This window comes from Formosa sp. Hel1_33_131 (assembly GCF_001735745.1).
Lineage (GTDB): Bacteria > Bacteroidota > Bacteroidia > Flavobacteriales > Flavobacteriaceae > Hel1-33-131.
This window is the reverse complement of record NZ_CP017260.1, coordinates 957239-1072581: the sequence shown is the minus strand read 5'-3', so window position 1 is coordinate 1072581 and position 115343 is coordinate 957239. Positions and strand designations below refer to the sequence as shown.

Genomic DNA, 115343 nt, shown 5'->3' with positions numbered 1-115343 from the left:
TCGTCCATTGGATATCAATACTATTTTGGAATCTGTTAAAAAAACAAACCGCTTGGTAATTCTTGAAGAAGCATGGCCTTTTGGGAATGTATCGACAGAGATCACTTATCAAGTTCAGGAAAAAGCATTTGATTTCTTAGATGCTCCAATTATAAAAATCAACACAGCCGATACACCGGCTCCTTACTCACCTAATTTATTAAAAGAATGGTTGCCTAATAGCGATGATGTTGTAAAGGCGGTAAAGAAAGTATTATATAAATAAATTGCTGATCACTCTTTCTTGGTTTGATTGTTGATGAAGTACAAAATATGAGATACTACCTACTATGTATAGTGTTGATGCTATCAATACATATTTCTGCACAAACGAAAGTTAGTGGTACGGTTTACGACCAAGACAAGCAGCCCGTTGCATTTGCAAATGTCCTTTTCAAGAATTCTACGGAAGGGGTGATCTCCGATTTTGATGGTAATTTTTTATTGCAATCTGAAAATGACCATTCCGCAATTGTGGTGTCTTTTGTCGGATTTGAAACGACGGAATTAAACCTTAAAAGCAAGATAAGTACAGGACTAGAGATTGTTCTACAAACGGGCTTTGCGTTGGATGAGATTTTAATTGTTAACAAGCCAAAAAAACGTTTAAAAAAGAAAGAAAATCCTGCTTATAAGATAATGAGAGGTATTTGGGCTCATAAAAAAAAGAATGGACTCAGCCTTATTGAGCAGTACGAATACAAAAAATACGCTTCTACAGAAATTGGACTCAATAATATTGATCAGAAATTTTTAAAAACACTTTTAAGAGATGATTATGACTCCGTAGTTTCGATCATAAAACAGGACAAGCGAAATAAAAAATTCTTTGTTCCCATCTACTTAAATGAAAAGATACAGAATGTTTATGGCGATAACACCCTAAATAAAACACTAGAACTTATACAGGCAGAAAAACAGATTGGAATCCAACAAGATGGATTTGTGTTTGATCGCATTAGTAATATTTTCAAAGAGATTAATGTTTATGATAATAATATAGAACTCTTAAACAGGTCGTTTGTGAGCCCGCTGTCAACCGAAGGTTTTGGCTCTTATGATTATGTGTTGCAGGACAGTATTGTGTCTAATGAAAGAACTAAATATCGAATTTATTTTTTCCCACGTAAAGAAGGAGATTTAGTATTTGAAGGAAATTTTGTAGTGACTGATAGCATCTTTGCTGTGAACGCCATCAGTATGAAGGTCAATTCTAAAATCAATTTGAACCTCATTCGGAATCTCTATTTTGAAAAAACATTTTCGATTGAAAATGACAGTGTGTTTTTGCCTCAAAACAATGTATATGAAGCGGATATTACTTTGTTGACCAAAAACGATAAAGAAAAAGGGTTGTATGTAAAGCGTACTGAAACCTTCGAAAATTACGATTTCACAAATAAAAAAACAGCTGAATTTTACGATGGAAAAGTTGTACAATACAGACAAGATCAGTTTGAAAAAAGCGATGCCTATTGGGAGGAGAATTTACCAGAGAATATAAATAACAGTGATTCAGAGTCTGTACTTTCAAACCTAAATGACAATAAAAAAATTAAAAACATAACAGGTTTGATAAGAACCCTGTCAAGTGGCTATTTTAAAGTTTCTAATTTCATTGAATTTGGATCTATTTGGAATACAATCGCGGTGAACGATGTTGAAGGATTGAAGCTATCCGTAGGATTTAGATCGTTCAAATCCTTAGACGATCGATTTAGAGTGAAAGGAAAAGTAGCTTATGGAACCAAGGATGAGCAGTTCAAGTATTTTTTAGACACAAAGTACTTGCTCAGTTATAAGCCAAGAATTTCGGTAGGGCTTAGTTATTTGAATGACACAGAACAATTGGGGGCTAAGATTATAGATAGCAATGGCAGTACATCAAGTAGGTTTGGGAGTTCCTCCCTTTTTAGCAGAGGAGAAAATTATTTTTTGTCACGTATCAAAAAAGTGTCTGCTAATATAAATATTGAGGTTTATAAAAACGTTCTGGTTGGAGCCAACTACTCAAACAATCACATCGAATCCGCAGCACCGGACGAATTTTCAATTGATTACTTTGATGACGCACAACAAAAGGTTAAATCGAGTTTAGTGGATAACAGTGCAGAACTTTATCTAGTATACACTCCAACACGAAACGCATTTGGATATGGAGTTGAAAGAAAATTCGAGGTCAATCTACACCCCACTTTTTTATTAAGCTTTCAAAAAGGATTGAAAGTTGGTGCAGGACAGACCGAGTATTCAAAACTTTTATTTTCCTATAATCAACCCTTAAAACTTGGAAAGTTTGGCCTCTTAAGAAATACCATTTCAGCAGGTAAAATCTTTGGAGATGCACAATTATCAGTGTTGAGTCCCGTGCCAGCCAATCAGACTTACTCGCTAGTGCCTAAAACATTTTCGCTCTTAAATTATTACGATTTTGTGGTCGATCAATTTCTGGTTGGACATTTCGAACATCATTTTAATGGCATTATTTTAAATAGAATACCTCTCATTAAAAAACTTAAACTAAGAAGTGTCATCACCTTTAGAGGTATTATTGGAAATGTATCCGACAGAAATAGAAGCATCAATCGATCGTCTATTATTTACAACACTCCTACAGATTTATACTATGAATATGGTTTTGGAATTGAAAATATTGGCTTTGGAAACTTGAGAATATTTCGGATTGACTGTATATGGCGTTCGGAATTTGTCAACCTAAATAGTTCGACCCCCAATTTTGGAGTTCGACTAAAAATATCTCCTGATTTTTAAGAAGTAAAACGGCTTCAATTCGCCATCTTGTTTTGATATAGAGTATCGGTTAAAAAACACCTGTTACAATTATGTTAAATTAGGTTTTTTAGTTCCTTAGCATTTTACTACATTTACGCCCGTAAAAATAAACAAAATTACACTATGGAATCAATGATGATTTATATGCCAATAGGCATGGCAATTTTAGGTCTTATCTACATGCTAATTAAAAAAAGCTGGGTAATGAAACAAGATGCTGGAGATGGGAAAATGAAAGAAATTTCAGAGCATATTTACGAAGGCGCTTTAGCGTTCCTAAAAGCAGAATACAGATTATTAACGTTCTTTGTTATTGGAGCAAGTATTGTTTTAGCCGGCGTTGCTTTCTATATGAACAGTACATATCTAATTGTAGTCGCCTTTGTGATAGGGGCTATATTTTCTGCATTTGCAGGAAACATGGGAATGAAAATTGCAACCAAAACAAATGTTAGAACCACACAAGCTGCAAAAACAAGTTTACCAAATGCATTAAAAGTTTCTTTTGGTGGTGGTACGGTGATGGGACTTGGTGTTGCTGGTTTAGCGGTTTTAGGTTTAACAATGTTCTTTATTATATTCTTTCAGTTGTTTATGGGAGGTGAATGGACGAACACGAGTGATATGACAATTGTTTTAGAAGCATTAGCAGGGTTCTCTTTAGGAGCGGAGTCTATTGCATTATTTGCAAGAGTTGGTGGAGGTATTTATACCAAAGCGGCTGATGTAGGCGCTGATTTAGCAGGAAAAGTTCAAGCGGATATCCCTGAGGATGACCCAAGAAACCCAGCAACAATTGCTGATAATGTTGGTGACAACGTTGGAGATGTTGCAGGAATGGGAGCCGATTTATTTGGATCTTACGTAGCAACTGTTTTAGCAGCCATGGTTTTAGGAAACTATGTCATTAAAGATATGGGAGGAAGCATTACAGATGCTTTTGGCGGAATAGGACCAATTTTATTACCAATGTCAATTGCAGGTGTTGGAATTATCATTTCTCTTATCGGAACCTTATTAGTTAAAATTTCATCGAACGATGCAAAAGAAGCAGACGTACAAAAAGCATTAAACATAGGAAACTGGGCATCTATTGCAATGGTTGCTGCAGCATGTTTTGGATTGGTCACTTGGATGTTACCAGCAACAATGCAAATGGAATTCTTTGGTGAAGGTCTTCAAGAGATATCTTCAATACGCGTATTTTATGCCTGTTTAGTAGGACTTGTAGTAGGCGCTGGAATCTCAGCATTTACTGAATATTATACAGGATTAGGTTCGAAGCCAATCTTGAAAATTGTACAACAATCAAGTACAGGTGCAGGAACCAACATTATTGCTGGTTTAGCAACAGGGATGATTTCTACATTCTCTTCTGTATTATTATTTGCAGCTGCGATATGGGCGTCTTATGCCTTAGCTGGATTTTACGGAGTTGCATTAGCCGCTTCTGCAATGATGGCAACCACGGCGATGCAATTAGCCATCGACGCTTTTGGACCTATTGCTGATAACGCAGGTGGTATTGCAGAAATGAGTGAACAAGATCCGATTGTAAGAGAACGTACCGATATTTTAGATGCTGTTGGTAACACAACTGCTGCAACTGGTAAAGGGTTTGCAATTGCTTCAGCAGCCTTAACCTCTTTAGCTTTATTTGCTGCCTATGTAACTTTTACAGGGATTGATGGAATTAACATCTTTAAAGCTCCGGTATTAGCCATGTTATTTGTAGGTGGAATGGTACCTGTAGTATTCTCTGCATTGGCAATGAATGCAGTTGGGAAGGCAGCTATGGAAATGGTAAACGAAGTGGTAAGACAGTTTAAAGAAATTCCAGGAATTATGGAAGGCACTGGAAAACCAGAATATGATAAATGTGTAGATATTTCAACGAAGGCATCATTAAAAGAAATGATGTTACCAGGAATCTTAACAATTGGGTTCCCAATAGTAGTTGTATTGGTAGGGAAGTTAGTATATCAAGACAACAATATGTTGGTTGCTGAAATGCTTGGAGGGTATATGGCAGGAGTTACTGTAAGTGGTGTACTTTGGGCTATTTTCCAAAACAATGCTGGAGGTGCTTGGGACAACGCTAAAAAATCTTTTGAAGCAGGTGTTGAGATCAACGGTGTCATGACTTACAAAGGATCGGAAGCTCACAAGGCAGCCGTCACTGGAGATACTGTTGGAGATCCATTTAAAGATACATCAGGACCTTCAATGAACATCCTTATTAAATTGACATGTCTTATTGGATTGGTGATTGCACCTATCTTAGGAGGACACTCTTTAGAAGCAGAACATCCTCAAGATGTGAATTTAGAAGTTATATACAATTCAGAAGATTCTGTAAACTCAGCGAAAGCCAACATCACTTATAGTAAAATGGTGAACGGTTCTGTTGTAGAGGTTGAGAAAACCTTTAAAGGAACAGAACAAGAAGTTGAAGCTGCAGTCGATGCGTTTTTAAATGAGAATAGTATAAAATAGTATTACAAAATACGTCATAAAAAAATCCCGCATCTGCGGGATTTTTTTGGTTTATAAAGTAAGGCTGTTATTAAAACAAACCGTTTATTTCAGCATCAATTTTGTTAATGATAAAACCAAGGTCTTCTTCATTTTCAACAAAATCTAAATTATCCACATCAATGATCAGTAACTTCCCTTTAGCGTAGCCATGGATCCAAGCTTCGTAGCGCTCATTTAAACGGCTCAGGTAATCAATACTTATAGAATTCTCATAATCACGTCCACGCTTGTGAATTTGAGACACAAGGTTCGGAATAGAGCTTCTCAAATAAATGATCAAATCTGGACTTTGTACCAAAGATTCCATAAGTCCAAAAAGAGAGGAGTAATTTTCAAAATCGCGATTGGTCATCAAGCCCATCGCATGTAAGTTCGGAGCAAAGATATTGGCGTCTTCATAAATCGTACGGTCCTGAATAATGTCTTTTCCGCTTTCGCGAATTTGCAACACCTGACGGAATCTACTGTTTAAAAAATACACTTGGAGGTTAAAACTCCAACGTTCCATTTGGTTATAGAAATCATCTAAATAGGGGTTGTCCACCACATCTTCTAGTTGGGCTTCCCATTTGTAATGTTTCGCGAGTAATTGGGTTAAGGTTGTCTTTCCTGCCCCGATGTTTCCGGCAATTGCAACATGCATAATATCAATTGTTTAATAGTTGGTAGTGATGAAGAAATTCTTCGTCATAAATATACAAGGTTTGGTTGGTTACAAAAAACTGTTTTACTAAAATTTTAGGGAAGTTTAAAATCAAAAACGTATCGCTGTTTTTTTGTTTATAGTAAATCATGTTTTCTTTCAATAAAAATAGAATGCCATTCCAGAGTTTTAAATCTGTAAATCCCGTATGTGATAGCTTCGAAATCAAGCTCCCCATATAATTATAGCAATGCAATTCAGTTTCTAAAAGTACCCAACAATAATTGTAGTCACTGTCCAATGCGAGAATCTCATTTTGAAACGGACCTGTTTTAACCCGTGTTTTAGAAGTGTTGTAATCGAACAACTCTAATTGAAGGGTGTTCGAATCAAACAACCAAAAAGTGGTGTCATTTCCATTTGAAATGTGCGAAAGCGTTCGCAAAGGACTTAAGGTATTAAAGTCAATAGTAATCAGTTCTGCTAATCGGTTATCTAAAAGAGTGACACTATTAAAATCTTTATAAAACAGAGCGAGTTTGAGCGCATTAAATACAGAAACTTCCTCAATAGCCCCTTTGTCTAAATTGCTATAATTTTGAAGTCCTTGACTGTTTTTTTTAAAAAGAGTATTTGATTTCAGAAAATAAATAGACTCAAAGGAATCGACTCCAACAAAGGTGTCCCATTCAAAAGGTGTGGACGTTGTCAGGTCGGCACTTAAGGAAGTTTGACTGAACCCCAAACAGTTAAAAAACAGTATTAAATATAAAGTATGTTTCATTCTGACTCGAAAAGTACAAATTTTTTTGTTACGAATTTGAAACATTTTAGGACTTAGTTCGTCTTATAGATGTATCAAATCAAAAAGCTATGAACACAAACATCAAAATTGCATTTTTACTTTTCTTTACGACGGCTTCACTAATAGCCCAAGATTTTCAAGGGGTTGCTACCTACAAAACCCAGCGTAAATTAGACATCAAACTCGACAGTACACAGACAGAAGGGATGCAAGATCAGATTATGGCAATGCTCAAAAAGCAATTTGAAAAAACATATATTTTAACGTTCAATAAAGAGGAATCTCTTTACAAAGAAGATGAATCTCTAGCACCACCATCTACAGGAGGAGCGATGGTATTTGTTTCGGTTATGGGTGGTTCTGGGGAATTGTATAAAAACATGAAGGAGCAGCGTTATGTCAAACAAAGCGACTTGCTTGGAAAGGTGTTTTTGGTTCAGGATTCTTTAAAAACAAACGCATGGAAACTGCAAGGCGAGACCAAAAACATTGGCACCTATACCTGCTTTAAAGCAACACTCGAGCGCGAAGTAGATTCAGACATGGACGACGGTTCTAAAAAAATGCAAACAGTCACGGCATGGTACACACCACAAATCCCTGTGAGTAATGGCCCCGAAGAATTTCAAGGATTGCCAGGGCTTATTTTAGAAATAAGCTACGATTCACAAATCATTTTATGCAGTAAGATTTCTTTAAACCCCACAAAACAAATTAAGATTAAACAACCGACGAGCGGAACGGCTGTAAATCAGTCGGAATTTGATGCCATTATGATCAAAAAGATGAAAGAAATGGAATCTCAAAACCATCGTGGTGGTGACGGTGATCACGTGATTGAACTTAAAATAGGAGGTTAGATTTATGAGTAATTTAACGGTATATGATTAAACAATATGTAATTTCGTTAAACAAATTAGATATTAAATTAACATTCCTAATTATGATTTTTAGAACTAAAACCCCTTTTATTGGGCTTATACTGTTGCTATTCTCAACCCTTAGCTTCTCACAAAATTTTCAAGGTAAAGCCTATTATTTTTCCAAAACATCCGCTGATATGGATGGCTGGGGCGGTCGAAAAATGAGTGAAGATCAAAAAAAACAAATTGCAGACCGCATGCGCAACATGTTAGAGAAAACCTATATTTTGACCTTTGACAGAGAAGCCTCTACTTATAAAGAAGAAGAGCTGCTAGAAGCCCCCGGCGGAGGGCGTGGGTTTGGTATGTGGGGCAGTAGTTTTACTGCGGGAATGCAATATAAAAACATTAAATCTCAACAATTTTTGCAAGACCAAGAATTTTTTGGAAAGCAATTTCTAATCACAGATTCTTTAGCGAAGCTCGATTGGAAATTAGGAACCGAAACAAAACAAATTGGTCAATATCTTTGTATGAAAGCCACCGCCATTAAAACTGTGGACGAATTCGATTGGCGTAGTATGCGAAGGAAACCGAAATCCAAAGAAGTTAAAGAGGGCGAAGTCAAAAAAGATTCTACCGTAACTGCTGTTTCTGAGGACCTAGAAATTCCAAAACAAATTGAAGTCACAGCATGGTACACGCCACAAATTCCTGTGAGTCAAGGCCCAGGAGATTTTTGGGGACTTCCGGGGTTAATCCTTGAAGTGAATACAGATAAGACCACTATTTTATGCTCAAAAATCATACTCAACCCACAAGAAAAAGTTGAGATCAAAGCTCCAGAAAAGGGCGATGTGGTTTCACGAAAAGAGTACAATGAGACGGTCAAGAACAAGATGGAAGAAATGCGCTCCATGTATGGAGGTCGTAGAAACAACCGTCGAAATTAAGTACATCCAAATTAACTAAATTTTTATGAAGAATTTTATTACAACCATATTCCTGTCAATCAGTATTGCCGGGTTTTCTCAGGTAAAACTAGAAGGTGTTATTAAAGACAGCCTAGGAAGTCCCTTAGAATTAGCAAATGTCATCGCCATTAATAAAGCGACTAAATCCTTAGATTCCTATGGCATCACCAATGACAAAGGGAGGTTCCGTTTGGATTTAAAAAAGAATACCATCTATACCATTCAAGCCAGTTATATTGGAATGAAATCTTTAGACGAAGTCTTAGAAACGAAAGAAGAAAACATTGATAAAGACTTCACGCTTTTTGAGGACAATTCCTTGGATGAAGTGGAGTTGGTGTATGAAATGCCGGTTACCATCAGTGGAGATACCTTGGTGTACAATGCAGATTCTTTTAATACGGGTACCGAACGAAAACTAGAAGATGTATTGAAAAACCTACCCGGAGTCGAAATCAATGACGATGGTCAAGTAGAGGTCGAAGGGAAGGTTGTAAATAAATTAATGGTCGAAGGAAAAGATTTCTTTGATGGCGATACCAAATTAGCCACTAAAAACATACCATCCAGTGCGGTGGATAAAGTACAAGTATTGAAAAACTATGCTGAGGTGGGGCAATTGGGAGGCGTTACTAATAACCAAGACAACATCGCCATAAACATCAAATTAAAAGATGGGAAGAAAAACTTCTGGTTTGGAAATATCACCGCTGGTGCAGGAGATTCAGAAGCGAATTCACTGTATTTAGTCCAACCAAAATTGTTTTATTACAGTCCCGAATACAGTGTCAATTTTATAGGAGACATCAATAATATCGGAGAGGTTGCCTTTTCTCGTCGAGACTATTTCAACTTTTCGGGTGGTTTTCGATCGCCAAGTCAAAGCAGTGGAACCAGTTTGAGTTTAGGGAATAATGACATTGGATTTTTATTGCTTCAAAATAACCGCGCCAAAGATATCAAGACAAAGTTTGGAGCAGCCAATTTTAGTTGGTCTCCAAAAAAGACTTTGGACATTGGAGGATTTGCTATTTTTTCGAACAGTAAAAACGAACTGCAAGAAAATAGAAGCGTTCAATATACAGACGCACCTGAGGGATTCTCTGATGAGGATACCCAAAGTAATACCACACAGAACAACGATTTAGGCATGCTGAAGCTAACCACAAAGTACCAACCAAACGCGAGTAATCAACTCGAATATGAAGCCCTTGGAAACTTGTCTAAAAGCACCCAAGACCAACGCTTCAATTCTTCTTTAAATGGAAATATCGATCAGTTGGAAAACACCAATCCGTTTAGTTTTAATCAGAGTTTAAATTATTATTATACCCTCAATGAAACCAATATTTTTGCTTTTGAAGCCCAGCATCTGATAAAAGATGAAGACCCTTTTTACAATGCGATTCTTGAAGATAAATTGAATTATGAAGGCACCGCAAACAGTTTGGGTTTAGACGGCGCTCAACTGGATTATAACTTTGGTCAAGAAAAACGGGTACAGTCCAATCAAGTGGATGCCAAACTGGATTATTGGAACATCGTAAACAAAAAAAGCAACATCAACCTGACCCTTGGAACCATTTTGAGTCACCAACAATTTGACTCTCACATTTTTCAATATTTAGACGACCAAACTGAAATTAACCCGACTCCTGGAGTCGCAGGTGTGGCAGCAACCAACGATATAGCTTATAACTTCTCGGATGTGTATTTAGGATTTCATTACCGTTTAAAGTCAGGTAAATTCACCTTTACGCCAGGCGTAGCAGCGCATGCTTATGCGATTTCAAACACCCAGACCGGGACGAAGACCACGGATAATTTTTTCAGATTTTTACCCGACATGAATGTAATTTTTCAAATCAAAAAGAGTGAAACCTTGAATTTAAGTTACCGCATGCAGACACAGTTTACGGACGTATCACAGTTTGCGAGTGGCTTGGTGCTGAACAACTACAACTCCTTATTTTCGGGGTCTCCAGACTTGCAAAGTGCGCTTACGCACAATGTGAATTTGTCTTATTATAGTTTCAATATGTTTAACTACACCAACGTATTTGCGAATATCAATTATAACAAAAGTATCGACAATGTCCGAACAGTGTCTGAGTTTGTACCAGGAAGTGTGATTCGTGTATCGACACCTTTTAACTCTAATTTTGCAGATGAAAGTTTATCTGCCAATGGACGTTTCCAGCGGACTTTTGGAAAGTTGAGAGCCTCTGTTAGAGCGAATTTGAATTACTCTAAATTCAATCAGGTTGTACAAGGCCGACCTTCTGTGAACGAAAGCTTCTCACAAACCTACAGAGCACAATTGCGTACCAATTTTAGAACGGCTCCGAATGTCGATCTAAGCTACCGTTACTCTATTCAGGATAATAATTTGGGACCTAACACTACCAAGTTTTTCACAAAAAGTCCTTCTATCGAAATTGATGCACTGATTTTAAAAGCGTTTACGTTTAAAACGGATTTTTCATACAACGACTTTAGCGATGAAGACCGCACGATTAATACCTACGAATTTTGGAATGCATCCTTGTCGTACAGAAAAGATGAAGATGCCAAATTTGAATACGAGATCAAAGCAACGAACTTGTTAGACACCCGCTCTCAAAATCAGAGCAGCGCCTCCAACATCTCGGTAAGTGCGACGGAATATTTCATACAACCCCGTTATGTGACCTTTCGAGTGCGTTATGAATTGTAACCGACGCTCAACGATTTAAACCAAAAAAACCCGACTGTGGGTCGGATTTTTTTGACTAACTAACTTAAAATAAATCCTGTTTAAGGATCGTAGGGTAATAAAGCTCTGTAATTGATTCATAATGGGTTCATAACATCAAAAATAACTCTACTCGTTTTTCTCCATTTATGTTAAAAGCAACTCTAGGTGAGTACCTTCCGTTTTGACATCGACTCCTAGCAGTCTCGCATGTGAAATAAAATTTGATAAATTCTCTTGCTCCCACTGATTACAAACAACAATTTTAGTACCATCACCCAATGTAATTGGGGTATTTATATGGTAGTTTGATTCGTTTTTCTTATCAATATCAGTCAATTTTCTAATAACCCCTTTGCCGCCTTGCAAGTCATCAAACCAAACTTTTTGCAACACGCTAAAACTCATTTTAGTTTTATAACTATAATTTTCTACTATTTTCTGAACCAATCTGGATTTACTTAGGGTTTTTACGATGCCTTTAACGGCGTATGTTGTGTTGCCTCTTACCATTATATTTAGTTTGATTGTTGTCCAAAACTCAAATATATTCAATATAAATGTTATATTTGGTTCATAATTGATTCATAATACCAAAAATCAGCTATGATTGATGTTCTAAAAAAAAGAATTGAAGAAAAAATTGGAAGATCCGTAGCAACTCGGGGCGATTGTGAATTGGTTTCGAATGCGATTACTGAAACGCTAGATATTGACATAAGTTACAGTACCATTAGACGCTTGTATGGTTTGGCTCCTTACACCAAGCCAAACATTAAAACGACAAACACCTTAGCTCAATTTATTGGATATAAAAACTACATTCATTTTACGCAAACGCATCTGTATAAAGAGAAAATTGATTTGTCTCAGATCACCTACAAAGCGGTTTACGATGGGGATGAAGCCGCAATTATTGCCTTAGTGAAATCCACCAAAAAAAGTCTTGAAGATTTCACGGGTTTTATCGTCTTATTAATTAGAGAATTGCTTCATGTTAGAAGCTACCGTTTAATAGATGAGTTGTTCAAATTGAAAGAGCTCGCTTTTGAGAATTTTTCCTATTCAGAAGTATTGTATTTAGGAAATTCATTAGGATTGTTAGTACGAAAGCAACCTGAACTTGACACGGTATTGCTTAAAAATACCAATTTTTTACAATGTGTCTATTTAACCTTTGTAGATTATTCTAATTTGAATGGCTATTATGGGAGTTGGACAGAAACCATTGACCGCAATCCCCCCACAAAAGAAATAACGGTATTCACCTCTGCAATTTTAGAGTTTAAAAATTTTCTAAATCATAAAAAGGTGGTGGATCGTCACAAAGATTTAATTTTCTCAACGGATTTAAATCCTATTCTGTGCAGTCGTTTGTTAGCCTTAAAACTACTGGTAAATGAACCCAAAAACACATCGGAAATTTTAAACACCTATCATAAAGTTCACTTAAAAAAATCTAATAAACTAGACTATTATTACGAGTTGCACACCACGGCGATACTCACTAAGAACCAACAGCTGATGGTGTTTCTAATTGATAAAATGGCCATAGATCAGAAGCCTGATTTTTATTATCAAAAAAACCACTTGAATTTCTGCTATTTGATGTGTGCATTTTATTACAAAATACAGGAAGATACGTTGAACGAGAAAAAATACATCCGTCTTTTTAGTCTAGACGATTGTCACTATAGCTATCAAGAATTTATCACGATTATACATCAAATTTATGTATTTGGAACTACGAAAACGACCTCCAAAAAGAAACTCATAAAGAAGAACTATACCGACCTAAGTACGCAATTAAACTACCCCTATTTTTCGGAAGATTTTTTAATGAATTATTTTAACTAAAAACAGTTAAATTCCAAAAGCCTCTTTAATCACATCGACATAATCTAGTTTTTCCCACGTAAACAATTCAACCTCCAAAGTCAAACTTTCGCCATTCGGTTGATGAAAGGTTTTAGTCACTGTCTTGTGTTCACGACCCATGTGACCATAAGCCGCTGTTTCGCTATAAATGGGCCTGCGGAGTTTTAAACGTTTTTCGATCGCTGCCGGACGTAAATCAAATAGTTTTGAGATGTGATCTGCAATTTCACCATCCGTTAAATTAAAAGGGCTGGTGCCATAAGTATCCACAAAAACACCCATAGGTTCTGCAACGCCAATGGCATAACTCACTTGCACCAAGACTTCCGAACAAAGTCCTGCTGCTACCATATTTTTAGCAATGTGACGCGTGGCATAAGCCGCACTACGGTCCACCTTACTTGGGTCTTTTCCAGAGAATGCACCGCCACCATGCGCGCCTTTACCGCCATAAGTATCAACGATAATTTTTCGACCCGTAAGACCTGTATCGCCATGAGGCCCTCCAATCACAAACTTACCTGTTGGGTTGATGTGATACGTAATCTGGTCATTAAATAAATCTTGAATATGCGAAGGCAGTTTTGCAACCACTCTAGGGATTAATTTTGTTTTTAAATCCTCTCGAATTTTTGCCAACATAGCCGTCTCTTCGTCAAAATCATCGTGTTGGGTAGAAATCACAATCGCATCAATTCTATTTGGTGTATTATCATCATCATATTCAATGGTCACCTGACTTTTAGAATCGGGTCTTATATAAGTGATATCGGTGCCTTCGCGGCGCATGGCTGCGAGTTCAATTAAGATACGGTGCGATAAATCCAATGCCAACGGCATATAGTTTTCGGTTTCATTTGTGGCATATCCAAACATCATTCCTTGATCGCCAGCACCCTGTTCTTCAGCGCCTCTGTCCACCCCTCTGTTGATGTCTTCGGATTGCTCATGAATTGCTGAAAGCACTCCACAAGAGTTGCCATCAAACATATATTCTCCTTTGGTATAACCAATTTTGTTGATGGTATCGCGTGCAATTTTTTGCACATCCAGATAGGTGTTAGATTTAACTTCTCCAGCTAAAAATACTTGACCAGTGGTCACCAAAGTTTCACAAGCTACTTTTGAGTCTGGGTCAAACGCTAAAAAATGATCGATTAAAGCATCACTAATTTGGTCGGCAACCTTGTCTGGGTGGCCTTCTGAAACGCTTTCGGATGTAAATAAATAACTCATAAACAGTGTTTTATGAGAACAAAAAATAGGATTGCGGGCTAATGGAGTAGTACGTACTGCTTTAGCTTTTTTTAATGAGGTTGCAATCAGATCAAATTTGTCCTCGGTATTAAGCCACAAACTTACTAAATATTGGATGAATAAAAAAGTTATATTCCACATCTCTACAATAGGTATTTAAATATTTACTTTACTTTTACGGTCTTATTATTTTGAAATGAATCGGTTTCTAGGTTGTTTTTTTGGATGTATGGTCTTCTTTGGTTTTTCGCAGGAAAATCAAAGCAGCAGCTTTGTAGATGTTAATTATTTCAAAGGAAACATTCCGGTTCATAATACCAATATATTACATCTTATTAAAGGCCATCCAGAAGGAATTATACTGGGATGGAACCACCGAACAGATGGAAAAAAGGAGTGGCAGCAACGCTATAATTACCCAGATTATGGAGCCTCTTTTATGTATCAAGATCTAAAAAATGAGGTACTCGGAAATACATTTGGGTTTTACGGTCATTTTAATTTTTACTTCTTCAAACGCCGATTGATGCTGCGCGTTGGGCAAGGGATTGTAGTTGCGTCAAACCCGTATGATAAAAATTCAAACCCAAAAAACGTTGCATTTGGATCCAAATTATTAGGCAGTCCCTATCTGATGTTAAACTATAAAAAACCAAACCTATTAGGTCCTATCGGACTTCAAACAGGATTGGTGTTCTTTCACGCCTCCAATGGAAGTTTTAAATCTCCCAACACAAGTGTAAATACCATCTCATTAAATATTGGCTTGAATTATGATTTAGATACAAAGGAAATCGTCTACGAAGAGTCCGTAGAACACCCAGCGGTCTCCACAGCGTTCAAATACAATTTTGTCCTGCGCTCTGGTCTCAGTCAAACAGATGTGGTAGGAAGTGAACAATTTCCATTTTATACACTTTCAGCCTATGTGGACAAGCGTATTAATTTTTTCAGTGCATTTCAAGTGGGGGTAGAAGCGTTCTTTTCAAAGGCTTTACAAGAAGAAATCCACTACCGAAGTGTTGCATTTCCTGAACAACCATCAGACCCGGATGCCGACTATAAACGCATTGGTGGATTTTTGGGTTATGAATTATTTATAAATAACTGGTCGCTTGTCACTCAGGCGGGATATTACCTGTATTACCCCTATGAATTTGAAGGACGTATCTATAATAGAATCGGTTTAAAATATTATTTTAATGAAAAATGGTTTGGGGCTTTTTCTGTCAAATCCCATTTAGCGAAAGCAGAAACCCTTGAATTTGGAATAGGAATACGATTGTAATATGAACAGATTATTTTATACACTAGTGTTATTGGTCTTTTTTTCTTGCGATAAAGAAGATGCTTGGGGGTGCATTCAAACTTCAGGAGCGCCAGTAACTCAAGAACTGATTGTTGATCCTTTTGAAAAAATACTTGTCAATAGAGATATTGAATTGGTGATTAAACAAGGAGCAGATTATAAAGTTGAAATTCAAACAGGGGAAAATCTGCTTGGTACGATGGAAGTCATCGTTGTAGATAATGAACTACAATTAACAGATCCTAACAGTTGTAACTACGTCAGAGACTATGGAATTACCAAAATGATCGTAACCACCCCTGTTCTGAAAGCAATAAGGAGTAACACTCAGTATTTGACATCCTCAGATGGAGTCTTAAGCTTTGAAAGTCTATCTCTTGTTTCTGAGGATTATAATTCGAGTTATCTAAGTATTGGGGATTTTAATATGACTGTAGATACACAAAGCATCAGAGTCGTTGCTAATAATTTATCAACATTCACAATTTCAGGAGATACAGAAACGCTGTCTGTATTTTTTGCGGCTGGACTCTGTGAGTTTAAGGGCGCGGACCTCATTGCACAAGACGTCACTATATTCCAAAGAAGTAGCCACGATATCATTGTAAATCCTCAACAATCTTTAAACGTCGATATCAGAAGTACAGGGGATGTCATTAGTATTCATACCCCGCCCGTGGTTGAAGTTCAGGAGTATTACACCGGTCGCTTGCTGTTTTTGGATTGATTAGATTCACTAAATAGCACATTTTGAAGTTGTTCTAAGCGGAGTCGTCCAAAAACACCTAAAATCAATTCTCCAAAAAAAGGTCTTAAAAATATATTTTATCGATTTCAGGCCTATTTTCATTGAATTATCAATAAATTTTCTAAACAAGTCACAAAAAAAAGAAATTAAGTTTTTTTATGTAGAAAATATATATACTTTAGCTTCCAATTACAAAATGATGACAACAGTAAATTACATTTTTTATAGCTTTTATTATTTCTTTTTCAGAAAAGAAATCGAAGCACTGTGTATGTAATTTATCAATATAAATTTTAAATATAAGTCTCGATGTAAACATCGGGATTTTTTTTTATGACAAAAAAAGTAGCCATACAAGGAGTTGAAGGGTCGTTCCATCACATTGTTTCTCAAACATATTTTGAGGAATCCGTTGAGGTACAACCCTATCTTTCATTTAGTGAAGTTGTGGAGAGTTTAATTTCCAAAACCTCGGACGTGGCTATCATGGCGTTAGAGAATTCCATTGCGGGCTCCATCATTCCGAATTATGCATACATCAACGATCAGGATTTACACATTACAGGAGAGTGTTTTTTAGAAATACAACACAATCTAATGGCACTCAAAGGACAATCGATTCAAGACATCAAAGAAGTTTTTTCGCATCCCATGGCGTTGTTACAATGTAAAGAATTTTTCAAACAATACCCCCATATAAAATTAATTGAAGACACCGATACTGCCGAGGTTGCCAAACGAATTTCAGAGGGTCAACTTCAAGGCGTTGCCGCCATTGCGAGTGTACAAGCCGCTCAACTATTTGGGTTGGAGATTCTCGCAAAAAGCATTCAAACGATAAAGCACAACGAAACTCGATTTGTCATTGTAGAAAGAAACCAAATTGAACAAAATACAGCAACAACAAATAAAGCCTCTGTCAAATTCCTATTGGATCACAAACGTGGAAGCTTGGCAGCAATGCTGAATGTGATGAGTGATTGTAATTTGAATTTAACAAAAATACAATCCTTACCAAAAATTGATACCCCTTGGAAATATGCCTTTTTTGTGGACATCACTTTTGAGAAGTTCTCCGATTATGAAAAGGGCAAAGCCATTATGAAACTCATGGCGGAAGAATTTAAAATTTTAGGGGAATATAAAAACGCAAAAAAATAATGGTTACTGCCAATCGATTACATACCGTTGAAGAATACTACTTTTCTAAAAAATTAAGAGAGGTCAATGCCATGAAGGCTGCCGGTGCTCCCATCATCAATTTAGGCATCGGAAGTCCTGATTTGGCGCCACCAAAAGCCGTCATTTCTGCCATTACAGACAGTCTGACGGACGCCTCAGCTCATAAATATCAAAGTTATCAAGGACTTCCAGAACTTCGATCGGCCATGGCAGATTTTTATCAAACCCATTACAACGTAAGTCTAAATTCTGAAAATGAAATTTTACCTCTCATAGGGAGTAAAGAAGGAATTATGCATATTTCAATGGCGTACCTCAATGAAGGCGATGCCGTTTTAATTCCAAATCCAGGCTATCCAACCTACACTTCGGTCACGAAATTAGTAGGTGCGGACCCTGTTTTTTATGATTTAAAAGCAAGCTCCAATTGGCAACCAGATTTAGCAGCTTTAGAAGCGATGGATTTGTCCAAGGTAAAAATCATGTGGGTCAATTATCCACACATGCCGACAGGGACTTTAGGCGATCAAACCGTATTAAAAGCATTGGTTGATTTCGCTCAAAAACATTCTATTTTACTCATCAATGACAACCCTTATAGTTTTATTTTAAATGAACATCCTTCTAGTATTTTCAATATTGAAGGTGCAAAAGACGTCTGTTTAGAACTAAATTCTTTAAGTAAAACGTTCAATATGGCCGGCTGGCGTGTGGGAATGTTAACAGGTTCAGCAGCACATTTACAGAATGTCATTAAAGTTAAAAGTAATATGGATTCGGGAATGTTTTACGGGATTCAAAAAGGCGCGATTGAAGCCCTCAACAGTTCAAAAAATTGGTTTACGGATTTAAATAAAATCTATGCGGAACGTCGTCAGCTTGTGTGGGAATTAGCCACCGCTCTCAACTGTACGTTTGAAACTTCAACTTCAGGAATGTTTGTATGGGCCAAATTACCATCGGGTTTGAAATCAGAAACATTTATCGACACTCTATTACAAGAGCATCATGTATTTATTGCGCCAGGGACCATTTTTGGCAGCAATGGCGAAGGCTACGTTCGGTTCTCATTGTGTGCGCCAAAAGAGAGTATTCAATCTGCCATAAAACGCGTCTTATGAAACAGGTAAGCATCATAGGGATTGGATTGATTGGTGGCAGTTTTGCGTTGGATTTAAAACACTATATTTCAGGAGTTCGCATCACAGGAATTGATCAAAATGAAACGCATTTATCAGAAGCTTTAGAACTTGAGATCATTGACCAAATAGGGGATTTAAACAGCCTTGTGGACGCAGATCTCGTGGTGTTGGCAATTCCCGTAAATGCAGCACTAGAAGTATTGCCTGAGGTTTTAAATTTAATCTCAGACCAAGCAGTCGTGATTGATATGGGTTCTACCAAAGAAGCGATTTGCAAGGCGGTGTCCACACATCCAAAACGGACTCAATTTTTAGCAACACACCCCATTGCGGGAACTGAATTCTCAGGGCCTTCCGCAGCGATCAAAGGCTTGTTTGAGAATAAGACCAACATCATTTGTGAGGTCGAAAAAACCTTGCCAGCTTTAGGAGAAGTGGTTTTAACACTGTTTAAAAATATGGGAATGCATCTGCGTTTTATGCCGGCGAAAGACCATGATAAACACATTGCGTATGTGTCGCATTTGTCACACATCAGTTCATTTATGCTGGGGAAAACGGTGATTGATAAAGAAAAAAACGAACGCGATATTTTTGATATGGCAGGCAGTGGATTTGAATCTACCGTGCGATTGGCTAAAAGTTCACCCGATATGTGGACGCCTATTTTTGAACAAAATAAAGCCAATGTTATAGAGACGCTTACAGAGTACATTCAGAATTTAAATCAATTTAAAGCTTATATGGAGCAAGACAATTTTGAAGCTGTACACAACGAAATGAAAAACACAAATCATATAAAACAAATATTAAAAGGAATTGCTTAATAATAACAAAAAATGGAAAACAAAAAAGAACTAGGAAATTGGTTAAATGAGTTAAATCTCGACCACCCTTTAGTAATCGCTGGCCCTTGTAGTGCCGAGACAGAAGAACAAGTATTGCGAATTGCGCATGAGCTTAAAGATACCGATGTAAGCTATTACCGTGCAGGAATTTGGAAACCGAGAACCCGTCCAGGAAATTTTGAAGGTGTGGGCGCATTGGGTCTCAAATGGCTTCAAAAAGTAAAGGCGGAAACGGGTTTAAAAACAGCAACGGAAGTTGCCAACAGAGCCCATGTAGAATTGGCTTTGGAACACGACATCGATTTGCTATGGATTGGCGCTCGCTCTACAGTGAGCCCATTTATTGTACAAGAAATTGCGGATGCCTTACAGGGTACGGACAAAATTGTACTGGTTAAAAATCCAGTGAATCCAGATTTAGCTTTGTGGTTAGGTGCCGTGGAGCGTTTGGCAACAGCGGATATTAAAAATTTAGGAGTGATTCATAGAGGATTTTCATCGTATGAAAAAACAAAATACAGAAACACGCCAGAATGGCAAATGGCGATTGAACTGCAAACAAAGTTTCCAGACCTTCCATTGATCAACGATCCTTCTCATATTACAGGAAATCGCGATATGATTTTTGATGTATCTCAAACGGCATTGGACTTGAATTTTGATGGTCTGATGATCGAAACCCATTTTGATCCTGACAACGCCTGGAGTGATGCGGCACAACAAGTAACGCCAGCATCATTGGTTCAAATTATGAAAGATTTAAAAATCAGAAAAGAATCGACCCCAGAAGTGGCTTACAACGATCAGCTTAAAAATTTACGGGCTCAAATAGATGTGATGGACAACCAATTGCTTGAAACCTTAGGAAAGCGAATGAAAGTTTCTGAAAGTATTGGCGCTCTTAAAAAACAAGAAAACGTGGCGGTGTTACAAAGCAAACGTTGGAATGAGATTTTAGGGAAGATGGTTCTTGAAGGAGAACAACACAATTTGAGTGAAGAGTTTATTCTCAAACTGTTTAAAGCAGTACACCAAGAATCGATCAACCATCAAGAATTGATCTTGAATAAATAAAACAAAAAAGGCTCGCGATGCGGGCCTTTTTTTATGTTCTGCTAAGTCAGGACTTTGCAGCTGGTAATAATGTTGCCACCACGCTATAGCGTGGTTGGGATGTGTTAGCACACGAATGGATTCGTGCGGTAGCCTTTAGATTAGCAAAACAGAAATAACCTTAAATTAAAATCGTGGTAATGATGATGAAATTGTTTTAATTCTGTCGTTTAATTCAGCTATGCGTTCCATTAATTTGCCGAAAGATAAAGTAGTCCCATAAAACATACTTTCTTGCATGGTTCTATAGTCTTTTTCCCAATCTTTAACTGTTTTTTCTGGTGGTAGAATGTTAATTAATTGAGGGCTGTGGTTTGCGTACTCAATTCCTCTTATTGCATTGAAATTCTTTCTGTGTTCTATAATTGTATCGTATAATTCAATAGCTTTCAAAGCATCTGTACCGTGAATTGTATCCATTAGTTTTTCTAAATCATACAAATGACGACTCATTCTTTCTACTCTTATAAACTTAGTGTCCTTTTGGAATTCCTCATGCAATAGGAATATTTTCTCCAAAAAGGTTCGCTTAGGAGAAACAACAGGTATTGTTATTTCTGTTTCAGCAAATGGGAGTTCTCTAAATCCTTCAGATACCATAGAAATAATGGCTTTATTTTCTACAGGTTCCATTAAGGAACGTGCGCCAACTTCTATCAACACTCTAGGTCTTAAATAGTCAGATGTTTCTGTTAAAGATTTATATCGTAATTCAATAACTAAGGGATCGGTGTCTGTATCTTTTGTTTCTTGAATAACTAATTCATAATCTGTAACACCTAGTTTAATTAAAGCATGATTAATGTCATTATAGAATTCATTCCCAATAAAGGAACAGGATACTTTGCGTAATTTTTTAACTTGAGTTTTACTCAATTGGCCTTCAAAACCTAAATGTTTTCTGTCAATTACCAAGTCAATATCTTCTGAAAAACGTTCAATTAAATTCCATGCTTTACTTAAAGATGTACCACCTTTAAAAACAATGTGTTTTGAATAAGACAATGAAAATATAATATTCAATGATAAAGTTACCCACCAATCCTTTTCAACTGCAGAGGATGGAAGTCCAGTTTTTTCACTGACTTGATTGAATATGTTTAGTTTATCTTTATTATTAAGTTGTATAAACGCTTTCATATTTAATTCTTCATGATTTTTGATATCCAAACAGGAGCTAGTTTAGCATCATGTTTTATAATTTCTTGTTTTTCTTTTTCAAGATGTATTTTAATTTTTTCTAATTGGGCTGCTGTTACATTGTCTTTTCCAATTTCCTTAAGAGCTTGAATAATTAAACTTGTAATTTCTCCTTTTACAGCTAAGTTTTTTGGAGATGTTCGCTTGAGCTTTATTGTTCTTTTACCAACCAATATACTTCTTGGAGCTCCGTCAGTTAAGAAAACAATATTCATTGGAATTTGAGTTGATAATCCTAATTTATTAAGAGCTGTTGTTCCTGTTGGGATAATTCGTGCTTTATCTCGTTCTGCAATTGCAACTGCAATTTCTTCTATTGTAGGACATAAAACTCCTAAAAGTTTGTCTTGTTTTGGATATAAATATATTCCATGAGCTAGTCTTACTAAGAATTTTTTGTTTTCAAGTCTTAATAATGATTTTTTCACAACTTCAACATTTCCTATATCATCAAAGTTAGATGGGAATAGAATACGCCCTTTTTTCATTGATTTTATTTCGTTTTCAATTCTAGTTTGAACTGATTTAGTCATTGTTCGCTTATTTATGTCCCAAATTTAGTAATTATTTGGGACAACTACCTAATTTATGTAGAATATTATTATTGGAGTGGGTAGGAAAGTGAAAGCTCTTTTGATTTTGTGAGGTAGGAGCAAAATAAAATGTACTTGAATGTGCGGTTGGCTTTTTTCTCAGCTTGTGCCTAACGTGTTTGTGTATGATTTCGTTGTGTGTTTCAGCAACTAATTTAGCAAATACAAACCGAATAGAAAATCTGCTAGGATTTCGTAAGTATGATAAAACTAGTCATTAATGATACACGGAGTTGGCATTAGTAATTTTCAGCGGAAAACTCTTTCAAAGTCTTCAAATTTTCATCTGATTTAAATTTCCAGCTTAATAAACCAGAATAATTTTCTCCAAAGTCTGTTTCAGTTTCTAAATTGAATAAATCTGTTTCAAATTCTTTATAAATGTTATCATATATTTTTTTAGCAAATTTCAGCCATTTGTCTTCTGAATTAATATCTGCTTTTTGAAATTCACTTCTCATTTTTCTAGAATAAAACTCTAATAAATCAAACTTCACTTGATTATATTCAAGAAGATATTTATTCTTTTTTAAAGGCTGAATATATGAGCAATCAAATAAAAAAACAGGAGTAATATCGACTTTACCTTTACCTTTAGGGAAATTCATTTCATTAAAATCGACATCTATGTAACCGCAAAAGAAAGAAGATTTGTCAATTTTCGGTGTGCCTCTAAACAATTCCCATTCTAGTTTGTTTTTTTTACTCCATACAAATTCTGTCTGATAATTTTCTATATTTTTTAATTTATAAACTATAAATTTTATACGATGACAAGTTGACCAAGTGTTAGGTAATTTATGTTCAATAATTTTAACAGAATTTCCACCAAATATTCTCGCTTTTTGCTTTGCTAAATTTTTTACTTTATCATAACTACAATCAAAAGTTAGTCCACCATCATTTATCTCAAACAACCCTATTTTAACATCATCATTGCCTATAACTATATTTTCATTTTCTTCAATGATTACTATACTTTCTGTTAGTGGAAGTGCTTGTAGTTTTCGTTCAACATTCTCTTTTATTTTCATGGAACTACATCCAAAAAAAAGAAATAGTAATATTATTTTTGGTATTGTTAATTTTTTTATCATTCGCTTTTTTATTAATGCATAACTACTGTATATAAACCACTAGTGGTGCTTATCATTATATCTTGTTTGGAGTGGTTCAATGCATCCCAAATCGGCGTGTATTGTACCACTCTAGTTCCCAAGTGTATTTTGTAATTCAAATAAAACAATATCTAAAACTTCGGTCAAATTACTTTTGAAGATTTAGATTTGGGGTCTTCATCACTCAAACTTATAACATATATTTAAATCTCCCAAAAAAACAGCTGACAAATCTTAATTTAAATAGCTGACAGATAATTACTTGCATTTTAAAACAAATAAATTATAGAGGTAGAAAACCTTCAAAATTTCGCACAAAAAAACCCCGCGAAGCGCACTCCACGGGGGTTTGATTTATTTTATAATAATACGTATAACCTACATTCTAGGCTCTGAATTGTTATTTAATAGAGAAATCAAATACAGACTGATTTTCACGTCCGTTAGGTACATTTCCTTGGTAAATAAAGCAATACTCTCCTGGCTCTAAACCTTCAGGAACCACTGTAAATTTATTGTTTCCAATCGTTTCAATCTTAAAAGCAATGGATGCTTTTGGATCGATCCCATTACTGCTTGTAAACATATTGGATTTTGAAGTAATTACTTCTCTTAAGTTTTTAGACTTTTTCACTCTCATTTTTACCAGTACAAACTCATTTGGAGAGGTTGCAACTCTAAACCACCAGTTAAACAAACTTTGGCTTTCTCCTTGGAAATTTTGCATATTATCACCGCCTGTTGCGGGGTCAAAGATAAATGTAAACTCTGGAGATCTTGATTTAATCACATTGTTAGATGTTCTTTTTGGTAATTGCGATTTTACTTTCGCGTTGATCAAACCAGAAACTAACTGTTGTGCAACCGCATTTTGATTCGTTCCTGAAAATACAGAAGCTAAAATAGGTTTTAGAGAATCGTCTGCCGCTAAATAATAAATCCCTGTTTTGGATTTTGTGCTAAACTCAGCTTTTTGCATCACTAAGGCGATCACCTCAGAAGATACTCCAGACTCTTTTAGTTTTGACAGTGCCGTAATAGAAGAATCAAAATCAACATCCGAAGAGTTAATTTTGCTTAAAATAATGGTTTCATCAAAACCTAATTCTTTCATTTGAATGATCGAGGCATTGGTGATAACCTCTTGCGCATTAGCGAATTGTAATGCGACTGTAAGTAGCAAAACAAATAGTGTTGTTTTTTTCATATCTAAAGTTAAATTGGATTTCAAAGGTAGAACAAAATATATTAAAAAGAAATGTGTTTCTTTGTTAAGATATTTAAAATCAAGAATGACAGGAATTGTATATAAGTCTACAGGGAGTTGGTACTCTATTAAATCTCTGGAAGGGGATTTCTACGAGTGCCGTATCAAAGGGAAATTCCGAATTCAGGGAATTAAAAGCACCAATCCACTTGCGGTTGGCGATCGTGTGGATTTTGATTTAGAAACAAGTAACAATACCCAAACAGGGGTCATCACAACAATTCATCCGCGCACCAACTACATCGTTCGGAAATCGGTCAACCTTTCTAAGCAAACCCACATCATTGCGAGTAATATTGACCAAGTGTTTTTGTTAATTACCATCGATAGCCCTCCGACGTTCACAAGTTTTATTGATCGTTTTTTAGCGACTACCGAAGCCTATGCCATTAAAGCCGTTTTACTTTTTAATAAAGCAGATGTGAATGACGAAGCCACTCAAAACATTGTACACGAATTATCTGAACTCTACGAGAATATTGGCTATCCATGTTTAAGTATTTCTGCTTTAACAGGCGAGAATATCGAAGCGGTTAAAACCTTGATGACTGGAAAGTCAAGCATGTTTGCGGGACATTCAGGGGTTGGAAAATCGACCTTAGTAAATGCGATTGAGCCCGGTTTAAATATCAAAACCAAAGAAATTTCAGAGCAACACAAGCAAGGACAACACACCACAACCTTTGCTGAAATGTTTGATTTGAGTTTTGACGCTCGAATTATAGACACGCCCGGCATCAAAGGATTTGGCGTCGTGGATATGGAACCTGCTGAAGTGGATCATTATTTTCCTGAGTTATTTGCCTTAAAACAATCTTGTAAATTTCATAACTGTCTGCATTTACACGAACCTCAATGTGCGGTCAAATTAGCACTCGAAAACGGCGAAGTCTCAGCTTCCCGCTATAAAAGTTATACCCAAATTTTGGAAGGCGACGACGAACATTACCGAACGGATAATTACGAGCCAAAATGAGAGCAGTCATTCAAAGAGTGACGGAAGCCAGTGTGACCATTGACGGAACCAAAGTGGCGAATATCGCTTCTGGATTATTAGTGCTTTTAGGAATTATGGATGCCGATACTACAGAAGACATTCAATGGTTGAGCAACAAATTGACAAATCTCCGTATTTTTAATGATGCCGAAGGCGTGATGAATACTTCTCTAAAAGACAGCAACGGATCGGCGATTGTGGTGAGTCAGTTTACACTGTACGCACAAACCAAAAAAGGCAACCGCCCCAGTTATATCAAAGCTGCCAAACCCGAAATTGCAAAACCCCTTTACGAGCAATTTGTTCGTCAATTTGAAACAGATTTAGGACAGACCGTCCAAACAGGCGCGTTTGGTGCAGACATGAAAGTCGCTCTTCTGAATGATGGTCCTGTCACAATTATTATGGATTCAAAAGCGCGGGATCTATAATTTTTTTTTATATTTATTGCAAATAATATTTTTATACCCCAACCTATCAAAATATTTCAGTTGAAATCATACCCTTTTTCACCCGTAAACCTACTTTATTATGTCCTTCAGAAAGCTCATAGGCTTTTGCCTTTTACTTAATGCGTTTTTAGTTTATTCTCAAGACCGTCCAGAATTATCCGTATCTCATATAGATGAAGCGATGATGGATAACGCAAATGCGGTTGTAAGACTCAATGAGGTTATTGTATCGTTGAAATCTTCCAGCCAGATGTCTGTTAAAGAAAAACGAATTATAACCATATTAAATAAAAAAGGAAACGAAAACATAGACGCCTTTGTGTATTATGATAGAAATGTTAAAATTAAAACCCTTCAAGTTTTAGCTTTTGATGCTTTAGGAAATCAAATAAAAAAAATAAAAAAGAATGATTTTAAAGATGTGAGTGCTGTAGATGGAGGCACTCTATATTCTGATTCAAGAGTAAAATATTTAGAATACACTCCAATTGACTATCCTTATACAATACAATTCACCTGCGAAACTACCACAGGCAATACTGCTTTTATTCCTTCATTTGTACCAATTGATGATTACTTTGTAAGTACAGAAGTAAGCACTTATGCGTTAAATTACCCCACAAATATTACCATTAGAAAGAAAGAGAAAAATATTGAAAATAGAGATATTGAAATAGAGGCGGTCGCGGGCAGAATATTTTATAAAACTAAAAACATGAATGCTCTTAAACCAGAAGAGTACAGTCCATCAATGGTAGATTTTGCTCCAAAAATTTTGGTAGCAGCAAATGAATTTACTTATGAGGGGGTTTATGCTGAAGCTGAAAACTGGAATGATTTTGGGAAATGGGTATATTTTGATTTAATAGAAAGTACTATTGATTTACCTGAAAGTACAGCTGTTTATATTCAAGATTTAGTAAAAGATGAGAAAACTGATATAGGTAAGGCGAAAAAAATATATCAATACGTTCAAGATAAGGTTAGGTATATAAGTGTCCAAGTTGGTATTGGTGGCTGGAAACCTTTTAATGCATCAGAAGTAGATCGGTTAGGTTATGGGGATTGTAAAGGATTAACTAATTATACTATGTCACTATTAAAAGCTGTTGGAGTTAATTCAAATTTCACTTTACTTTTTGCAGGGAACTCTCAGAGAGATATTGAAAAAGACTTTACAATAATGCAAGCGAATCATGCAATATTATCAATTCCCCAAAAAAACAAAGAAGATATCTGGTTAGAATGTACCAATCAAAAACTACCATTTGGTTTTATTGGCGACTTTACTGACAATAGAGATGTGTTAGTAATTACTCCACAAGGGGGTCAGATAAAACACACCAAAAAATATACGACAGAGGAAAACACTCAGCTTATAAAAGCGAATTACAAAGTATTTGATGATGGTACTATTGATGTAAATGCAACCCTTAAATCTAAAGGAATTCAGTACGATGATAAATATTGGTTAGAAACTGAAACCGAGAGAGATTTAGATAAGCATTACAAGAATCGCTGGGGGTATATTAATGATATTTCTATCAATGAAATATCTATTGTTAATGACAAAGAGAGTATTGTGTTTAACGAAACGGTAAGATTTAAAGCTATAAACTATTCTAAAATAATTGCGAATAGAATGCTTTTAACAGTTAATGCCTTAAACAGAAACACACATATACCTGACCGCTACAGAAACAGGAAACTGCCGCTAAAAATTAAAAGAGGCTTTAAAGATATTGATGAGGTAGAAATTACATTGCCACAAAACTACAAAGTAGAATCGTTGCCAAATAAAAAAATAATTGAAAACAAATTTGGCAGTTATAAATCAGAAGTAATCGCTAAAGACGAAAATACGTTAATTTATAAAAGAGAATTTGTTGTGAGCGATGGCGAATTCCCTAAAGAAGACTATAGTAGTTTTAGAGATTTTTATAAAGAAGTTTCAAAACAAGATACCTCAAAAATAGCATTAATTAAAAAAGAATAATAAATGAAAACCCCAGCCATCCTATTAGTTGTGTTATTTGTATGTCAAATAACAACTTCACAAAATTATAAATTTGGAAAAATTTCAAAAGAAGAACTCCAAGAAAAATTTAATCCATTAGATTCGTCGGCAAGCGCCACTTATTTATATAAATATCGAAAAACATTTTTCGAGTATAATCAAAGTACCGGTTTTGAGCTAGTAACAGAAGTGCACGAACGTGTCAAAATCTACAACCAAGAAGGATTTAATTATGCTACAAAAGCCATAAGTCTTTACAAAAGCAGTTCAAGTCAAGAGAAAGTAACGGGTTTAAAAGCCTACACCTACAATTTAACTGACGGTAAAATGGAAGGTGTTAAACTCAAAAAAAGCGGTATTTTTAAAACAGAAAAATCAAAATTCCGTAAAGAAACAAAATTCACAATGCCCAATATTAAAGAAGGTTCGATTGTGGAGTATGAATACAAAATACGATCTCCTTTTTATCAAAATATAGATGAATTTCAATTTCAGCACGCCATCCCAATAAAAAAATTAGAAGCTGAGTTTCAAGCTCCAGAGTATTATAATTTTAAAATGAACTTGAAAGGCTTTTTGCCAATCACTCCTAAAACAGAAAAACGAAGTGATAAAATTTCATTTAGAAATAAACACAGATCTGAAGCTAAGGGATCTGTAACTCCACATACATCAACAACTTATAGCTATTCTGATTTAGAGTTTACAAAAACAGTATCCACATATAATCTAGAAAACATTCCTGCTTTAAAAGAAGAGCCTCACGTAAACAATATTGATAATTACAGATCTTCAGTTAAATATGAACTATCCTATGTGAAATTACCCAACTCCCCAATAAAACATTACTCTACAACATGGGAAGATGTGGTTCAAACCATATATAAAAGTTCTAATTTTGGCGCAGAATTAAATAAATCTGGGTATTATAAAAATGATATAGATGCGCTTATAAGCACGGTTTCAGATCCTAGTAAAAAAATAGCATTAATTTTCGATTTTGTCAAATCCAAAGTAAAATGGAATGAATATTATGGTAAATACACCAGCGATGGTGTTAAAAAAGCATACAAAGAACAGGTAGGTAATGTGGCCGAAATTAATTTAATGTTAACCTCAATGCTACGTTATGCAGGATTAGACGCAAACCCCGTTTTGGTAAGCACTAGAGATAATGGAATTCCACTATTTCCAACGAGAGAAGGCTATAATTATGTTATTTCGTGCGTGGAGTTGCCAACGGGTAAGGTTTTATTAGATGCGACTAATAAATATGGTTCTCCAAACATTTTACCTTATACAGCTTTAAATTGGGAAGGAAGAATTATTAAAAAAAATGGAACATCGAGTTTAATTAATTTATATCCTAAAGAAAACTCAAAAAGAACCACTTTAATGCTTGTCAATTTATCTGAAGATGGAAGTATAAAGGGAAGCATCCGAAGCGTGAAAACAAATCACTCAGCCCTATCTTACAGAAACAGATATAATAATACAGATGAAAACGATTTTCTAGAGAAGTTAGAAAACAAGTATGATGGTTTAGAAGGTTCAGATTTTAAAGTAAATAACTTAGTTGATTTGACAAAACCTATTATAGAAATTTATAAATTTGCTATAGATAATCAAGCGGATATTATAGGCGATAAAATATATTTTTCTCCTTTATTCTTTTTAAAATCGAAAGAAAATCCATTTAAATTAGAAAAAAGAGAATTCCCAGTAGATTTCGGGTATCCATCTACTAGCTTATATAGATTGACTATCAGTTTGCCAGAAGGTTATAAAGTAGAGTCATTACCAAAAGCAGAAGCTTTTGCTTTGCCTGAAAACTTTGGGTTATTTAAATATAATTTATCTCACAACGAATCAGCAATACAATTAGTAATAGAGTCTAAAATAAACACCCCAATTATATCTTCTATGCATTATGACACATTAAAAGCGTATTTTAACAAGCTAATAGAAAAAGAAAACGAACAAATAGTTTTAACGAAAAAATAAATGGACCTTCAACACGCACAAAAAACAGTCGATACTTGGATCAAAGCACACGGTGTTCGCTATTTTAACGAACTCACTAATATGGCACAACTCACTGAAGAAGTGGGCGAAGTGGCGCGCATCATCTCAAGACGTTACGGCGAGCAAAGCGAAAAAGAAAGTGATAAAAATAAAGATTTGGGTGAAGAATTAGCAGATGTTTTATTCGTTGTTCTTTGTTTAGCCAATCAAACTGGTGTAAATTTGCAAGAAGCTTTTGATAAAAAGCTAGAGATAAAAACCAAACGGGATCATAACCGTCATCATAGCAACGAAAAACTAAAATAGATTTTGCATCTTTTCCTTCAAAATTCAAGCATCAACCCAAGTACCGATATTACGATTACAGGGTCCAAAAGTGAGTCGAACCGACTGTTATTATTAAAAGCACTTTTTAAAAATTTAGAAATTCAGAATGTCTCCAATTCTGATGACAGTCAGTACATGCTCAAAGCATTGGATTCTGATAATCCCATTGTTGACATTCATCATGCGGGTACAGCCATGCGTTTTTTGACCGCCTATTTTGCGACTTTAGACGGTAAAACGACTTTGCTAACGGGTTCTCAAAGAATGCAAGAACGTCCGATCAAAATTCTAGTCGATACTTTAAGAGCATTGGGTGCAGACATTGAGTATGACAAAGAAGAAGGATTTCCACCCTTGCGAATCACAGGAAAAACCTTGCTCAAGGACGAAGTCCGAATGAAAGCGAATGTCAGCAGTCAGTACATCTCCGCATTATTGCTGATGGCTACCAAGCTTAAAAATGGATTGACATTACACCTTGAGGGGAAAATCACTTCGGTTCCTTACATTAAAATGACCCTTTCATTATTGGATCAACTCGGAGTTGAAACCAGTTTTGAAGGTCAAGTGATCCGAGTAAAACCCTATTTAGACACCGTTTCAAAAACATTTACTGTAGAGTCCGACTGGTCGTCGGCCTCCTATTTTTATAGCATTGTTGCCTTGAGTCCAGTAGGGACTCAAATAAATTTAAGTACTTACAAAAAAGACAGTTTACAAGGCGATGCGGTATTGCAGGAAATTTACACGCATTTGGGCGTTCAAACAACTTTTGAAGGCTCTAAAATCAACTTAAAAAAAATCAACACCAATGTGCCAGACAGCTTGGATTTAGATTTAGCCAATGCGCCTGACATCGCACAAACGATTGTCGTAACATGTTTAGGGCTTCAGGTGAAGTGCAATCTCACAGGCTTGCATACCCTCAAAATTAAAGAAACCGACCGTTTGGAAGCGTTGAAAAATGAGATCTATAAATTCGGAACTTCAATTGATATTACGGATGACAGTTTACATCTTTCGGATTCCAAGCTCTTAACATCGGGGCCCGTTGTAGAAACCTATAACGATCACCGCATGGCAATGGCCTTTGCACCCTTAGCACTTAGAACAGAATTCTCTATAAAAGAAGCAGAAGTGGTTTCAAAATCCTTCCCTGATTTTTGGAACAATTTAGCAGAATTAGGTTTCAATACCTCCGTATCCGAAAAATAAAGGTTCAAATACTTGACAACGCCTATTTTGAGGTTGTATATTCGCAGCTCGACATTAAAAACCAAGCATGAAATTATCGCATTTTAACTTTGAATTACCAGACGAATTATTAGCAGAATATCCTGCCGAAAACAGAGATGAGTCGCGACTCATGGTCTTAAATCGGAAAGAGCAAACCATCGAACATAAAATGTTTAAAGATATTATTGATTATTTCGATGAGGATGATGTTATGATTCTTAATGACACCAAAGTATTCCCAGCACGTTTGTTTGGAAATAAAGAAAAAACAGGGGCTCGAATTGAGGTTTTTCTTCTTAGAGAACTGAATGCAGAACAACGTTTGTGGGATGTATTAGTTGATCCAGCTCGAAAAATCAGAATTGGGAATAAACTCTATTTTGGAGAAGATGAATCCCTAGTTGCTGAGGTCATTGATAACACAACTTCAAGAGGACGTACCCTTCGTTTTTTATATGACGGGTCTTATGAAGAATTCAGAAAAAAATTAACAGAGCTTGGTCAAACACCTTTGCCAAAATACATCAACAGAGAAGTTGAGCCAGAAGACGAAGAGCGTTACCAAACAATTTATGCTAAAAATGAAGGTGCAGTTGCGGCGCCAACCGCAGGACTCCATTTTTCTAAGCATCTATTGAAGCGTTTAGAAATCAAAGGAATTAACTTTGCAGAAGTCACTTTACATGTTGGATTGGGAACTTTTAATTCTGTTGAAGTAGAAGATCTATCCAAGCATAAAATGGACAGTGAAGAAATTATTATACCAGCTTCAACCGCAACGACCATCAATAAAGCATTGGTTGAAAAACGTCGCATTTGCGCTGTTGGAACCACTGCCATGCGTACGATTGAAAGTTCGGTATCTTCTAAAGGCAACTTAAATGAATTTGCAGGATGGACGAATAAATTCATCTTTCCTCCTTTTGAGTTTTCAATTGCGAACTGTATGATCACAAATTTTCATACACCAAAATCAACACTTTTAATGATGACGGCCGCTTTTGGAGGTCATGATTTTATAAAGAGAGCCTACGAAGAAGCAGTGAAAGAAAAATATAAATTCTATAGCTATGGTGATGCCATGCTGATCATTTAATTAAAAATTATGAGGCTGTCTGGAAAGTAAATAAACTTGTCATTCTGAACTTGTTTCAGAATCTCAGAGTATTGGAAATCAATTTTTTTTAGAATCTGAAACAAGTTCAGATTGACAAAACAAAGTCTTTCCAGACAGCCTCTTTTTAGGTATCAATTGTTTTGTCCAATATGAATTCCACCAAAAAAGACATACGCGCATTATCAAAAGAGGAGTTAAGAACCTTTTTTGCTACGCATGGAGATCAAGCTTTTAGAGGTACTCAGGTTTATGAGTGGCTTTGGCAAAAGGGCGCGCATCACTTTGAAGATATGACCAATTTGTCTAAAGCCACCCGTCAGATGTTGGATGAAAATTTCAGCATCAACCATATCGAGGTGGATTCTATGCAGCGAAGCTCAGATGGAACCATCAAAAATGGCATTCGTCTCCACGATGGAATGATTGTAGAATCCGTACTGATTCCAACTGCCAAACGTTCTACCGCTTGTGTATCTTCTCAAGTTGGTTGTAGTCTTGACTGTAAATTTTGCGCAACTTCGCGTCTTAAACGCATGCGAAATCTCAACCCCGATGAGATTTACGACCAAGTGGTAGCCATTGATAAACAAAGTAAATTATACCACAACCGTCCACTTTCTAATATTGTTTTTATGGGGATGGGGGAACCGTTAATGAATTACAATAACGTGCTTAAAGCGATTGATAAAATCACTTCCAAAGAAGGATTGGGCATGTCACCAAAACGTATTGTTGTGTCCACTTCTGGAGTTCCAAAAATGATTAGAAAAATGGCAGACGATCAGGTGAAGTTTAACTTAGCCGTTTCACTCCATTCAGCCATTGACAGCGTTCGTACTTCTATTATGCCATTCAACGAAACCTTTCCTTTGAAAGATTTACGTGAAGCGCTTCAACATTGGTATGCGGCGACCAACCGAATCATCACCTATGAGTATGTAGTTTGGGAAGGGATTAACGATACCAAAACAGATATTGAGGCATTGATAAAGTTTTGTCAATTTGCCCCGAGTAAAGTCAATCTTATTGAATATAACCCCATTGATGATGGCGAATTTCAACAAGCCAACGATACGGCGATCGATTTGTATGTGTCCATGCTAGAAGCCAAAAACATCACCGTGACCGTTAGACGTTCACGCGGAAAAGATATTGACGCTGCCTGCGGACAACTCGCTAATAAGGCTTAAGTTAATTTCTAAAAATTATTATGGTGCTGGATTCGGAATCGTTGCATGAATCGCATCGATACGATCTAAAGTTTCCTGCGACAATTCCGTATCAATACTCGCTATGTTTTCTTTTAGCTGCTCTAAATTTGTAGCCCCAATAATATTACTTGTCACAAAAGGTCTTTGGTTCACAAATGCCAAAGAAAGCGTTGTAAGACTGATGCCCAACTCTTTTGCGAGTTGTAAATACTGTTTGGCTGCTTCGGTGGATTGTTCACTGCTATAACGCGCAAAACGGGGGAACAACTTCAGACGTGCATTGTCTGCAGCAGTGCCCTCAATGTATTTTCCAGAAAGCACTCCAAATGCTAAAGGAGAGTAGGCTAGAAGCCCCATATTTTCTCTTAAAGATACTTCTGCCAAATCCCCTTCAAACACTCTATTCAACATTGAATAGGCATTTTGAGTGGTGCTAATCGAGATTAAATTATCTTTTCGAACTTCTTCTGCACAGCGCATGGCGCCCCAGGCTTTTTCATTCGATAAACCAATTGCTCTAATTTTACCGGCATCCACAAAGGATTTTAAAGCGTGTAGGACTTCATTAAAATTATCAACCCACGGATCGTTTGGACTGGGTTTAAAATCGCGCACGCCAAATGTATTGGTGTGACGTTCTGGCCAGTGGAGTTGATACAAGTCAATATAATCTGTTTGTAAGCGTGCCAGTTCTAATTCCAAAGCTTCCTTAATTGTGTCTGCACTAAATCCTTTGGTTCTGATATGTGCTGTATAATCGCCTGTTCCCGCAATTTTACTGGCTATTATAACCTTATCTCTAGTTTTATTTTTCTTGAGCCAAGTTCCAATATATTCACTGGTTCGTCCTTGAGTTTCAGCGGTAGCAGGCACAGGATATAGCTCTGCAGTGTCAATAAAATTGACCCCGTGATCTAACGCATAATCCATTTGTGCATGGCCTTCAGCTTCTGTATTTTGATTTCCCCAGGTCATAGAACCGAGGCATATTTTACTTACTTTAATATCGGTACTTGGAAGTTTGGTGTAGTTCATTAATCGTTATTTAAAAGCTTTGATATTTCATCTAATTTTGGTGTCAACACTACTTCAATACGTCTGTTTCTGGCTTTACCTTCGTTCGTTTCGTTGGTAGCAATTGGTGCAAATTCACCACGTCCAGCAGCGGTTAAGCTTTCGGGGTTGATCGCCTCATTTTCATTTAAAATTTGAACGATTGCTGTGGCACGTTTCGTTGATAAATCCCAGTTATTAGCAATTTGTCCCCCACTTGAAAAAGGATCATTATCCGTATGTCCTTCAATGAGTACCGCAATATCAGGGTTATCAGCTAAAACAGTTCCGAGCTGTTCAATAGCAGTACGTCCATCAGATCCAATAGCCCAACTCCCCGATTTGAAAAGTAACTTATTTTCCATGGACACATAGACTTTTCCATCGCGTTGCTCAACCGTCAGTCCTTTGCCTTCAAAAGCGGTCAGTGCATTTGAAATCGCATCTTTCAAGTCGCGCATCGCTTGGTCTTTGGAAGCGATGAGCGCTTCTAATTCTGCAATGCGTTGCGAGCGTTCTTGCATGTCGGCTTCTAATTTCAAAAGACGATTATTTTCTGCTGCCAAGGCCGTTTCTTTGGCGTCTAACTGTGCTAAAAGTTCTCTGTTTTTTTGCACATTATCAGCGATGGCTTTGGAACTATTTTGCTCTAGGGCGGTATAAGAATCATTCAGTGCATCGTATTTTTTCTGAAGCGCAGTCACATCTTGTTGCAGTTGATTGCGTTCTAAAACCGTCGCATCATATTCACTTTGCAATTGATCAAATTGATTTTGAAGTGCATTTTTATCACTTAAAACACTTTCGCTATCAGCATTTAAGGTGTCATAATCATTTTTAAGATTCGAGTATTTGCCTTCTAGTTCCTTGTATAGTTTGGAAGATACACAAGAGGTTGAGGTAAAAATAACGAGGGTTAAAATTAAAAGTCTTTTAATCATTGTATGTAATTTATAAAATTATGTTTATTGTAATTCAACTAAAACAGGACAGTGGTCACTGTGCACCGCTTCAGATAAGATAACGGCGCGTTTTAATTTTTCTTGTAATGGTTGCGAAACTAATGTATAATCCAAACGCCAGCCTTTGTTATTGGCACGCGAATTTGCACGGTAGCTCCACCAACTATAATTATCAGGTTCTGTATTAAATTCGCGAAACGCATCTACAAAACCATTGTTTAAAAATTGAGTCATCCAAGCGCGTTCTTCAGGCAGGAACCCAGATACATTTTTATTTCTCACAGGATCATGAATGTCAATGGCCTCATGACAAATATTGTAATCGCCACAAACAACAAGATTAGGAACTTCTTTTTTAAGCGTGTTTATATAACCTTGAAACAAATCCATATACTCGAGTTTGTGCTCTAAACGCGCTAAGTTTGTTCCGGAGGGCAGGTATAAACTCATCACTGAAACGCCATCAAAATCCGCACGAATGTTACGTCCTTCAAAATCCATCGACTCAATGCCTGTTCCAAACACCACATTGGTTGGTTTGGTTTTAGATAAAATAGCCACGCCGCTGTATCCTTTTTTTTGTGCACTGAACCAATAATTGTAAGCATAACCAGCCGCTTCAAAAACACTCAAATCGAGTTGGTCTTCTTGGGCTTTTATTTCCTGTAAACAGATCACGTCTGGATCGGCACTTTTTAGCCAATCTATAAACCCTTTTTTGAGCGCAGCTCGAATCCCGTTAACGTTGTAAGAAATAATTTTCATCTATTCTGATAATAATTTCAGCTAAAATAATTAATAGAGTACTTTTACCCTAAATATTTAGTCTTGTTTTAATGAAAACTATCAACAAAATATTTTAGGTTGTTTTTAGTTTAAGAGTCATGATGAAGTACTGTTTTACAATTTTACTCCTTATATCTTTTACACATTCTTGGTCTCAAGAGGTGTCGTCTCTCTATAGGACAAAAAAACTAGCGGTAAGCGGTATCCTTCAAATTGACAGTGTAAGCATTAATCCTTCTAATTTTTCTGTATCAAATTTAAAAAATGAGACTATTTCACCCTCATTATACACGATAGATTTTGAAAATGCGCTGCTCACCTTTCCTAATACTTTGGAGACAGATTCCATTGTAGTCACTTATTTAAGCTATCCGAGTTTCATCACCAAAACGTATCAAGAATTGGATGAAGGCATTATTGTGAATAGTACTGGAAATCTTCAAAAACTATACCAGTTATCCCAACCCAGCTCAAAACGGGTGGTGCTGCCATTTGATGGTTTGGTGTCTTCTGGAAGTATCTCAAGAGGGGTGACTATTGGAAACAATCAAAATTCGGTATTGAACAGTGAACTTGATTTGCAAATTAGCGGCAAGTTAAATGATAAAGTGACCTTGCGGGCGTCCATTCAAGATTCAAACATTCCCTTACAGGAAAGCGGTTACTCACAACAGTTGGATGAATTTGATCAGGTGTTTATTGAAGTTTTTAGTGAGCGTTGGGGAATCAGAGCGGGGGATATTGATTTAGAAGATACGCAGTCTTATTTCTCAAAATTTTCTAAACGGGTTCAAGGGCTTTCATTGACCACTAATTTTAAAAATGAAGATTCAGAGTTTACCGCTTTTGCCTCAGGAGCTTTGGTGCGTGGTCAATTTTCATCAAGTCAATTTGTAGGGCAAGAAGGAAATCAAGGACCTTATAAGCTTGTTGGGCCAAATAATGAGTTGTATGTTTTAGTGGTTTCTGGAAGCGAAACCGTGTATGTGAATGGAATTCCTTTGCAACGTGGCGCCACAGAGGATTATATTATTGATTATAATGCGGGGGAACTAATTTTTAATGCCACCTATCCCATCAATTCAGAAATGCGAATTACGGTCGATTATCAATACAGTGAGCGGAATTATTCTCGATTTATAGGGTATGCGGGCAGTCGTTATAAAAATAAAAAATGGACGCTGGGCGTTTCTGTTTACAATGAAAATGATCTAAAAAACCAACCGCTTCAGCAATCTCTTAATTCGGAACAAGTAGCGATTTTGTCCAATGCAGGAGATGACCAAACCCTAATGACGGCGCCTTCAGCCACTCCTGAAGCGTATAACGAAAATCGAATTTTATATCAGAAAGTTATTGATAACGGGGTGGAAGTATTTGAGTTTTCAAACAATGCTGAGGATGAATTGTACCTTGTCAATTTCACGGCGGTAGGGTCAATGCAAGGTAATTATAAGATAACAAGCTCTAATGCCATTTCAAATATTTACGAGTATGTCGCACCCATAGCTGGGATCAAACAAGGGGATTTTGAACCGATTGTGCAACTCGTTGCTCCTGTAAAATTACAAGTGGCGGTGGTGAATGGGGCTTTTAAACCCAATGAAAAAACAGCTATTGAGTTTGAATTTGCCGCCAGTAAAAATGACTTAAATTTATACTCATCGCTCGATGATGAGAATGACACAGGGGTGGCGGGTCAACTGTCTATAGACCATCAACTACTTAAAACGGCTGGAGACTGGACGTTAGATGTCACTTCCGACATCGATTATGTACAAAGTGATTTCAGAACAATCCAAAGACTCTACAGACCCGAATTCAATCGGGATTGGAATGTTGAACCCCTAACTGGAAATCAAAGTGTACCTAATCTAGGCGATCAAGTTTTTGCAGTTGCAGGTGCCAAATTTTCACATGCCCAAAAAGGAACGTTCAATTATCAATTTCAACATTTGAACTACAAAGATAATTACGAAGGGAGACGTCATGTGCTCTTTACAAAACTCAACTTGAAACGCTTTCAGTTTTACACGAATTCAAGCATCTTAGAAACGGATGGATTCAACTCGAATTCTATGTTTTATAGGTCTGATAACCGCTTGAAATACAGTTATCAAAAAGGCTGGTCGGGAGTAAAATTTTCTACGGAACACAACGAAAAAAAGGATGTTGTATTAAATCAGTTAGACCCCATCAGTCAGAAATTTCAAGCCTATGAAGTGTTTACGGGTATTGGTGATTCAACAAAGGTGTTTGTGAAACTAGGGTATATTCACAGGGTGAATGACAGTATTCAGAATAACCGCCTTGCCAAAGTGAACGCATCAGACACCTATTATTTGGATTCCAAATGGATTCAAACTCAAAACACGAATTTGAGTTTATATGCAAATTACAGGGTTTTTAAATCTACAAACGCATCCACGGCCACTCAGAAATCAATCAATTCTCGATTGCAATACAGTCAAAAGTTAGTCAATAATTTGATCCATTGGAATACACTGTTTGAAACCAATGCAGGGCGTTTGCCACAACAAGATTTTACGTATGTAGAAGTAGAACCTGGTCAGGGAAGTTTTGTCTGGTTCGATTATAATGAGAACGGTATTCAGGAATTAGAAGAATTTGAAATCGCTCAATTTCAAGATCTAGCGACTTATGTTCGTGTGTTGTTGCCCAACCAAGTTTACATTCCAACGCATCAAAATAAACTGAGTCAATCCCTGACTTTAAACCCAATTCAGTGGGCCAATTCGACCCAAGCCTCCAAACGGTTTTGGTCTCATTTTTATAACCAAACCTCTTTTTTAATCGATCGAAAGGATAAAAATAACAGTGCATCCATCCGTCTAAATCCGTTTCATTCAACGTCGGAAGATCAGTTGGCATTGCAATCGAATTTTAGAAATCAGTTGTTTTACAACAGAGGGAAGCAACATTATACGGTTTCCTACAGTTATTCGGAATCCAACGCTCGGAATGTGTTGTCATTTGGGTATGTGGAACAGGAAACGTTTAGTCATCAGCTTAATTTTTCACATATAATTCAAGAGCAGTGGTTGCTCAATTTACAAACGAACTTAGATAAAAATAAAAGTGCAAGCCAAAACTTTTCATCTAAAAATTATCAACTTAATGAAACGCTTTTGAATCCCAAACTGTCCTATTTACTGGATGATAACAAACGCTTTGATGTGTATTATCAACATCAAAAGAAAGACAATTCTATTGGAGGTTTGGAACAACTCACACAAGAGAAATATGGAGTATCGTTTACGCTAACCCAAAATCAGAAAGCCGCCATTACAGGAGAGTTTAATTATTTTTCAAATGATTTTTCTGGAAATGCCAATACGCCGGTTGCCTACCAAATGATGGAAGGCTTACAGCCTGGCACTAACTTTACGTGGTCTTTAATTGCGCAAAAAAAACTGACGAAGTTCTTAGATCTGAATATCAATTATTTTGGCAGAAAGAGTGAAACCAGTCGCACCATCCATACGGGGACTGTGCAGTTAAAAGCATATTTCTGATTATTTTGGTGTGATTTTTGTCAAAATTGGTGCAATCTAAATTTATACATTAATGAACAAATCCCTATTTCCATCCTATGATCATCACATCCAATCACATTTTCAAATACTGAACTCGTTTGGCAATCTACTCCATCTAATTGATATTCATAAGTACCACATCTACTCGATGCCATTGCTGAAATAGTTTTATTGACATTAATTCTTCCGATAGGTTTGTATCGCTAATTTTGATGGATTGTATTTATAATAATGATTTAGTTATTGTTGTTTTGCCTCTTACAGAATCTTAACATGAACTGCATAAAATAGATCGAAACTAGAACATGTAATTCCTACTGTGACCTATTCTTTTTATTTTGAAATAGTGGTATTGTAAATGTTACAAATACTCCACCCATTCCAGTTGCTAATATATCTCTTTTATCAAAAATGCCTCCTTGATAGTTATCATATACTTCTTTAGCAACGCCAGCTACAAGTGAAGTACATAAACCTGTAATTATAGCTTTAGTTTTATTATGGTACCTATGATATGACCAACTGTAACCTAACACTCCAGCAAAACTCCCAGCTGCAAAATGTAATTGTTTATCGCGTTCTTGTAGAATAAATGTTTGTCCTAACATGGAAATTCCAAACATAAAAATAATAATGTGGATTAGGTTTTTCATAGCTTAGTTTTTTAATTTTTAGTTTAAATTGATTATTTGTAACTCTAGATTTAGCGTATTTTGTTTTCTTACCCTTTACGCATTCTCTCCACTTTTTAAGTGAAATTTCCTCAATGTATTTTCTAAATTATTTAATGAAGGACTACAAACACCAATAATCCCACCATTGGAAATCGTAGGCAAAAAAGGGGTCAACTTGGGTAAATAGTAGGATTGCTTTTGTAAAAACTGTAATGGTCATTTTACCATCATTACAGCAAACACCCGGAATTGGGGTTGGGGGGTAAAGGAGTAATCTGTAGGTACTTTATTATTTGCGGCAGGAGATCAGGTGTCCCTAAAGCCATTATTTGATATGGTTGGTAAATTCAATAAAATAGTTCCTTCACAAATAGGGTTTATTGGTGTAAATGTTGGAGTAATAGTTGGATTGACGGTGATTAAAACACACTCGGTTGTGACGTCTTCACAAATGTCGGTAATGCTAACTGTAAAGGTTGTTGTGATTGTAGGAGAAAATATTGAATTTACAACAGAGAGGTAAACCTGATCAGGAGTGATTTCATAACAATTGCCTCCTAAGTCTGAGGCACTGCCAGCAGTTACGGTATTTAACTGTGCATGGGATAAAGTCTGAAAGCTTATAGCGGCAAAAACAAACAACGCTACAAGTGCTGTGTTATTACGATAAAACATCTATATATTACTTAAAAGTTTGGTTACTGCCTAATTTAGTGAATAAAATTGAATTATTCTCATAAATTTACGATTTATTTAAGAAATATGTAATTAAGTACAAAAAAATATTTTAAAAAGCAATTATTTTAGTTTCACAAAAGAATGTGACTGTCTGTTATTTAGCTTAAAAATTGACGTCTCTTAACGTCTCAAAGAAAAGTGAGATCTGTAAATCGTTTCCACTCCATTACTGTTTATATAGGTTACCACAAACCAATAGTCCGTACTGGGCAACATCTCGCCATTGAATGAGCCATCCCATGAGTCTAGACTTGGTTTAAATTCATACAATAACTTCCCGTAACGATCGGATAAACGCACCATTGCAAAAGGGTCGTCAAGAAAACATTTGATGTTCCAAGTATCGTTATAACCATCACCATTAGGTGTAAAGAATTTAGGGAACTCCATAATCGCAACTGTGGTTTCTGGCTGGATGTTACAGCTATCAACGGCATCTCTTACCGCCACCGTATGCTCATCACATCCAATTACATATTCGAAAATAGAACTGAACTGCCAATCTCCGCCATCTAATTGATACTCATAAGAACCACTTCCGCCTGATGCCGTTACGGAAATAACTTGATTCGCATCAAATTCCTCTGAAAGATTTATAGCACTAATCGTTAAAACATTTACAGGAATGACCACTACCGTCATTGTGGTTGGGTCTGCACATTCGCCTGGATCTGCTGTAAAGGTGTAAGTCGTCGTTGTGGTATTATCAACAGCAGGACTCCAAGTTCCATTAAATCCTTGATTCGATTGTGTTAGTAATGTGATCGTCTCGCCGGCACAAATAGGGTCTATTTGTGTGAACGTAGAAATGCTGTTAGGAATGACTGTAACGGTTAGGTTTGTAGGATTTGCACATTCGCCTGCATTGGGTGTAAATGTATAAATGCCAGTTGCAGTATTGTCCAGTGCAGGACTCCAAGTTCCCGCAATTCCTTGATTGGAATTTGTTGGTAAGGGTGCTAATAAATCGCCTTCACAAATGAGGTTTATAGGGTCAAAAATAGGATCTAATTTTTGGATCACTAAAATGGTCAGCGTTGCTGGGTTTGCACACAAGCCTGCATCAGGTGTAAATGTATATAAGGTAGTTATTGTATTATCAAGTGCTGGACTCCAAGTTCCGGTTACACCATTGTTAGCCGTCGTTGGTAAAGGCGCTAAAACAGTTCCAGTACAGATATCATCCACAGGGGTGAAATCAGGGTTTACTTTTTGATTCACTACAATCGTAAGGGTTGCTGGGTTGGCACATTCGTTTGGATCTGGTGTAAACGTATAGGTGGTTGTCAGCGTATTGTCAACAGCAGGCGTCCAAGTACCAATAATGCCATCGTTAGACGTGGTTGGTAAGGGTGCTAAAACGTCGCCATTACAAATGTCATTCACAGGCGTGAAGTCAGGATCTACTTTCTGATTTACCGTAATGGAGAGTGTTGTTGGGTTTGCACACTCCCACGCATTAGGCGTAAATATGTAAACAGCAGTAGCCGTATTGCTAGGTGCTTGATTCCAAGTTCCGGTAATCCCATTGTTAGATGTTGGAGGCAAGGGTGCTAAAGCTTCTCCGTTACAGATGTCGTTTATAGGCGTAAATAGGGGATCTACTGGTTCACCTACCGTAATAGTAAGCGTTGTTGGGTTTGCACATTCTCCTGGATCAGGCGTAAAGGTATATAAGGTCGTGATTGTATTGTCCAGTGCAGGACTCCAAGTTCCGTTAATACCCTCATTAGAGGTAGTTGGTAAAGGCGCTAAAACTGCACCGTTACAGATACCGCCAACAGCCATAAAGGTCGGGTCAACTCTTTGATTCACTAATATGGTAAGCGTTGCTGGGTTTGCACATTCGCCTGCATCAGGGGTAAACGTATATAAGGTTGTGATTGTATTGTCAAGCGCAGGACTCCAAGTTCCTGTGATCCCATTATTAGAGGTCGTTGGGTGTGGCACTAGAGGACCGCCACTACAGATGTCACCTATGGGGTTAAATATCGAGTCCACTTTTTGAATCACTGTAATCGTGAGCGTTGCTGGGTTTGCACATTCCCCTACATCTGGGGTAAAAGTATAAGTCGTCGTGATTGTATTGTCAAGTGTTGGACTCCAAGTCCCTGTAATACCATCGTTAGACGTGGTTGGTAAAGGCACTAAAACGTCGCCATTACAAATGTCATTAACAGGCGTAAATAGTGGATTCACTTTTTGGTTGACTACAATAGTGAGTGTTGTTGGATTTGCACATTCGGTTGGACTGGGCGTAAACGTATAAGTCGTTGTGAGTGTGTTATCAAGAGCTGGATTCCAACTTCCTGTAATGCCATTGTTAGACGTGGTTGCTAAGGGTGCTATAATGTCGCCATTACAAATATCCGCAACAGCCGTAAATAAGGGATCTACTTGATCGTTTACTGTGATGGTAAGCGTTGTTGGATTTGCACAGAGTCCTGCAGTTGGTGTAAATGTATAAGTCGTCGTTAACGTATTGTCAAGTGCAGGGGTCCAAGTTCCGTTCACTCCATTGTTTGAGATCGTTGGCAAGGGGTCTAAAGCAGCCCCATTACAGATATCGTTGATGGCTGCAAAGGTAGGGTCTGTTTTTTGATTCACTAAAATCACGAGCGTAGCCGTATTTGCACACTCGCCTGCATCAGGCGTAAAAGTATACTGTGTCGTGAGTGTATTGTTCAGTGCTGGTGTCCAAGTTCCATTCACTCCATTGTTAGATGTGGTTGGTAAAGGATTTAAAACATCCCCGTTACAAATGTCATTCACAGCTGTAAATGTAGGGTCTGTTTTTTGGATCACTGTGATGGTGAGCGTTGTTGGATTGGCACAGAGTCCTGCAGTAGGTGTAAATGTATAAAGTGTCGTAATTGTATTGTCAAGCGCTGGTGCCCAAATACCCGTAACCCCATTGTTAGAGACAATTGGCAGTTGTGCTAATGGGTCGCCATCACAAATGTCGGCAACTGCTGTAAATGTAGGGTCTGTTTTTTGGATCACTGTGATGGTGAGGTTCGCTGGGTTTGCACATTGCCCTCCATCAGGTGTAAATGTATACTCTGTCGTGATCGTATTGTCAAGAGCAGGACTCCAAGTTCCCGTAATACCATTGTTAGAAGTGGTTGGCAGTTGTGCTAAAGGGTCGCCATCACAAATGTCGGCAACAGTATTAAAGTTAGAGTCAATAAACGGATTGACTGTGATGGTTTTTGTTGCTGTAGTTGCGCATTGTCCTGCAGTTGGTGTAAATGTATAGGTTCCAGAAGTTGTATTGTCAAAGGCAGGCGACCAGCTGCCTGTAATTCCTTCTAAAGAGGTGTTGTTTAATGGGTTGGCATCTCCTACACAGAAAAGATCAACATCAACTAGAAAACTAGGAACTATATTTGGGTTGACGTTGATTGTAACATCTTCAGTTGTGACGTCCCCACACACATCGCTAATACTAACGGTATAGGTTGTTGTGGTAGTGGGTGTGAATGTTGGATTTGAAATGTTAGGGTTGCTAACGCCCGTTGTTGGACTCCAACTGTAGGAGGTCCCAGAGGGGATTAAAGCGTTTATCCATGTTACTGTTTGTCCCTCGCAAATGGTGGTATCTGGTATATTAAGGCCATCAACAAATGAAATACTGTTAAAGCAAACAAATTGTGCGTTTGTGTTTGCCCCTGTGGAGCCTGTAAAACCAAAATAATAATTGGTATAATCTCCACCCATAACGCCAGTTTGAATATACAACCCATTAATACTTAATTTTAGGTCACAATCTAAATAAAGCCTAAGTCGACTAACAGGCGCTGGTTCCCACGTCACTTTAACTTCATGGAAGGCGTCGTCTTCAATATTTGGAACAGACTGAACACTTGATATTGCAGATGTGTTGTGATTTGGATTTCCCCACCAGTTGAATGCGACGTGATCTTCATTAGGTTCAGGACGAGGATCCCCTTTTCCGCTGTTCCATAGGTGTCAAACTCAAAAATCATTGAAGGACTAATTCCTCCATATCCTATACCTTCACCTGTTGATCCTAACTCATTATTGTTATTACTCTTAAAAACAAGGGCCATACCATCTCCACCACTTTGATTAAGTCCAAAATAAGCTTGATAACTAATCGTGAAAGGATTATTAAAATTGATCGGGTGATTATACCATACTGCTCCACCTTGACCTTGGTCTGAAGTGGTTATTCGATAACAATCGTCGCCCTTACCCAAAACCCATGGGGCTAATCCATTATTTCCCATCCATACTCCTGAGCCTGGTGTACCATTTCGAATTGTATTTAAGGTTTGTGTGTGGGAAGCTGTTTGAAAACAGATAACGGTTAAAATAAACAACGCTATACGGGTCGAGGTACTAGGATTTAATATCAATATGTAAGCTTAAAATTGGTTAATCCCCCAAAGAAATGAAAAATAATCTAATTACTAAGCAATTAGGAGGTTGAATTGCTTTTAAACTGCAATAAATTACATGAAGTTAAGGGGGTTGTTTTTCAATTTATGTGTTGAAAATCGCCCTCTTCTTTTGATGCTATTTTAAAAGTTAATTTCAAGTGTCGTCACGACTTCTAATGACGCAATGAAAAATGGGATCTAAACTGCGTTTGTACGCCATCACTTTTTAAGTAAGTCACCACAAACCAATAATCAGTTCCTGGCAACATCGATCCATTAAAAGTTCCATTCCAAGCACTGCGATTGGGACTAAATTGAAACAACAATTTTCCCAAACGGTCAAAAATAGTGACCGAAGCTGAAGCGTCATCTCTCAAACATTTGATGTTCCAAGTATCGTTATAGCCATCGCCATTTGGTGTAAAAAACTTTGGGAACTCCAAAATAGTGAGGGTTGCTTCCGGTTGTGTATTACAGACATCAATTACATCTCTGACCTTAAATGTATGTTCCTGACAACCAATCACATATTCAAAAACAGAGCTGAGTTGCCAATTTCCACCATCTAGCTGATATTCATAAGAACCACTTCCTCCCGTTACGGAAACTGAAATCATTTGATTCGCATCAAAATCTTCCGACTGATTAATGGCACTGATCGTTAACACATTGATCGGATTCACAACCACCGTCATAGTGGTGGGTTCAGCACATTCACCGGGATCTGCGGTAAACGTATAAGTCGTTGTTGCATTGTTGTTGAAGGCAGGCGTCCAAGATCCTCTAAACCCTTCGTTAGTGACCGTCGGCAACACCACCGTGTCGCCATCGCAAATAGGATCAATCTGAGTAAACGTAGAAATACTGTTTGGAATCACCACAATGGTAAGCGTAGTTGGATTTGCACACTCGCCAATGTCAGGCATAAATGTGTAAAGCGTCGTGGTGGTATTGTCCATCGCTGGACTCCAAACCCCTGAAAAACCATCATTAGAAACCGTTGGTAAAGGCGTTAAAAGATCCCCGTCACAAATGTCATTTACAGGCGTGAAAACAGGATCTGCTTTTTGAGCCACTACAATGGTAAGCGTTGTAGGAATGGCACACTCCCACGGATTGGGCGCAAATCGATACGTCGTTGTCTGTGTATTGTCAAGTATCGGACTCCAACTTCCTGTAATTCCCTCGTTGGATGTGGTCGGTAAGGCGGTTAAAAAATCGCCGTCACAAATAGCATCCACAGGGGTAAAGTCTGGATCCACCTTTTGGTTCACTTCAATAGTGAGTATTTCTGTACGAGCACACTCCCACCAATTCGGAGTAAAGGTATAAGTCGTCGTCAGCCTATTGTTAAGAATAGGACTCCACGTTCCCGTAATCCCATTATTAGAAGTCGTTGGTAAAGTTGTCAAAGCCTCTCCATTACAGATCGCATCAACGGGCGTAAACACTGAATTTAATCTTTGTTCAACAAGAATGGTGAGCGTTGCAGTATTTGCACATTCTCCTACATCTGGCGTAAACGTATATAGCGTTGTTATGGTGTTATCAAGCGCAGGCGTCCAAGTTCCTGTGATCCCGTCGTTAGAAGTCGTCGGCAAAGGAGCTAAAACATCATTTTCACAAATGCCATCCACAGGAGTGAAGATTGGGTCCACTTTTTGAATCACTGCAATGGTAAGCGTTGCTGGATTCGCACAAAGTCCTGCATCCGGAGTAAACGTATAAACAGACGTCGTTGTATTGTCAAGCGCAGGCGTCCAAGTCCCCGTAATCCCATTGTTCGAAGTCGTTGGCAGTGGCGTTAGAACATCTCCGTTACAGATGTCATCCACAGCCGTAAAATCAGGATTTGTTTTCTGTTCCACCGTAATGGTGAGTGTTGCTGGATTTGCACATTCCCATAGCTCGGGTGTAAAGGTATAAGTGGTTGTGAGCGTATTGTCTAGTGCTGGACTCCAGCTTCCTGTAATTCCATCGTTAGAGGTAATTGGTAGCGGCATTATAAGATCCCCATCACAAATGTCGTTCACAGGGGTGAAGTCAGGATCTACTTTTTGGTTCACCACAATCGTGAGCGTTGTTGGGTTTGCACATTCTCCTACATCAGGCGTAAATGTATAAGTGGTTGTCAGCCTATTGTCCATTGCGGCACTCCAAGTACCAACAATCCCATTGTTCGAAGTTGTTGGCAGTGCTGCTAAAACATCGCCATCACAAATGTCATCAACAGCGGTAAAAACAGGATCTACTTTTTGATTTACAGAGATGGTGAGCGTTGCTGGGTTTGCACATTCTCCTGTATCAGGTGTGAATGTATAAACAGTCGTCAGTGTATTGTCAAGTGCAGGCGTCCAAGTTCCGTTGATCCCGTCGTTAGAAGTGGTTGGCAGTGGCACTAAAATATCGCCATCACAAATGTCGTCAACAGGGATAAAAACAGGATCTACTTTTTGTTCCACCACAATCGAGAGCGTTGCTGGGTTTGCACAGAGTCCTGCAGTAGGCGTAAATGTGTAAAAAGTCGTCAGGGTATTGTCAAGCGCAGGACTCCAAGTTCCAGTCACACCATTGTTAGACGTGATTGGCAGTGCTGCTAAAACGTCACCATTACAAATGTCGTCAACAGCTGTAAACACAGGGTCTGTTTTCTGCTCAACCGTAATAGTAAGGGTTATTGGATTTGCACACTCCCAAGTGTTGGGTGTAAATGTATAAGTGGTTGTAATCGTATTATCAATCGTTGGACTCCAACTCCCCGTAATCCCATCGTTAGAGGTGATAGGCAGTGGCAGTAATAAATCGCCGTCACAGATGTCGTTTACAGGGGTAAAATCAGGATTTACCTTCTGGTTCACCACAATAGTGAGGGTAGTTGGAAACGCACATTCTCCCACACCAGGTGTAAATGTATAAGTCGTTGTTGCTGTAGCGTCCAGTGCAGGCGTCCAAGTTCCGATAACCCCATTGTTGGAAGTGGTCGGAAGCGGTGTTAAAACGTCTCCATTACAAATGTCATTAACAGGCGTAAAGAAAGAATTTATTTTTTCAACATAGGTAATGGTGAGCGTTGTTGGGTTGGCACATTCTCCCACATCAGGTGTAAATGTATAAGTCGTTGTTGCTGTAGCGTCAAGCGCAGGACTCCAAGTTCCGTTAACTCCCTCGTTAGAAATGGTCGGTAGGGGAGCTAAAACAGAGCCGTCACAGATGTCATCAACAGGGTCAAAAGTTGGATCAACAATCGGATTGACCGTAATGGTGGAGGTTACTGGATTTGCACAATCGCCTAAGTCAGGAGTAAAGGTATAAGTCGTTGTTGTGGTGGTGTCAAGCGCTGGGCTCCAGGTTCCGTTGAAGCCGTCGTTTGAGAGTGTCGGTAAGGGTGCTAAAATAGCTCCATTACAAACATCATTTACTATATTAAAATCAGGATCTACTTTTTGATTCACATTGATTGTGAGCGTTGTTGGATCTGCACACTCGCCTGCATCCGGAGTAAAGGTATAAACCGTCGTCAGTGTGTTGTCAAGAACCGGTGTCCAAGTTCCCGTAAAACCATCATTAGAAGTGGTTGGTAAAGGATTTAAAACGTCGCCATTACAAATATCAGCAACAGCGGTAAACACAGGCTCTGTTTTTTGATTGACTGTAATCGTTAGGGTAGCTGTATCTGCACATTGTCCTGCATCGGGTGTGAAGGTATAAATAGTTGTGAGCGTATTGTCAAGCGCTGGTGCCCAAATACCCGTAACCCCATTGTTAGAGACAATTGGCAGTTGTGCTAATGGGTCGCCATCACAAATGTCGGCAACTGCTGTAAATGTAGGGTCTGTTTTTTGGATCACTGTGATGGTGAGGTTCGCTGGGTTTGCACATTGCCCTCCATCAGGTGTAAATGTATACTCTGTCGTGATCGTATTGTCAAGAGCAGGACTCCAAGTTCCCGTAATACCATTGTTAGAAGTGGTTGGCAGTTGTGCTAAAGGGTCGCCATCACAAATGTCGGCAACAGTATTAAAGTTAGAGTCAATAAACGGATTGACTGTGATGGTTTTTGTTGCTGTAGTTGCGCATTGTCCTGCAGTTGGTGTAAATGTATAGGTTCCAGAAGTTGTATTGTCAAAGGCAGGCGACCAGCTGCCTGTAATTCCTTCTAAAGAGGTGTTGTTTAATGGGTTGGCATCTCCTACACAGAAAAGATCAACATCAACTAGAAAACTAGGAACTATATTTGGGTTGACGTTGATTGTAACATCTTCAGTTGTGACGTCCCCACACACATCGCTAATACTAACGGTATAGGTTGTTGTGGTAGTGGGTGTGAATGTTGGATTTGAAATGTTAGGGTTGCTAACGCCCGTTGTTGGACTCCAACTGTAGGAGGTCCCAGAGGGGATTAAAGCGTTTATCCATGTTACTGTTTGTCCCTCGCAAATGGTGGTATCTGGTATATTAAGGCCATCAACAAATGAAATACTGTTAAAGCAAACAAATTGTGCGTTTGTGTTTGCCCCTGTGGAGCCTGTAAAACCAAAATAATAATTGGTATAATCTCCACCCATAACGCCAGTTTGAATATACAACCCATTAATACTTAATTTTAGGTCACAATCTAAATAAAGCCTAAGTCGACTAACAGGCGCTGGTTCCCACGTCACTTTAACTTCATGGAAGGCGTCGTCTTCAATATTTGGAACAGACTGAACACTTGATATTGCAGATGTGTTGTGATTTGGATTTCCCCACCAGTTGAATGCGACGTGATCTTCATTAGGTTCAGGACGAGGATCCCCTTTTCCGCTGTTCCAATAGGTGTCAAACTCAAAAATCATTGAAGGACTAATTCCTCCATATCCTATACCTTCACCTGTTGATCCTAACTCATTATTGTTATTACTCTTAAAAACAAGGGCCATACCATCTCCACCACTTTGATTAAGTCCAAAATAAGCTTGATAACTAATCGTGAAAGGATTATTAAAATTGATCGGGTGATTATACCATACTGCTCCACCTTGACCTTGGTCTGAAGTGGTTATTCGATAACAATCGTCGCCCTTACCCAAAACCCATGGGGCTAATCCATTATTTCCCATCCATACTCCTGAGCCTGGTGTACCATTTCGAATTGTATTTAAGGTTTGTGTGTGGGAAGCTGTTTGAAAACAGATAATGGTTAAAATAAACAACGCTATACGGGTCGAAGCACTAGGGTTTAATATCAATATGTAAGCTTAAAATTGGTTAATCCTTCAAAGAAATGAAAAATAATCCAAATACAAAGTATTTAAACCCTCATATTACTTTTAAAAAACAATAAATCAAACAGAATTAAGGAAGATTGGTTTTTAATTTTTGAGTTGAAGAAATACCCCCTATTTTTTAGTCGTTTTCAATGGCGTAATGAAAAATGGGATCTGAACTCCGTTTGTACGTCATTACTTTTCAAGTAATTTACCACAAACCAATAATCAGTCGCTGGTAACATCAATCCATTAAACACACCATTCCATGCATTTTGACTGGGTTTAAATTGAAACAGTAGTTTTCCAAAACGGTCAAAAATAGAGATCAACGCAGTGGGGTCATCTCTCAAACATTTGATGTTCCAAGTGTCGTTATACCCATCGCCATTTGGCGTAAAGAATTTTGGAAATTCCATAATCATTACTGTTGTTTCAGGGATTGTGCTACACCCAAGTGCATCACGTACAGCCACCGTATGTTCTTGACATCCAATTACATATTCAAAGGTTGCATTGCTTTGCCAAACACCGCCATCTAATTGGTATTCATAAGTCCCACTTCCGCCCGTAGCAGACACTGAAATAACTTGATTCGCATCAAAATCTTCCGACAGCTTTGTAGCGTCGATTGTTAAAACACTGATGGGATTCACCACAATGGTCATGGTGGTGACGTCTGCACATTGTCCAGCGTCTGGTGTGAAAGTATAAAGCGTTGTTGCTAAATTATCTAAAGCAGGACTCCAATCGCCTGTAATGCCACCATTGGAAGTGGTGGGCAAAGGTGCCAGCACACTCCCGATACAAATGGGGTCAACTTGCGTAAAAAACGGCGTTGTTTGTGTTAAGACCGTAATGGTCATTTTGGTTTCTGCAAAACAACTTCCTGTAACAGGAGTAGCTGTAAAAGTATATTCCGTTGTGATGGTATTATTTATGGCAGGCGACCAAGTGCCACTAAAGCCATTATTTGAAACCGTTGGTAAAGTCATTAAAACGTCACCAACACAAATGGTGGCTACTTGCGTAAATGTTGGAGTCATAATGGGAATCACAACAATGTTCATTGTAGTTGTACTGGCACATTGCCCAGCATCAGGGGTGAACGTATAAGTGTCTGGAGTTGTGTTGTCAAAAGCAGGCGACCATGTTCCTGTAAAACCTTCAATGGAAGTCGTAGGGAGTGTTAGTGCATCTCCTTCACAAATAGGCGGTATTTGTGTAAAAGTAGAAAGACTGTTTGGCACTACAACAATCGTTAGATTTGAAGGAATTGCACACTGCCCTATATCTGGTGTAAACGCATAAGTCGTTGTTATTGTGTTATCAAGAGCAGGACTCCAGCTGCCAGTAATTCCTTCGTTAGAAGTGGTTGGTAAAGGCGCTAAAGTATCCCCATCACAAATAGAGTTTATTGGATTGAACGAGGGCGTAATGATTGGATTGACCGTGATGGTTGTTGTGATTGTATTTGCGCATTGATTTGCACTCGGCATAAAGGTATAGGTTGTTGTTGTTGTGGAATCAAGAGCTGGACTCCAAATTCCAATAACGCCCTCGTTAGAAGTGGTTGGTAAAGCGGCTAAAGTATCTCCAATACAAATGGAGTTTATAAGATTGAACGTTGGTGCAATGATCGGATTGACTGTGATGGTCATGGTTGCTGTACTGGCACATTGCCCAGCATCTGGGGTGAAGGTATAGGTTGTTGTGGCTGTAGAATTAAAGGCTGGTGACCAAGCACCTGTAATTCCATTGATTGAAGTGCTTGTTAATGGGTTGCCACTTCCTTCGCAAATGGGATCGATTTGAGCAAAATCAGAAGTTCCGCTCGGATTAATAGTGATTAAAACATCTTCAGTAATAGAGTCGCCACAAACATCATTAATTGTAACGGTGTAAGTTGTTGTGCTTGTCGGAGATAAAATTGGGTTTGCAATAGAAGGATTGCTAACACCCGTTGTTGGACTCCAAGAATAGGTAACTCCACTCGGGATTGTAGCATCTAATTGAACTGTTTCACCCGAACAAATGGCCGTATCTACTAAATTAAAATTATCTACAAATGAGATTCTGTTAAAACAAACTTGATGTAAGTTAGAGAATCCTCCAGTGGAACCCACAAAGCCAAAAAACACAGAATCATCTCCATTAAAAATATCCGTTTTCACATCCTTGGTTACAGAAAGTCTTAAAATACAATCAAAAAACACCTCCAAAGTTTTAGAGCTAGCAGTCCAAACGATTTTGATATTATGATCAATGCCGTCTTCTATATTTCCGCTCGTTGAACTCGCCTGAATAGGTCCTGCAAGACTTGAACTTGATGAGTGATTTGGAACGCCGTTAGACATGATTCCGATGTGATCTACAGTCGCATCTCCTAGGTCGCCATTTTTAAAGGTGTCAAACTCTACAATCAGTGAATTTGAAATTCCTGCATAACCAATCCCCCCTCCAGTACCACCGATCACAGCTGTCGCATTCGTTTTAAAAACAAGTGCCATTCCATCTGCACCATTTCCGTCTTTAGTTCCAAAATTATTTTCGTAAAAGATTGTAAAATCATTTGAAAAATTTATGGGGTTGTCATACCAAGCTCCACCAGATAGATCGAATTGATCAGGAGTGATTCGAAAACAATTGCTCCCTAAGTCTGAAGCACTGCCAATAGTAACTGCATTTAACTGTGCATGAGAAGCCGTTTGAAAGCATATCAAGATTAAAATAAATAACGCTATATGCGTTGAGGTCTTACGTAAGAGCATCAATGTTTAGATTCACTAGGTTCAACAATCAAGATAAAGAAAAAAAACGAATATTTTATTACATGGTTATTTTTAATGTTTTTCTGTACTATGTTTTAAAAACTATTTTTTTGGGAAGTACAGTGCTTTCAATACCTCAACGAAAAGTGGGATTTAAATTGCGTTTCCACTCCCTTACTGTTTAGGTAATTCACTCCAAACCAATAATCGGTTCCTGTTAACATGGAGCCATTAAAGGTGCCATTCCATGCACTGCGATTGGGACTAAATTGAAACAGCAGTTTTCCAAAACGGTCAAAAATAGAGATCAACGCAGTGGGGTCATCTCTCAAACATTTGATGTTCCAAGTGTCGTTATACCCATCGCCATTTGGCGTAAAGAATTTTGGAAATTCCATAATCATTACTGTTGTTTCAGGGATTGTGCTACACCCAAGTGCATCACGTACAGCCACCGTATGTTCTTGACATCCAATTACATATTCAAAGGTTGCATTGCTTTGCCAAACACCGCCATTCAATTGGTATTCATAAGTCCCACTTCCGCCCGTAGCAGACACTGAAATAACTTGATTCGCATCAAAATCTTCCGACAGCTTTGTCGCGTCGATTGTTAAAACACTGATGGGATTCACCACAATGGTCATGGTGGTGACGTCTGCACATTGCCCAGGGTCTGGTGTGAAAGTATAAAGCGTTGTTGCTAAATTATCTAAAGCAGGACTCCAATCGCCTGTAATACCCCCATTGGAAGTGGTAGGTAAAGGGGCCAGCACACTGCCGATACAAATGGGGTCAACTTGTGTAAATAAAGGGATTGTTTGCGTCAAGACTGAGATGGTCATTTTGGTTTCTGCAAAACAACTTCCTGTTACAGGCGTAGGTGTAAAAGTGTATTCTGTTGTGATGGTATTATTTATGGCTGGCGACCAAGTGCCACTAATGCCTTCATTTGAAACCGTTGGTAAATCCAGTAAAACATCCCCAACACAAATGGTGGGTACTTGCGTAAAGGTGGGGGTGAAAATAGGGTTCACCATGATGGTCATTGTAGTGCTATTGGCACAGGGATTCGAATCGGGCGCAAAGGTATAAGTATCTGAAACTGTATTGTCAAAAATGGGCGACCATGTTCCTGTAATCCCTTCAATGGATGTTGTAGGGAGTGTTAATGAGCCTCCTTCACAAATAGGTCCTAGTTGTGTAAACGTCGTATTTGAAGTGATATTAATGGTGATGTCAAAAGAATGCTCATTGCTACAGTTAGGGGTGGTTGCGGATTCTGCATACACAAATAAGGTCGTGGAAGCTGAGATCACGTCTCCTGCATTGAGCGTTGTTCCGCCGCCATTGGAAGCTGTAAAATAATTTCCATTGGTCAGTACCGGTAATGTATAGTTATCACAAACAGAAACATCTGCTGGCGTATCTACCACTGGCGTTGTATTGATTGTAATATCAAAAGCGTGTTCACTAGTACAGTTAGGCGTTGTGGCTGTTTCTGCATACACAAATAAGGTGGTAGAAGCAGAGATGACATCGCCTGCATTGACAGGGGTTCCTCCGCCATTGGTTGCTGTGAAATAATCTCCATTGGAGAGTGCTGCCAAGGTATAGCTATCACAAGAAGACACATTTGCTGGGGTGTCCACTGTTGGAGCGGAATTAACCGTGGCAGTCACGGCAGTTCTGGTTCCAGTGGTACAGCCATTATTAGACGCTAAAACCCAAAAGGTGGTGCTTGTGGTTAAAACAGGATTGTAGGTGTCTCCAGTATGTAAAAGGGCACCTCCGTTTTGACTGTCATACCATAAAATATCGTTGGTGTTTGAGGTTGCCGACAGGTTTGCAGGGTCATTCCCACAACTTACAGATGGGCTGGTTGACAATATTTGAGGCGGACTGAAAGTTGTGGACGCAGATATATTTAAGACAGGATCTCCGGGTGTTCCTCCGTATTCAATAACAAAGCCTTTGGCTTGATAATCATAGGGTTGTCCAGTAGTGTTGTTTGGTAAATCGTTCCAAGACCCTGGAATTCCTGTATTATAAGTAATGTGTGCATAATCTTCGCCGCTCCCGTAATCATTAGGTTCACCGGAATTCCAATTGGTATAGGCTAAGTTATCGCCAGCTTCTGGACCTGTCATCCATTTCCAGACGCCTTCACTTGCTACATCTGAGGCGCCAATCCAGCCTGTTCCAGGCGATAACTCCCCAGATATTTGTCCTTCGTCAGGGATGGTTAAGGTGGCTAAATAGCCTTGTAATCCAAAATAATTCATCGTTTCAGCAGTCGCTTTGGCATTGGTCCACGTAATTAAATTGGAAGGCACATAGTCATAGTAATGATCTGTTGAAGCTAAATAATTAGCAGAACCCGCAGTTAATGAAAAGGTTTTGGCTCCCACATTTATAGTGCTACTGTTAAAAACAACATCATAAACCGCTGCAATAATATCGGTGTAACTGGCAGAACCGCCACTAAGCCCCGTCAATGTTAATTTGGCTTGGTTTGCATCCCAATTGGCTGCTATAGTAGGGTGTGATCCCGATAAAAGGAGTTGGTCTTGTCCTAAAACATAGCCTGAAGAAATTTGAATGTAAAAGGCAGGTATGAGCGTATCATCTGGATCGGTGATGTTAAAAGAAGTCACAATCCGCTGTTGACTTTGAGGACAATAGATTTGATCGCCAACAGCGGTCACTGTTGGAGGGTCATTTATTTGACCAAAAAAAGTACTCGTATTTAAAAATACCAGTATATAAAAAAGGTGTCTTATGTTTAATATCAAAATTGGTTAAATTTAATCTCTGGTTAATTTTCTTTAGCCACTATTTCATGGCGACTTCATTTTCAATTATTGTTTTTAAAATTTCTATTTTCACACGTTGTTGCTCCACGGAGTCTCGATGTCTGATGGTGGCGCAATGGTCTTCTAAAGTGTCATGATCTACAGTAATGCAAAACGGTTTCCCTTGCATTCCAATTGGCTGCTATAAGCGTATCATCTGGGTCGGTGACGTTAAAATAAGTCACAATCCGCTGTTGACTTTGAGGACAATAGATTTGATCGCCAACAGCGGTCACTGTTGGAGGGTCATTTATTTGACCAAAAAAAGTACTCGTATTTAAAAATACCAGTATATAAAAAAGGTGTTTTATGTTTAATATCAAAATTGGTTAAATTTAATCTCTAGTTAATTTTCTTTAGCCAGTGTTTCATGGCGACTTCATTTTCAATAATCGTTTTTAAATCTTCTATTTTTACTCGTTGTTGTTGCATTGAATCCCGATGTCTGATGGTGACACAATGATCTTCCAAAGTATCATGATCCACGGTAATACAAAAGGGTGTTCCTAGTGCATCCTGGCGACGGTAACGTCTTCCAACCGCATCTTTTTCATCATATACCACATTGAAATCCCATTTCAAATCACTTAAAATAGTTTTTGCAACTTCAGGCAATCCATCCTTTTTTACCAGGGGTAAAATCGCTGCTTTGATAGGTGCTAAGACTGCGGGCAGTTTCAACACGGTTCGAGTGGTATTATTTTCTAAAGTTTCTTCGGTCAATGCATTTGAAAATACGGCCAAAAACATACGGTCCAATCCGATGGACGTTTCTAGAACGTAAGGTGTGTAATTTTTATTTTCTTCGTGGTCAAAATATTGAAGTTTTTTGCCAGAATGTTTTTCGTGTTGACTTAAATCAAAGTCGGTACGTGAGTGAATGCCTTCTAATTCTTTGAATCCAAAAGGGAATTTAAATTCGATATCGGAAGCAGCATCTGCATAGTGTGCTAATTTTTCATGATCGTGGAATCGGTAATTGTCGGCGCCCATCCCTAATGATAAATGCCATTTCATACGGGCTTCTTTCCAATGCTCGTACCATTGTTTTTGAGTTCCTGGTTTGATGAAATATTGCATTTCCATTTGTTCAAATTCACGCATTCTAAAAATAAACTGACGTGCTACAATTTCATTTCTAAAAGCTTTTCCTGTTTGTGCAATTCCAAAAGGGATTTTCATGCGCCCCGATTTTTGAACGTTTAAAAAATTTACAAAAATACCTTGGGCTGTTTCAGGACGTAAATATAAATCCATCGCACTTTCGGCGGAAGCGCCTAGTTTGGTGCCAAACATCAGGTTGAATTGCTTTACATCGGTCCAGTTTTTACTACCGGTTAAAGGGTCTGCAATTTCAAGTTCTTCAATAAGTGCTTTCACATCGGCTAAATCTTCATTTTCTAAAGATTTGGCCAGTCGCGATAAAATGCTGTTTATTTTGGTTTGATAGCCAACGACTCTTCCGTTTGTTGAGATGAACTCGCTTTTATCAAAACTGTCTCCAAAACGTTTTTCAGCTTTCTTGACTTCTTTCTCAATCTTGCCTTCAATTTTAGCACAATAATCTTCCACAAGAACATCGGCTCTGTAGCGTTTTTTAGAATCTTTATTGTCAATCAAAGGATCGTTAAAAGCATCGACGTGACCAGACGCTTTCCAAGTAGTAGGATGCATGAAAATAGCCGCATCTAAACCTACGATGTTCTCATTCATTTGAACCATGGCTTTCCACCAATACTCACGAATATTTTTCTTTAACTCTACACCATTTTGTGCATAATCGTAAATAGCACTTAGGCCATCGTAAATTTCACTACTCTGAAATACAAATCCGTATTCTTTGGCATGCGAAATAACTTTCTTGAAACTTTCCCCTTGATTTGTCATGTTACAAAAATAGAAAACACTTTTTAAATTAAACTTAAAGTGAGGATGAAATATAAAATATTATTTTAATTTTATTCCCACCTAAATGTACTTTGTATGCTCTCAAGTCTCGTAAACCTATTTTTTCCGAAAACATGCCACGCTTGCGATGCGATTTTAATTGACAACGAACCGGATATTTGTGTGGAGTGTCGGCACGAGTTGCCGTTAACCAATTACCATTTTGAACGTCCTGAAACAGTGAAGAAAATCTTTTATGGTCGGATACACTTAGAAGCGGCAACGGCGCTTTTCTATTTTCATAAAAGCGGAAAGGCACAACAGCTATTGCATCATCTAAAATACAAAGGCAAAGAAGACATTGGGCGTATTTTTGGCAACTGGTTGGGTGCTGAATTACTTGATTCTCCGTATTTTAAATCCATTGATGTTGTAATTCCTGTGCCAATACATTCTAAAAAATTAAAACAAAGAGGGTATAATCAATCGGCTCTTTTTGGACAACAAATCGCCAAAGTGTTGAATGCTTCGTACGTTGATGATGTGCTTCTAAAATCGGTCAACACCAAAACCCAAGTGTTTCAGTCTCGAGAAGCGCGTTTCCAATCCGTGGTTCATAGTTTTTATGCCCGAAATATAAACACGATTGAACATAAACATATACTATTAGTGGATGATATCATCACAACAGGGGCAACGATTGAAGCTTGTGCATTGGTTCTAAATTCAGCAAACAAGAGTCGATTAAGCGTTGCAACCATTGCAATTACACATTCCATTTTTCGTTAGTACTAAAATATGTTGTTACTTTGCGTAAAATGCAGTATTAATGGGTAAGAAGTTAGCGAATTTAGGGTTTTTAGTGGTTGTAAGTTTTATTTTCACTCAGTGTGCCAACAAAGGGACTGCATCTGGTGGGCCAAAAGATGAAGAGCCACCAGTGATTATAAAATCGATTCCAGAGAATTTTTCTCTAAATTTTGACTCAAAAGAAATCATTATTTATTTTGATGAATACATCAAAATGAAAGATTTGCAAAAGCAACTGATCATTTCTCCATTCATGGATCCTGAACCAGAAATTACCCCGGTTGGAAGTGCTAGTAAGTATATTAAGATTAAAATACTGGATACGCTTCAAGCAAATACCACTTATGCGTTTAACTTTGGTGAAAGTATCGCCGATAACAATGAAGGGAATTTATTTCCATATTATAAATACGTGTTTTCTACGGGGAGTTATATTGATTCGCTTTCGGTTTCTGGGATCGTTACAGATGCTTTGAACAAAGAAGTGGACGATCGCATCGCCGTCTTATTATATGAAGTGGACTCCACTTTTACAGATTCTATTGTTTATAAACAGAAACCAAAATACATCACAAATACGGACAGTGTTTCTGGGTTTAGTTTAGAAAACATCAAAGAGGGCACCTATCTTTTAGCAGCACTCAAAGAAGAAAATCCTAATTATACCTACCAACCGAAATCAGATATAATAGGGTATAGAAAACAGTTTATAACGGTGCCGTCAGATACGGCTTATGTGTTAAAAATGTTTAAAGAATCCATCGATTATAAATTTAAAAGAGCCAGACAAGTGTCGTCCACTAAGCTTGCTTTTGGGTATGAAGGCGCTGGCGAAATAATGGACATTAAGTTGCTTTCTGACGTTCCTGAGGGCTATGCTTCAGTCGTCACCAAAGAGGCGGACAAAGACACGCTCAACTATTGGTTCCGTCCAAAATTGGAAGTGGATTCGTTGATTTTTGAAATGACACACAAACAAACTATTGATACAACGGTGGTGAAGATAAAGGATTTTAAATCGGATTCTTTGGTATTTAAGTCCATTAGTTCTTCGCTCAAATTAAAGGAGTCTTATAAGCTAAGTGCAACGATTCCCTTAGATTCTATGGATGCCACCAAAGTGCGTGTTAGGGATAAGGATTCTGTGTTTCAGAACCCCACAATGGCCTTGGACCCCTTTACAAATACGGTTGAATTCAATTTTGATAAAACAGAAGAAAACAGCTATGCGATAGAAATGCTTCCAGGGGCTTTTACCGATTTTTATGGGGCTCAAAATGATACTCTAAATTTTAAAGTGACGACTAAATTACAGTCAACTTATGGCGATGTTCGTATTGAAATTCGTAACGGAGTCTATCCTTTGATTGTACAGCTTACAGATGATAAAGGTGCGGTGGTCGAAACATCTCTATCGGAAGAAGCCTCGCCAGTAGATTTTAATGAGGTGACGCCAGGCATCTATTTTCTAAGAGTGATTTTTGATACCAATAAAAACGGAGTCTATGACTCCGGTGATTATTTAAAGAAAATCCAACCGGAACGTGTGAGCTATGCTCTAGAACCTGTTGAGGTTCGCGCAGGATGGGATACGATTGAAGAATTTATCTTAGAAGATTAAGACTTCAAACTTGCTTTGATCAATTCGCGATTCATACGTGCAATGTTTTCCAACGATATTCCTTTCGGACATTCTACTTCACAAGCCCCCGTATTGGTACAGTTTCCAAACCCTTCTAAATCCATTTGAGCTACCATGTTTTGAACACGGTCTGTGGCTTCAATTTGACCTTGTGGTAGTAATGCGTATTGTGATACTTTAGCCCCCACAAAAAGCATTGCGGATGAGTTTTTACACGTCGCGACACAAGCACCACAGCCTATACAAGTCGCAGCATCCATCGCCTCGTCTGCATCGTGTTTTGAAATTGGAATTGAATTTCCATCTTGTGTATTCCCAGAAGTATTGACTGAAATAAAACCACCAGAATGTTGAATTCTATCAAATGCTGAACGGTCCACAATTAAATCTTTTATGACTGGAAATGCATCTGCTCTAAAGGGCTCAATAAAAATGGTGTCCCCATCTTTAAATTTACGCATGTGCAATTGACAGGTGGTCACAAGTCGATCGGGTCCATGTGCTTCTCCATTAATATATAGGGAACAAGATCCGCAAATGCCTTCTCTACAATCGTGGTCAAATGCTACAGGCGAATCGCCATTGGTGATAAGTTGCATGTTTAAAACATCCAGCATTTCAAGAAATGACATGTCTGGAGAAATATCTTCAATAGGGTATTCTACAATTTTTCCTTCAGTAGTGGCGTTTTTTTGTCGCCATATTTGTAATGTTAAATTCATAGCAGTTCTTATTTGTATGAGCGTTCTTTAACTTCAATATTATCGTAAACTAATGCTTCTTTATGCAATTCTGCATCCTTAGGGGCTCCTTTGTATTCCCATGCAGATACAAACTGAAACTCTTTTTTTCGTTGTGCTTCTCCTTCTGGAGTTTGGTGTTCTTCTCTAAAGTGTCCTCCAGCAGATTCTTCACGTACCAAGGCATCTTTTGCGAACAATTCTCCTAATTCAAGGAAATCTGCCACTCGACCTGCTTTTGCTAATTCTTCATTAAATTCATCAGCAGAACCTGGGACTAGTACATCTTTATAAAACTCCTCACGAAGTGCAGCTATTTCTTCAATCGCTTCTTTTAACTCTTTTTCATTTCGAGCCATTCCACATTTGTTCCACATAATTTTACCAAGACGTTTGTGAAAATAATCCACAGGCTTGGTTCCTTTATTATTGATAAAGTGCTTAATTTCCGAAGTCACCTTAGCTTCTGCTTCTTCAAATTCTACAGTATCTGTTGGAATTGGTCCTGTTCTAATGTCTTTAGACAAATAGTTCCCAATAGTGTATGGCAATACAAAATAGCCATCTGCCAATCCTTGCATCAATGCCGAAGCTCCTAAACGGTTGGCACCATGATCAGAGAAATTAGCTTCTCCAATTGCATAAAGCCCTGGAATGGTTGTTTGTAAATTATAATCAACCCAAACGCCACCCATTGTGTAGTGTACGGCTGGATAAATCATCATCGGTGTTTCGTATGGATTTTCATCCACAATCTTCTCGTACATCTGGAATAAGTTGCCGTATTTACTTTTAACGACTTCTTTTCCTAAGGTTTGGATCAGTGAAGTATCGTCTTCATTCAATCCTTTAACGTGTGCTTTTTCTTTACCGTATCTGATAATGGCGGCAGCAAAGTCTAAAAAGACAGCTTCCCCTGTTTTATTCACGCCAAAACCTTCGTCACAACGTTCTTTAGCAGCTCGAGAAGCTACATCTCTAGGGACTAAGTTTCCGAATGCCGGATAGCGTCGTTCTAAGAAATAATCACGTTGATCTTCAGCAAGGTCTGTAGGTTTTAATTCACGATTTTGAATCGCTTTGGCATCCTCTAATTTTTTTGGTACCCATATACGTCCATCATTCCTTAAGGATTCAGACATCAGGGTTAATTTTGATTGGTGGTCTCCCGAAACCGGAATACAGGTTGGGTGAATTTGTGTGTAGCAAGGGTTTGCAAAATAAGCACCACGTTTGTGGGCTTTCCAAGCAGCGGTTGCATTACTTCCCATCGCATTTGTAGAAAGGTAAAATACGTTTCCGTAACCTCCAGTTCCTATCACGACTGCATGAGCGGAGTGGCGTTCAATTTCGCCAGTCACTAAGTTTCGAGTGATAATCCCACGGGCTTTTCCACCTACGATGACCACGTCTAACATTTCGTGACGGTTGTACATTTTTATTTTTCCACGCCCAATCTGTCGGTTCATTGCAGAGTAGGCTCCTAATAATAGTTGTTGACCTGTTTGCCCTTTGGCATAAAACGTTCTAGAAACTAAAACCCCTCCAAAAGAACGGTTGTCTAAAAGTCCTCCATAATCTCTTGCAAAAGGCACGCCTTGTGCAACACATTGGTCAATGATGTTGGTGGATACTTCTGCTAAACGGTGTACGTTTGCTTCACGTGAGCGGTAATCGCCCCCTTTAACCGTATCGTAAAATAAGCGGTATGTAGAATCGCCATCGCCTTGATAATTCTTAGCGGCGTTGATGCCTCCTTGTGCAGCGATAGAGTGCGCTCGACGTGGAGAATCTTGAAAACAAAACGCTTTCACGTTGTAGCCAAGTTCAGCAAGGGTCGCTGCAGCGGATCCACCAGCAAGTCCAGTTCCAACAATAATAACGTCGATGTGACGCTTGTTGGCAGGATTTACAAGGTCAATGTTATTTTTATGATTGGTCCATTTGTCTGCTAAAGGGCCATCTGGTATTTTTGAATCTAAAGCCATAATCCTATGTTTTAGTGTGTATTATTAAAAAAGTGGAAGAGTGCGATGACAATAAATCCTAGGGGGATCAGTATTGCGTATGCGTTTCCAAAACCTTTTAGTGATTTGGTATATTTATTATTTGCTCCAACCGATTGAAACGCAGAGTTGAATCCGTGTAGTAAATGCAATGCGAGAAAGATAAACCCAACGCAGTAAAGAACGACGCGCCAAAGGGGTACAAATTTATGCTGAAGTTCTTCAAAATAGCGATAGTCTGATCCATCAGCTAAAAGCCCTGAAGAGTCTCCAACAACGTATTTGATGTTTAGTTCTGGAATCCAGAAATCAATAAAATGGATCACAAGAAACACCAAGATAAATCCGCCGCTATAAATCATGTTTCTACTCATCCAAGTAGAATTTGCGTTGCCATTATTTTTGGCATAGCTCACAGATCGCGACATATAATTTTTATATTCTAACACAAAGCCCATTGCAAAATGAAATACAACTCCAAAAATAAGAATCGGCTGCATGACAAATTGAACCAAAGAATTTGTCCCCATAAAATGAGACACCTCATTAAAAGTGTCTGGATTGATGACAGATAGAATATTGATGGCAAAATGTTGTAAAATGAAAAACATGAGGAAAAATGCTGAGAGCGCCATGGCTATCTTTTTTCCGATTGAAGACTTTAAAAATCCACTCATAATTATATGCTATTTTTTAACCTTGCAAAGGTAATCCACGACAACGTTTTAGACAATAACATTCGTGTTAATTTTCTTATTTATAATTATTTTAAATTAACAGATTCCTTCTTAGGTATTTTAACATTTTAAATTTTACCTATTATTATAATTTTTTTTCTAAATTTGGACTAAATACATAAGATTGTGAACCATCCCTATCTAAAACTTGATATTCAGTAAAAATGACATCATAGATGTCGCAGTTGATCATTAAAAATAAACAAATATGAAATACCTACCGATTAGTTCTCAATTATTTACAAAAAATAGATTTAAATTTTTACAGCAGATGCAACCTAAATCGATTGCTGTGTTTAACTCTAATGATGTTTTTTCTACGGGTGCAGACAGCACACTTCCGTTTGAACAACACCGAAATATTTTTTACCTCAGTGGAGTGGATCAAGAAGAGAGTATTTTAGTTTTATTCCCAAGCTCAACTGAAGCCGCACACAGGGAGATTTTATTTTTAAAAGAAACCAATGACCACATTGCGGTGTGGGAAGGTGCCAAACTTAGTAAGTCTCAGGCAACCGCTACATCTGGAGTTCAAACGGTGTATTGGTTAAAAGAATTTGATTCGATTTTTCCAACATTGATGGCAGAAGCCAGCAGTTTTTATTTTAACAATAATAACCATTACCGTCAAGCGGTTGAAATGGAAACTCGAGACGATCGTTTTTTAAAAATGATCAAATCTACCTATCCGAATCACGAGATTGTGCCTAATTTTCCAATCATGGAATTGATTCGAGGCGTGAAAGAACCAGAAGAAATTGCATTGATGCAAACAGCGTGCGACATTACAGAAAAAGGGTTTAGAAGAGCGTTGGGCTTTATAAAGCCTGGTGTTATGGAGTACGAAATTGAGGCAGAATTTATGCATGAGTTTCTTAATAATCGCTCCAAAGGATTTGCTTACACGCCCATCATCGGATCGGGATACAACGCTTGTGTGTTGCATTATATAGAAAATAACCAAGCCTGTAAGGATGGAGATATGTTGCTTATGGACGTAGGCGCAGAATACGCGAACTACGCCAGTGACATGACGCGAACCATCCCAGTGAATGGTCGTTTTACAGCGCGTCAAAAAGCTGTTTATCAAGCGGTTTTAGATGTTAAAAACGAGGCGACTGCACTCCTTGTTCCAGGCACTATTTGGAAAGACTACCATGTGGAAGTTGGAAAAATGATGACCTCTGAGCTTTTGAATTTAGGGTTGATAGACAAAGCAGATGTTCAGAATGAGGATCCAAAATGGCCTGCTTATAAAAAATATTTCATGCATGGAACTTCGCACCACATGGGCTTAGATACCCACGATTTTGGTGCTTTAGAAACACCTATGACGGCAAATATGGTATTTACGGTAGAGCCAGGGATTTATATCCCTAACGAAAAAATGGGCGTCCGACTCGAAGACGATGTTGTCATTCAAGCTGAAGGCCCACCTTTAAATTTAATGCAAGATATTCCTATTGAAGTTGAAGAAATAGAAACCTTGATGCAGTCGCGTTAAGCTTTTTTAGCGCAGCATTCTTTTTTACACTCTTTAGCGCAGGCTTTTTTGTGTGCGTCCATTTTGTCTTTGCAGCACGCTTTTTTGCAGTCTTTCTTACAGGCCATTTTAGAGCCTGAAAATTCAGCTACGGTTTTCATGTTTTCTACTGAATAGGTGTCTGAAACAGAAGTCACTGTTTTAGTGATGCTCATTGGGTTGGCTTTGGCAACGTCGTACTCGACCATCGCCATTTCGTTTTTAAAATCTACGGTTGCAGATTTCACACCTTCCATGCTGGCAAGTTTTTTCTGAATGGTTTTAGCACAACCTATTTCGCAAGTCATTCCTTTAATACTAAATTCTGCTTTAGAATAGGTCGCATTAGGGTCGAGTTTTTTTGTTGATTCCTCACTCATTTCTACCGTTTTGATTTCCGATTTTGGCTCGTTCTTACAAGCTAAAAAGAAAACGAATAGAAATGTTGAGGTTAAGATAATTTTGAAATATTTCATAGTATTTTATTTAGGTGTTTAAACAAATGTAAAAATAATTCAGTGTTATTCTAATTTTATTACTCAATTTTGTAAAAAATTATCCGTCATCAAAATGAATCAAGAACAAAAAAAGTGGACGTATCTGTTTGTATTAGCGATCGTGTGGGGGAGTTCTTTTATTCTTATTAAGAAGGGTTTAGTCGCTCTAACGCCCTTGCAATTGGGGAGTTTACGAACGGTTATTTCGTCTCTTTTTATTTTTATGATTGGATATAAATCCGTCAAAACGATTCTCAACCATCAATGGAAGTGGATTATTCTATCTGGATTTATTGGCACTTTCCTACCGGCCTTTTTATTTGCATTTGCAGAAACGGAAGTGGATAGTGGAATTGTCTCTATTTTAAATGCCTTGGTACCATTGAATGCGACCTTAATAGGTTTGGCTGTTTTTAAGATTGCGTCCACTAAAATTCAAATGCTAGGCGTGATGCTTGGGTTTATTGGGGCCTCAATGCTCATCTTTAACAGCATGGAACTCAATCCCGATCAAAATTATTTGTACGCTGGTTTTGTTGTTTTGGCAACAGTTATGTATGGGTTTAATGTCAATATAATCAAACACTACCTTCAGGATGTGAAACCACTTGCCATAGCTACGGGGAATTTTATAGCGATATTCATTCCTGCTTTTTTGGTCTTAATTTTCTCAGATTTTTTCTCGTCTCAAACCTATGAGCATGAGGCAGTTTTTGTTTCGATAGGGTATGTGGCGATCTTAGCGGTATTTGGAACCGTGATGGCGAAAATTATTTTCAATAATCTCATACAGATTTCAAGTCCTGTGTTTGCATCTTCTGTGACTTATTTAATGCCACTAGTGGCACTCCTTTGGGGATTGGCCGATGGCGAGCTTTTTGGATTGGACCAAGGATTGGCCTCTTTACTTATATTGTGTGGCATCTATTTAGCCAATAAAAAAGCAAAAAAAAACCGAAGCTAATGCCTCGGTTCTTTTAGAATTTGTAAAGTTAGATTATTTAAAATCTTCTGCAGAGACGCCGTCATTAACGACAATCTCGCTTGCAGCCATCCCAATGACTTGAGGGCCTGCAGTTATTTTCTGTACGAATGGAAACAAGACACCATTCACTTCTCTGTAATCAGATAAATCTTGAACAGAGGTTATTGTTTGACCTTGTGCTTCTTGTGATTTTTCAGTTCTCACCAAAAGTCCAGTAGCAGCGTCATAATAACGATAAGCATCTTCTTCAACTTTTAGTTTGTAAACATCAACGCCGTCAATAGCAGATAAGCTAACCAAGGTTAATGTGCTTGCATCTAAATAAGTTTCTGGAAATAAGCCTTTTTCTTTTGCTTTTTCAGCAAGCTCGTCTTCAGACATTGGTTGTTTCATTCCTTGTTGTTCGGCATAGCCTTCAGTACCATCAAACTTTTGCTTCATAACCGTTCCCATTCCCTCAATAGACATTTCCATTGATGACATGTTAGGTGTCATAACTTTCGATACCGCGGTTGGTTTAAAGGGCATTCCTTCAATAGTAACATTAGCTGATGTCATTACAGAGCTTACTGCATTGACAGCTTCAAGACCTCCAATGGCGGTAATGTAAGAGTCAAGCACCGTTGCAGCAGTCACGCCTGCGGGGATTGGCTTTGTAAACTCAGGCTTTTCAACTGGGTTTGCAAAGGTGTCAAAGTAGTTGATTGGAATGCCTGTTTTTTCGAGATTTCCGATCACTTCACTTCCTTTACCAACGACGATGATGCGTGCATTGTCTGCTGTAAAATACAGGTTTGCAACACGGTTTACATCTTCAATAGAGACTGCGTTTATTTTCTCTAAATAAGTCGCATAGAAATCTTCTGGTAATTCATTAATTTTTGTATTGATTGCATATTGAGCAATCGTACTTGGTCTTTCAAGTGCTAATACAAAATCACCTACATACTTTGCTTTGGCATTTGATAAAGCATCCGCTTCTACAGGCTCCGCTTGAAAGCGTTTGATTTCTTTGATGGTTTGAACTACAGCACTGTCAGTCACTGCATTTCTTACGGCAGCTCCAGCTCTGAAACGAGAGATGTATTTGTCTGTTCCAACAGAAGAACGTGCACCATACGTATAGCCATGCTCTTCACGAAGGTTCATGTTTAAGTAACTATTAAACCCACCACCTAGTATTTTATTTGCAATAAGAACTGCATGGTAATCAGGATCACTCATTTTTAGCTTTACAGTGCTTGTCAAAGAAATATTGGACTGCACCGCATTTGGCATGTCAATAAAATTGATTTCTAAAGACTCAGGATTCGCATTTGGTTCTACAACAACCGTTGTTGCAGTCGCTGCTTTTTCCCATTTTTTGAAATACTTTTTTACAAGCTTAACAACGGCTTTTGTGTTGACATCTCCAATAATCACTAAATACGTATTGTTGGGTGTAAAGTATTTTTGATAATAAGCATTCACGTCTTCAAGAGTCACTGCTTCAACCGATTCTTCAGTGACAAACTCACCATAAGGGTGTTGTTTGCCGTAAGCCAATGCACCACCAGCACGTCCTGCAATTGCATCAACACTTTTAGCATCTGACTTGATCCCTTCAATAAGTTTTTCTTTTTCTTTTTGAAATTCTTCTTCAGTAAGTAGAGGATTCATAGCTGCATCTGCTAACAATTCCAACATACGATTGCTGTATTTTGTTAGTGAATTTGCAGAACCTCCGCTAAAACCAAAACTCAATCGCGCACCTAAAAAGTCAATTTCTTCATTAAAATCGTCTTTAGAGATCGTGGTAGTACCGTTTGCTAACATGGCTCCTAAAAGCGATGTAACACCAGCTTTTTCACCTTCTAATACAGGGTCTCTGTCAAAAGCTAAGTTAAAGGACACTCTTGGCAGTTTATGGTTTTCAACAACCAATACTTTGAGGCCGTTTTTTAATTCAAATTCTTGTGGCTTCTCTAGTGAAATTACTGGAGCAGGCCCTGGTTTTGGTTGCTGTGAGCGGTCAATCTGAGCATTCACTCCCAGAGACATGAAAAACACGGCAATTAATATGTATAATTTAGTTTTCATTTTTAGATCTTTTAGTTATTATTCCTTATCGGATTCTGGTAAGTATTCTAATATCAATCGTTGGTCTGCATTCAGATATTTGTTAGCAACCGCTTTGATTTCTTCACGTGTTATAGAACGGTAGATTTCAATTTCATTGTTGATTAAATTAACATCGCCATATAACATATAGTAACGTGCCAATGAATTTGCGATTCCTTCAAAACTTGAGTTTGAACTTACAAAGTTGTTTTCAAATTTATTTTGAATTTTCTGGTAGTCTCTTTCAGAAATAAGTTCGTTTTGTAGTTTTACAATTTCTTCATCCATTTCAGCAACAAGATCGTCCAATGAAACATCTCCTAAAGGCAATGCATATAGTATATAGGTTCCATAGTCTTCTTGACTAAAATCAAGAGCACCAACTTGTAGCGCCATTTTTTTATCATCCACCATCTTTTTATATAGCTTAGAAGTTTTTCCATCACTCAAATAGGTTGAGACCATACTTAACACATAAGCGTCTCTGTCTTTAAATGAAGGCGTTCTGTAGGCGGCCATCACTGCTGGAATTTGAATATTTGAGTCGTAAGCTTTCGCTCGCATAGGCTCAGTAATTGGATCTTCTTTTGGAAAATCTCTAACAATGTCTTCACCTCTTGGAATCGGTCCAAAATAATTTTCTATCATTACTTTAACCGCTGCAACATCAATGTCACCAGCAACTACTAAAACAGCATTGTTAGGCACATAGAATTTTTTATTAAATGCTTGAAACTCTTCTAGAGTTGCAGCATCTAAATGCGCCATTTTTCCAATCGTAGTTCCTTTATAAGGATGCTTTTTAAACATGTTAACTTTGATCATCTCAAGAAATTTTCCATAAGGGCTGTTGTCAACTCTTAATCTTTTTTCCTCTTTTACAACTTCGTTTTGAGTGTCAACACCATCTTGGTTAATAACAGGATGTAATAAACGTTCAGATTCCATCCACAGCCCTAGCTCTACATTGTTTGAAGGAAATACTTCATAGTAGTAAGTTCGGTCATCGGTAGTATTAGCGTTGTTGCTTCCTCCGTTAGAAGATACAATTGTAAACCATTCACCTTTAGGAATATTTTTAGTCCCTTCAAACAACAGGTGTTCAAAAAAGTGTGCAAATCCAGTACGTTCTGGATTTTCATCTTTTGCACCAACATGGTACATAACCGAAGTTGTTACAACAGGCGCTGTGTTGTCTTGATGTAAAATAACGTGCATACCGTTACTTAAATCGTACTCTTCAAATTTAACTTCTTGCGCTGAGATTGTTAAAGTCATCAAAAGCAAAGCAGCTAAAGAACATAAGCATTTTTTCATGATTTAATTTTTAATTTATAATTATTCAATAAGACGCAGGATGTCTTACTAAGTTACATTTTATGACATCAAATGTAACATTTTTTTTTAAAGTCAACCCTCAAACCAAGTAAATAAGAGGATAAGTTGAAAATTATTTGCAGATTAAGATAATAGAATTATATTTGCAGCCGCTATACTTTTTGGTGTAGTGAATTTAATTTAAACTAATTTAATAAAAAACGTTACGCTATGTACGCAATTGTAGAAATAGCAGGGCATCAATTCAAAGTTGAAAAAGACCAAAAAGTCTTTGTTAATCGTTTGCAAACAGAAGAAGGAAAACAAGTCACTTTTGACAATGTACTTCTTTTAGCAGATGGTAGCAAAGTGACTGTTGGCGCCCCAGCTATAGACGGCGCTCAAGTAGGAGCCAAAGTCTTAAAGCACCTTAAAGGTGATAAAGTGATCGTATTCAAAAAGAAACGACGTAAAGGATATAGAGTTAAGAATGGCCACCGCCAAGCTTTGACTGAAATTCAAATCGAAAGCATTGCTGCTTCAGGAGCTAAAAAAGCTGCACCAGCGAAAGCTGCTGCGCCAAAAGCGAAACCAGCGGTAAAGAAAGAAGTTTCTAAGCCAGCTGCAAAAGCTGCTGCTCCAAAAGCAGAAGCTGCTCAAGATTTATCTGCAATGACTGTTGCACAATTAAAAGAATTAGCAAAAGCTAAAGGAATTTCTGGAATTTCAGCAATGAAAAAATCAGATTTAATTTCAGCTTTAAGTTAGAATTTATAACATATTAAAATCGAAATAAAATGGCGCATAAAAAAGGAGTCGGAAGTTCGAAAAACGGTAGAGAATCAGAATCAAAACGTCTAGGCGTAAAGATCTTTGGTGGACAAGCAGCAATTGCTGGTAACATTATCGTAAGACAACGTGGTACTGCACACAATCCTGGTGAGAATGTGTATGCTGGAAAAGATCATACCCTTCATGCTAAAGTGGACGGTCTAGTGAAATTTGCAAAAAAGAGAAACAATAAGTCCTATGTGTCTATTGTTCCTTTTGAGGCATAATTTCAATTAACTTTTATAAAAAAGCTTCGCATTGCGAGGCTTTTTTTTATGTCAAAATTCTAGGAGATTAGTTTTTCATAAGCCAAACGCTTATCGTTGTTCTCTAAGTAAATCACTCCACAAAACACATAGCCTAATCTTTTGAGTAATGCTTGCATTCCAAGGTTGTCTTCGTGAGTATCAATTCGCATCGATTGAATGGAAGTCTGTTTTAAGGTCTGCTCACAGTGGTTAAAAATAAATTTTGCAACGCCAGTGCCTCTAAATTTTTCTCCAACTGCCATGCGGTGAATCACCCCGTATGTAGCATCGGATTCGGTAATCCAATGGCCTTCAATACTTTTGTAAGTTGGTTCGTTTTTGGTGGTAAACATCGCCGTAGCTAGGAGGTTAGAGTCTTCTAGCTTTACAACATAACTTTCGTTATTAAGTATGTCTTTTAAGATTGCTTGCTCGTTGGGATATCCATTTTGCCACTGCTCTATATCTTGCGCAGCCAAATACGCTTGCGCTTCCCCAATGAGTTGCATTATTAGAGAGATATATTCTTTTTTAGAGGGTAGAAATTTCATCATTTTTCTTTAATTATCAGATGAATTTTAATCAAAAAAAAAGCCAAAGCGAATGCTTTGGCTTTTGTATAAGTCTTATTATTAGTAGCGGTAATACTCTGGCTTATAAGGCCCTTGAACTTCTACGCCAATATAACTTGCTTGTTCCTCACGGAGTTCTGTAAGCTCCACACCAATTTTAGCAAGGTGCAGTTTGGCTACTTTTTCATCTAAATGTTTTGGTAACATATAAACTTCGTTTCCGTATGCGTCTCTATTTGTCCAGAGTTCGATTTGAGCTAATACTTGGTTTGTAAATGAGTTACTCATCACAAAACTAGGGTGTCCCGTAGCACATCCTAAATTCACCAAACGCCCTTCTGCCAATACAATAATATCATTGCCATCAATAGTATATTTGTCTACCTGTGCTTTGATTTCAACTTTACTGGCTCCATGTGTATCATTTAGCCAAGTCATGTCAATTTCATTGTCAAAGTGACCAATGTTACAAACAATTGTTTTGTCTTTCATTGCTTCAAAATGAATGCTCTGAACGATGTCTTTATTTCCAGTTGCCGTCACTACAATATCAGCAGTAGGCAATACTGTTTCCAGTTTCTTTACTTCAAACCCGTCCATTGCAGCTTGTAACGCACAAATAGGATCCACTTCTGTTACAGTTACGATACTTCCAGCACCTTGAAAAGAAGCAGCAGTTCCTTTACCTACATCACCATAACCACAAACAACAACTCTTTTTCCAGCAAGCATTAGGTCTGTTGCACGACGTACAGCATCTACTGCACTTTCTTTACAGCCATATTTATTGTCAAATTTACTTTTCGTTACCGAATCATTCACATTGATTGCAGGCATTGATAAAGTTCCGTTTTTCATACGCTCATACAAACGGTGTACGCCCGTAGTTGTTTCTTCACTTAAGCCATTGATGCCTTCCATTAGTTCTGGATAATGATCAAATACTAAGTTGGTTAAATCACCACCATCATCTAAAATCATATTTAAAGGTTGGCGATCTTCTCCGAAAAACAGTGTTTGTTCGATACACCAATCAAATTCTTCTTCACTAAGACCTTTCCATGCATATACAGGAATTCCAGCGGCTGCAATTGCTGCGGCTGCTTGATCTTGTGTTGAAAATATATTACATGAACTCCAAGTCACATCTGCTCCGAGTGCTACAAGCGTCTCAATAAGAACAGCCGTTTGAATGGTCATGTGTAAACACCCAGCGATTCTAGCACCTTTCAGCGGTTGGCTGTCTTTATACTCTTCTCGAAGGCTCATTAAGCCTGGCATTTCAGCTTCAGCGAGTTCAATTTCTTTGCGACCCCAGTCTGCAAGAGACATATCTTTTACTTTGAAAGGTGTGTAGGGAATTGTTTTTACGGTCATAAGGCAGTTTTTTAAATGCACTAGTTTGGTTTTAACCTATAAATTAGTGTATTTTCGTTTTTTAATTATTATACCTTGCAAAGATAACTATTAACTATTTAAAAATTAAATGCCACTTTATAAATCACTTGTTTTAAATTCACAAACTATTGTTAAAATCTGGAAGATCTCTGAATCCAAAGATTTTTTCACTGGGCAACTCGTGTTGAAAGCTGAAAGTTTAGAGCGCGTCAATGGGATGAAAAGTGAATTGCATCAACGTGGATTTTTAAGTGTTCGAATGTTACTTGCTGAATTTGGCTATGTAGATGAAGATTTGGTATATGATGCATTTGGGAAACCTCATTTGAAAGATGGAAAACACATTTCTATTACGCATTCTTATACATTTTCAGCGGTGGTGGTGAGTTCAAGACCAGTAGGGGTTGACATTGAAAAACAACGCGAAAAAATAATTAAAATTGCTTCGAAATTTATTGGCTATGAAGATTCTTACTTAACTGAAAAGGATCCTAAACTGATTCAAAAATTGACTTGGATCTGGTGTATAAAAGAATCGCTTTATAAATTATATGCAATCTCAGGAATGGTGTTTAAAAAACATTTTTTGGTTCTGCCTTTTGGAACAGAGGCTAACAGTACAACAGCTTGGGTTATTGAAGACAATCAGAGGTCTAAGTATAAAGCCATTTTCATGGAATTTGAAGGATTTGGATGTGCCATTGTAGGCCCTAATTTTTAATAGTATTTTTAAATGAACATTTCAGTAGAATTTACACTCATGCCACTACAAACGGATTTTGAGCCTCCAATTATAGACTTCATAAAAGCATTGCGTGACTCTGAGTTTAGAGTCCTCGAAAATCCATTAAGCACACAAATCTATGGAGAGTACGATGCCTTAATGTTATTTTTGACAGCAACGATCAAAACGTCCTTTAACGATATTGAAAACGTCGTTTTGAACATGAAAATTGTAAAAAGCGATCGCAGCGATTATGAGCCACATTTTTAATTTTTTATTTGAACAATACAGCGGCTATGCACTTACGGATATTGTGCTAGAAATAACCGCCGTCATCTTTGGGTTTGCCTCTGTTTGGTACTCCAAACAAAACAATATTCTGGTCTTTCCAACGGGATTGGTAAGCACCTCTATATTTGTGTATTTATTATTTAAATGGCAGCTTATCGGCGATATGATGATTAACGGCTATTATTTTATAATGAGTTTATATGGATGGTATATTTGGACCCGAAAAGTAGATTCCGAACACGTCACTCCAATATCTAGAATGACCAAAAGAGAACAGTTCACAGGGGTAATTATTTTTATATCGACCTTATTATTTGTGTTTGTGGTCTATCAGATTTTTGATATGTGGAAGGGCTGGGTTGCTTATGTAGATACACTCACAACAGCTTTATTTTTTGTAGGGATGTGGTTGATGGCAAAACGGAAAATAGAAAATTGGATTTTTTGGATTGTGGCAGATATAATATCAGTGCCCCTATATTTTTACAAAGGGTTTACATTTTCTAGTTTACAATATTTAGGTTTTACAATTATAGCTATATTTGGATTTTTAGCATGGAAAAAACACTTGAACAACAACATTCAAACTGCATAAAAGTAGTTTTATTTGGTCCAGAATCTACAGGAAAGACAACCTTATCTAAAGCGTTGGCAGAACATTACGGCACACATTGGGTTGCTGAATATGCGCGAGACTATCTTCAAAATAAATGGGACATTGAACAAAAAACCTGTGAGCGGTCTGATTTATTGCCAATTGCGATCGGTCAAATGCAATTAGAAAATGCGGCTGCAGCCAAAACAGACGAACTCTTATTTTGCGATACCAACCTGCTGGAAACAAAAGTATACTCTGAAGTTTACTATGATGGGTACTGTGATCCTGTAATTAAGGACTATGCTAAAAAAAATTGTTATAACTTGTACTTTTTATGTGACATTGATGTTCCTTGGGTGGCAGACGATTTGAGAGACAAGCCCTATGAACGAAAAAAAATGTTTTCAGCATTTGAAGCGGCTTTACAAAAACAGGAGCTCCCTTATGTGATTTTAAGCGGTTCTAAAACGAACCGATTGAAAAATGCGGTCAACCACATAAACCAACTTTTAATACCAACGATTTGAATTATACCCCTTCAGACATAGAGCATTTTGAAAGCTTAGGGCTTAGCTTGACAGATGTTGCCAAGCAATTAGAGCACTATAAGTCACCTCTAGGTTTTGTGAATTTAAAAGCCTCGGCAACTATAGGCAAAGGCATCATAAAACTTTCAGACTTAGAAATTAATGAGTTCATTGAATATTATGAAGAACAGAAAACCTGTCTTGCCGTAGTTAAATTTACACCAGCTTCTGGGGCAGCTTCGCGAATGTTTAAGATGTTGCATGAATTTTTGGCGGATTACGACCCTCAAAAAGAATCGATCAATTCTTATATAAATAAAAATAAAATCACTGAATTGTTTTTGTTTTTTGTAACCATCGAAAAACTTCCATTTCATGATGAAGCAGTTGCTAAAATGCGGGCAATGATCCCGGATTATGACTTGCTCACTTTAGATCAAAGACGCCTCTTGTTTGTGAAGACCATCTTAGAAGAAACGTATTTAAATTATTCAAACATCCCCAAAGGATTATTGCCTTTTCACAAGTACAAAAATCATATTTCAACCGCTTTTGAAGAACATTTATTCGAAGCGGCAAAATATGCTTCTGTAAATGGCAAAGCTGTATTGCATTTTACGATTACTAAAACGCATTTGAAACAATTCCAGACAAAATTAGCATCTATACAAGAACAGGTTGAAACCAAAACCAATACCACATTCAAAATCACGTTCTCAAATCAAGAACCGAATACAGATGTTTTGGCAGTAGATTTAAAAAACACCCCTTTTAGGTTAAAAAACAAACTACTGTTCAGACCGTCGGGACATGGTGCCTTAATAAAAAATTTAAATCAAATTAATGCCGATATTATTTTTATTAAAAATGTAGATAATGTTGTGGTTAACAACTATCTAGATGAAATAGTGCGCTATAAAAAAGCACTTGCGGGCATATTATTGAAGACGCAAAGTCAGGTATTTTCCTATGCAAAAGCCTTGGAGTCTAAAGGCATATCTAAAGTTGATATAGAAGAAATTGCAGGATTTTTAACCCAAAACCTAAATATTGTAATTAGCTCTCAATTCAGCAAATATGCAAATAAGCATAAAATCGAATATTTACAGTCCAAAATTAACCGCCCAATGCGGGTTTGTGGGATGGTAAAAAATGAAAGTGAACCTGGAGGTGGCCCTTTTTGGGTAAGGCATGACAATGGAGAAGTATCGTTGCAAATAGTAGAAGCGAGTCAAGTGGATATAAATCTAAAAAATCAGAAAGCTATTTTGACAAATGCCACGCACTTTAATCCTGTTGATATTATTTGTGGTGTCAAAAATTACAAAGGGGAAGCCTATGATTTAGAGCAATTTATAGATTCTAATACTTACTTTGTGACGACAAAAACAAAATACGGTCAAAAACTCAAAACCTTAGAGAGGCCCGGTTTATGGAATGGCAGCATGGCCGATTGGAATACAATTTTTGTGGAAGTTCCAATTATCACATTCAACCCTGTTAAAACAGTGAATGATCTTTTAAAGTTTACACATCAAGTAAAATAATTTTAAAAATTCTTTTCAATTTCAAAATCTAAACTATATTTGCACCGTTCTCAATAAAGGGGTGCCGATATCGGCTGAGATCATACCCATTGAACCTAGAACAGATAATGCTGTTTAGGGATGTGAGTTTCAATTAACTAATTAGTTTAATTGAAGTTTTGACGAAGCATTTGCTTCAAAAATTTTGTAATTAATTTGTAAAGAATAATGACCTCTTTTTATTCGATATTATTTTTATCGTATGAAAAAATCTGTCCTTTTAGTTGCACTGTCATTGGCAACATCCGTAATGACTGCACAACAAAATCAAGTAAAAAACGATTCCACCAAAACACAAACTTTAGAGGAGGTTTTGGTTCAATCTATTAGAGTAAAACCAAATGCACCAATTACGCATTCCAATGTGACCAAGGCCCAATTAGAGCCTCGAAACCTAGGTCAAGACCTCCCAGTTTTATTAAATTATTTGCCATCAGTCGTCACTACAAGCGATGCTGGCGCGGGTATTGGCTACACGGGAATTAGAGTTCGTGGCGTCAGTCCTTTGTCAACCAACATTACCATCAATGGGATTCCTTATACCGACGCGGAATCACTAGGAACGTTTTGGGTAAATTTACCAGATTTCTCATCCTCCGTAGAAAGCTTACAACTCCAAAGAGGCGTAGGGACATCCACTAATGGATCGGGTGCTTTTGGAGCGAGTATCAATATACTAACAGATGCTGTCTCAGAAAAATCGTCTGCTGAAATTTCAAATACTTTTGGAAGTTATAACACACGAAAGCATACCGTTAAATTCAGTACAGGCAAGATTAATGACGTTTTTGAAGTTGCAGGGCGTTTGTCACAGATTAAATCGGACGGCTATGTTGACAGAGCTTTTTCGGACCTTAAATCCTATTTTTTACAAGGAACCTACAATCAGAATGGGACACTCATTAAGGCCTTGGTTTTTGGAGGGCATGAAAAAACATACCAGTCTTGGTTTGGGTTGACAAAAGAAGAAATAGATCAGAACCGTCGACAAAATCCATATACCTATGACAATGAAATTGACAACTATAAGCAAGACCATTATCAGCTCCATTGGAATCAAAAAATCGATCAAAATTGGTCCACTAACTTAGGGCTGAATTACACATTTGGTCGTGGCTATTTTGAGCAGTTCAGGACGGACGATGAGGTGAGTACCTACGGCGGAATTGTTGAAGCTACGGGAGTTGACTCCTATGGAACGCCAGTCACTGACCTTATTAGAAGACGTTGGTTAGACAACGATTATTATGTGATGAATGCGACCGCAAACTATAGCGATACTAAATTAGACCTTACATTTGGAGGGTCTTATAGCACCTATGATGGCGATCATTTTGGAGAAGTGATTTGGGCAAAACAATTTGCTGAAAACGCTTCGCTTCGAGATCAATATTATTTTGGAAATGGAAAGAAAACAGATTTTAGTGCCTTTGCAAAAGCGACCTATACTTTGAATTCTAAAATAGATGTTTTTGGAGATTTACAATTCAGAAATGTAGGCTATAAGACATCGGGGCTTACTTCTGATTTGGTCAATATGTTGATTGATGAAACCTACCGTTTCTTTAACCCGAAGGTTGGGGTCACTTATCAATTAGCAGCGCACTCTAATGTATATGCATCGTATGCAAGAGCCAACAGAGAGCCAAGTCGAAGTGATTTTGAAAGCAACCCAGACGTCAAATCAGAACAGTTAAATGATTTTGAAATTGGATGGCGTTACAAAAAGGGAGCGCTGCTGTTAAATGTCAACTCCTATTACATGCAATACAACGAACAGCTGATCCTTACAGGCGCATTGGATGATGTGGGCTCGCCTGTCCGAACGAACAGTGGAGATAGCTATAGACTTGGTTTAGAAGTGGAGGCTGTTTATGCGTTTTCTGATAAACTTAGGGTGCAACCAAACATCACGTTGAGCTCTAATAAAAACAAACAAACCTTTTCTCAAGTGGATGGTGCTCTTAAAGACTTTGGAACCACAAACATTTCTTTTTCACCTGAAATTGTAGCCTCAAATATGTTTGTTTACAGTCCTGTGAAAAATCTAAGTTTAAACCTTTTAACCAAATTTGTTGGAGAACAATATATGGGGAATACAGATACTAAAGCTTCAAGACTTGAAAGCTATTTGGTAAATGATTTTAATATTTCTTATCGTTGGAATCCAAAATCAGTATTTAAATCTGTAGTTGTGTCAGCTTTAATAAATAACATTCTTAATGAAGAATATGTGTCCAATGGCTATTATTACACTTACGATGACGACTGGTCAGTTCCTGGTCAAGTAACCACGATTGAAGGAGCGGGCTATTACCCTCAAGCCACACGAAATTTCTTGGTAGGGCTTACTTTGAAGTTTTAAAAAATTAAACTAAAGAAGATAAATAGCGTACTTCGGTGCGCTATTTTTTTAGTTGGAAATATAAAGTGTATTGCCGTTTTTTTCTACAAAATAGGCTTTAAGCACACAACGCAAGGCTGTATTCTCTAAAGATTGCCCTGTAATTAGACTGTATTTATTGGCATCGCTACACCCACAAGTCCCCTTAAGTCCATTGATAGAAAGCACCGAACAATCGCTGAAAATATGGTTGGGGTCTGCGGCATCAAAGGCCACATAGCCCGTGCCTGTATTATTTACAATGATTCCGCCATTTCCTTCGTTAGGAACATACACAGGGTTGTTAGGAAACGTCAGTTGATTGTACTGCGAAAGGCTGAGGTTTAATGAAGCGGATACATTGAAATTGACTAAAAAATTACAATTTGCATCGGTATTATTATCTTTTGAACAGCACATGCAAAGAAAGAGCAACATAGCATACAGTTTCAATGTTTTAAGCTTCATTTTTTTAGATTGATATGACATTTGACGAAGTCTAAGATTCATGTAAATTAAGGGCTCAATTTACGACAAAAACCACAGTAAGATAAATATTTTGTATATTTGTAGTGCAATCTCGTGGAAACGAGATTTTTGCGTTTAGTTCTAAATAAAGATTAGACTATTCAAAAACCTAAATGAACGACTACTTTAAAAATTATCAGTTATGAGCAATGTATCTTACTACACGGCCGAAGGATTAAAAAGATTAAGAGACGAGTTAAAGCAACTCAAAGATGTGGAACGCATCAAAGCCTCAAGAGCGATTGCGGAAGCAAGAGATAAAGGCGATTTGAGTGAAAATGCAGAATACGATGCTGCCAAAGAAGCACAAGGCATGCTAGAAATGCGCATTGCAAAACTTGAAGACACCATGGCTGGCGCCCGTTTGATAGATGAATCTCAACTCGATGCTTCCAAAGCATTGGTGCTGTCTAAAGTGAAAATAAAAAATCAGTCTAACGGAATGGAATTAGACTACCTTCTTGTGGCGGACGGTGAAGCAGATTTGGCTGCAGGAAAAATCTCTGTAAATTCACCAATCGGAAAAGGATTGTTAGGAAAAAGCGTTGGAGATATTGCTGAAATACAGGTCCCTAATGGTATTTTGAAATTTGAAATCATGAATATTTCAAGATAAATTAATTCTTATAAGTAGCCCATGAGTTCGATTTTCACCAAAATAGTTAACAAAGAAATACCCTGTTATAAGGTCGCTGAAACGGCCAAATTTTTAGCATTCTTGGATGTTAATCCCAATGCCAAAGGTCATACGCTTTGTATTCCAAAAAAAGAAGTCAATAAGATTTTTGATTTAGATTCTTCGGACTACTTAGAATTGATGGATTTTTCAAGAACCGTTGCCCTCGCCATAGAAAAAGCAGTCGACTGCAAACGTGTTGGGATGACTGTGATTGGACTAGAAGTGCCCCACGTGCACGTACATTTGATTCCTTTAAATAGCATGGAGGATGCGCAATTCATCAAAAAAGAAATATTGCTTCCAGCAGAATTTGAAGCTCTAGCAAAAAAAATCACCTCTTTCTTATAAGCGTTTTAAACTAATTCGAAGTGTCGTGCCTTCCCCAGCCTCAGATTGAAATACTCTAATTTTTCCTTTGTGATATTCCTCAATAATTCGTTTGGAAAGAGACAATCCTAATCCCCAGCCGCGTTTTTTAGACGTATATCCTGTTTCAAAAACCTTACTAAATAATTTTTTAGAAAGCCCTTTTCCAGTGTCACTAACATCTATTAAAACCAACGCTTCTGTAGCCTGTATAGAAACCTCAATATGGCCCTCACCTTTCATGGCATCGATTCCATTCTTAACCAAATTTTCAATGGTCCAACTGTAAAGTTCGGGGTTCAAAGCGACTAAAATGTCTTCCTCTGGAGCATTCATTTTAAAGGTGATCAACTTGCTACTTCGAGATTCCAAATAGTCAAAAGACTCTTGTGTTGCCGTTACAATATTGGTAGTCTTTAATAGAGGAATTGACCCAATTTTACTAAAGCGTTCAGTAATGGTTTCTAAACGATGAATATCTTTTTCAATCTCAGCAATGTAAGCCGGATTCACAGCTTCTGATTTTAAAAGTTCGGTCCAGCCTATAAGCGAAGACAACGGCGTTCCAATTTGATGGGCGGTTTCCTTAGCCATTCCCGTCCAAAGTTTATTTTGAGAAGCCGTTCTTGAACTCTTATAATAAAAATAGACAATCCCACTAAATAACAAAAAAATCAAGACAAGTGCAAAGGGATAATACTTCAGTTTGTTCAGTAAATCAGAATTCCCATAGTAGATCGTCGAGAGTGTTTCGCCTTCATAAATAAATTCAATAGGAGTGTTTTCGTTGCTAAATTTTAAGCTTAAACTTTTGAGATATTCTTGATTATTATCAGACAGTTGTTGAATATTTTTAGATTGAAAACTACCCTCAGAATTTTCAATAATCATCGGAGTCGTGGTATTGCTTTGAATTATTTTTAAAGGAAAATCACTTATATTTCCGTTGAGGTCAATAATCTTTCCAAGCTCGTTTTGTGCTTCAGAAAAATTCTCCATTTTGATGCGCTCTTCTTCCTTGAATTTTTGAAAAAAGCGATAGGTATTCCATAAAATCAATGAAATAATTAGGAATGAAATGGCAATCGTTACCCAGCGTAAAACATGTTGTTTTGATGAAATTTTCATTGGTATATTTTTTTCAATTCTAAATATAATGTATTTATCGTGAATTTATTGTTTTATATTATCGCTTTCTACTTTTAGTTAGACTCATAATTTGTTAAATTTGTATATATTTAAAAAATTCTTTACATTAATCGTCAATTTTAAAAATAAAAATGGAAATACAAGGAAAAATCAAACTTATCGGAGAAACACAATCTATTGGTTCTAATGGATTTAGAAAACGTGAATTGGTTGTCACTACAGAAGAACAATATCCACAACACATTATGGTGGAATTTGTTCAAGACAAAACAGATCTTTTAGATAGCTACCAAGTTGGACAGCAAATAAAAGTAGGGATCAACTTACGTGGAAGAGAGTGGATCAACCCACAAGGCGAAGCAAAGTATTTTAATGCGATTCAAGGATGGCGTATTGATAATTTACAGCAAGCTGCTCCTGCCAATGCCGCAGCTGTAGCACCTGCACAAGCTTTTGAGCCTGCAACAGATTTGACAGCAGACGAGCCAAACGATTTGCCGTTTTAACAAACGTTAAAACAAGGAACACTTCAATATAAAAATGTATGAAGTGGCTAAATGAAACCATAGAATTTCCACCATTGACAGAAGCAAATTCAGAAGGGCTTTTGGCAGTTGGTGGTGATTTGTCTCCAGAACGCGTCCTGTTCGCTTATCAAAATGGAATTTTTCCTTGGTATGAATCGGATCAACCCATATTGTGGTGGGCGCCAGATCCTCGTTTTGTGCTATACCCTCATAAGCTGAAGGTTTCGAAAAGCACGAAACAAATTTTGAAAAATCAATCTTTTGAAATTACTGTAAACCGTAATTTTAAAGAAGTTATCCAAGCTTGTGCCAAAGTAAAACGAGAAGCGCAATCCGGCACATGGATTACAGATAAAATGATTGAGACTTATTGTGAATTACACCAAAGAGGGATTGCGAAATCTGTGGAGGTGTGGCAAAACAAAAAATTGGTAGGCGGGTTGTATGGTGTTGAATTGAATGACACAATTTTTTGTGGAGAAAGTATGTTTAGTTATGTGAGTAATGCTAGTAAAATTGGGTTTACAAGCTTTGTTCAAAACTCAAAGTATAAACTTATTGACTGCCAGTTGCATACCAATCATCTTGAAAGTTTAGGTGCAGAGTCTATTTCAAGAATAGAATTTATGAAGTATTTAAAACCTCAAATACTATTAAATAAATAATTAAAATTAATTTGCTTATGCTCACTCAAAAAGATTTTGAATCATATTCGGGAATAAAATCGTTTAAAAAGACCATAAAGTCTAAAATTACGAAATCAAACTATGGGTCGCTTATTGAAACCATCGACTACGAGTCAGAACTGTTAAAGCTTCAAGCCGAATTGGTTGAATTACAACAATGGACTGCCAAGCACAAAAAACGTGTTTGTGTGCTATTTGAAGGACGGGATGCTGCTGGAAAAGGAGGTGCCATACGTCGTTTTACCGAACACCTAAACCCCCGATCCATGCGCGTTGTAGCACTTACCAAGCCAACAAAAATTGAAAAAGGACAATGGTACTTTAGACGCTATATAAAAGAATTGCCAGACCCTGGAGAGTTGGTGTTTTTTGACCGAAGCTGGTACAACCGTGCGGTGGTGGAACCTGTGATGGATTTTTGTGGAGAAGAACAATATAAAAAATTCATGTTGCAAGTGCCTGAATTTGAACACATGCTTTATGAAGATGGCGTGATTATCATCAAATTTTGGTTTTCAATTTCAAAAGAAGAGCAAGAAAGACGCTTCAATTCTAGATTAAAAAACCCTTTAAAGCAGTGGAAATTTAGCCCCGTTGATAAAGAAGGACAGAACAGATGGGACAAATACACCTTTTACAAAGAACAGATGTTCAGTAAAACACACACCTCAATTAGTCCCTGGATTATTATAAAAACGAACAACAAAAAACAAGCGCGCTTGGAAAGTATACGACACGTCTTATCTCATTTTGATTACGACCGAAAAGGAATCTCACATACCACGGTACTTCCCGATCCAAATGTTGTGCAACGCTATCACAGAATGATCACTCAAATCGATTAGTTATGGAAGAGTTAACACCAAGAAATTTAAAAAGACTGAATAGTAAACGGGGACTTCAATTGTTTCTGAGTGAGGATGATATGACGATTCCCAAAGCGTTACGGATTTTGAATCACGAATCCAAATTAGAACGACTCCAAGAAGAATTGATCAAACTCCAACAATGGGTGGAGGCTGAAGGCGAAAAATTAGTTGTTATTTTTGAAGGTCGAGATGCTGCTGGAAAAGGCGGCGCAATTCGACGGATCACTCAACATTTAAATCCTAGAGAATTAAATGTAGTCGCCCTTTCAAAGCCAACCGATGAAGAAAAAAGTCAATGGTATTTTCAACGTTATATCAAAAACTTACCCCGTAATGGTCAAATCACTTTCTTTGATAGAAGTTGGTACAACCGTGCAGTGGTAGAACCCGTCAATGGATTTTGTACACAAAAGGAATATGAGGTATTTATGAATCAGGTGAACCAATTCGAAAAAATGATTATCGATTCTGGAATTCGGGTTGTAAAATTTTATTTCTCTATTTCTAAAGATGAGCAATCAAGACGTTTTGAAGATATCAAATCGAGCCCTGTTAAAAAATGGAAATTCAGTAAAGTGGATGAATCGGCTCTAGAACTTTGGGACGATTATACGTCGTATAAAGCCAGAATGTTTGAGGAAACAGATACTGAAATAGCTCCTTGGATTATCATTAGAGCCAATAGAAAAAGTAGAGCGAGAGTTGAGGTTATCGAGAAGCTTTTAGAACTGATTCCTTATAATAATTAAACCTCATTATATCGGAAACAAGTTGTTTCATGATCGTTGACCATTCCCGTGGCTTGCATGTGGGCGTACACAACGGTGCTGCCTACAAACTTAAATCCACGACTTTTTAGATCTTTACTTATTTGGTCACTCAAAGGCGTATTTGGGGGTGCTTTTTTATAATCTACGACCGCATTTTTTATTGGTTTACCATCTGTGAATTTCCAGATATAGTTGCTAAAACTCCCAAACTCTTTTTGAATTTCAATAAAGGCTTGAGCATTAGAAATCGCCGCTTTTATTTTTAATTTATTTCGAATAATGCCTTTGTCTATTATTAAGGCATCAAACTTAGCAGCATCGTAGTTTGCTACTTTCGTATAGTCAAATGCATCAAAAACAGCTCTAAAATTTTCGCGTTTTCGTAGAATGGTAATCCAGCTTAAACCCGCTTGAAAAGTTTCTAAAATCAAAAACTCAAACAACTTTAGATCATCATACACAGGAACACCCCATTCCTCATCGTGATAGGCTTCATAGAGCGGGTCTCCCATACACCATCCACAACGTTGTTTTTGCTTTAACATGCCCTAAAGTTATAAAAAACTCATTTCTAAAAAGAATGAAAAACGAATTAAATTTAATTTTTCTCTAAATCCGAACCTTTGTAGTTTTAACTCAATTCTGAAATAAATTCATCAATTGAAATGGCTTTTTCTACGGAGAAGTCTCCGATTTTAGTACGACGAAGTGCAGATAAATGTGCCCCTGATTCCAGTGCTTTCCCAAAGTCATAGGCCAATGAACGGATGTAAGTTCCTTTGCTACAGCTGACGCTAAAGTCCACTGTTAGGCCCTCTATTTTTGTAATTTCAAACGCATTAATCATAACTTTTCGAGAGTCAATTTTCACAGCTTCTCCAGCGCGCGCAAATTCGTACAAACGTTTGCCTTCTTTTTTTAAGGCAGAAAAAACAGGTGGAAATTGATCAATCTCCCCTATAAATTTTTTGGTGGTTTCATGAATTAATTCAGGCGTAATATGTGCTGTTGGAAACTCCTGATCGATTGCTGTTTCAAGATCATAGGAAGGCGTAGTACTGCCCAAAACAAATGTGCCCGTATAGGTTTTGATTTGCCCTTGAAAAGTGTCGATTTGCTTTGTCATTTTGCCAGTACAAATCACTAAGAGTCCGGTTGCTAACGGATCTAAAGTCCCTGCATGGCCTACTTTAATTTTTTTTAAATTGAAAGCTTGACGAATGTGCCAACGTAATTTATTAACCACTTGAAAGGACGTCCATTCTAAGGGTTTGTCGATCAACAATAGTTGTCCGTCTAAATAATCTTGAACCGTTTTCATTTTGAATTAAAGTGTTATGATAATGGCTAAAATACCGACGATGCAACAGTAATACGCAAAGTATTTTAATTGACTATTTTTAACCAAAAGAATCATTAAGGTACAGGCAAAAAGTCCTGCGACAAAGGCCGCTATAAACCCTGCGGACAGGCTGCCAAAATTATCAGCATTATAACTCAAATCACCACTGATAAGGTCTTTTGCTATTTTCCCAAAAATAAGTGGTATCACCATTAGAAATGAAAAGCGTGCCGCTTTTGATTTGTCATTCCCCAGCAATACTGAAGTTGAAATGGTTGCCCCCGAGCGTGAAATCCCTGGAAGCATCGCAATGGCTTGTGAAATTCCAATGATAAAAGCATCCCAAAACCCTACTTTTTTATCGGTTGTTTTAGCTCGATCTGCCATAAATAATAACAAAGCCGTCACGATCAGCATGACCCCAACAAGTAGGATATTACTCCCAAAAAGCGCTTCTAACTCCTCTTCAAACAGGATGCCGACGAATCCAGCAGGCAGCATGGAAATCATTATTTTTACAATAAACTGCGTCTCCTCATTCCATTCAAACTTGAACAAAGCCACAAGCATGGTAACAATGTCTTTTCTAAATATAATTAAGGTACTCAACGCCGTTGCAAAGTGGAGTACTACCGTAAAAATTAAACTGTCTTCGGGGATGGAGTCATCGCCCAATAGGGCTTTTCCAATTTCTAAATGCCCACTAGAGGATACTGGTAAAAACTCGGTAAGTCCTTGTATAATTCCTAATAAAATACTGTCAAAAAGATCCATTTATTTTTTGAAATTTTTAAGGATGGCATAAATCTGGATTCCAAATCCTATTAAAATAAGCGTTGGTGCCACTCGTATTCTTTGAGAGTTAAAGATTTCAGGATTAAACACATTTGGATCATCGGAACCGCCGCCCGCCATCAGGATAAATCCCAAAGCGATAAACCCAAGACCAATAAACATCCATTTGTAATTTTGTCTTTCAAAAATAAAATTCTTCTTTGTGGTTTCTTTTCGTTTTTGTTCTCCCATAATTAATTAAATTTTGTGAATGTACTAGTGTTCATTAAAACTAAAAAAAGTAGTTTAAATTGTTTTTGACAGTGGGGTCTATTAATAATAAAGTTGATCGGTTTTTAGATTTAAAAAACGTTGTGTTGCGAAAAAGGTGCTCCACCAAGTAATTAAAATTCCAACTATAAAGATGGAGCCAAACAAAGCACCAATAAACAATTGATTTTGAATCAAATCAAATTCAGGAAATGATTTATCCACATAATAGACGACTGCTCCCATACCAATAAGAGCTAAAAGTGAGCCGATAACTCCAAGCCGAATACTGCGCCAAATAAAAGGTCGGCGGATAAATTTTTTGGTCGCGCCCACCATTTGCATGGTCTTGATTGAAAAGCGTTTGGAATTCACTGCCAAACGAATGGAGCTACTTATTAAGAGTACTGCAATTCCCGTAAAAATTCCGCTGATGATTAAAATCCATAAACTCAAACGTTTTACATTGCTATTCATTAAAGACACAAGGTCTTTGTCATATTTAATATCTTCGACAAAGTTTTTTTTCATTGTGCTTTCTGTGATGCTGTCCAAGCGACGGGCGGTCACAAAGTCGGCTTTGAGGTTCACTTCAATCGAATTTTTCAAAGGATTGTAACCAACATCGTCTAAAAAATCTTCCCCATATTCTAATTTCATAAAATCCGCTGCAGACTCTTTTGAAATAAATTTTGTCTGTTTTACGTAGTCTGAAAATGCCAAACTTTTTTCGAGCTGTTTTATTTCAACTTCTTTAGAAGAGTCTTCTAAGTAGATGGTCAAAATGACCTGTTCTTTAAAATTATCAGAAACCGATTTTGCGTTGATCACCAACAACCCTAGGATTCCCAATAAAAATAGGACCAAAGCAATGCTAAGCACGACCGAAAAATAGGACGAAATTAAACGGCGTTTCTGATGTTTTTCAAAAGATGAACTCATAGCAAATGTCTTACGAATGTAAAAGTATAAAAAAACTTACTTAAATGGCTAGTAATTCCCTGAAAACAAATTAACATTTGCCTGCAGAGGTGTTTCGGGAAGCATAGTTTTTTACTTGCCAAATAAACCGTAAATTTGCGCCTATTAATGACGTTTATATGATGTACAATTTCAATGAAATTGAGGCCAAATGGCAAAAATACTGGGCAGAAAATAAAACTTTTCAAGCCGATAACCATTCCACGAAACCCAAATATTATGTCTTAGACATGTTTCCTTACCCTAGTGGTGCAGGGCTTCATGTGGGGCATCCCCTTGGTTATATTGCGTCTGATATTTACGCGCGCTACAAACGCCATAAAGGGTTCAATGTATTGCATCCGCAAGGGTATGATAGTTTCGGGTTGCCCGCAGAACAGTATGCCATCCAAACGGGGCAACACCCAGCGGTGACTACCGAATCAAATATAAAAACCTACCGAAGACAACTCGATCAAATGGGCTTTTCGTTTGATTGGTCAAGAGAAGTGCGAACATCTTCACCAGATTATTACAAATGGACCCAATGGATTTTTATCCAATTGTTTAATTCTTGGTATGATAATTCATCCAATAAAGCACAATCTATTGAGACACTAGAAACGTTATTTTCTACTCAAGGAAATGCAACAGTGGACGCCGTCTGTGATGAAGGGATCGAAGCGTTTAAGGCTGAAGAGTGGAATGCCTTTTCGTCGGAACGTCAACAACAAATTTTATTACAATACAGATTAACATATTTAGCAGAAACAGAAGTGAACTGGTGTCCAGAATTGGGAACCGTTTTAGCGAATGACGAAATCGTCAACGGCGTTTCCGAACGTGGTGGCTACCCTGTCATCCGAAAAAAAATGACCCAATGGAGCATGCGAATTTCAGCCTATGCCGAGCGTCTTTTACAGGGTCTTAACACCATCGATTGGACGGATGCTTTGAAAGAAAGTCAGCGAAATTGGATTGGAAAATCAGTAGGTGCTTCTGTGGTGTTTAACCTTAAAGAACACGCTTCAACGATTGAAGTGTTTACCACACGACCCGACACCATTTATGGCGTGTCGTTTATGACGCTTGCGCCTGAGCACGAATTGGTGAATCAGATTACCACCCCCGCTCAAAAATCAGCAGTGGACGCCTATGTGTTGGCAACTGCCAAACGCAGCGAACGCGATCGAATGGCAGATGTAAAAACCATTTCAGGTGTATTTACAGGAGCTTATGCCGAGCATCCCTTGACAAAAAAACCCGTTCCTGTTTGGGTAGGCGATTATGTTTTGGCAGGCTACGGAACAGGTGCTGTGATGTCAGTGCCCTGTGGAGACCAGCGCGATTATGATTTCGCGAAACATTTCAACATAGAAATTCCAAATATTTTTGAAGGCGTTGACATCAGTGAAGAAGCCTATACCGATAAAGCCAAGGCGATTATTGCTAACAGCGATTTTCTAAATGGACTCGAATATAAAGATGCCTCTAAAAAAGCCATTGAAACCTTAGAAGCAAAACAACATGGTTTAGGAAAAACAAATTACAGACTCCGAGATGCGGTATTTTCCAGACAGCGGTATTGGGGCGAACCCTTTCCTGTGTATTACGTGAATGGATTGCCACAAATGATTGCTGCAGAACATTTGCCAATCAGTTTGCCAGAAGTTGAAAAATATTTACCAACCGAAGAAGGCGAGCCGCCATTAGGTCGTGCCGATGTTTGGGCGTGGGACACCACTCTGAACAGTGTTGTAGCAAACAGTCAAATAGACCATCAAACCATCTTTCCATTAGAACTCAACACAATGCCTGGATGGGCGGGAAGTTCTTGGTATTTCAACAGGTATATGGACGCGCATAATTCCAACGAATTCGCAAGCTCTAAAGCTTTGAATTACTGGAAAGAAGTGGATTTGTATATAGGAGGTAGCGAGCATGCAACCGGACATTTGCTCTATGCGCGTTTTTGGCAAAAATTCCTGTTTGATTTAGGCGTTGTGCCTGTGGATGAGTTTGCTAAAAAACTGATCAATCAGGGAATGATTTTGGGAACGAGTGCGTTTGTAGGAAGAGTCGAAGGAACCAATACGTTTATGTCTGTAGATCAAATTACCACCGAATCTATTCAGTGGATTCATGCAGATGTATCTTTTGTAAATGCATCGGATGAATTAGATATAGAGGCGTTTAAATCTTGGAGAGAAGAGTTTAAAAATGCAGAGTTTATCTCGGACAGTGAAGGCCTTTTTAAAGTAAAAAGAGAGGTCGAAAAAATGTCTAAATCCAAATACAATGTCGTCAACCCCGATGCGATTTGCGAACAGTATGGCGCCGACTCCCTCCGTTTATACGAAATGTTTTTAGGGCCATTAGAACAATACAAACCGTGGAATACGTCTGGAATAACAGGCGTTCATAATTTTCTAAAAAAATTATGGAAACTATATATTAGTCAAGAAGGACTTAAAATCACAGAGATGGAGCCTTCAAAGGAGGATTTAAAAACCCTTCATAAAACCATTAAAAAAGTCACCGAAGACATCGAGAACTTCTCGTTTAACACCTCGGTCTCAACCTTTATGATTGCCGTGAATGAGCTCACCGCTCAAGGCTGTGTATCCAAAGAAATTTTGGAACCGCTATTGGTATTGATCGCGCCGTATGCACCACATATTGCAGAAGAATTATGGGCGCAGTTGGGACATTCAGAATCGATCACAACGGCTGAGTTTCCAGAATTTGACGCCAGTCACCTAGTGGAAAGCACTAAAGCCTATCCCATTTCCTTCAATGGTAAAATGCGATTTACGATCGAATTGTCATTGGATTTAAGCAAAGAGGACATAGAAACGGCTGTGATGGGGGACGAGAAAACCCTCGTACAATTAGATGGGCGCGTTCCGAAAAAAGTGATTGTTGTACCCGGTAAAATTGTAAACATTGTTGGATAATATAGATTCTATCGAAGTCATAGGGCTCATCGCAGCTTGCTTGACCACCTACGCGTTTTTGCCTCAAGTTTATAAAACGTGGAAAACAAAAGATGTATCAGGCTTTTCATTGCCTACCTTTTCTTTGTTTTTTATAGGCATTGTATTTTGGTTGGTGTATGGGGTTTTAAAAGACAGCCTGTCAATGATATTGGCAAATACGATTACTTTGGTGTCGTCATTTACCCTGTTGGTTTTTATTTATAAATTCAGAAAACGTTAAAATATATTGTCAATTTTTCAGTTTTAAAAATTGGTATTATTTTTGAGGACTTAATAAAAATAAACCTAAAACAAATATTATGGGAACCTACTATCTTATTCTTGGAGCCATTGCTTTAGTGAGCTGGCTTGTGAGTTCAACCTTAAAACGCAAATTTGCAACCTATTCAAAAATCCATTTACGCAACGGGATGAGTGGTGCTGAAATTGCTGAAAAAATGCTTTTAGATCATGGTATTAAAGATGTAAAAGTCGTCTCAACAGCGGGTCGCCTCACAGATCATTACAACCCCAGAGATAAAACAGTCAACCTAAGTGAAGCCGTTTATAACGAACGAAATGCTGCCGCTGCCGCAGTTGCTGCTCACGAATGTGGTCATGCAGTACAACATGCTCAAGCCTACAGTTGGTTACAATTGCGCTCAACTCTTGTGCCTGCTGTGAATATTTCCTCAAAATTATCCATGTGGTTGATTATCGGAGGTCTAATTTTAGGCTTTGGAGCGGGTGTTGGCTTGGGCTATTGGGTGGTTGTTTTGGGCTTTGTGTTGATGGCGGTTGCCACAGCGTTTAGTTTTGTTACCTTACCCGTAGAATACGATGCGAGTAACCGTGCATTGGCATGGTTGAAAAATAAACACATGTTGTCTCAAGAAGAATTTAAGGGCGCCGAAGATGCACTCAAGTGGGCGGCACGAACCTATTTAGTAGCAGCATTGGGGTCGCTTGCAACTTTAGTGTATTGGGGTTTACAAATTTTTGGAAGCGACTAGTTATATTTTAATTTGGCGATCAATTTGTTGATCTAACGAAATAAAGGTTTCTGTTCTTGAAACTCCTGAAATCGGTTGAATTTGTTTGTTTAAAACTGACATTAGGTGCTCATTGTCTTTACATAGAATTTTGATTAATACACTCCAATTTCCAGTGGTGTAATGGCATTCTATGACTTCAGAAATTCTTTTGAGCTGCTTGACAGCGTCTGAGTTATTTTTGGCTTTGTCTAAAAACACACCCACAAATGCCATGGTTGTATAGCCTAAAACTTTTGGATTCAACACAAACTTAGAACCTGCAATAAGTCCAGAGCTTTCTAATTTCCGCAGCCGTTGGTGAATGGCAGCACCTGAAATCCCAATAGAACGTGAAATTTCTAGCACAGGAGTTCTTGCATCTTTCATCAGTGCTCTTAGAATTGTTTTGTCAATACCGTCAATTTCTAGGGTTTTATTCATTTTTTACTCGAATTACTATTTTATAAACCAAAAGTATTCAAATTATTTCAATTTATAACTAAATTATTCATTTAAGGGGTTATATCCTAGGTATTCACTCTCTTTTTCGTTAAATATGACACCAAATTCTTTTAACTCATTTAATACAGGGGTGTAGAATTCTTTTTTAGTAGGTATTTGAACGCCATAGCTTTGTATTTTGTTGTTTAATATAGCTAAAGTAGCTATTGCAACGGGCAATCCTACGGTTTTTGCCATCGCAGTAAATGTTTGGTCTTCGCCAGTACAGACCATTGTTGCATCAATTTGATGTTTTTTACCATCCAATTCATAACCAAACTTGTGATACATCACAATCATGTCTTTGTCTTCTGGACTCAACGTCCAACTGTCTAAAAGTATTTTTTGAAGAATTTGTGCGGGCGTGGCATTTTTCAATACCACTTTTTTATTGGCATTAAAGACATCCAGTTCTTCTAGTTTCTCCCATACAATATCATCCTGATCAATTTTTAATTGATACCTTAATTTTAATTCTACAGAATCTGTAGGACTGTAAGGCAAAAACGAATTCACAAAACTTCGGTAGCTCATGTTTTCGCTATCTGCAATCGTATAGCTGTCATCCGTCATTCCAAGAACTACAAAAATTTGCCAAGCCCTGCTAAAACCAACCCGTCGAACCGTTCCTCTGTACAATGTCTTGATGTCTTCCAATCCATATACCTCTTGATATTTAAGCGAATCTCTATTGGCATAGGCCTCAAAGCGTCCGTAACCTTCTACTTCCAAAAACTCCGTACGCCTAAACAAGCGGTGGTAAGGGATGTATTTAAACTTTCCTTCTTGAAGGAACTTTGCAGCACCGCCTTGTCCCGCCAATACCACATTGCGAGGATTCCAAGTAAATTTATAATTCCAAAGGTTTGTGTCACTTTCAGGGGCCATCAAGCCTCCTGTAAAAGATTCAAAAAGAAGCATCTTTCCACCAGCCGCTCTAATGCGATCGATCACCTGCATTGCACTCATGTGATCAACCCCAGGGTCCAATCCAATCTCATTTAGAAATATTAAATTTTTAGCTTTTGCTTCTGTATCCAATGCCTTCATTTCTTCACTGACATAAGATGCTGTTACCAGATGTTTCCCGAATGCTAAGCAATCTTTTGCGACCTCTATATGAAATCTAGCAGGCAACATAGATACCACGATATCTGCATTTTGAACCGCCTTTTCGCGCGCGGCTTTGTCAAAAATATCAAGCTTAAGTGCGTTTGCATTGGCGTGGTTTCCAATCAATTTATCAGCATTTGAGATTACTAAATCACCAATGGTGATGTTTAAATTTTCTGAAATCGATTTATCTAAAAAATATTTTATAAGGTAAGATGCAGACTTGCCTGCTCCGATGATTAAAATGTTTCGCATATTGATGATAGATTCTTACTTTTGTGATTAGTTTGACGACTAAAGTAGAAAATATAATACTTTATAAAACAAAATGGACAGAAAAATATTTTTATTAGCGTGTGCTACAGGAGGACTTGGCGTTGTTTTAGGTGCTTTTGCCACGCATGGTTTGAAACCCTTGCTTAGTATTTCAGCATTTGAGAGCCTTAATACAGGCATTCGCTATCAAATGTACCATGCTTTTTTGTTGTTTTTTATTGGCATCACCACGCAGATCAAACCCAAACAAAAATCGATTTTGTTTAAACTCATTCTCATTGGTGTTTTGTTGTTTTCGGGTTCTATATATTTATTAGCGACCAATGATTTGACTTCCTTTAATTTTAAAGTTATTGGATTCATCACGCCTGTTGGAGGATTGTTTTTGATCACTTCATGGGTGCTTTTATTCAACTATTTTTTAAAAAAAAATAGTTTGTGAGAATTATTAGTAGTCCTTTTAAAATTATACAGTTCACGAAATTTTGTTTAAAAACAAATACAAAAAAAAGGCTGCCTTTTCGGACAGCCTTTTAATAAAAATAAATATAGGATTGCTTCTACAGAACAACTAACTTCTTCGTCACGGTTTTATTATCATCTTCAAGAGCGATGAACCTCATGGTATAAATACCAGTGGCTAAATTCAATTCAAGTGTACCTTTCCCTGAATTATCAGTAATGACTTTAGAAAGGTTCGTTTTTTGCCCAGTTATGGTATAAGCTTCAATTTTTAAATCTCCAATTCCTTTAGGATAAGTAAAATTAACAATCGTACTTGATGTCGGGTTTGGAAAGAATCGATATGAAAATTCACTATCAAATTCACCTTCAGGCGATTTATTAGATAAATTTTCTAAGGAATAAGCACCTCTATTTGAACTAGAACTTGATCTTTCACCAACAGTAGCTGTTAACCCGTTAACATAGAAGGTTTGTTTCCAGCTCGTGTAGTCTCGAGAAATAGCATCCATTAAAGAATACCCACTCTTGTAGTTTGACACAGATTTTGAAATTGCATATCGGTTGTTTCCATCTGGATTTATAGTTAGCATATAGTAACCATTGCTCTTTGGGAAAATTGAAAAAGTTTTTTCTTTATTATCTGTAATAGGGCCCTGTTTTAGATATTTAGTATTGTCTGCAGCGTTGATTTTTAGATATTTTTTTGATCTCTGTGATTTGATATAGAACTCATTTTCAAAATACACACCATATTGCCTAAGATTATAAGTATGGGTTTTATAATTATTTATAGGCTCTAGATCAAATTTTTGATTACTACCTCCATGCCAACTATATGTAATAATTGGAGCTTCATCACTCCACGAACCTCCAAAAACATCAAAGTATCTATAGTCATCCATACATTTTATATAATATGAGCCGTTTACGGCAAAATGTGATCCTGAAGCCCAATGGCTAAAATACTTAGCGTAAGGGTTTACTTTTGCTTTTAAAATTGAGACGGAGGATGTTCTTAGCTGTTCAGCAGTGAGCCCTTTTAAAGTTTCTCCTATAGAGCGTAGTTTTGATTTATCTTCATCAAAGAAAAAAGCCCACAAAACACTCGGATTATTATAGATGTCTTGATATACCCAGTTTTTAAAAGATTGCTCAGGAATATCAATTATTTGTGATGGAGTTTTACGATTTGATTTAAAACCGTTTATCGAAGTTTGAAAATGACTCTTTCGGTTGTCTAAGGAAGAATATATCAACCCCTTTTGAACTAAATCTGCAGTTCCCTCAATCCAAGCGATAGAAACATCTGGATGATACCCTCCAGCTTTTATGAATTTACCATCCAAAAAATGCCAAAATTCATGTCCTGCATTCCAAGTTGCCCATTGCCCATCAAGATCAAATCCATAAAAGAATAAATTGGCGGTATTATTTACAACACTAGGATCGCCTTCTAGGAAAAGCCCTCCATTTTTTGTGCTGATTCCAAAAAGAATACCAGCATGTTCACTATAATCGGCTTTGCTTTTGTGTACCCATACATTAAGTCTTGTGGTTCTGTCACCTGTAGCAGGGGTTAATTGGTTTTCCGCCCCAAAGATTTCTTTAAATATCCCCCAAGTCTTTAACAATTCTGTTTCTACCTGTACCAATTGTGCAGATGAGACGTTGCCTAATAGTTTTATGGTTATTTGATTATTATAGATGGTAAATTCTCGTGTTCTATAATAGAGAGAGCGCTCGATATTATCTTTCCAGTCACCAATGTCAAGGTCACTTTGATAATCAATAACACTGGATGACTTACCATAAATAGTTAGATATGAACTAGCGTTGTATATTCTATTCAAATTCATTAGCATAGTTTTTGCCTTCGTATAAAATTTGTTGTTTTTATCTTTCAAATAACGTCCTACTTCTGATATCGCATTGAGCAAATAAATACCACCCTTTAGTTTATTTCCTATATATTCAGCTTGGCTATATTGATATATATTTTGGTTAATGAAAAATTCAAATGCACTACAAAGATTATTAGTGTTGTCAACGTAACTTTCTGCTAAAATAAGTTTCTTATAATGTTCATAATGCCATGTTTGTGTTTTTAATAACAAGAGTTGAGCTTTATTACTTTTAGTAGAGGATGTGTAGTTGGATAGTTTTGACAGTTTATAAACGATTTTTGCTACAGTTTTACCAATATATGCATGTTGATTGTTATTCAAGTTTGAGAATCTATTTGTAAAACCACCATTGTTTAACTCTATAAATTCGGCTAAGAAGGTCAAAAGATCATTACTAGGTTCTGCCAATGCAGTTGTTGTGTTGAAATCCCAATTTATGAAGCTATAATAGTTGTCAGCTAAAGTTTTATAAAGTAAAGAAGATAACTTGGTTTTTAGAGTTACCTCATTCGGAGAGGTAACCTCATCATTGTAAAAAGAATAGGAGTCATAAAAATTGATATAACTACCAGCCCTCAAATAATAGACCAAACTAAGCATTTTTTTTAACTTGGCTGTTTCCCCCGGTGTCCAGCCAGTTGCCAAAGTTTTTAGTCTATCCGCTATATAATACATGTTTTTAGCTTTGTAAAATGAGCGCTTAGCATAATCATAGCCACTACTTAAATCAGCTCTATAAAAACAACTCTCATCCTGTGATTTAATTATTTGATTATATAGCGAATTGGAAGTATACAGGTAAACGGATAGGATGTTAAACCCACAACTACTTGCGGAATTGACATTAGAGCTCCTTGTTAATCCTTGGGAAGCACTGTTTAAACTGCTAATTGGAGGACTATCATTAATAGGGTAGTCAAATTGACATTCTGTGAAAGAAGTCGTGGTTTCGCCCCCAGGTCCTTCTACAGATTCTCTTTGGGCATTGATTAGTCCAGTCACACCAAAAATTAATGCTACTAAAACTAATCTCTTAATTGAAATTTGTGGTTTCATAAGTAATGTTTTTAAATATTAGTTGAAATAATAGGAAGAAAATTATTAAGGTCTAATTTTCATTTTCCTCAAATTATTATGGTTGCCCAACAATTTAAAGTAAATACGTTGCGTTATTGCATAATAATTAAATCGATGTATAGTCGATTTTAGGTCGGTTTTTTTAATATTATCACAATTACCTAACAATTTAAAGTACAACTGTAGACTTATGATAATTAAATCAATTTTAAAGTATAATTGATTTGGGTCTGTAAATTAAGCGGTGTTTAATACGCCAATCATGAAGGTCTAGCATCCTCATGATTAATTACTTAGCTAGTGTCAACATGCAAATCTAATGTTAAATTAAGCATCACATCAATAGTATATTGCCTTATAATAGTATAATATTATCCAATATACTTTAAATTGCTTTATGTTACAATTTTATAATTTTAACACTTCTTTGACAGTCATTTAATATTATTCAATACTTTTGTAGGATTAAATAATTTTGATATTCATGACACAACCACCACCTGCTACGAAAACGATTTCGTTAAACCCCTACGGTATAACGTCCTCAAAAGCACATTACCAACTATCCCCAAATCAACTTCACGCTCTTACAATTGCAAAAAAACAAGGCCTTGAATCCAGTTCAGGCGCCTTGGCAATCCAAACGGGCGAGTTTACAGGACGCTCCCCAAAAGACCGATTCATTGTTAAAGATGCCATTACCAAAGAGCGCATTTGGTGGGGAGATGTAAATATTCCATTCGCACCAGATGACTTTGACGCCCTCTATGCTAAAGTGACCAGTTATCTTTCTGGAAAAGAAATTTTTGTACGTGATAGTTACGCTTGCTCGGACCCTGCATACCGCACCAATATTCGAGTGATTAACGAATATCCTTGGAGTAATTATTTTGCCTATAATATGTTTTTAAGACCGACGGATTCTGAATTGAAAGATTTTGATCCGGAGTGGACGGTCATCAATTCCCCTGGTTTTATGGCGGATCCCAACAAGGACAGAACCCGTCAGCATAATTTTGCCATATTAAATTTTACAAAAAAAATAGCCCTTATTGGCGGTACTGGATATACAGGCGAAATCAAAAAAGGTATTTTTTCGGCTTTAAATTTTATACTTCCAGTATTCAAAAACACACTGCCCATGCATTGCAGTGCCAATGTTGGGAAAGACGGCGATACCTCCATCTTTTTTGGACTTTCAGGAACGGGAAAAACAACACTTTCTACCGACCATCACCGTCATTTAATTGGCGATGACGAACATGGCTGGACCAGTGAAAACACCATTTTTAACTTTGAAGGCGGTTGTTATGCTAAGGTCATAAATCTCTCTAGAGATAATGAACCTGAAATTTTCGATGCGATTAAAAAGGGTGCCATTTTAGAAAATGTTGTGATGGATGCGAACGGCAAGGTTGATTATTCAGACACCACCATTACTCAAAATACACGGGTAAGTTATCCGCTTGATTTTATCGATAATATTCAGCCCAATTCGATTGGCAAAAATCCTAAAAACATATTTTTCCTTACCGCCGATGCGTTTGGCGTGTTGCCTCCCATCTCTAAATTGACGCCTGGTCAAGCGGCTTATCACTTTATATCGGGTTATACCGCTAAAGTAGCAGGCACCGAGGCGGGGATTACGGAACCTGTTCCTAGTTTTTCTGCCTGTTTTGGAGCGCCTTTTATGCCTTTACATCCCACTAAATACGCTGAAATGTTGAGTGCCAAAATGAAAGCAACCGGCGTCAATGTTTGGTTGGTAAACACTGGATGGACTGGCGGCCCTTATGGTATTGGAACGCGCATGAAATTATCATTCACCCGTGCCATGATCAATGCAGCGATGGATGGCTCTTTAGAAGCCGCAAACAAAGATAATTATCACATCCATTCCGTTTTTGGAGTGCTTCAGCCTAGAGTGTGCCCCAATGTACCAACAGAAGTGTTGAGCCCTCGAAAAACATGGAAGAATGACGAAGGATTTTATAAAACGGCTCATAAATTAGCAGCCTCTTTTAAAACGAATTTCAAAAAATTTGAAAGCTATGCCAATGATGAAATCATGGCTGGAGGACCAAAAGTCTAATCTAATTTGGTTTTTATCTATTTAAAAAATAAAAAATTGTAATTTTAGGGTTCACAATGAACCAATGAGATATTTAGTTTTTGTCTTACTTTTCTGTTCTTTTTATTCATGTAATTATTATGAAAAAAAGAGACTCGATTCTGATACGATTTTAATGGAAGAATTAAAAACGTTCAATTGGAATGAAGTCGATCGCTACCCGAATTTTGAAAACTGTACGGATTCGATTGATTTTCAGGACAACAAAAAATGTTTTGAACAAACCATTACAACCCACATTTCTGAATATTTTAGCACCCAAAACATCATCGTAACGCAAACAGTGAGCGATACAATTACCATCGATTTGTTGGTATCCAATAGCGGTGAGATTCAAATCTCTCAAATTCAATCACAAGAATTGACCACACAACAAATCCCAGGTTTGGATTCCATTTTAGGTCGGAGTTTAAAAGGACTCCCAAAATTACACCCCGCGATTAAACGAAGTCAACAAGTGCAAACGGCATTTCAATTGCCAATAATTCTTAGAGTAGATTAATGCCAGAAGAAAAAATTATATTAGGGATTGACCCCGGAACCACGATTATGGGATTTGGATTGATTAAAGTCAAGGGAAAAACCATGGAGTTTTTACAATTGAACGAGTTACTACTTCAAAAGTACGACGATCATTATTTGAAACTCAAACTTATTTTTGAGCGTACCATTGAATTGATTGATACATTCCATCCCGACGAAATTGCGATTGAAGCTCCCTTTTTTGGTAAAAATGTTCAAAGTATGTTAAAGCTCGGAAGAGCGCAAGGCGTTGCCATGGCTGCCGGACTTTCGAGAGAAATTCCGATTACGGAGTATTCTCCTAAAAAAATCAAAATGGCTATTACTGGAAACGGAAATGCCAGTAAAGAACAAGTTGCTAAAATGCTGCAAAGCCTTTTAAGTTTAAAAGAATTGCCTAAAAACCTCGATTCAACCGATGGATTGGCGGCGGCGGTTTGTCATTTTTATAACCAAGGAAAAGTCACTGGTGGTAAAAGTTACACCGGTTGGAGTGCCTTTGTGAAGCAAAACGAAAGCAGAGTTAAAAAATAAACCCCCTATTATGGACATAGAAGCCCTCAAATATCCTATTGGAAAACCGAAGATTCCCGCCAAAATTGAACCCGCGCATATCCAAGACTGGATATTGACGATCCAACAGTTTCCTTCGTTGCTGACTAAAGAAGTGATGCAGCTTACAGACACCGAACTTTGTTATAAATACCGCCCAGAGGGTTGGACCATTCAACAAGTGGTTGGACATTGTATCGATAGCCACATGAACAGCATCATCCGTTTTAAATTGGCATTGACCGAAGACAACCCCACCATTAAACCTTATGACGAGGCTCCGTGGGCAGAGCTGTCTGACACCTTAAATTTTAGTGTTAAAAGCGCAACCACACTTTTGGCTGGAATCCATCAGCGGTGGGTGTTTTTATTAGAACAATTAGAGACCGCACAGCTAAAAAGAGCCTATCTCCATCCTGAGGGGAATGAACTGGTTACTTTGGAAGAAGGCTTAGCAATTTACGCTTGGCATTGCAATCATCATTTACAACACATTGTCAATGCGAAAGCATTCAAATATTAATTTAAAAATTTCACTTTAGTGTCTGGTATTTATATCCACATTCCGTTTTGTAAAAAAGCCTGTCACTATTGTAACTTTCATTTTTCGACGAATCAAAATTCCAAATCGGCATTTATCAAAGCGGTTTGTAAAGAGCTGATGCTCCGCAAATCGGAATACGCATCCGAAGAAATTCAATCCATTTACTTCGGAGGTGGCACTCCAACCGTGTTAGAAGTTTCGGAGCTTGACGCAATTCTTCAGACGGTTTACGAACATTACAACGTGTCTGATACGCCTGAAATCACCCTTGAAGCCAACCCAGATGATCTGGGTACAGAAAAAATAAAAGCACTTTCACAAACAAAAATCAACCGATTGAGCATCGGCATTCAATCCTTTCATGAGTCTGATTTAACAGCTATGAACAGAGCGCACAACGCTGACGAGGCTAAAAAATGTTTAGAAATTGCCACAACCTATTTTGATAATATCACCATCGATTTAATGTTTGGAATGCCCACAATGTCAGTTGCACTGTGGCGCCAAAATTTACAAACTGCTTTTGGATTTGGAATCAAACACCTGTCTTGTTACGCCCTCACCGTAGAGCCAAAGACTGCCTTGGAGCATTTTATCAATAAAGGAAGTCATCCCCCAATGGATGATGAGTTGGCAGCCAAACATTTTGAGGTTTTGCTACAAGAAACTGCCACACAAGGATTGACCCATTATGAAACCTGTAGTTTTGGACATCTTGACTATTTTTCAAGACACAATACAAGTTATTGGTTGGGGAAAACCTATATGGGTGTGGGGCCGTCGGCACATTCGTTTGATGGTGTCCAAAGAAGTTGGAATATTTCTAACAATTCCAAATACATAAAATCATTGGAAGCCGATCTGCGGCCGTATGAGTCGGAAGTTTTATCTGTTGAAAATAGATTCAACGAATACATCATGACCGGTTTGCGAACCATCTGGGGCGTTTCTCTTGAAAAAATTGAAACTGATTTTGGGGTAAAAATTAAAACTCAATTGCTTGAGAACTCAAAAAAATTCAGAGCCTCAAAAACCCTTATTTTAGAAGAGAATCATTTAAAAATCACAAGAACTGGGAAATTTCTTTCGGACGGCATTGCCTCCGATTTGTTTTTAGTGTAATTAAATTTATTAAATTTACGTAAAGCATAATTTTTTTATGAAAGCAATTATTCAAGCCAACAGCCGTACTTACACCATTTATATCGATCAGCCTTTGGATATTTCTATTCCATTTCGTGCGTCTAAAGAGAATGTAAATGCATGGTATTTGCCACCGCCTAAAATATATCCAGCCAAAGTGAAGGAATGGACTGGAAGTGTCAAAGAAGGTGCTGCGGTTAATTTTAATACCATCGAATTTAATCCGCATGCGCATGGAACGCACACCGAATGTGTGGGACATATCACTGAGGAAGTTCACACAATTAATGCCTGTTTGACTCAATTTTTGTTTGTGGCGGAAGTCATAACCGTGGTTCCAGAATCTTTAGATGGCGATTTTATTATTTCCGAAAAACAACTGCGCTATGCGATAGGCAACAAAAAAAGAGAAGCGGTGGTGATCCGAACACTTCCCAATACAACGGATAAACTGAACCGACAATACGCGCATACAAATCCGCCTTACCTTACGGAAGCCGCGGCTATTTACCTTCGTGAAAAGGGGGTGAAGCACTTATTAGTAGATACCCCAAGTGTGGATAAAGAAAAGGACGATGGACAGCTTTTGGCGCATAAAGCCTTTTGGAATGTTGACGGCGAAATGCGCATGGATGCAACGATCACGGAGCTGATTTATGTCCCGAATTCAGTGTTGGATGGGAAGTATATTTTAAATATTTTAATTGCACCCTTTGAAAATGATGCCTCGCCCAGCAAGCCAATTCTATACAAATTATACGATAAAGAAACCCCAAAACCCTGATGATACCCATTGATGCCATCCAATCCTTTTGTTTAAAAAAAGAACAATCCACCGAAGAATTTCCTTTTGATGAAAGCACCTTGGTGTATAAGGTTTTAGGAAAAATATTTGCACTGTGCCCATTGGAAGCGTGGGAGCAAGGCAAGCCCTCTATTACCTTGAAATGCGACCCCGACTATGCCGACGAACTCCGCAACGATTACGATTCCATTCACTCTGGGTTTCACACCAATAAAAGACATTGGAACACCATTTATTTGAGTAACTGCAGTTTTTCCCCTGAGTTTCTTTTTGAACTGATTGACCATAGCTATGCCATGGTGGTTAAAAATATGCCCAAAAAATTAAGCAGTCAACTCAAATCAACTTCTTAAAGTCTGAAGGACTCAGCGTTGTGACGGTTTTGAATTGCTTGTTAAAATTTGAAATATTTTTAAATCCACACTGATAGGCCACATCAAAAATTCGTAGGTCCTTGTGTTTTCGGATCAGTTTACAGGCATGCTCCACACGGATTTCTTTTAAAAATTCAAAATAGGTTTTATTGGTTACTTTTTTAAAATATTTACAAAACGAATTTTTAGTCATGGCGGCCACTTGCGCCACGGCTTCAAGAGACACCTCTTTGTCGTAATTTTCAAAGGTATATTCCAACACATCGGTCATTCTTTTTCCTTCAGTAGGGCTGTATTTTCTGTCATAAATAAGAGAGGATAAACGTTGGTGTTCTGCGGTGGATAGTATTTTCAGAAGTTCCAAAAACACCATAAACCGCTGGAGTTTGGTGGCTTTATGAATTTTAGAAAATAATTTTGATGCGATATTTGTGGACGCGATGAGTTTAAACCCATAGCTTGATTTCTCAAAAAAGGAACGCAATTCTTGGGATACTTCCAAGTCAAAAAAATCAGTTCCAAAAGAATTTTTGGTAAAAAAAAGGGATCGCATTTTTGAGATGGACGACGCCCCCACATCGGATTTAAAAACATGGGGCATAAAACCTCCAATCACAATCACATCGCCTTTTTTATAGTGGTTTATGGAATCTCCAACCACAAGTGTGCCTTCACCACGGAGGATATGACATATTTGAATTTCTTCGTGTTGGTGCAATTTTTCATAGAAAAATGGCCCTTGATCTTGTTGGTAGATGAGGGTTGATTCTTTTGTTTTGGGAATGATAAAAGAAACAATGTTCATGCTTCAAAGTAACTAAATAATATTCTAATATAGAAAGTATTTATTAAATATGGATAATATAGTATTACTAATTGATTAAAATGGTTCATATTTTTTTTAAAAAAGGAATTAATTTTATCTTCTCAAATTAATAAACAAAATAGTATGAAGACTATAAAATGGGAAGGCGTAATGCCTGCGGTGACTACCAAATTCACTAAAGATGATGCGTTGGATCTATCGATGTTCGCAACCAATATCAAAGCACAATTGGACGCCGGGGTACACGGAATTGTATTAGGCGGTACTTTAGGTGAAGCCAGTACGCTTTTGAAATCAGAAAAAAAGACCTTGATTGAAACCACTGTTGAATTGGTAAATAATAAGGTACCTGTATTAATGAATGTCGCGGAGCAATCTACCAAAGCGGCGATTCTTGCAGCGGAAGCGGCAGAACAACAAGGCGCCAATGGATTGATGCTATTGCCACCCATGCGCTATACGGCTTGTTCAAAAGAAACGGTGGCGTATATTTCTGAAGTTGCTAAAAGCACGTCTTTACCTCTCTTAATATATAACAACCCTGTCGATTATAAAATTGAAATTACCTTAGAGATGTTTGACGAGCTACTTAAACATGACAACATTCAAGCAGTGAAAGAATCGACTCGAGACATTACAAACGTGACCCGCATGATCAACCAATTTGGGGACCGTCTCAAAATCATGACGGGCGTGGATACCCTCGCTCTAGAGAGTTTAATCATGGGAGCGAACGGCTGGATTGCAGGACTTGTGTGTGCATTCCCCAAAGAAACGGTCGCCATTTATGAACTTCAAAAAGCTGGGAGAATTCAAGAAGCCATCGCCTTGTACCGTTGGTTTATGCCCTTGTTAGAGTTGGATATTAATGCTAAATTAGTGCAAAATATAAAGTTAGCAGAAGTATATACTGAAATCGGTACCGAATTTGTAAGACCTCCACGCCTCCCTTTATTTGGTGCGGAACGCACCAAAGTTCAACACATTATAGAGACGGCTTTAAAATCAAGACCAACGCTGCCAAATTATTAACGTCTAAAATTAGATTTATGGAATTAGGAAAAAATCATATTGGATTTACATATACTGCCACAGGCGGTAAAACATTCACCACATTCAACCCAAAATTAAATCAGGCCAACGACCTTACTTTTACGGAAGCGACCTCTGAAGAAATAGATGTCGCTGTTGCACTCGCAGCCGTAGCTTTCGACGCTTATAAAAATACTTCAAGCAAAGAAAGGGCTCAATTTTTAAATGCTATTGCAGAGGAAATTTTAGCTCTTGACGACACTTTAATTCAGATGTATTGTCAAGAAACAGGACTTCCAGAAGGCCGTGCAAAAGGCGAACGCGGACGTACTATATTTCAATTGCAAAGCTTTGCGAATTTAGTGTCCGAAGGGTCTTGGGTAGATGCCACTATTGATGTTGCCAATCCAGAGCGTACGCCCTTTCCAAAATTAGACATCCGAAGACTGGATATTCCTTTGGGACCTGTTGTTGTGTTTGGAGCGAGTAATTTCCCGTTAGCCTATTCCACGGCTGGAGGCGACACAGCGTCTGCGCTCGCCGCAGGCTGTCCGGTCATTGTAAAATCCCATCCAATGCATGCAGGAACTGGAAGCTTGGTGGCGGAAGCCATTATTAAGGCAGCCAAAAAAACAGGCATGCCAGACGGCGTGTTTTCAAATTTAAACAGCAGCGGTATCGAAGTAGGACAGCAATTGGTGTCACACCCCAAAGTGAAAGCGGTAGGATTTACGGGCAGTATTCGTGGGGGACGTGCCTTGCTTGATTTGGCGGCACAACGTCCAGAACCGATTCCTGTATTTGCTGAAATGGGAAGTATCAATCCTGTTGTCATGCTGCATGAAGAACTCGAAAAAAACACAGCCTCTTGGGCAGAAGCCTACGCACAATCGATCTCCTTAGCAGCAGGGCAATTTTGTACGCAACCGGGGTTAATTTTAAGTTTAAAAGGGGAAGTGTTTACAAACTTCACGAATCATTTAGTAGCTGAAATTGAAAAAATAGACGCCAATTGTATGTTGCATCCTGCTATTTTTGAAGGATTTCAATCGAACAAAAACACATCTCAATCACAATCAGGACTTGAGGTTTTGACAGATGACAGCTCTTCGGAGACTCCTAATTTTGCAGGATCAAGTCTTTCACGCATTGATGGCGATGCGTTTTTAAAGAACCATATTTTACATCAAGAAGTCTTTGGGCCTTACACGCTTCTTGTAGAGTGCGAATCTTTGGCACAAATGCAAACAATCATCACAAATTTAGAAGGGCAGTTGACGGCCTCATTAATTGCGACCGAAGCAGAAGCAAAAGCCAATTTTGAAATCATTGAAGCACTTCAAAACCGTGTGGGGCGTCTAGCTTTTAACGGTGTTCCAACAGGAGTAGAAGTTTGTAATTCGATGGTGCATGGCGGGCCTTATCCAGCGTCCACAGACAGTCGTTTTTCTGCCGTTGGAGTCCACGCCATTAAGCGATGGGTGCGTCCTTTTAGCTTTCAGAATTTTCCAGACAGTTTACTTCCGGAAGCCTTAAAAGAACAAAATCCATTGGATATCAAGCAAACACGTATTTAATTTTAAATTTCAATGAGCAAAGCTGAATTCAAATGTATTGATGCCCATACTTGTGGAAACCCCGTTCGGGTGGTGACCACAGGTCATCCTCCTTTGGTAGGCGCCAATATGAGTGAAAAACGTCAGCATTTTCTCAATGAATTTGACTGGATCCGAAAAGGCTTGATGTTTGAACCCAGAGGTCATGATGTTATGAGTGGTAGTTTTTTGTATCCACCACAGGACCCTTCCAACGATGTTGCAATCTTATTTATTGAAACTTCGGGATGTTTGCCAATGTGCGGTCATGGAACGATTGGTTCCATAACAGTCGCTATTGAAGCAGGACTCATCACTCCAAAAATTCCTGGGAAGGTAAAAATGGAAGCTCCCGCGGGACTCGTGGATATTGAGTACTCACAAGTAGGAACGAAAGTAGAGTGGGTAAAAATCACAAATGTTAAAAGTTATTTAGCAAAAGAGGCCTTGAGTATCGAAGATCCAAATTTAGGCCTTTTGGCTTTTGATGTGGCGTATGGGGGGAATTTTTATGCCATTGTGGACCCTCAAGAAAATTTTTCGGGCGTTCAAGATTTTACGGCTTCAGAACTGATTGGAATTTCTCAAAAATTACGAAAACAGATCAATTTAAAATTTCCAAATGAATTTATACACTCCGAGAACTCTACGATCAATGGGGTGTCTCATCTGCTTTGGACAGGAACGCCTTTGAACCCAAATTCATCGGGGCGCAATGCGGTATTTTATGGTGATAAAGCGATTGATAGAAGCCCTTGTGGGACTGGAACTTCTGCACGGATGGCGCAGCTGTATGCCAAAGGACAATTAAGATTGGGAGAAAAATTCATTCATGAAAGTTATATAGGAAGTACATTTACGGGCTGTATAGAGGCAGTCACTTCTGTTGGAGATTACAAGGCGATTGTGCCAAGTATTCAAGGTTGGGCACGGATTTATGGATATAATACGATTAGTATTGATTCCGACGATCCGTATGCACATGGATTTCAAGTTTTATAGCGATGCAAAAAAAAGTCACAATTATTGGAGGAGGCATCATAGGGTTGAGTACGGCGTATTTTCTTCAAAAGGAAGGCTGTGAGGTTACCATTATCGATCGCTCTAATATGGATAGCGGTGCTTCTTATACCAATGCGGGTTATATATGCCCAAGTCATTTTATTCCTTTAGCAGCTCCAGGCGTTGTGCGCAGTGGACTGCGTTGGATGTTGGATGCTTCCAGTCCCTTATATATAAAACCAAGTTTGAACAGTGATTTTTTAAAATGGGTGTGGGCTTTCAATAAATCGGCGACTTCAAGTCACGTCCAAAAAAATGCCATTCACCTTCGAGATTTTACAGTGTTCAGCCAAGAATTATTTCAGAGTATCAAAAAAGAGGAACAATTTTCATTTCAGTACGATAAAAAAGGACTGTTGATGTTGTGTCAAACGGAGCGGCAATTGGAAAAAGAATTGGAGATTCTCACCCTAGCAAAGAGTCTCAACGTTCACGCGAAGGAAATTTCCAAAGACGAACTTAAAATTCTAGAACCATCTATTGAGATTAACGGCGTTGGAGGGGTTTATTTTAAAAATGATCATCATACCACACCGAGTGTTTTTATGCAGCAACTGAAAGCTCATTTAAAGTCCAAAGGCGTCCGTATGTTTACCAATGAAACGGTTGTTGATTTTAAGATGAAACAGGGTAATATAGACAGTGTAGTCACGGACAAACAAACACTTCATTCCGATGAATTTGTGATGGCTTCGGGCTCTTGGTCGGCAGATTTATGTAAGAAATTAGGTTTAAAATTACTGCTTCAAGCAGGGAAGGGGTATAGCATGAATACGCAACTTTCAACCGGAATTAGCATCCCTACTATTTTAGCGGAAGCGAAGATTGCCGTGACGCCTATGGATGGTTTTACACGTTTTGCAGGGACGATGGAAATCGCGGGCATCAATCAGACTATAAACAGAAAAAGGGTGGAAGTCATTGCGAAAGCTGCGACTCACTATTATCCATCCATTCAATTATCAGTCCAAGAAATTGAGGCGGCCACATGTGGACTTCGTCCGCTTTCTCCAGATGGATTGCCGTATTTAGGGAAGCCACAGTCTTGCGAGAATATGACTATTGCGACAGGGCACGCCATGTTGGGTTGGACCTTAGGTCCTGGTACGGGGAAATTAGTTTCGGAACTCATCCTCAATAAAAAAACATCCTTAGAGCTAAGTCCTTACCATCCTAACAGGAGATTTTAATAGCTGACAAAATATAGTTTTTTACTAAACTTTATGTAGTTTTGAAAAAAACCAATATTATAACTTTATGAAGCAGTTACTTTTAAGTCTTAGTATTTGTGTGATCAGTACGCTGTCTGCACAAACAGAATTAGACCTCATTAATTCCGTTAGTTTAGATTCTCTTAGCCAAACGGTTCAGGAATTTACGGGTGAAATCGCAACGAATGTTGGGGGTAATAGTGTTACGATATTGAATAGAGGGCAAGCCAATAATGACCTTGCGGGTGATTTTTTGGTTGACAAATTCAATGCGATGGACAATCTCACTGTAAATGATCAGGCTTTTAATACCAACGGACGTAATATCATTGCGACGCAGTTAGGGAAAACCAATCCAAATGATATTTACATTATCTGTGCACATTACGATTCGGTGGCAGACTATTGTGCCGATGACAATGCTTCTGGAACGGCAACCGTCTTAGAAATTGCACGTATTTTATCGACTCAATGTATGGACAATACGATCATTTATGCCTTGTGGGATGAAGAAGAAATAGGACTTAGAGGAGCTAGTTTTTATGCCACGCAAGCAAATACCAATGGAGATAACATATTGGGTGTTTTAAACATTGATATGATGGGGTATGATGGTGATAACGACGATGATTTTGATATTGATGTGCGTCCTATTGCAAATTCTCTAGCAATGAAAGATGACTTGGTAGGTTTGTTAGCCACCTATGGTTTTAATTTAAACGTTAATGTGGTGAACCCTGGAACGCCAGCTAGTGATCATGCACGTTTTTGGGATCAAGGATTTTCTGCGGTGCTGGTTGGGGAGTCTTGGGAAAATAACGATCAAACGCCTCACTACCATTCTTCTGGCGATCGATATAGTACGTTGGATTTGCCCTATTTTCACGAGATTGCAAAACTGATTATGTCTTATATGGTCACCAAAGGGAGTTTGGTGTCTGTTGACAATTCACTCACGATGAGTTCTACGACTTTAACCTCAAATATGGGCAATGCCAGTTATCGATGGTTTGATTGTAGCACGAATCTTCCACTAACTTCCGAGGTGAGTCAATCCTTTTCGCCTACTGCAAGTGGTAGTTACGCTGTTGAAGTGACTGTAGGGTCTTGTACGGAATTAAGTTCTTGTGTTGATTTCACATCCTTAGATGCGGATACTTTCAAATTAAATATGATTAAAATCTATTCAAATCCTACTTCGTCAATACTCCATATTGAACATTCTTTGAATGACGATTTGGCGTTTGAGTTATTCTCGATAGAAGGCAAAAAAGTACTCGAAACAATTTTAACAGAAAAACGCACAAAAGTGAATATGAGTCAATTTACCCTAGGGGCGTATTTTGTACGTATTACTCAAGACAAAAAAGTGTTCTCACAAAAAATAGTGATTGGTAAGTAGCTTACAATCTGTTTAAAAATTTATGACTGAAGCTCGGTAAAATATTTATAAAACAGCGGAATTGTTTCGATCCCTTTAAAGTAATTGAAAAGTCCAAAATGTTCGTTAGGGGAGTGGATGGCATCACTGTCCAATCCAAATCCCATCAAAATGGTTTTACTCTTTAATTCTTTTTCAAATAAGGCCACAATAGGAATACTTCCCCCGCCACGTTGTGGGATGGGTGCAGTGCCAAAAGTGTCTTTATAAGCCATCGCAGCGGCTTTGTATCCAATCGTATCGATAGGAGTTACATAGCCCTGACCACCATGATGTGGAGTTACTTTTACAGTCACCCCTTCTGGAGCAATGCTTTCAAAATGGGATTTAAAAAGCAGTGTAATTTCCTCACAATCCTGATTAGGAACTAAGCGCATTGATATTTTTGCATAAGCTTTGCTCGCAATAACGGTTTTGGCGCCTTCACCGGTATAGCCACCCCAAATTCCATTCACATCTAGTGTGGGACGAATGGAGTTGCGTTCGTTGGTTGAATAGCCTTTTTCGCCATAGACGGCATTGATTTTTAAAGAATCTTTATAGGCCTCTAATGAAAACGGTGCCTTTGCCATTTCTGCGCGTTCTTCGTCTGATAAATCTTCGACTTTATCATAAAAACCAGGAATGGTAATATGATTGTTTTCATCGTGTAAAGAGGCGATCATTTTTGCCAATACATTGATTGGGTTTGCGACGGCTCCTCCGTAAATCCCAGAGTGTAAGTCTCTATTTGGACCTGTGACTTCAACTTCTACATAGCTCAAGCCTCGCAGCCCTGTTGTGATGGAGGGTGTGTCTTTCGCAATCATTCCGGTGTCCGAAATTAGGATGACATCATTTTTTAGTTTGGTGGTGTTGTTTTTAACAAACTCAGCTAGATTTTCACTGCCAACTTCTTCTTCGCCTTCAATCATAAACTTAACGTTACACGGCAATTGATCTGTTGAGGTCATAAATTCAAGGGCTTTGACGTGCATATACATTTGACCTTTATCGTCACACGCACCCCGTGCAAAAATGGCACCTTCGGGATGGAGTTTGGTTTTTTTAATGATGGGTTCAAAAGCGGGGGCATCCCATAATTCAATCGGATCTGCGGGTTGCACATCATAATGACCATATACCAAAATCGTTGGAAGCTTAGGGTCTATCAGTTTTTCGCCATAAACAATAGGAAATCCTTTGGTTTGACAAATTTCTATGGTATCGCAACCAGCTTTTTTTAGACTGTCAGCTACAAAATCGGCTGCTTTAAACACATCTTTACTGAAGGCAGAATCTGCACTCACCGATGGGATTCTAAGAAGTTCGAAAAGCTCTTGAACGAAGCGATCTTTATTTGAGTTGAGATAAGATTGTAGTGAGTTCATAGTTTTTAAATTTGTGAATGTAAATCTACGAAAATCCTCTCAAATAAATATTTCTATCTACTATTTGTATTTATAAACTATTGTTTATATTTGCGCCCTATTATAAGGCATGTTTAGCGGGCGTGGTGGAATTGGTAGACACGCTAGACTTAGGATCTAGTGCCGCAAGGTGTGGGAGTTCGAGTCTCCCCGCCCGCACTAAACAACAAAAAAGCTTCTCATTTTGAGAAGCTTTTTTGTTTAATAAGTACTTTAAGTTTAAGCTTGTAGTAATTCTTCTTCAAGTGCAATCGCTCTTTGAAACAAAACATTGTTCTCTTTATGGATGTGTAAGTGAAGGTCTTCATCAAATTCTTTAAGCATGCCAAAAGCAACACGGTATGTATTACAGCCATCTGCTGGTACGTTGTAATTATTTGCTAAGGCTGCAATTTCTCTGAAGGCTTCCCCTTCAAAATCATGTTCTTCATCCATTTTACTAATGGGGTTTTTTATTGTTTCAAAAGTAGGAGTTGCTAATTGGATATTTTTCCGTTTTGCCTTGGCCATTTTTCTAATGTATGGAAATAATATGAGTTCTTCTTTTTTCATATGCATGACCAATTGTCCAGTAGCATCTTTGAATATTGTATTGATTTTTGAGAGCTCTGGATGTTTTTTTCCGTGAGCAGATTCAATTTTGTCTAAGTATTCTTTTATTACGGGAATTTTTGCTTCAACGTATCCGTGGTGTTTTGTCTCCACGTGATCTGCAAGCTCATCGAGAGGCCAATTCCGATAGTCTGAGGCGTGTTGCTCCCTTTCGTTTTGTTCAAAAAACGCATTCACGGATTGTAGGAGTGTTTCAGAATCGGCACTAGAAAGGTGTTCTTTGTCACAAGCCTCCTCTATAGTTTGTTGTCCGCCACAACAGAAATCAATGTTGTGTTTTTTAAAAATTTCTGCTGTTTTGTAATTGTCGGCAACGATATCGCCGACGATACTTTTTGATGTGATCTTCATAATTTGGGTTTTTTAAGTTATTGTTTTTTAGTTTTACATAAATCCGAGTAAGAGTAATGCTTCGTCACTCATTAGTATTTTATCCCAAGGGGGGTCCCAAGTGAGTTCCACAGTCGTTTTTTTTATAAAATCAAGTTCTGAGACACGCTCTCTTACTTCGTCCACAATCATTCCTGCCATGGCACAAGAAGGTGAGGTGAGTGTCATCAAAATTTCAACGCGATCTTCTGCTAAAATTTTGCAATCATAAATAAGACCTAAGTCATAGACGTTGACTGGGATTTCGGGGTCATATACCATTTTTAGTTGATCGATGATTTGATTTTCTTTTTCTAAGTTTTCCATTTCTCCCCTTTTTACTTAGTTATATGATTTCTTTAAAGACGGCGCCATTCGTTTTATGATCTAGGATAATTTGACAGGCCAATCTGTTTTTTGTGGTTGCATTATGAACCTTAAGGGTGTGCTTTTCTTGTGTGCTTATAGGCTGTTTTTCAAAGCCTTTTATCACTTCAACAATACAAGTTCCGCACAATCCTTTTCCTTTACATTCACCAATTTCTGAATAATAGGAGTTGGTTATCAGTTCC

General features: G+C 37.8%; 99 protein-coding genes, 1 tRNA gene and 1 pseudogene (2 of these 101 running past the window's edge). 57 read left to right on the top strand and 44 right to left on the bottom strand.

The features are described from left to right. The 3 genes from FORMB_RS04770 to FORMB_RS04760 form a co-directional block, all read left to right on the top strand. Positions 1 to 265 carry the 3' end of a pyruvate dehydrogenase complex E1 component subunit beta gene (locus FORMB_RS04770; RefSeq protein ID WP_069676367.1) on the top strand. It extends 713 nt beyond the left edge of the window, so the window shows 265 of its 978 coding nt (coding positions 714-978); the start codon falls outside the window, past its left edge; its stop codon occupies positions 263 to 265. Between the two features lie 47 nt (positions 266 to 312). Further along, complete coding sequence (locus FORMB_RS04765) at positions 313 to 2811, top strand: DUF5686 family protein (RefSeq protein ID WP_069676366.1); 2499 nt, start codon at positions 313 to 315, stop codon at positions 2809 to 2811. Positions 2812 to 2955: 144 nt separating this feature from the next. Then, positions 2956 to 5328: a sodium-translocating pyrophosphatase gene (locus tag FORMB_RS04760; protein ID WP_069676365.1), complete on the top strand. Its 2373-nt coding sequence runs from the start codon at positions 2956 to 2958 to the stop codon at positions 5326 to 5328. Between the two features lie 70 nt (positions 5329 to 5398). Here FORMB_RS04760 and FORMB_RS04755 read toward each other — a convergent pair whose 3' ends face one another. Together FORMB_RS04755 and FORMB_RS04750 are read right to left on the bottom strand one after the other, a co-directional pair. Beyond that, the gene (locus tag FORMB_RS04755) at positions 5399 to 6013 is read right to left on the bottom strand and encodes a deoxynucleoside kinase (RefSeq protein ID WP_069676364.1); all 615 of its coding nucleotides are present in this window, start codon (positions 6011 to 6013) and stop codon (positions 5399 to 5401) included. A gap of 4 nt (positions 6014 to 6017) precedes the next feature. Further along, complete coding sequence (locus FORMB_RS04750) at positions 6018 to 6797, bottom strand: hypothetical protein (RefSeq protein ID WP_069676363.1); 780 nt, start codon at positions 6795 to 6797, stop codon at positions 6018 to 6020. Between the two features lie 89 nt (positions 6798 to 6886). On the opposite strand from FORMB_RS04750, the gene FORMB_RS04745 reads away from it, so the two are divergent. The 3 genes from FORMB_RS04745 to FORMB_RS04735 all read left to right on the top strand — a co-directional run bounded on the left by FORMB_RS04745 (position 6887) and on the right by FORMB_RS04735 (position 11371). Next, on the top strand, positions 6887 to 7678 hold the full coding sequence (locus tag FORMB_RS04745; protein ID WP_069676362.1) for a GLPGLI family protein: 792 nt from the start codon (positions 6887 to 6889) through the stop codon (positions 7676 to 7678). 83 nt (positions 7679 to 7761) lie between these two features. Continuing rightward, positions 7762 to 8634: a GLPGLI family protein gene (locus FORMB_RS04740; RefSeq protein WP_069677900.1), complete on the top strand. Its 873-nt coding sequence runs from the start codon at positions 7762 to 7764 to the stop codon at positions 8632 to 8634. Positions 8635 to 8659: 25 nt separating this feature from the next. Then, positions 8660 to 11371, top strand: coding sequence for an outer membrane beta-barrel protein (locus tag FORMB_RS04735; RefSeq protein WP_069676361.1), 2712 nt, complete (start codon positions 8660 to 8662; stop codon positions 11369 to 11371). A gap of 165 nt (positions 11372 to 11536) precedes the next feature. Here FORMB_RS04735 and FORMB_RS04730 read toward each other — a convergent pair whose 3' ends face one another. After that, a complete protein-coding gene (locus FORMB_RS04730) occupies positions 11537 to 11902 on the bottom strand; it encodes a hypothetical protein (RefSeq protein ID WP_069676360.1) in 366 nt (121 codons plus the stop codon). 93 nt (positions 11903 to 11995) lie between these two features. Between FORMB_RS04730 and FORMB_RS04725 the strand changes: the two genes are divergently transcribed. Next, positions 11996 to 13246 carry a hypothetical protein gene (locus tag FORMB_RS04725; protein WP_069676359.1) on the top strand — a complete coding sequence of 417 codons (1251 nt, stop codon included), beginning with the start codon at positions 11996 to 11998 and terminating at the stop codon, positions 13244 to 13246. 6 nt (positions 13247 to 13252) lie between these two features. Here the strand turns inward: FORMB_RS04725 and metK are convergent, their stop codons facing one another. Then, entirely contained in the window at positions 13253 to 14503 is a 1251-nt protein-coding gene (gene metK, locus FORMB_RS04720) for a methionine adenosyltransferase (RefSeq protein WP_069677899.1), read from the bottom strand. Positions 14504 to 14720: 217 nt separating this feature from the next. Here metK and FORMB_RS04715 point away from each other — a divergent pair, with 217 nt between their 5' ends. The 6 genes from FORMB_RS04715 (at position 14721) to FORMB_RS04690 (ending at position 20827) form a co-directional block, all read left to right on the top strand. Then, positions 14721 to 15812: an acyloxyacyl hydrolase gene (locus FORMB_RS04715; RefSeq protein WP_069676358.1), complete on the top strand. Its 1092-nt coding sequence runs from the start codon at positions 14721 to 14723 to the stop codon at positions 15810 to 15812. Position 15813: 1 nt separating this feature from the next. Beyond that, the gene (locus tag FORMB_RS04710; RefSeq protein WP_069676357.1) at positions 15814 to 16560 is read left to right on the top strand and encodes a head GIN domain-containing protein; all 747 of its coding nucleotides are present in this window, start codon (positions 15814 to 15816) and stop codon (positions 16558 to 16560) included. Positions 16561 to 16914: 354 nt separating this feature from the next. After that, on the top strand, positions 16915 to 17742 hold the full coding sequence (locus FORMB_RS04705; RefSeq protein WP_069676356.1) for a prephenate dehydratase: 828 nt from the start codon (positions 16915 to 16917) through the stop codon (positions 17740 to 17742). After that, positions 17742 to 18884 carry a pyridoxal phosphate-dependent aminotransferase gene (locus FORMB_RS04700; RefSeq protein ID WP_069676355.1) on the top strand — a complete coding sequence of 381 codons (1143 nt, stop codon included), beginning with the start codon at positions 17742 to 17744 and terminating at the stop codon, positions 18882 to 18884. Before FORMB_RS04705 ends, FORMB_RS04700 begins: the two co-directional genes overlap by 1 nt. Next, positions 18881 to 19732: a prephenate dehydrogenase gene (locus tag FORMB_RS04695; protein WP_069676354.1), complete on the top strand. Its 852-nt coding sequence runs from the start codon at positions 18881 to 18883 to the stop codon at positions 19730 to 19732. Before FORMB_RS04700 ends, FORMB_RS04695 begins: the two co-directional genes overlap by 4 nt. Positions 19733 to 19744: 12 nt before the next feature. Then, the gene (locus FORMB_RS04690) at positions 19745 to 20827 is read left to right on the top strand and encodes a bifunctional 3-deoxy-7-phosphoheptulonate synthase/chorismate mutase type II (protein WP_069676353.1); all 1083 of its coding nucleotides are present in this window, start codon (positions 19745 to 19747) and stop codon (positions 20825 to 20827) included. 165 nt (positions 20828 to 20992) lie between these two features. Here the strand turns inward: FORMB_RS04690 and FORMB_RS04685 are convergent, their stop codons facing one another. The 4 genes from FORMB_RS04685 to FORMB_RS04670 all read right to left on the bottom strand — a co-directional run bounded on the left by FORMB_RS04685 (position 20993) and on the right by FORMB_RS04670 (position 24984). Then, positions 20993 to 22006, bottom strand: coding sequence for a nucleotidyl transferase AbiEii/AbiGii toxin family protein (locus FORMB_RS04685; protein ID WP_069676352.1), 1014 nt, complete (start codon positions 22004 to 22006; stop codon positions 20993 to 20995). Between the two features lie 2 nt (positions 22007 to 22008). Next, on the bottom strand, positions 22009 to 22599 hold the full coding sequence (locus tag FORMB_RS04680) for a DUF6088 family protein (protein ID WP_069676351.1): 591 nt from the start codon (positions 22597 to 22599) through the stop codon (positions 22009 to 22011). A 299-nt stretch (positions 22600 to 22898) separates the two neighbouring features. Continuing rightward, the gene (locus tag FORMB_RS04675; protein WP_157498075.1) at positions 22899 to 23756 is read right to left on the bottom strand and encodes a hypothetical protein; all 858 of its coding nucleotides are present in this window, start codon (positions 23754 to 23756) and stop codon (positions 22899 to 22901) included. 421 nt (positions 23757 to 24177) lie between these two features. Then, a complete protein-coding gene (locus FORMB_RS04670) occupies positions 24178 to 24984 on the bottom strand; it encodes a hypothetical protein (protein WP_069676349.1) in 807 nt (268 codons plus the stop codon). Positions 24985 to 25069: 85 nt separating this feature from the next. Between FORMB_RS04670 and rsgA the strand changes: the two genes are divergently transcribed. From rsgA to rlmN, 8 genes are all read left to right on the top strand, one after another. Continuing rightward, the gene (gene rsgA / locus FORMB_RS04665; protein ID WP_069676348.1) at positions 25070 to 26020 is read left to right on the top strand and encodes a ribosome small subunit-dependent GTPase A; all 951 of its coding nucleotides are present in this window, start codon (positions 25070 to 25072) and stop codon (positions 26018 to 26020) included. Further along, a complete protein-coding gene (dtd, locus tag FORMB_RS04660; RefSeq protein ID WP_069676347.1) occupies positions 26017 to 26472 on the top strand; it encodes a D-aminoacyl-tRNA deacylase in 456 nt (151 codons plus the stop codon). Before rsgA ends, dtd begins: the two co-directional genes overlap by 4 nt. A 271-nt stretch (positions 26473 to 26743) precedes the next feature. Then, positions 26744 to 28489 (top strand): DUF3857 domain-containing protein, encoded by a 1746-nt coding sequence (locus FORMB_RS04655; protein ID WP_197493497.1) that lies wholly within the window; start codon positions 26744 to 26746, stop codon positions 28487 to 28489. Between the two features lie 3 nt (positions 28490 to 28492). Continuing rightward, complete coding sequence (locus tag FORMB_RS04650) at positions 28493 to 30514, top strand: DUF3857 domain-containing protein (protein ID WP_069676345.1); 2022 nt, start codon at positions 28493 to 28495, stop codon at positions 30512 to 30514. After that, positions 30515 to 30841, top strand: a complete 327-nt coding sequence (locus FORMB_RS04645; RefSeq protein WP_069676344.1) for a nucleotide pyrophosphohydrolase — start codon at positions 30515 to 30517, stop codon at positions 30839 to 30841. It abuts the gene before it with no gap. Positions 30842 to 30844: 3 nt separating this feature from the next. Next, positions 30845 to 32077: a 3-phosphoshikimate 1-carboxyvinyltransferase gene (locus FORMB_RS04640; RefSeq protein WP_069676343.1), complete on the top strand. Its 1233-nt coding sequence runs from the start codon at positions 30845 to 30847 to the stop codon at positions 32075 to 32077. A gap of 67 nt (positions 32078 to 32144) precedes the next feature. Beyond that, positions 32145 to 33194 carry a tRNA preQ1(34) S-adenosylmethionine ribosyltransferase-isomerase QueA gene (gene queA / locus FORMB_RS04635; protein ID WP_069676342.1) on the top strand — a complete coding sequence of 350 codons (1050 nt, stop codon included), beginning with the start codon at positions 32145 to 32147 and terminating at the stop codon, positions 33192 to 33194. Between the two features lie 170 nt (positions 33195 to 33364). Then, on the top strand, positions 33365 to 34405 hold the full coding sequence (rlmN, locus tag FORMB_RS04630) for a 23S rRNA (adenine(2503)-C(2))-methyltransferase RlmN (protein WP_069676341.1): 1041 nt from the start codon (positions 33365 to 33367) through the stop codon (positions 34403 to 34405). 18 nt (positions 34406 to 34423) lie between these two features. On the opposite strand, the gene FORMB_RS04625 is transcribed toward rlmN, so the two are convergent. The 3 genes from FORMB_RS04625 to FORMB_RS04615 are packed head-to-tail and all read right to left on the bottom strand — an operon-like array spanning position 34424 to position 37206. Next, on the bottom strand, positions 34424 to 35461 hold the full coding sequence (locus tag FORMB_RS04625) for an aldo/keto reductase (protein ID WP_069676340.1): 1038 nt from the start codon (positions 35459 to 35461) through the stop codon (positions 34424 to 34426). After that, complete coding sequence (locus FORMB_RS04620; protein WP_069676339.1) at positions 35461 to 36420, bottom strand: OmpA/MotB family protein; 960 nt, start codon at positions 36418 to 36420, stop codon at positions 35461 to 35463. The genes FORMB_RS04625 and FORMB_RS04620 overlap by 1 nt, the downstream gene beginning before the upstream one ends. Positions 36421 to 36444: 24 nt before the next feature. Beyond that, on the bottom strand, positions 36445 to 37206 hold the full coding sequence (locus tag FORMB_RS04615) for an exodeoxyribonuclease III (protein WP_069676338.1): 762 nt from the start codon (positions 37204 to 37206) through the stop codon (positions 36445 to 36447). A 119-nt stretch (positions 37207 to 37325) separates the two neighbouring features. Between FORMB_RS04615 and FORMB_RS04610 the strand changes: the two genes are divergently transcribed. Then, entirely contained in the window at positions 37326 to 40763 is a 3438-nt protein-coding gene (locus FORMB_RS04610) for a hypothetical protein (protein WP_335583331.1), read from the top strand. Between the two features lie 335 nt (positions 40764 to 41098). Here FORMB_RS04610 and FORMB_RS04605 read toward each other — a convergent pair whose 3' ends face one another. From FORMB_RS04605 to FORMB_RS04570, 10 genes and pseudogenes are all read right to left on the bottom strand, one after another. Next, a complete protein-coding gene (locus FORMB_RS04605) occupies positions 41099 to 41437 on the bottom strand; it encodes a hypothetical protein (protein ID WP_069676336.1) in 339 nt (112 codons plus the stop codon). A gap of 327 nt (positions 41438 to 41764) precedes the next feature. Continuing rightward, complete coding sequence (locus FORMB_RS04600) at positions 41765 to 42133, bottom strand: hypothetical protein (protein ID WP_069676335.1); 369 nt, start codon at positions 42131 to 42133, stop codon at positions 41765 to 41767. 183 nt (positions 42134 to 42316) lie between these two features. Further along, a complete protein-coding gene (locus FORMB_RS04595) occupies positions 42317 to 45916 on the bottom strand; it encodes a T9SS type B sorting domain-containing protein (protein ID WP_069676334.1) in 3600 nt (1199 codons plus the stop codon). Between the two features lie 92 nt (positions 45917 to 46008). After that, positions 46009 to 46578 carry a lectin-like domain-containing protein gene (locus tag FORMB_RS04590; protein ID WP_069676333.1) on the bottom strand — a complete coding sequence of 190 codons (570 nt, stop codon included), beginning with the start codon at positions 46576 to 46578 and terminating at the stop codon, positions 46009 to 46011. A gap of 197 nt (positions 46579 to 46775) precedes the next feature. Next, a complete protein-coding gene (locus tag FORMB_RS04585; RefSeq protein WP_069676332.1) occupies positions 46776 to 51830 on the bottom strand; it encodes a lectin-like domain-containing protein in 5055 nt (1684 codons plus the stop codon). Positions 51831 to 51997: 167 nt separating this feature from the next. After that, on the bottom strand, positions 51998 to 54619 hold the full coding sequence (locus FORMB_RS04580) for a lectin-like domain-containing protein (protein WP_069676331.1): 2622 nt from the start codon (positions 54617 to 54619) through the stop codon (positions 51998 to 52000). A 128-nt stretch (positions 54620 to 54747) separates the two neighbouring features. Further along, entirely contained in the window at positions 54748 to 57414 is a 2667-nt protein-coding gene (locus FORMB_RS04575) for a T9SS type B sorting domain-containing protein (protein ID WP_069676330.1), read from the bottom strand. 40 nt (positions 57415 to 57454) lie between these two features. Next, positions 57455 to 57598 (bottom strand): annotated as a pseudogene (locus FORMB_RS12805) (His/Gly/Thr/Pro-type tRNA ligase C-terminal domain-containing protein); the annotation flags it as partial. Beyond that, complete coding sequence (locus FORMB_RS13110) at positions 57567 to 57797, bottom strand: hypothetical protein (protein WP_197493513.1); 231 nt, start codon at positions 57795 to 57797, stop codon at positions 57567 to 57569. The pseudogene FORMB_RS12805 and the gene FORMB_RS13110, both read right to left, overlap by 32 nt. Before the next feature lie 19 nt (positions 57798 to 57816). After that, complete coding sequence (locus FORMB_RS04570; RefSeq protein WP_069676329.1) at positions 57817 to 59361, bottom strand: glycine--tRNA ligase; 1545 nt, start codon at positions 59359 to 59361, stop codon at positions 57817 to 57819. Positions 59362 to 59457: 96 nt separating this feature from the next. Here FORMB_RS04570 and FORMB_RS04565 point away from each other — a divergent pair, with 96 nt between their 5' ends. Then, positions 59458 to 60150, top strand: a complete 693-nt coding sequence (locus tag FORMB_RS04565) for a ComF family protein (protein ID WP_069676328.1) — start codon at positions 59458 to 59460, stop codon at positions 60148 to 60150. Between the two features lie 40 nt (positions 60151 to 60190). Continuing rightward, positions 60191 to 61792, top strand: a complete 1602-nt coding sequence (locus tag FORMB_RS04560; RefSeq protein ID WP_069676327.1) for an Ig-like domain-containing protein — start codon at positions 60191 to 60193, stop codon at positions 61790 to 61792. Here the strand turns inward: FORMB_RS04560 and FORMB_RS04555 are convergent. The 3 genes from FORMB_RS04555 to FORMB_RS04545 are packed head-to-tail and all read right to left on the bottom strand — an operon-like array spanning position 61789 to position 65236. Then, entirely contained in the window at positions 61789 to 62535 is a 747-nt protein-coding gene (locus tag FORMB_RS04555) for a succinate dehydrogenase/fumarate reductase iron-sulfur subunit (protein WP_069676326.1), read from the bottom strand. The two genes, FORMB_RS04560 and FORMB_RS04555, sit on opposite strands and share 4 nt — an antisense overlap. 8 nt (positions 62536 to 62543) lie before the next feature. Continuing rightward, entirely contained in the window at positions 62544 to 64541 is a 1998-nt protein-coding gene (locus FORMB_RS04550; RefSeq protein WP_069676325.1) for a fumarate reductase/succinate dehydrogenase flavoprotein subunit, read from the bottom strand. Positions 64542 to 64552: 11 nt separating this feature from the next. Next, complete coding sequence (locus FORMB_RS04545) at positions 64553 to 65236, bottom strand: succinate dehydrogenase cytochrome b subunit (protein WP_069676324.1); 684 nt, start codon at positions 65234 to 65236, stop codon at positions 64553 to 64555. Between the two features lie 268 nt (positions 65237 to 65504). Between FORMB_RS04545 and FORMB_RS04540 the strand changes: the two genes are divergently transcribed. Further along, positions 65505 to 66800 (top strand): aminopeptidase P family protein, encoded by a 1296-nt coding sequence (locus FORMB_RS04540; protein ID WP_069676323.1) that lies wholly within the window; start codon positions 65505 to 65507, stop codon positions 66798 to 66800. Here FORMB_RS04540 and FORMB_RS04535 read toward each other — a convergent pair. After that, positions 66797 to 67294 (bottom strand): heavy-metal-associated domain-containing protein, encoded by a 498-nt coding sequence (locus tag FORMB_RS04535; RefSeq protein ID WP_069676322.1) that lies wholly within the window; start codon positions 67292 to 67294, stop codon positions 66797 to 66799. The genes FORMB_RS04540 and FORMB_RS04535 overlap by 4 nt on opposite strands. A gap of 94 nt (positions 67295 to 67388) precedes the next feature. Here FORMB_RS04535 and FORMB_RS04530 point away from each other — a divergent pair, with 94 nt between their 5' ends. Further along, positions 67389 to 68279 (top strand): DMT family transporter, encoded by an 891-nt coding sequence (locus FORMB_RS04530; RefSeq protein ID WP_069676321.1) that lies wholly within the window; start codon positions 67389 to 67391, stop codon positions 68277 to 68279. A gap of 33 nt (positions 68280 to 68312) precedes the next feature. Here FORMB_RS04530 and FORMB_RS04525 read toward each other — a convergent pair whose 3' ends face one another. Both FORMB_RS04525 and FORMB_RS04520 read right to left on the bottom strand, forming a co-directional pair. Beyond that, positions 68313 to 70379: a M16 family metallopeptidase gene (locus tag FORMB_RS04525; RefSeq protein WP_069676320.1), complete on the bottom strand. Its 2067-nt coding sequence runs from the start codon at positions 70377 to 70379 to the stop codon at positions 68313 to 68315. 18 nt (positions 70380 to 70397) lie between these two features. Next, complete coding sequence (locus tag FORMB_RS04520; RefSeq protein ID WP_069676319.1) at positions 70398 to 71717, bottom strand: M16 family metallopeptidase; 1320 nt, start codon at positions 71715 to 71717, stop codon at positions 70398 to 70400. 231 nt (positions 71718 to 71948) lie between these two features. On the opposite strand from FORMB_RS04520, the gene rplU reads away from it, so the two are divergent. Together rplU and rpmA are read left to right on the top strand one after the other, a co-directional pair. Then, positions 71949 to 72485 carry a 50S ribosomal protein L21 gene (gene rplU / locus FORMB_RS04515; protein ID WP_069676318.1) on the top strand — a complete coding sequence of 179 codons (537 nt, stop codon included), beginning with the start codon at positions 71949 to 71951 and terminating at the stop codon, positions 72483 to 72485. A gap of 29 nt (positions 72486 to 72514) precedes the next feature. Continuing rightward, positions 72515 to 72775 carry a 50S ribosomal protein L27 gene (gene rpmA / locus FORMB_RS04510; RefSeq protein ID WP_069676317.1) on the top strand — a complete coding sequence of 87 codons (261 nt, stop codon included), beginning with the start codon at positions 72515 to 72517 and terminating at the stop codon, positions 72773 to 72775. Positions 72776 to 72834: 59 nt separating this feature from the next. On the opposite strand, the gene FORMB_RS04505 is transcribed toward rpmA, so the two are convergent. Both FORMB_RS04505 and ahcY read right to left on the bottom strand, forming a co-directional pair. Continuing rightward, complete coding sequence (locus FORMB_RS04505) at positions 72835 to 73350, bottom strand: GNAT family N-acetyltransferase (RefSeq protein WP_231925568.1); 516 nt, start codon at positions 73348 to 73350, stop codon at positions 72835 to 72837. A 78-nt stretch (positions 73351 to 73428) separates the two neighbouring features. Then, positions 73429 to 74745, bottom strand: a complete 1317-nt coding sequence (ahcY, locus tag FORMB_RS04500) for an adenosylhomocysteinase (protein WP_069676316.1) — start codon at positions 74743 to 74745, stop codon at positions 73429 to 73431. A 109-nt stretch (positions 74746 to 74854) separates the two neighbouring features. On the opposite strand from ahcY, the gene FORMB_RS04495 reads away from it, so the two are divergent. From FORMB_RS04495 to FORMB_RS04470, 6 genes are all read left to right on the top strand, one after another. Next, positions 74855 to 75487, top strand: coding sequence for a 4'-phosphopantetheinyl transferase family protein (locus tag FORMB_RS04495; protein ID WP_069676315.1), 633 nt, complete (start codon positions 74855 to 74857; stop codon positions 75485 to 75487). A gap of 12 nt (positions 75488 to 75499) precedes the next feature. Next, positions 75500 to 75760, top strand: coding sequence for a thiamine-binding protein (locus FORMB_RS04490; RefSeq protein WP_069676314.1), 261 nt, complete (start codon positions 75500 to 75502; stop codon positions 75758 to 75760). After that, positions 75744 to 76376: a nicotinamide riboside transporter PnuC gene (gene pnuC / locus FORMB_RS04485; protein ID WP_069676313.1), complete on the top strand. Its 633-nt coding sequence runs from the start codon at positions 75744 to 75746 to the stop codon at positions 76374 to 76376. The genes FORMB_RS04490 and pnuC overlap by 17 nt, the downstream gene beginning before the upstream one ends. Further along, entirely contained in the window at positions 76337 to 76906 is a 570-nt protein-coding gene (locus FORMB_RS04480; RefSeq protein ID WP_069676312.1) for an AAA family ATPase, read from the top strand. The genes pnuC and FORMB_RS04480 overlap by 40 nt, the downstream gene beginning before the upstream one ends. Then, positions 76903 to 78453, top strand: coding sequence for a DUF4301 family protein (locus FORMB_RS04475; RefSeq protein WP_069676311.1), 1551 nt, complete (start codon positions 76903 to 76905; stop codon positions 78451 to 78453). Before FORMB_RS04480 ends, FORMB_RS04475 begins: the two co-directional genes overlap by 4 nt. A gap of 241 nt (positions 78454 to 78694) precedes the next feature. Then, the gene (locus FORMB_RS04470) at positions 78695 to 80857 is read left to right on the top strand and encodes a TonB-dependent receptor (RefSeq protein ID WP_069676310.1); all 2163 of its coding nucleotides are present in this window, start codon (positions 78695 to 78697) and stop codon (positions 80855 to 80857) included. A gap of 48 nt (positions 80858 to 80905) precedes the next feature. Here FORMB_RS04470 and FORMB_RS04465 read toward each other — a convergent pair whose 3' ends face one another. Continuing rightward, positions 80906 to 81343 carry a hypothetical protein gene (locus FORMB_RS04465; protein WP_069677897.1) on the bottom strand — a complete coding sequence of 146 codons (438 nt, stop codon included), beginning with the start codon at positions 81341 to 81343 and terminating at the stop codon, positions 80906 to 80908. Positions 81344 to 81545: 202 nt separating this feature from the next. On the opposite strand from FORMB_RS04465, the gene greA reads away from it, so the two are divergent. Both greA and FORMB_RS04455 read left to right on the top strand, forming a co-directional pair. After that, the gene (gene greA / locus FORMB_RS04460) at positions 81546 to 82019 is read left to right on the top strand and encodes a transcription elongation factor GreA (RefSeq protein WP_069676309.1); all 474 of its coding nucleotides are present in this window, start codon (positions 81546 to 81548) and stop codon (positions 82017 to 82019) included. Positions 82020 to 82040: 21 nt separating this feature from the next. Continuing rightward, positions 82041 to 82430: an HIT family protein gene (locus FORMB_RS04455; RefSeq protein WP_069676308.1), complete on the top strand. Its 390-nt coding sequence runs from the start codon at positions 82041 to 82043 to the stop codon at positions 82428 to 82430. On the opposite strand, the gene FORMB_RS04450 is transcribed toward FORMB_RS04455, so the two are convergent. Next, positions 82425 to 83576, bottom strand: a complete 1152-nt coding sequence (locus FORMB_RS04450) for a sensor histidine kinase (protein WP_069676307.1) — start codon at positions 83574 to 83576, stop codon at positions 82425 to 82427. The two genes, FORMB_RS04455 and FORMB_RS04450, sit on opposite strands and share 6 nt — an antisense overlap. 152 nt (positions 83577 to 83728) lie before the next feature. Here FORMB_RS04450 and FORMB_RS04445 point away from each other — a divergent pair, with 152 nt between their 5' ends. From FORMB_RS04445 to ppk2 (FORMB_RS04430), 4 genes are read left to right on the top strand one after another with little or no spacing between them, the layout of a single operon-like run. Continuing rightward, positions 83729 to 84103, top strand: coding sequence for a DUF3127 domain-containing protein (locus tag FORMB_RS04445; protein ID WP_069676306.1), 375 nt, complete (start codon positions 83729 to 83731; stop codon positions 84101 to 84103). A gap of 38 nt (positions 84104 to 84141) precedes the next feature. Then, complete coding sequence (gene aat, locus FORMB_RS04440; protein WP_069676305.1) at positions 84142 to 84789, top strand: leucyl/phenylalanyl-tRNA--protein transferase; 648 nt, start codon at positions 84142 to 84144, stop codon at positions 84787 to 84789. A 17-nt stretch (positions 84790 to 84806) separates the two neighbouring features. After that, positions 84807 to 85655: a polyphosphate kinase 2 gene (gene ppk2 / locus FORMB_RS04435; protein WP_069676304.1), complete on the top strand. Its 849-nt coding sequence runs from the start codon at positions 84807 to 84809 to the stop codon at positions 85653 to 85655. A gap of 2 nt (positions 85656 to 85657) precedes the next feature. Beyond that, complete coding sequence (ppk2, locus tag FORMB_RS04430; RefSeq protein ID WP_069676303.1) at positions 85658 to 86428, top strand: polyphosphate kinase 2; 771 nt, start codon at positions 85658 to 85660, stop codon at positions 86426 to 86428. Here ppk2 (FORMB_RS04430) and FORMB_RS04425 read toward each other — a convergent pair. From FORMB_RS04425 to FORMB_RS04405, 5 genes are all read right to left on the bottom strand, one after another. Then, complete coding sequence (locus FORMB_RS04425; RefSeq protein WP_069676302.1) at positions 86425 to 86994, bottom strand: DNA-3-methyladenine glycosylase I; 570 nt, start codon at positions 86992 to 86994, stop codon at positions 86425 to 86427. The two genes, ppk2 (FORMB_RS04430) and FORMB_RS04425, sit on opposite strands and share 4 nt — an antisense overlap. Before the next feature lie 86 nt (positions 86995 to 87080). Continuing rightward, positions 87081 to 87770 carry a tRNA pseudouridine(55) synthase TruB gene (gene truB / locus FORMB_RS04420; protein ID WP_069676301.1) on the bottom strand — a complete coding sequence of 230 codons (690 nt, stop codon included), beginning with the start codon at positions 87768 to 87770 and terminating at the stop codon, positions 87081 to 87083. 6 nt (positions 87771 to 87776) lie between these two features. Further along, positions 87777 to 88565, bottom strand: a complete 789-nt coding sequence (locus FORMB_RS04415) for an undecaprenyl-diphosphate phosphatase (protein WP_069676300.1) — start codon at positions 88563 to 88565, stop codon at positions 87777 to 87779. Next, positions 88566 to 88817 (bottom strand): DUF3098 domain-containing protein, encoded by a 252-nt coding sequence (locus tag FORMB_RS04410; protein WP_069676299.1) that lies wholly within the window; start codon positions 88815 to 88817, stop codon positions 88566 to 88568. A gap of 81 nt (positions 88818 to 88898) precedes the next feature. Then, on the bottom strand, positions 88899 to 89777 hold the full coding sequence (locus tag FORMB_RS04405) for a cell division protein FtsX (RefSeq protein ID WP_069676298.1): 879 nt from the start codon (positions 89775 to 89777) through the stop codon (positions 88899 to 88901). Positions 89778 to 89935: 158 nt separating this feature from the next. Between FORMB_RS04405 and leuS the strand changes: the two genes are divergently transcribed. The 3 genes from leuS (at position 89936) to FORMB_RS04390 (ending at position 93786) form a co-directional block, all read left to right on the top strand. Then, positions 89936 to 92752, top strand: coding sequence for a leucine--tRNA ligase (gene leuS / locus FORMB_RS04400; RefSeq protein ID WP_069676297.1), 2817 nt, complete (start codon positions 89936 to 89938; stop codon positions 92750 to 92752). Next, positions 92742 to 93014 (top strand): SemiSWEET family sugar transporter, encoded by a 273-nt coding sequence (locus FORMB_RS04395; RefSeq protein ID WP_335583329.1) that lies wholly within the window; start codon positions 92742 to 92744, stop codon positions 93012 to 93014. Before leuS ends, FORMB_RS04395 begins: the two co-directional genes overlap by 11 nt. A gap of 79 nt (positions 93015 to 93093) precedes the next feature. Next, positions 93094 to 93786, top strand: a complete 693-nt coding sequence (locus FORMB_RS04390) for a zinc metallopeptidase (RefSeq protein ID WP_069676296.1) — start codon at positions 93094 to 93096, stop codon at positions 93784 to 93786. Here the strand turns inward: FORMB_RS04390 and FORMB_RS04385 are convergent, their stop codons facing one another. Then, positions 93787 to 94248 (bottom strand): Lrp/AsnC ligand binding domain-containing protein, encoded by a 462-nt coding sequence (locus FORMB_RS04385; RefSeq protein ID WP_069676295.1) that lies wholly within the window; start codon positions 94246 to 94248, stop codon positions 93787 to 93789. It abuts the gene before it with no gap. A gap of 63 nt (positions 94249 to 94311) precedes the next feature. Further along, entirely contained in the window at positions 94312 to 95676 is a 1365-nt protein-coding gene (locus FORMB_RS04380; RefSeq protein WP_069676294.1) for a saccharopine dehydrogenase family protein, read from the bottom strand. 73 nt (positions 95677 to 95749) lie between these two features. Here FORMB_RS04380 and FORMB_RS04375 point away from each other — a divergent pair, with 73 nt between their 5' ends. After that, on the top strand, positions 95750 to 96139 hold the full coding sequence (locus tag FORMB_RS04375; protein WP_069676293.1) for a DUF423 domain-containing protein: 390 nt from the start codon (positions 95750 to 95752) through the stop codon (positions 96137 to 96139). 118 nt (positions 96140 to 96257) lie between these two features. Here the strand turns inward: FORMB_RS04375 and FORMB_RS04370 are convergent, their stop codons facing one another. Continuing rightward, on the bottom strand, positions 96258 to 99122 hold the full coding sequence (locus FORMB_RS04370) for a collagenase (RefSeq protein ID WP_069676292.1): 2865 nt from the start codon (positions 99120 to 99122) through the stop codon (positions 96258 to 96260). Between the two features lie 505 nt (positions 99123 to 99627). Here FORMB_RS04370 and pckA point away from each other — a divergent pair. From pckA to FORMB_RS04335, 7 genes are all read left to right on the top strand, one after another. After that, a complete protein-coding gene (pckA, locus tag FORMB_RS04365) occupies positions 99628 to 101235 on the top strand; it encodes a phosphoenolpyruvate carboxykinase (ATP) (RefSeq protein ID WP_069676291.1) in 1608 nt (535 codons plus the stop codon). A gap of 154 nt (positions 101236 to 101389) precedes the next feature. After that, entirely contained in the window at positions 101390 to 101776 is a 387-nt protein-coding gene (locus tag FORMB_RS04360; RefSeq protein ID WP_157498074.1) for a hypothetical protein, read from the top strand. Beyond that, entirely contained in the window at positions 101776 to 102330 is a 555-nt protein-coding gene (gene ruvC, locus FORMB_RS04355; RefSeq protein WP_069676289.1) for a crossover junction endodeoxyribonuclease RuvC, read from the top strand. Before FORMB_RS04360 ends, ruvC begins: the two co-directional genes overlap by 1 nt. 10 nt (positions 102331 to 102340) lie before the next feature. Further along, positions 102341 to 102871: a YfiT family bacillithiol transferase gene (locus FORMB_RS04350; RefSeq protein WP_069676288.1), complete on the top strand. Its 531-nt coding sequence runs from the start codon at positions 102341 to 102343 to the stop codon at positions 102869 to 102871. Between the two features lie 18 nt (positions 102872 to 102889). Then, positions 102890 to 104014 (top strand): radical SAM family heme chaperone HemW, encoded by a 1125-nt coding sequence (gene hemW, locus FORMB_RS04345; protein WP_069676287.1) that lies wholly within the window; start codon positions 102890 to 102892, stop codon positions 104012 to 104014. A gap of 37 nt (positions 104015 to 104051) precedes the next feature. Beyond that, complete coding sequence (locus FORMB_RS04340; RefSeq protein WP_069676286.1) at positions 104052 to 104819, top strand: cyclase family protein; 768 nt, start codon at positions 104052 to 104054, stop codon at positions 104817 to 104819. Beyond that, a complete protein-coding gene (locus FORMB_RS04335; protein ID WP_335583328.1) occupies positions 104819 to 105193 on the top strand; it encodes an MmcQ/YjbR family DNA-binding protein in 375 nt (124 codons plus the stop codon). Before FORMB_RS04340 ends, FORMB_RS04335 begins: the two co-directional genes overlap by 1 nt. Here FORMB_RS04335 and FORMB_RS04330 read toward each other — a convergent pair. Further along, positions 105177 to 106019 (bottom strand): AraC family transcriptional regulator, encoded by an 843-nt coding sequence (locus tag FORMB_RS04330; RefSeq protein WP_069676285.1) that lies wholly within the window; start codon positions 106017 to 106019, stop codon positions 105177 to 105179. The two genes, FORMB_RS04335 and FORMB_RS04330, sit on opposite strands and share 17 nt — an antisense overlap. Positions 106020 to 106163: 144 nt before the next feature. Between FORMB_RS04330 and FORMB_RS04325 the strand changes: the two genes are divergently transcribed. The 5 genes from FORMB_RS04325 (at position 106164) to FORMB_RS04305 (ending at position 112342) form a co-directional block, all read left to right on the top strand. Next, positions 106164 to 107072, top strand: coding sequence for a dihydrodipicolinate synthase family protein (locus FORMB_RS04325; protein ID WP_069676284.1), 909 nt, complete (start codon positions 106164 to 106166; stop codon positions 107070 to 107072). Positions 107073 to 107089: 17 nt separating this feature from the next. Further along, a complete protein-coding gene (locus FORMB_RS04320; protein ID WP_069676283.1) occupies positions 107090 to 108649 on the top strand; it encodes an aldehyde dehydrogenase (NADP(+)) in 1560 nt (519 codons plus the stop codon). Between the two features lie 12 nt (positions 108650 to 108661). Next, positions 108662 to 109669, top strand: coding sequence for a 4-hydroxyproline epimerase (locus tag FORMB_RS04315; RefSeq protein ID WP_069676282.1), 1008 nt, complete (start codon positions 108662 to 108664; stop codon positions 109667 to 109669). Between the two features lie 2 nt (positions 109670 to 109671). Continuing rightward, the gene (locus FORMB_RS04310; RefSeq protein ID WP_069676281.1) at positions 109672 to 110919 is read left to right on the top strand and encodes an NAD(P)/FAD-dependent oxidoreductase; all 1248 of its coding nucleotides are present in this window, start codon (positions 109672 to 109674) and stop codon (positions 110917 to 110919) included. 67 nt (positions 110920 to 110986) lie between these two features. Then, positions 110987 to 112342, top strand: coding sequence for a M28 family peptidase (locus FORMB_RS04305; protein WP_069676280.1), 1356 nt, complete (start codon positions 110987 to 110989; stop codon positions 112340 to 112342). A gap of 20 nt (positions 112343 to 112362) precedes the next feature. On the opposite strand, the gene FORMB_RS04300 is transcribed toward FORMB_RS04305, so the two are convergent. After that, a complete protein-coding gene (locus FORMB_RS04300; protein WP_069676279.1) occupies positions 112363 to 113751 on the bottom strand; it encodes a dipeptidase in 1389 nt (462 codons plus the stop codon). Between the two features lie 116 nt (positions 113752 to 113867). Here FORMB_RS04300 and FORMB_RS04295 point away from each other — a divergent pair. Continuing rightward, positions 113868 to 113949, top strand: a tRNA-Leu gene (locus tag FORMB_RS04295). A 60-nt stretch (positions 113950 to 114009) separates the two neighbouring features. Here FORMB_RS04295 and ric read toward each other — a convergent pair. The 3 genes in view from ric to FORMB_RS04280 are tightly spaced (at most 33 nt apart) and all read right to left on the bottom strand, a layout consistent with a single transcriptional unit that may run on beyond the window. Next, positions 114010 to 114753, bottom strand: a complete 744-nt coding sequence (ric, locus tag FORMB_RS04290; RefSeq protein WP_069676278.1) for an iron-sulfur cluster repair di-iron protein — start codon at positions 114751 to 114753, stop codon at positions 114010 to 114012. Between the two features lie 33 nt (positions 114754 to 114786). Continuing rightward, positions 114787 to 115098 carry a metal-sulfur cluster assembly factor gene (locus FORMB_RS04285; protein ID WP_069676277.1) on the bottom strand — a complete coding sequence of 104 codons (312 nt, stop codon included), beginning with the start codon at positions 115096 to 115098 and terminating at the stop codon, positions 114787 to 114789. Between the two features lie 19 nt (positions 115099 to 115117). After that, a protein-coding gene (locus FORMB_RS04280) for a 2Fe-2S iron-sulfur cluster-binding protein (protein WP_069676276.1) crosses the window boundary here: on the bottom strand, positions 115118 to 115343 show its 3' portion. 77 nt of this gene lie beyond the right edge of the window; only the last 226 of its 303 coding nucleotides appear in the window; its start codon lies off the right edge, out of view — the gene reads right to left on this strand; its stop codon occupies positions 115118 to 115120.

What these genes read in the sequence shown, in the direction of transcription:
- FORMB_RS04670 (WP_069676349.1), bottom strand. Translation starts at nt 24,984, where the DNA reads ATGAAAAAAACAACACTATTTGTTTTGCTACTTACAGTCGCATTACAA.
- FORMB_RS04600 (WP_069676335.1), bottom strand. Translation starts at nt 42,133, where the DNA reads ATGTTTTATCGTAATAACACAGCACTTGTAGCGTTGTTTGTTTTTGCC.
- FORMB_RS04555 (WP_069676326.1), bottom strand. Translation starts at nt 62,535, where the DNA reads ATGAATTTAACATTACAAATATGGCGACAAAAAAACGCCACTACTGAA.
- FORMB_RS04610 (WP_335583331.1), top strand. Translation starts at nt 37,326, where the DNA reads ATGATGAAGTACTGTTTTACAATTTTACTCCTTATATCTTTTACACAT.
- FORMB_RS04385 (WP_069676295.1), bottom strand. Translation starts at nt 94,248, where the DNA reads ATGAATAAAACCCTAGAAATTGACGGTATTGACAAAACAATTCTAAGA.
- FORMB_RS04605 (WP_069676336.1), bottom strand. Translation starts at nt 41,437, where the DNA reads ATGAAAAACCTAATCCACATTATTATTTTTATGTTTGGAATTTCCATG.
- rpmA (WP_069676317.1), top strand. Translation starts at nt 72,515, where the DNA reads ATGGCGCATAAAAAAGGAGTCGGAAGTTCGAAAAACGGTAGAGAATCA.
- FORMB_RS04550 (WP_069676325.1), bottom strand. Translation starts at nt 64,541, where the DNA reads ATGGCTTTAGATTCAAAAATACCAGATGGCCCTTTAGCAGACAAATGG.
- FORMB_RS04455 (WP_069676308.1), top strand. Translation starts at nt 82,041, where the DNA reads ATGAGTTCGATTTTCACCAAAATAGTTAACAAAGAAATACCCTGTTAT.
- FORMB_RS04645 (WP_069676344.1), top strand. Translation starts at nt 30,515, where the DNA reads ATGGACCTTCAACACGCACAAAAAACAGTCGATACTTGGATCAAAGCA.
- FORMB_RS04375 (WP_069676293.1), top strand. Translation starts at nt 95,750, where the DNA reads ATGGACAGAAAAATATTTTTATTAGCGTGTGCTACAGGAGGACTTGGC.
- pckA (WP_069676291.1), top strand. Translation starts at nt 99,628, where the DNA reads ATGACACAACCACCACCTGCTACGAAAACGATTTCGTTAAACCCCTAC.
- FORMB_RS04300 (WP_069676279.1), bottom strand. Translation starts at nt 113,751, where the DNA reads ATGAACTCACTACAATCTTATCTCAACTCAAATAAAGATCGCTTCGTT.
- aat (WP_069676305.1), top strand. Translation starts at nt 84,142, where the DNA reads ATGAAGTGGCTAAATGAAACCATAGAATTTCCACCATTGACAGAAGCA.
- FORMB_RS04735 (WP_069676361.1), top strand. Translation starts at nt 8,660, where the DNA reads ATGAAGAATTTTATTACAACCATATTCCTGTCAATCAGTATTGCCGGG.
- metK (WP_069677899.1), bottom strand. Translation starts at nt 14,503, where the DNA reads ATGAGTTATTTATTTACATCCGAAAGCGTTTCAGAAGGCCACCCAGAC.
- ruvC (WP_069676289.1), top strand. Translation starts at nt 101,776, where the DNA reads ATGCCAGAAGAAAAAATTATATTAGGGATTGACCCCGGAACCACGATT.
- FORMB_RS04425 (WP_069676302.1), bottom strand. Translation starts at nt 86,994, where the DNA reads ATGTTAAAGCAAAAACAACGTTGTGGATGGTGTATGGGAGACCCGCTC.
- FORMB_RS04750 (WP_069676363.1), bottom strand. Translation starts at nt 6,797, where the DNA reads ATGAAACATACTTTATATTTAATACTGTTTTTTAACTGTTTGGGGTTC.
- FORMB_RS04715 (WP_069676358.1), top strand. Translation starts at nt 14,721, where the DNA reads ATGAATCGGTTTCTAGGTTGTTTTTTTGGATGTATGGTCTTCTTTGGT.
- FORMB_RS04710 (WP_069676357.1), top strand. Translation starts at nt 15,814, where the DNA reads ATGAACAGATTATTTTATACACTAGTGTTATTGGTCTTTTTTTCTTGC.
- FORMB_RS04685 (WP_069676352.1), bottom strand. Translation starts at nt 22,006, where the DNA reads ATGAAAGCGTTTATACAACTTAATAATAAAGATAAACTAAACATATTC.
- FORMB_RS04285 (WP_069676277.1), bottom strand. Translation starts at nt 115,098, where the DNA reads ATGGAAAACTTAGAAAAAGAAAATCAAATCATCGATCAACTAAAAATG.
- pnuC (WP_069676313.1), top strand. Translation starts at nt 75,744, where the DNA reads ATGAGCCACATTTTTAATTTTTTATTTGAACAATACAGCGGCTATGCA.
- FORMB_RS04570 (WP_069676329.1), bottom strand. Translation starts at nt 59,361, where the DNA reads ATGACAAATCAAGGGGAAAGTTTCAAGAAAGTTATTTCGCATGCCAAA.
- FORMB_RS04495 (WP_069676315.1), top strand. Translation starts at nt 74,855, where the DNA reads ATGCCACTTTATAAATCACTTGTTTTAAATTCACAAACTATTGTTAAA.
- leuS (WP_069676297.1), top strand. Translation starts at nt 89,936, where the DNA reads ATGATGTACAATTTCAATGAAATTGAGGCCAAATGGCAAAAATACTGG.
- FORMB_RS04695 (WP_069676354.1), top strand. Translation starts at nt 18,881, where the DNA reads ATGAAACAGGTAAGCATCATAGGGATTGGATTGATTGGTGGCAGTTTT.
- FORMB_RS04615 (WP_069676338.1), bottom strand. Translation starts at nt 37,206, where the DNA reads ATGAAAATTATTTCTTACAACGTTAACGGGATTCGAGCTGCGCTCAAA.
- FORMB_RS04595 (WP_069676334.1), bottom strand. Translation starts at nt 45,916, where the DNA reads ATGGGTGGAGATTATACCAATTATTATTTTGGTTTTACAGGCTCCACA.
- ppk2 (WP_069676303.1), top strand. Translation starts at nt 85,658, where the DNA reads ATGGAAGAGTTAACACCAAGAAATTTAAAAAGACTGAATAGTAAACGG.
- FORMB_RS04310 (WP_069676281.1), top strand. Translation starts at nt 109,672, where the DNA reads ATGCAAAAAAAAGTCACAATTATTGGAGGAGGCATCATAGGGTTGAGT.
- FORMB_RS04625 (WP_069676340.1), bottom strand. Translation starts at nt 35,461, where the DNA reads ATGAACTACACCAAACTTCCAAGTACCGATATTAAAGTAAGTAAAATA.
- FORMB_RS04340 (WP_069676286.1), top strand. Translation starts at nt 104,052, where the DNA reads ATGAAAGCAATTATTCAAGCCAACAGCCGTACTTACACCATTTATATC.
- FORMB_RS04525 (WP_069676320.1), bottom strand. Translation starts at nt 70,379, where the DNA reads ATGAAAACTAAATTATACATATTAATTGCCGTGTTTTTCATGTCTCTG.
- FORMB_RS04335 (WP_335583328.1), top strand. Translation starts at nt 104,819, where the DNA reads ATGATACCCATTGATGCCATCCAATCCTTTTGTTTAAAAAAAGAACAA.
- FORMB_RS04330 (WP_069676285.1), bottom strand. Translation starts at nt 106,019, where the DNA reads ATGAACATTGTTTCTTTTATCATTCCCAAAACAAAAGAATCAACCCTC.
- FORMB_RS04765 (WP_069676366.1), top strand. Translation starts at nt 313, where the DNA reads ATGAGATACTACCTACTATGTATAGTGTTGATGCTATCAATACATATT.
- ppk2 (WP_069676304.1), top strand. Translation starts at nt 84,807, where the DNA reads ATGCTCACTCAAAAAGATTTTGAATCATATTCGGGAATAAAATCGTTT.
- FORMB_RS04370 (WP_069676292.1), bottom strand. Translation starts at nt 99,122, where the DNA reads ATGAAACCACAAATTTCAATTAAGAGATTAGTTTTAGTAGCATTAATT.
- rlmN (WP_069676341.1), top strand. Translation starts at nt 33,365, where the DNA reads ATGAATTCCACCAAAAAAGACATACGCGCATTATCAAAAGAGGAGTTA.
- FORMB_RS04690 (WP_069676353.1), top strand. Translation starts at nt 19,745, where the DNA reads ATGGAAAACAAAAAAGAACTAGGAAATTGGTTAAATGAGTTAAATCTC.
- FORMB_RS04320 (WP_069676283.1), top strand. Translation starts at nt 107,090, where the DNA reads ATGGAATTAGGAAAAAATCATATTGGATTTACATATACTGCCACAGGC.
- FORMB_RS04405 (WP_069676298.1), bottom strand. Translation starts at nt 89,777, where the DNA reads ATGAGTTCATCTTTTGAAAAACATCAGAAACGCCGTTTAATTTCGTCC.
- FORMB_RS04740 (WP_069677900.1), top strand. Translation starts at nt 7,762, where the DNA reads ATGATTTTTAGAACTAAAACCCCTTTTATTGGGCTTATACTGTTGCTA.
- ric (WP_069676278.1), bottom strand. Translation starts at nt 114,753, where the DNA reads ATGAAGATCACATCAAAAAGTATCGTCGGCGATATCGTTGCCGACAAT.
- FORMB_RS04410 (WP_069676299.1), bottom strand. Translation starts at nt 88,817, where the DNA reads ATGGGAGAACAAAAACGAAAAGAAACCACAAAGAAGAATTTTATTTTT.
- FORMB_RS04490 (WP_069676314.1), top strand. Translation starts at nt 75,500, where the DNA reads ATGAACATTTCAGTAGAATTTACACTCATGCCACTACAAACGGATTTT.
- FORMB_RS04680 (WP_069676351.1), bottom strand. Translation starts at nt 22,599, where the DNA reads ATGACTAAATCAGTTCAAACTAGAATTGAAAACGAAATAAAATCAATG.
- ahcY (WP_069676316.1), bottom strand. Translation starts at nt 74,745, where the DNA reads ATGACCGTAAAAACAATTCCCTACACACCTTTCAAAGTAAAAGATATG.
- FORMB_RS04545 (WP_069676324.1), bottom strand. Translation starts at nt 65,236, where the DNA reads ATGAGTGGATTTTTAAAGTCTTCAATCGGAAAAAAGATAGCCATGGCG.
- FORMB_RS04675 (WP_157498075.1), bottom strand. Translation starts at nt 23,756, where the DNA reads ATGATAAAAAAATTAACAATACCAAAAATAATATTACTATTTCTTTTT.
- FORMB_RS04325 (WP_069676284.1), top strand. Translation starts at nt 106,164, where the DNA reads ATGAAGACTATAAAATGGGAAGGCGTAATGCCTGCGGTGACTACCAAA.
- FORMB_RS04580 (WP_069676331.1), bottom strand. Translation starts at nt 54,619, where the DNA reads ATGCTCTTACGTAAGACCTCAACGCATATAGCGTTATTTATTTTAATC.
- FORMB_RS04705 (WP_069676356.1), top strand. Translation starts at nt 16,915, where the DNA reads ATGACAAAAAAAGTAGCCATACAAGGAGTTGAAGGGTCGTTCCATCAC.
- FORMB_RS04465 (WP_069677897.1), bottom strand. Translation starts at nt 81,343, where the DNA reads ATGAAGCTTAAAACATTGAAACTGTATGCTATGTTGCTCTTTCTTTGC.
- FORMB_RS04730 (WP_069676360.1), bottom strand. Translation starts at nt 11,902, where the DNA reads ATGGTAAGAGGCAACACAACATACGCCGTTAAAGGCATCGTAAAAACC.
- FORMB_RS04480 (WP_069676312.1), top strand. Translation starts at nt 76,337, where the DNA reads ATGGAAAAAACACTTGAACAACAACATTCAAACTGCATAAAAGTAGTT.
- FORMB_RS04505 (WP_231925568.1), bottom strand. Translation starts at nt 73,350, where the DNA reads ATGATGAAATTTCTACCCTCTAAAAAAGAATATATCTCTCTAATAATG.
- FORMB_RS04470 (WP_069676310.1), top strand. Translation starts at nt 78,695, where the DNA reads ATGAAAAAATCTGTCCTTTTAGTTGCACTGTCATTGGCAACATCCGTA.
- FORMB_RS04655 (WP_197493497.1), top strand. Translation starts at nt 26,744, where the DNA reads ATGTCTGTTAAAGAAAAACGAATTATAACCATATTAAATAAAAAAGGA.
- FORMB_RS04745 (WP_069676362.1), top strand. Translation starts at nt 6,887, where the DNA reads ATGAACACAAACATCAAAATTGCATTTTTACTTTTCTTTACGACGGCT.
- FORMB_RS04390 (WP_069676296.1), top strand. Translation starts at nt 93,094, where the DNA reads ATGGGAACCTACTATCTTATTCTTGGAGCCATTGCTTTAGTGAGCTGG.
- FORMB_RS04560 (WP_069676327.1), top strand. Translation starts at nt 60,191, where the DNA reads ATGGGTAAGAAGTTAGCGAATTTAGGGTTTTTAGTGGTTGTAAGTTTT.
- FORMB_RS04540 (WP_069676323.1), top strand. Translation starts at nt 65,505, where the DNA reads ATGAAATACCTACCGATTAGTTCTCAATTATTTACAAAAAATAGATTT.
- FORMB_RS04305 (WP_069676280.1), top strand. Translation starts at nt 110,987, where the DNA reads ATGAAGCAGTTACTTTTAAGTCTTAGTATTTGTGTGATCAGTACGCTG.
- FORMB_RS04415 (WP_069676300.1), bottom strand. Translation starts at nt 88,565, where the DNA reads ATGGATCTTTTTGACAGTATTTTATTAGGAATTATACAAGGACTTACC.
- FORMB_RS04530 (WP_069676321.1), top strand. Translation starts at nt 67,389, where the DNA reads ATGAATCAAGAACAAAAAAAGTGGACGTATCTGTTTGTATTAGCGATC.
- FORMB_RS04520 (WP_069676319.1), bottom strand. Translation starts at nt 71,717, where the DNA reads ATGAAAAAATGCTTATGTTCTTTAGCTGCTTTGCTTTTGATGACTTTA.
- FORMB_RS04755 (WP_069676364.1), bottom strand. Translation starts at nt 6,013, where the DNA reads ATGCATGTTGCAATTGCCGGAAACATCGGGGCAGGAAAGACAACCTTA.
- FORMB_RS04360 (WP_157498074.1), top strand. Translation starts at nt 101,390, where the DNA reads ATGGAAGAATTAAAAACGTTCAATTGGAATGAAGTCGATCGCTACCCG.
- dtd (WP_069676347.1), top strand. Translation starts at nt 26,017, where the DNA reads ATGAGAGCAGTCATTCAAAGAGTGACGGAAGCCAGTGTGACCATTGAC.
- FORMB_RS04445 (WP_069676306.1), top strand. Translation starts at nt 83,729, where the DNA reads ATGGAAATACAAGGAAAAATCAAACTTATCGGAGAAACACAATCTATT.
- rsgA (WP_069676348.1), top strand. Translation starts at nt 25,070, where the DNA reads ATGACAGGAATTGTATATAAGTCTACAGGGAGTTGGTACTCTATTAAA.
- FORMB_RS04380 (WP_069676294.1), bottom strand. Translation starts at nt 95,676, where the DNA reads ATGCGAAACATTTTAATCATCGGAGCAGGCAAGTCTGCATCTTACCTT.
- FORMB_RS04725 (WP_069676359.1), top strand. Translation starts at nt 11,996, where the DNA reads ATGATTGATGTTCTAAAAAAAAGAATTGAAGAAAAAATTGGAAGATCC.
- FORMB_RS04620 (WP_069676339.1), bottom strand. Translation starts at nt 36,420, where the DNA reads ATGATTAAAAGACTTTTAATTTTAACCCTCGTTATTTTTACCTCAACC.
- rplU (WP_069676318.1), top strand. Translation starts at nt 71,949, where the DNA reads ATGTACGCAATTGTAGAAATAGCAGGGCATCAATTCAAAGTTGAAAAA.
- truB (WP_069676301.1), bottom strand. Translation starts at nt 87,770, where the DNA reads ATGAAAACGGTTCAAGATTATTTAGACGGACAACTATTGTTGATCGAC.
- greA (WP_069676309.1), top strand. Translation starts at nt 81,546, where the DNA reads ATGAGCAATGTATCTTACTACACGGCCGAAGGATTAAAAAGATTAAGA.
- FORMB_RS04350 (WP_069676288.1), top strand. Translation starts at nt 102,341, where the DNA reads ATGGACATAGAAGCCCTCAAATATCCTATTGGAAAACCGAAGATTCCC.
- FORMB_RS04315 (WP_069676282.1), top strand. Translation starts at nt 108,662, where the DNA reads ATGAGCAAAGCTGAATTCAAATGTATTGATGCCCATACTTGTGGAAAC.
- FORMB_RS04450 (WP_069676307.1), bottom strand. Translation starts at nt 83,576, where the DNA reads ATGAAAATTTCATCAAAACAACATGTTTTACGCTGGGTAACGATTGCC.
- queA (WP_069676342.1), top strand. Translation starts at nt 32,145, where the DNA reads ATGAAATTATCGCATTTTAACTTTGAATTACCAGACGAATTATTAGCA.
- FORMB_RS04760 (WP_069676365.1), top strand. Translation starts at nt 2,956, where the DNA reads ATGGAATCAATGATGATTTATATGCCAATAGGCATGGCAATTTTAGGT.
- FORMB_RS04565 (WP_069676328.1), top strand. Translation starts at nt 59,458, where the DNA reads ATGCTCTCAAGTCTCGTAAACCTATTTTTTCCGAAAACATGCCACGCT.
- FORMB_RS04700 (WP_069676355.1), top strand. Translation starts at nt 17,742, where the DNA reads ATGGTTACTGCCAATCGATTACATACCGTTGAAGAATACTACTTTTCT.
- FORMB_RS04650 (WP_069676345.1), top strand. Translation starts at nt 28,493, where the DNA reads ATGAAAACCCCAGCCATCCTATTAGTTGTGTTATTTGTATGTCAAATA.
- FORMB_RS04535 (WP_069676322.1), bottom strand. Translation starts at nt 67,294, where the DNA reads ATGAAATATTTCAAAATTATCTTAACCTCAACATTTCTATTCGTTTTC.